The sequence below is a fragment of the Aminobacter niigataensis genome (assembly GCF_014200015.1).
In the GTDB taxonomy this organism is placed as follows: Bacteria; Pseudomonadota; Alphaproteobacteria; order Rhizobiales; family Rhizobiaceae; genus Aminobacter; species Aminobacter niigataensis.
On record NZ_JACHOT010000001.1, the window covers coordinates 832,317 to 944,512 of the forward strand.

Below are 112,196 nucleotides of genomic sequence, written 5' to 3' on the forward strand. Positions count from 1 at the left end.
TCGTGACAGGACGATAGCCGCGTGCCAGCTTGTGCTCGCCCTGGGCGCCAGCCTCGACGACCGTCAGCTTGCGTTCGATGGCGAAGTCGATGGCCTGGTGGTAGCAAACCTCGAAATGCAGGAAGGGGTGGTCCTCGATGCAGCCCCAGTTGCGCCCATAAAGCGTATCCGAGCCGATGAAATTGATGGCGCCGGCGATGTAGCGGCCGCCGCGCCTGGCCATGACCAGCAGCACGTCGTCGGCCATGCGCTCTCCGACCAGCGAGAAGAACTTGCGGTTAAGATAGGGACGACCCCACTTGCGGCCGCCCGTGTCCATGTAGAAGGCGAAGAAATCGTCCCAATGCGCCTCGGTGATGTCCCTGCCGGTCAGGCGCTCGATGGTAATGTCCTCAGCCAGCGCCTCGCGCCGCTCCTTCTTCAGCGCCTTGCGCTTGCGCGAGGCCAGGGTGGCCAGGAAATCGTCGTAACCCGCGAAGCCTTCATTGATGAAGTGGAACTGTTGGTCGGTGCGACGGAGAAAGCCGGTGGCTTCGAGGATGTCGACCTCGTCCGCCTCGGCGAAGGTGACATGCGCCGATGACACGCCCACACCTTCGGCAACGCTTCTCAGCGCCGTGGCCAAGGCCGATTTGGCCTGGGTCGCATCGGCGCCGCCGACGGTCAGCAGGCGAGGGCCCGTCGCGGGGGTAAAAGGCACCGAGGCCTGGAGCTTGGGATAGTAGCGGCCGCCGGCGCGTTCGAAGGCATCGGCCCAGCCGTGGTCGAAGACGTATTCGCCCTGGCTGTGCGACTTGGCGTAGCAGGGCAGTGCGCCAAGGAACTTGCCGTCTGCGGACTCCAGACGGAGGTGATGGCCCTGCCAGCCGGTTCTCGTGACGGCGCAGCCGGACTCTTCGACTATCGTCAGAAAATCGTATGAAACGAACGGATTGTAGCCGAGACCTGTGACCCTGGAAGCGCCGGCAAGGCTGTTCCACTCGTCGCGGCTGAACTCGCCGATGCTGGAAACGACGCGGACGGCGTAGCCGCCATCCGCTATCTTCGCCCCGGCATCGTTCGCAGTGCTCATGCGCTTTTACTTACGTTCGAAAGCCGCCGATGCAAGGGCGTTCACGCAACCGAAGCTGCATCCGGCTCGAATCCCTCGAATGTCATCTGGTCGGCCCGCGAGAAGGTTGTCCTCACAGCTTCTTCGTCGCGCACCGTCCAGGTGATGACCGGCATTGCGAGCTTTTCGCGGACGAAGCTGACAAAGCGGTTGGGCAGGTGCGTCACGCTGTAGGAGACAAACGAGATGCCATGCGCCAGCATCGAGAAATGCGCCTCCAGTTCATGATCCACGTCGCCCCAGGCGGTCAGGCCGCCGGGGATGCCGGGCGCATGCCTTGTGAAGTCACGGATCAGCCAGTGGTCGAAGGACATGATCGCCACCTTGCCGTTGTAGTGGCGCAGGGCTTCGCCGACCTTGGCGACAAGGCCGTCGTCGTGGCCGGGAATGCCCTTGAGCTCGATGACCAGCGGCACGCGGCCGTCGACGAGGCGGAGCAATTCGCCAAGCGTCGGCACGTGATCGGCAGTGCCGCCGATACGCAGTGCGGCCAGTTCGCCCGCGGTTCGCTGCCAGATGTAGCCGTTGGTGCCGGTCAGGCGGTCCAGAGAGTTGTCGTGGAACACGACGACATCGCCGTCGGCGCTCAGATGCACGTCGCATTCGATGGCGTAGCCGCGGGCGGCTGCGCGTTCGAACGCCGAAAGCGTGTTCTCCCAGCAGGTCTTGTTGAGGTCGTGCAGGCCGCGATGGGCAATCGGGCGGGCGGTCAGCCAGGAAAGTTCGCTCATGGATCTGTTCACTCGGTCTCGATGATGGCTTCGATCTCGACTGCGGCATTGAGCGGCAGGGAGGCGACGCCGACCGCCGAACGCGCATGCTTGCCGCGCTCGCCAAGTGCCGCGACCAGGAAATCCGAGGCGCCGTTGGCGACGAGATGCTGGTCCGTGAAATCGGACGACGAGGCGACGAAGACGGTGATCTTGACCAGCCGGCGGATCTTTTCGAGGTCGCCGAGTGCCGCCTTGGCCTGGGCCAGGATGTTGACGGCGCATTGCTTGGCCGCTTGCTTGGCCGCCTCGGTGTCGACGTCGCGGCCGACGAGGCCGGAGGCCAGCAGCTTGCCATCCTTGAGCGGCAACTGGCCGGCGGTGAAGACGAAATTGCCTGATGTCATGAACGGTACGTAGTTGGCGGCTGGCGCGGCTGCCGCGGGCAAGGTGACCCCGAGATCGCCCAGCCGCTTTTCGATTGTTTCGCCCATCGTCTTTCCTTATCTCTGTGTCTCTGGTGGCAGGTGAGGCCGCGCTGAAAGTGCTATGTTTGCCTCGCTTCCGCCACGACTTTTTTTAAGGTGGACCATCATTCAAGGCGGCCTGACATGGCCGCGCCGATCGGAGCCAGTGTATGCGCGCAACGCGCCTTGTTTTTCTCGCCAGCCTGTCCACCTCTGCGCTTTCGTTGGCGCCGGCCTTTGCCGCGCCGGTGCTCGCACCCCATCGCGCGGTCTATGATCTGGTGCTCGACCAGGCCTCGGACCGGTCGGGAATCACCGGCCTTTCCGGCCGCATGGTCTACGAGTTCAACGGCTCCGCTTGCGAGGGCTATACGGTCAAGTTCCGTTTCGTCACCCAGATCGCGACCAACGACAACACGCGGCTGACAGACCAGCAGACGACCACCTTCGAGGATGGCGAGGGCAAGAATTTCTCCTTCGTGACCAAATCCTTCGTCGACCAGAACCTCGACAAGGAGGTCAAGGGTACGGCGACGCTCGACGCGACCGGCCTCAAGGTCGCGCTGGAAAAGCCGGAGGCCGGTTCCGTCGATCTTGCCAAGACCCAGTTCCCGACCCAGCATCTGGTCGAACTGATCGAAAAGGCCGAGAAGGGCGAGACCTTCTACGAGACCAGCCTGTTCGACGGCTCCGAGGATGCCGACAAGGTCATGACGACAACCGTGATCGTCGGCAAGAAGAGCGCGGCGCCGGAAGCCGATCCGGAGCGTCCCGCGCTCGCCAGCCTCGCCAAGGACAAATATTGGCCCGTCGACATTGCCTATTTCGATGAAAGCAAGGGCGGCGGTGAGGAGGTGCCCGAGTACCGCATCAGCTTCAAGCTGCATGAGAACGGCCTGACGCGCGATCTGGTGATGGATTACGGCGACTTCTCGATGACCGGCAAGCTGGTCAATCTCTCGCTGTTTCCTGTGCCGCAAGCCGAATGCAAGCCGTAAGCGGGTATTCGTGGCGGTCTATGTCGATGCAGCAATCTGGAAGTGGGTGGGCCATCGCTGGTGCCACCTGCTTGCCGACGACACCGACGAACTGCATCGCTTTGCCGCCCAGCTTGCGCTGAAACGCTCCTCCTATCAGGGGCCGCCCAAGACGTCGGCCCCGCACTACGACATCACCGGCTTTGAGCGTGATCGCGCCGTGCGCCTGGGGGCTGTCGAATGCAGCCGCGAGGAGATCGTGGCCGTGTTCCGCCGTGTTCGGGTGCGCAACTTCAAGCGGCGGCAACCGCAGCCGGTGAAACAAGAGGCGAGGCAGGACGAGCCGGGCGTCTCCCGCTGGGCAGCCGGCAGCTGAATGGGTTGACCAAGACGCCGCGAGAATCGGCCTCACTTTTCAAGCGTGATGCTTGGCGTGCAGTTCCCAGGGGGCTGATGCAGGCTCCAGCAGCACGCCAAGCCTCGATTTGCGCAGCTTTCGAGCAGCTCTCGGGGTTGCGCTCGCCAGCCAATACGTCTATATGCCGCCGCATTCCACACACGGACTCTGGTTTCTGCCCGGGAGAAATCCGGCTGAGACCCCCCGGTGGCGTTTCGAGCAATCAAGCGAAAAGCGTCATGGTCCGTGGAGGCTAACCGGAAAAGGAAATGACGAATGGCACTGCCTGATTTCAGCATGCGCCAGCTTCTTGAAGCTGGTTCTCACTTCGGCCACCAGACCCACCGCTGGAACCCGAAGATGGCGCCCTACATCTATGGCGCCCGCAACAACATCCACATCATCGACCTCAGCCAGACCGTGCCGCTGCTGCACCAGGCGCTGAAGCAGATCTCGGACACCGTTTCGCGCGGCGGTCGCGTGCTGTTCGTCGGCACCAAGCGTCAGGCTTCGGACATCGTCGCTGACGCCGCACAGCGTTCTGCCCAGTACTACGTCAACTCGCGCTGGCTCGGCGGCATGCTGACCAACTGGAAGACGATCTCGAATTCGATCCAGCGCCTGCGCAAGCTCGACGAACTCCTGGCCGGCGAAGCCCAGGGCTTCACCAAGAAGGAGCGCCTGAACCTCGAGCGCGAGCGCGAGAAGCTGGACAAGGCCCTCGGCGGCATCAAGGACATGGGCTCGACGCCGGACCTGATGTTCGTCATCGACACCAACAAGGAAGCCATCGCCATCCAGGAAGCCAAGCGTCTTGGCATTCCGGTCGTCGCGATCATCGATTCCAACTGCGATCCGGACAAGATCGACTTCCCGATCCCGGGCAATGACGACGCTGCCCGCGCGATCCAGCTCTACTGCGACCTGGTCGCCAAGGCTGCGATCGACGGCATCGCCCGCCAGCAGGGCTCGCTCGGCGTCGACATCGGCGCATCGGCTGAAGTTCCGGTTGAGCCTGCGCTCGATGCGGCTCCGACGACCGAAACGCCCCAGGCGTAATCGCGAAGGCCGGGAAACCGGCCTTCCTTTTCAGGATTGGGCGCAGCTCGCGCCGGCGTTCGGCGCATCATCGAACCCTCGGTGGTGCGCTCGCGCATTTTGAAGCAAAGAGGCCACCACAATGAGCATTTCGGCAGCACAGGTTAAAGAACTCCGCGAACTGACGGGCGCGGGCATGATGGATTGCAAGGCGGCTCTCAACGAGACCGGCGGCGACATGGAAGCTGCGGTCGACTGGCTGCGCAAGAAGGGTATCTCGAAGGCTGACAAGAAGGCCGGCCGCACGGCCGCCGAAGGCCTGATCGGCGTCGACGCCGGCGTCCGCGAAGCCGTCGTCGTCGAAGTCAACTCCGAGACCGACTTCGTTGCACGCAACGCAGCCTTCCAGGAAATCGTCGCCGACGTCGCCAAGGTTGCTCTTGCCTATGGCGCCACCGAGGCGGTTGCTGCTGCGAAGTATCCGGGTTCCGACAAGTCGGTTGCCGACACCATCAAGGATGCGGTCGGCACCATCGGCGAGAACATGAGCTTCCGCCGCTCGGCCAAGCTTTCGGTTGCAGAAGGCGTCGTCGCGACCTACGTGCACAATGCTGTCGCCGACAACCTCGGCAAGCTCGGTGTTCTGGTTGCCATCGAGACGACCGGCAACCACGATGCGGCCCGTGCGTTCGCACGCCAGGTCGCCATGCACGTCGCGGCGACCAACCCGCTCGCCCTGACCCCCGACGAAGTCGACGCGACGCATGTCGAGCGCGAAAAGGCGATCTTCGCCGACCAAGCCCGCCAGTCGGGCAAGCCCGAGAACATCATCGAGAAGATGGTCGAAGGCCGCATGCGCAAGTTCTACGAGGAAGTCGTGCTGCTCAAGCAGGCCTTCGTGCTCAACCCTGACCTGACGGTCGAGGCAGCGCTCAAGGACGCCGAGAAGCAGATCGGCGCGCCGGCCAAGATCACGGGCTATGTCCGCTTCGCACTCGGTGAAGGCATCGAGAAGGAAGAGAGCGACTTCGCAGCCGAAGTTGCCGCGGCCGTTAAGGGCTAAAAAGTAGCGCTGCATCAAGCGCTTCCTGAGGATAGCCGAAGGGCGCCGCGTGACATCGCGGCGCCCTTCGTGTATCGGAACTCCCGATCTTTCAATCGCCGCGAGGAACTCATGACCGACAAGCCGCTCTACCGGCGCGTACTGCTTAAGGCGTCGGGCGAGGCCCTGATGGGCGAGCAGCATTTCGGCATCGACGTGTCGGTGGTCGACCGCATCGCTTCCGACATCGCCGAGGCGAGGGCGCTCGGCGTCGAGGTTGGCGTGGTCATCGGCGGCGGCAACATCTTCCGCGGCGTGGCCGTGGCCTCCAAGGGCGGCGACCGGGTCACCGGCGACCACATGGGCATGCTCGCCACCGTCATCAATTCGCTGGCGCTGCGTACATCACTCCACAAGCTCGGGGTCGATGCCGTCGTGCTGTCGGCGATCGCCATGCCCGAGCTCTGCGAAAGCTTTTCTCAGCGTCAGGCAACCGCCTACATGGATGCCGGCAAGGTCGTCATCTTCGCCGGCGGCACGGGCAATCCGTTCTTCACCACCGATTCGGCGGCAGCGTTGCGCGCGGCCGAGATCGGCGCCGATGCGCTGTTCAAGGGCACCCAGGTCGACGGCGTCTACTCGGCCGATCCCAAGAAGGACCCGGCCGCGACGCGTTTCGAGCGCATCACGCATAAGGAAGTCATTGCCCAGGGGCTGTCGATCATGGATACGGCGGCAATTGCCCTTGCGCGTGAAAACAACATCCCGATAATCGTCTATTCGATCCATGAAAAAGGCGGTTTCGGCGAAATATTGAAGGGTGGCGGTCGCTGCACGGTTGTAGCGGACGCCTGACGATTGAACGATGGCCCCGGAACCGGGACCAAGGAGACTGCGATGAGCACCGACTACAACGATCTTCAGCGCCGCATGGAAGGCGCCATTAACGCGTTCAAGCATGATCTTGCTTCTCTGCGCACTGGCCGCGCCTCGAGCAACCTGCTCGATCCGATCCAGGTCCAGGCCTATGGATCGGCCATGCCGCTCAACCAGGTGGCGACGGTGTCGGTGCCCGAGCCGCGCATGATCTCGGTCTCGGTGTGGGACAAGTCCATGGTCGGTGCGGTCGATCGCGCCATCCGCGAATCGAACCTTGGCTTCAATCCGATCGTCGACGGCACCAATCTGCGCATTCCACTGCCGGAGCTCAACGAGCAGCGCCGCAAGGAACTGGTCAAGATCGCCCACACCTATGCCGAAAACGCCAAGGTTGCGACGCGCCATGTGCGCCGTGACGGCATGGAAGCGTTGAAAAAGGCCGAGAAGGACGGCGACATCAGCCAGGACGACCAGCGCGTCCAGTCCGAGAAGGTGCAGAAGCTGACCGACGACACGATCAACCAGGTCGATAGCCTGCTTGCGGGCAAAGAAGCCGAGATCATGCAAGTCTAAGCCAACCAGAGGCTGGCCGAAAGCGAACGGATGACTACGCCCGCGCATGTCGCGATCATCATGGATGGCAATGGCCGTTGGGCGAAGGCCCGGGGCCTGCCGCGCGTTGCCGGGCACAGGGCTGGCGTCGAGGCGCTGCGCCGTACCGTTCGTGCCGCCGCCGACCTTGGCATCTCCTGGCTGACGGTCTACGCGTTTTCTTCGGAGAACTGGTCGCGGCCCAAGTCCGAGGTCACCGATCTCATGGGCTTGCTCAAGATCTTCATTCGCCGCGACCTGGCCGAACTGCACAACAGCGGCGTGCGGGTGCGCATCATCGGCGACCGGGCGACGCTGCAGCCGGACATTCGCTGCCTTCTGGAGGAAGCCGAAACGCTGACCGCCGGAAACGATTCGCTGACGCTGGTGATTGCCTTCAATTATGGCGGGCGCGACGAGATCGCGCGCGCCGCGAGCCGGCTGGCGGAAGCGGTCAAGCGTGGCGAGATCTCGAGCGAAGAAATCACGCCGGAGCTGTTTGCCGAAAACCTCGATACCGCGGGGATACCCGATCCCGACCTGGTGATCCGCACCAGCGGCGAGATCAGGCTTTCCAATTTCCTGCCCTGGCAGTCGGCCTATAGCGAACTGGTGTTCCAGCCCTGCTACTGGCCGGATTTCAATCGCGAGCATCTGGCCGACGCCTTGCGCGAATATACCGGCCGCGAGCGCCGCTTCGGCGGGCTTGCCACTCGCGACGTCGCTTTGTGACGGCGGAACGCATGAGCAACCTCCAGCTTCGGACAATCTCGGCGATCGTGCTGGCGACGGCGGTGCTCGCCCTGACCTGGGGCGGCGGCCTGCCGTTTCGCTTGCTGTCGGCGGCGATCGTCCTGGCCATTTTCTACGAATGGTCGACCATGTCGCGCGCCAAGACCGGTGCTGTCTGGGCCGCTGGCGATCTTGGCATCCTGCCTGAAGTGGCGATCCTGCTGTTTGCCGGGGCGCTGGTCGCCGGCGTGCCCGCGCTTGCCCTGATCGGCTTGGTCGCCGCATTCACGTTGATTCTCTGGATCGTGGGGCGGTTGCGCGGGGTGGCGGCATGGGAAGCCGCCGGATTCGGCTACGCAGCGCTCTCCGGCCTGTCTTTGGCCCTCCTGCGCGGCAATGACGCATCCGGGCTGGTCGCCATCCTGTTTCTGTTCGCGGTCGTCTGGGCGACCGACATCTTCGCCTATTTCGTCGGCCGAAAGGTCGGTGGGCCAAAGCTTGCGCCTGCAATCTCACCCGGCAAGACCCGCAGCGGCGCACTTGGTGGAGCCGTTGGCGGCGTCGTGGCCGGGCTATTGCTCGCAAGTACCGCTGGTAGCGGCAATCTTGCGCTGCTGGCTGTTGTCGCGCTGCTGCTGTCGGTGATTTCCCAGGCCGGCGACCTGTTCGAATCCTGGGTCAAGCGCCGGCATGGCTACAAGGACTCGGGCTCGCTGATTCCCGGTCATGGCGGCGTGATGGACCGGGTGGACGGGCTTGTCGCGGCGGCATTTGCCCTATACGTCATCGGCTGGATGTCCGGTTCGGCCGATCATCCGGCGCAGGGGCTGTTTCCAGCCTGAGCCACTGCAGCGCGGCGCAAGCGTCGGGCAAGGCAAGTTGGCCCAGATGGGGCTCGATGGTACTGGTTGAGGACTTGATTTGAACGAGTATCTTCCCGCCTTCCTGAGCACGGACGGCCTTTTGATCGGCACCATCGTGCCGTTCCTGTTCGTTCTGACCATCGTCGTTTTCGTACACGAGATGGGCCACTACCTCGTCGGCCGCTGGTGCGGCATCGGCGTGAAGGCCTTCTCGATCGGTTTTGGGCCGGAGCTGCTCGGCTTCAACGACCGTCGCGGCACGCGCTGGAAGCTCTGTGCGATACCGCTGGGTGGCTATGTCAAGTTTGTCGGCGACATGAGCGTCACCAGCAAGCCGGCAGGCGCCGAGGACGACAATCTCAGCCCGGCGGAGCATAAGATAGCCTTCCACACCCAGCCGGTCTGGAAGCGCGCTGCGACTGTCGTTGCAGGTCCTCTGTTCAATTTCCTTCTCACGATCGCGGTCTTTACCGTGCTGTTTTCGGCCTATGGCCGCTACGTCATGGAGCCGACCGTGGCGGAGGTGAGGGCGGCAAGCCCGGCCGCCAACGCCGGCATCCTGCCGGGCGACCGATTCGTCAGCGTCGATGGCAAGCCGGTGGAAACCTTCTCCGACGTCCAGCGGCTGGTCTCAGGCCGGGGCGGCGATGCGATTGCCTTCGTCATGATGCGCGACGGCAAGGAGATCGCGCTTACGGCCACGCCGGAGATGATGGAGCAGAAGGATGCGCTCGGCAATTCGGTCAAGGTGGCCGTCATCGGGGTGGTCAACAACGAGGAACTGGGCCAGCCGCGGCTGATCAGCTACAGCCCGGGCGGGGCCTTCGTTCAGGCGGTGTCCGAGACGGGCCACATCATCCAGCGAACCGGCCAGTTCCTGAAGCGATTCGTGGTCGGGCGCGAAGACAAGTGCCAGCTTGGCGGACCGGTCAAGATTGCGGACATGGCAGGAAAGGCAGCCCAGTTGGGCTTCATGTGGCTGGTTCAACTGGTGGCGTTGTTGTCGGTCGGCATCGGCTTTCTTAACTTATTGCCGATTCCTCCGCTGGACGGCGGCCATCTCGCGTTCTATGCCGTCGAGGCAGTGATCCGCCGTCCCGTTTCGGAACGGGCAATGGAGGCGGTCTATCGTGTGGGGATGATTCTGGTTCTTGCCTTCATGGGTTTCGTTTTCTGGAACGACCTGTTTGGCTGCTGAAATCATTAAGAAATTCGGAACGGGCAGGGGGCCCGTTGAGGGAGCGTTTACCATCCGGGGCGATATGAGTGACGCGAAAGTCACGCTCGCAGGGTAAGTAAATACAAATTAACTAGAAGCCTTGCGTGTAGGGAAAATCCGGTTATTACGGTATGGGAAATTTACCGCGACGTCCGGTTTTCTCGCCGTGGGGACTTCGAGAAAAAGGTTATATAGCCCGATGAAGGCAGCATTGAAGTTTGCGAGCGCCGCGTCCGCGGTGGCTCTGTCCGCCGCACTGGCCATTCCTGGCGCAGTGGCGGTCCAGTTTGTTGCCGTGTCCGCCGCAGAGGCGGCGGTGGTCAACCGGGTCGAGGTGCGCGGCAACCAGCGCGTCGATGCGGACACCGTTCGCAACTACATTTCCATCAAGCCGGGCAAGTCGTTCTCGAATGCCGATATCGACGAGGCCGTGAAGGCGCTGTTCGGCAGCGGCCTGTTCTCCGATGTCCGTATCAACCAGGTCGGTTCGACCCTGGTGATTCAGGTTTCCGAATACCAGGTCGTCAACAACGTGCTGTTCCAGGGCAACAAGAAGCTCAAGGACGCGGCACTCGGCGGGGCCGTTCAGCTCAAGCCGCGTGGCGCGTTCTCGCAGGCAGCGCTCGAAGCTGACGCCCAGGCGATCAAGGAAGCCTACAAGCGCGTCGGCCGCGACGATGTCACCGTTGGCACCAATGTCATGGACCTTGGCGAAAACCGCGTGAACGTGGTGTTCGAGATCAACGAAGGCGGCCGCACCAAGATCGCCGCGGTCAATTTCGTCGGCAACGACGCCTATGGCGACCGCCGCCTTGCGGATGTGATTTCGACCAAGCGTTCGTCGTTCCTGTCGTTCATGCTGCGTGACGATATCTATGACGAGGATCGTCTGCGCGCCGACGAAGAGGCGCTGCGCCGCTTCTACTTCAATCACGGCTACGCCGACTTCCAGGTCGTTTCCGCCTTTGGCGAGCTCGACGAAGCGACCAACCAGTACACCATCACGATCACCGTCGACGAAGGCCAGCGCTATACGTTCGGCGACGTCACGGTCGAAAGCACGATCCCCGAGATCGACGGCGCGACGCTGCAGTCGCTGGTCGAGACGCGCAAGGGCGACACCTACAACGCCAAGGACGTCGAGGATTCGATCATCGGAATCACCGAAAACGTTGCCGGCAAGGGCTATGCCTTCGCCAAGGTGACGCCGCGCGGTGACCGCAACTTCGAAAACCGCACGATCTCGGTCGTCTACACGGTCGATCAGGGCGCCAAGGCTTATGTCGAGCGCATCGAAATCCGCGGCAACGAGCGCACCCGCGACTTCGTGATCCGTCGCGAATTCGACGTCAGCGAGGGCGATGCCTTCAATCAGGTGCTCATCCAGCGCGCGAAGAAGCGCCTCGAGGCACTGAACTTCTTCGAACGTGTCGAAGTCTCCACCGCTCCCGGTTCGCAGCCCGACCAGGTCGTGCTGGTTGTCGACCTGGTTGAGAAGTCGACCGGCGAGTTCTCGATCGGCGCCGGCTATTCGACCGGTGGCGACAATGCCGGCCCGTCGGTGGAAGGCTCGATCACCGAGCGCAACTTCCTCGGCCGCGGCCAGTTCATCAAGTTCTCCGCCGGTGGCGGCAAGAATTCGCGTGACTACAGCTTCTCGTTCACCGAGCCGTACTTCCTCGGCCGCCGTATCGCTGCCGGATTCGACGTGTTCCGCCAGACGCGCAAGTACGACGAATATGAAAGTGACATCACGGGGGGCACCATCCGCTTCGGCCTGCCGATCACCGACAATATCTCGACGCAGCTCGCCTACAATATTTCGCAGGAAAAGTATGCTCTCGACGAGGATTGCTTGGACGCTGGTGGCGCCTACGACCCTGCCAAATGCGATATTTCGAAGGCAATCCTGGACGGTGTTGAAGATAGCCCTTGGATCAAGTCGTCGGTCAGCGGCACGCTGGTGTACAACACCATCGACGACATGAAGAACCCGCATGGCGGCATCTATGCCAACTTCACGACCGAAGTGGCAGGCCTCGGTGGTGACGCCAAGTTCGTCAAGGTCACCGGTCGTGCCAGCTACTACCAGACGCTGTCGGAAGAGCTTGATATCGTTGGCCTCGTCTCGGCGGGCGGCGGTCACATTCAGGGCTTCGGCGACGATGGCCTGCGTGTGTTCGATCACTTCAAGAACAACGACCGCATGATCCGTGGTTTCAAATACAACGGCATTGGTCCAATCGACACGGATGGCGACGACCACTTGGGTGGTACGACCTACTTCAATGCTTCGGCCGAGGCCCAGTTCCCGATCCCGGTGGTGCCGGAGAGCTTCGGCCTGCGCGGTGCGGTCTTTGCCGACGCGGCGACGCTCTACGGCAGCAAGGTTGAGGGCGTTCCGACGATCGTTGGCACCGACATGCAGTGGCGCGCTTCGGTGGGTATCGGCCTGCTCTGGGCGTCGCCCTTCGGTCCGCTTCGCATCGACTACGCGGTGCCGGTCCAGAAGGAAGACACGGACGACACGCAGGAATTCAACTTCGGCATCTCGACCCGCTTCTAATTTGGCGGAACGACGCTTCCGGGCCATCATGGCCCGGAAGGCCCCGGCCTAGCTGGAACAGCATTTCATGACGGATCCGGTGTTTTTTGTGCCGTCGCGCCGCTATTCGGTTGGCGAGGTGGCCGGGCTTACCGGGGCCGTGCTCGCCGATCCCGGCCATTCCCACATTGAGATTTCAACCATCGCGTCTGCTTCTGCTGGCGGCGAAGGTGCCTTGGTGTTCGTCGATGGCAAGCGCAACGGCGCGTCGTTGCCGACGCTTCATGCGGCAGCCGTGCTTTGCACGCCTGATGTTGTCGGCCTTGTGCCCGATGGTATTGCCGTCCTGGTGACGCCACGTCCGCAGCAGGCTTTCGCACGCATCGGCCGACTGCTTTATCCCGACGCCGAGCGCCCGGTCGGTGCGACCGGTGAAGCAGGCATTTCGCCCTTTGCGCATATCGATCCCACCGCCCATGTCGAGACGGGCGCGATCATCGAGGCCGGTGCGGTCATCGGACCCAAGGCAGGTGTCGGCGCCGGCACGGTCGTCGCAGCCAACGCCGTGATCGGCCGTTCCTCGCAGGTGGGGCGCGATTGCTACATCGGCCCGCATAGTTCAATCCAGTATGCGCTGATCGGCAACGGGGTCATCATCCATGCCGGCGCCCGTATCGGCCAGGACGGTTTTGGTTTCGCCGGCGGCGCGCGCGGACCGGAACGCATTCCGCAGATCGGCCGGGTCATCATCCAGGACAATGTCGAGATCGGCGCCAATTCGACGGTCGACCGCGGCGCCATGGCAGATACGATCATCGGCGAAAACACCAAGATCGACAATCTCGTCCAGATCGCCCACAACGTGCGCATTGGCCGCAATTGCGTCATCGCCGGTCTAACGGGTATTTCGGGCTCGGTCACCGTTGGCGACAATGTCATGATGGGCGGCGGCGTCGGGCTTGCAGACCATCTGACGGTCGGCGCAGGGGCCAGGCTGGCGGCGCGCAGCGGCTTCATGCATGACGTGCCTGCAGGCGAGATCTGGGCCGGTTTTCCGGCCAAGCCGATGAAGGATGCGATGCGCGAGTTCGCATGGCTCAAGAAGATGGCCAAGACAAAGAAGGACGGTGGGGGCAATGACTGACCAGACGACCAAGACGCTCGAATCCGTCGACATTCTCGGCCTGTTCAAGCTTTTGCCACATCGCTATCCGTTCCTGCTGATCGACCGTATCGTCGACATCGACGGCGACGATTCAGCTGTCGGCATCAAGAACGTCACTTTCAACGAGCCGCATTTCCAGGGCCATTTCCCCGGCCAGCCGGTGATGCCGGGCGTGCTGATCATCGAAGCGATGGCGCAGACCGCCGGCGCGATCTGCCTGCGCCTGGTGGTCGACGAAAGCCCGTCGCTGGTCTACCTGATGACTGTCGATGCGGCCAAGTTCCGTAAGCCGGTCGTGCCTGGCGACCAGCTCAGAATTCACGTCAAGAAGATCAAGAAACGCGGCAATATCCTCAAATTCGCCTGCGATGCGCAGGTCGATGGCGTCACCGTGGCCGAGGCCGAGGTGGCGGCGATGATGGTGCCGAAGGAATAGCAAGACCTTTCATGCACACCGAAACTTTCATCCATCCCGCCGCCGTCGTCGAAACTGGCGCAAAGCTGGGCGCGGGCGTCCGCATCGGGCCGTTCTGCCATGTCAGCGCCGATGCCGTCATCGGCGATCGCGTCGAACTGATGAGCCACGTCGCCATCATGGGCGCAACCACCCTTGGTGAAGGCTGCAAGGTCTTCCCGCAGGCGACGCTCGGCGCAGCACCGCAGAACAACAAGCATAAGGGCGGCCGCACGACGCTTGTCGTCGGCAAGAACTGCACGATCCGCGAAGGCGTGACCATGCATCTTGGCACCGACACCAGCCGTGGCGCCACCACTGTCGGCGACAACGGGCTGTTTCTCGCCTATGCGCACATCGCTCATGACTGCATCGTCGGCGACAATGTCACCATGGCCAATGTCGCGACGCTTGGCGGCCATGTCGAGGTCGGCAACAACGTGACGCTTGGCGGGTTGTGTGCGGTCCACCAGATGACGCGTATCGGCCATCATGCCTTCGCTGGCGGCGCTGCCATCATCGACGGCGACATCATTCCCTATGGCATGGTAATGGGCAACCGCGCCCGGCTGCGCGGGCTCAATGTCATCGGCATGAAGCGCTCAGGCCTGCCGCGCGCCGAAATCTTTGCGCTGCGCAAGGCCTACAAGATGATCTTCGACCCCGCACGCGCAGTGGCCGAGAACATTCCGGCTGTCGAACGCGAGTTCCAGGGGTCGGCCATCGTGCGCGACATGCTCGATTTCATCCAGGCACGGGGCAAGCGCCATTTCACGGTGCCGCCGCTCCGAACCGCCGTCTCCGACGACGCCGCCGATGACGAAAGCTGAGGGCGGAAAGAAGATAGTCCTTTCCGCGGCCGACCGGGTCGCTGTCGTTGCCGGCAGCGGCCGCCTTCCCGTCAATGTGGCCGAGAGCCTGGCCGAGACGGGACACGCGCCATTCATCGTACTGATCGAAGGCGAGACCGATCCCGGCACCAGCCTGTGGAGCTATGACGGCAAGGTGCTGGCGATCGAGCAGTTCGCAGCGCTTGTTCCGCTGCTCAAGCGCGAGCGCATCACCCATCTCGTGCTCGCCGGTGGCATCAGCCGCCGTCCGGCTTGGCGCGCCATCCGTCCAAGCGTTTCGCTTCTTCGCATCCTGCCGCGGGCGCTGGCCGGTTTTGCGCGCGGCGACGACGGTCTGCTCCGCATATTGGTCGACCTGATCGAGAACAACGGCATCAAGGTCGTGGGTGCGCATCAGGTCGTGCCGGACTTGCTTGCCATAGAAGGCAGGATCGGCGGGCTTGCGCCCAAGGACGGTGACTGGGCCGACCTCCGGGCCGGGCTGGAGGCCGCAAGCGCCATCGGGGCGCTCGACATCGGCCAGGCCGCCGTCGCCATAGGCGGACGGGCCATCGCCCTTGAAGGCATCGAGGGAACCGATCTTCTGCTCGAACGTGTCCGTGACCTGCGCAACAACGGTCGTATCTCCGGCCGCAAGCGCGGCGTCCTGGTCAAATGTGCCAAGCCCGGCCAGGAAATGCGCGCCGACCTGCCGACCATCGGTCCCGCAACGGTGGATGCGGCACACGCTGCGGGCCTGGCCGGAATTGGTGTCGAAGCTGGACGCTCCTTCGTGCTCGATGTTGGCGAGGTCGTGGAACGTGCCGATCGGCTCGGCCTCTTCGTTGTTGGTCTGACGAGTGAGAGGGGCAAATGACTCAGCCGCCGCTCAAGATCGCCATCGTCGCCGGCGAAGAGTCGGGCGACCTCCTGGGCGCCGACCTGGTGCGGGCGCTGCAGCGACTGACCGGCCGCGAGGTCAGGCTGGTCGGCACCGGCGGCCGGCATTTGCAGCAACTGGGGCTTTCGCCGCTGTTCGATGCCAGCGAGATCGCGCTGATGGGACTGACGGCGATCGTCCGCGACCTGCCGCGCCTGATGCGGCGGATCGGCCAGACGGCGCGCCTCGTAGCTGCCGAAAAGCCGGATTGCCTCATCACTATCGACAGCCCGGATTTTTCGCTGCGCGTGGCCAGGAATGTTCGCGCGCTCGCGCCTGGGATTCCGATCGTCCACTACATCTGCCCGAGCGTGTGGGCGTGGCGGCCGAGCCGGGCCAAGGCGATGGAGCCGCATGTCGATGAAGTGCTTTGCATCCTGCCCTTCGAACCCGCCGAGCTTGCCCGGCTGGGCGGCCCGCACGGCACTTTCGTCGGCCACCGGCTGGTCAGCGATCCCGGTATCGCCGTCGCAGCCGCCATGCAGGAAGGCAAGGGCACTCTTTCGCCCGACCGCGAAAAGACACTTCTGCTGCTTCCGGGCTCGCGCCGCAGCGAAGTGCGCGGCCTGATCGGCCCGTTTGGCGAGACCGTTTCGATCCTGCGCGCACGCGGTCACCGCTTGCGCCTGCTACTGCCGACGGTGCCGCATGTGGCCAGCCTGGTCGAAGATGCTGTCTCTAGCTGGCCGGAAAAACCCGAGATCATCCTCGACCCGCAGCGCAAATGGCAGGCCTTCGGCGAGGCCGATGCGGCGCTGATAGCGTCGGGAACGGTGTCGCTGGAGCTTGCGCTCGCCGGCGTACCGATGATGTCGAACTACAAGCTCGACACCTTCATGCGCGTGGTGCAGGGGCTGATCACCGTCTGGAGCGCGTCGCTGCCCAACCTGATCGCCGACAGGCCGGTGGTGTTCGAAGCCTACAACCAGTATGTGCGCCCGCAGTGGATGGCGCGTCACATCGAGGGCCTGTTCGCCGACAGCGGCATCAGGCGCTGGCAGAAGGACGGCTTTGCCGAGATCCTCCGGCGCATGACGACCGATCGCCCCTCCGGCGAACTTGCCGCCGAAGCTGTGCTCAAACACATCGCAAAATGAAAAAACGCCCGCCAGGCAAGAGCTTGGCGGGCGTTGTTCAATTCGTTTCGCTTGGCGCTTAGCGCTTGGCGATCGGCAGATAGTCGCGCTCGGCAGCACCGGTGTAGAGCTGGCGCGGACGGCCGATCTTCTGGCGTGGATCCTCGATCATTTCCTTCCACTGCGCGATCCAGCCGACGGTGCGGGCGAGCGCGAACAGCACGGTGAACATGGTGGTGGGGAATCCCAGCGCCTTCAGCGTGATGCCCGAGTAGAAGTCGATGTTCGGGTAGAGCTTCTTTTCGATGAAGTATTCGTCGGTCAGCGCGATGCGCTCGAGCTCCATCGCGACGTCGAGCATCGGATCGTCCTTGATGCCAAGTTCGCCGAGCACTTCATGCGTGGTCTTCTGCATGATCTTGGCGCGGGGATCGTAGTTCTTGTAGACGCGGTGGCCGAAGCCCATCAGGCGGAACGGATCGTTCTTGTCCTTGGCGCGGGCGACGAATTCCGGAATGCGGTCGACATGGCCGATTTCGCTCAGCATGTTGAGCGCCGCTTCATTGGCGCCGCCATGGGCCGGACCCCAAAGGCAGGCAATGCCGGCGGCGATGCAGGCGAACGGGTTGGCGCCCGAGGAACCGGCGAGGCGCACGGTCGAGGTCGAGGCGTTCTGCTCGTGGTCGGCATGGAGGATGAAGATGCGCTCCATGGCGCGGGCGAGCACCGGATTGACCTTGTACTCCTCGCACGGCACGGCAAAGCACATGTGCAGGAAGTTGGCGGCAAAGTTCAGCTCGTTCTTGGGGTAAACGAAGGGCTGGCCGATATGGTACTTGTAGGCCATCGCCGCGATCGTCGGCATCTTGGCGATCAGGCGGATCGAAGCGACCATGCGCTGGTGCGGATCCGAGATATCGGTCGAGTCGTGATAGAAGGCCGACAGGGCGCCGACCACGCCGCACATGACAGCCATCGGGTGCGCGTCGCGGCGGAAACCGGTGAAGAAGCGCGACATCTGCTCATGCACCATGGTGTGGCGCGTGACGCGATGGTCGAAGTCGTCCTTCTGGGACTTGGTCGGCAGTTCGCCATAGAGCAGGAGGTAGCAGACCTCGAGGAAGTCGCCGTGCTCGGCCAACTGGTCGATCGGATAGCCGCGGTGCAGCAGGATGCCGGCATCGCCATCGATGAAGGTGATCTCCGACTCGCAGCTCGCCGTCGAGGTGAAGCCGGGGTCGTAGGTGAAAGCGCCGGTGGTGGCGTAGAGCGATGCGATGTCGATCACATCTGGTCCGACCGTTCCGGCGCGCACCTTGAACTCGTGGGTCTGGCCGCGGAACTCCAGTTTGGCGGTCGAATCAGTCATCGCATACTCCTTAGTGCTGAGTTGCCGCCCTGGGCGGCGCAATCTTCATAACAAGGCAACCCGTTAGGCCCGGAATGCCCGAGCCCCCAGCTTCCCCGCTGCTTTCAAATTGACCTGTTGCCGCAATGTTGCACCGCAATAGCCTCATTTCAATGCAAAACTAGGAAAGCACTGCTGACCTAATCGATTTGATCGGAAATGCGGGCTAGACTTTCGTCGCGCCCCAGGACGGCCAACACATCGAACACGCCGGGAGACGTGCTTTTACCCGTCAGGGCTGCACGCAAGGGCTGTGCGACGGCTCCCAACTTGACGTTCTCGCGCCCGGCAAATTCGCGGATCGCTGCCTCCGCCGAAGCGGCGTTCCAGTCTTCGTTGACGCCGGCCAGCGCCGCGTGCGCGCCCTTGAGCACATCCTTGGCCGGACCGGCCAGAAGCGCTGCCGCCTTTTCGTCGAGAGGCAAGGGACGCTCGGCAAACAGGAAGCCCGCGCCATCCGCAAGCTCGATCAGCGTCTTGGCGCGCTCCTTGAGACCGGGCATGGCGGCCAGCAGCTGCGCCTTGCGCTTGTCGTCGAGCCTGGCGAGGATCGCATCGCCGCCGGGCAGGTAGGGCAAGGTTGCCAAAAAGATGTCGAACAGCTTCCTGTCGTCCATCTGGCGCATGTGGACGCCGTTCAGCGCCTCGAGCTTGGCGAAGTCGAAGCGCGCCGCACCCTTGTTGACGTCCTCGATCTCGAACCAGGCGATCATGTCCTCGATGCTCATCACCTCGTCGTCGCCATGGCTCCAGCCGAGGCGGGCGAGATAGTTGAGCAATGCCTCGGGCAGGTAGCCCATGGCGCGATAGGCATCGACGCCAAGCGCGCCATGGCGCTTGGACAGCTTTGCGCCGTCGGCACCATGGATCAGCGGGATGTGGGCCATGACAGGCACATCCCAGCCCATGGCGACATAGATGATCGTCTGGCGCGCGGCGTTGGTCAGGTGGTCGTCGCCGCGGATGATGTGGGTGACGCCCATGTCATGGTCGTCGACGACGACGGCATGCATGTAGGTCGGCACGCCATCCGAGCGCAGGATGATGAAATCGTCGAGATCCTTGTTGGGAAAGCGCACGTCGCCCTGCACGCGGTCACGCACCAGCGTCTCGCCCTCTGTCGGCGCCTTGATGCGGATCACCGGCTTCACGCCTGCCGGGGCTTCCGCCGGATCGCGGTCGCGCCAGCGCCCATCGTAGCGCGGCGGACGGCCTTCGGCGCGGGCCTTCTCGCGCATTTCGGTCAGCTCGTCCTGCGAAGCGTAGCAGTAATAAGCCTTGCCCATGCGGACGAGCTCCTCGGCGACCTCGCGGTGGCGCGGCGCGCGCTCGAATTGCGAGGTCGGCTCGCCCTCCCAGGTCAGGCCGAGCCAGGTGAGGCCCTCGAGAATTGCCGCGGTGGCAGCATCGGTCGAGCGCTCGCGGTCGGTGTCCTCGATGCGCAGCAGCATGGTGCCGCCGGTGTGGCGGGCATAGAGCCAGTTGAAGAGAGCCGTGCGCGCACCACCGATGTGCAGGTAGCCGGTGGGCGAGGGGGCGAAGCGGGTGACGACGGACATGGCGATTTCCAAGGGAGGCATAGCGCGCTTGGCCGAAGACCGGCGGCGCATGGCGTTTCGGTGGCGTTGATGTAGCATAGAAGGTCTGGGGCGCAAGAGGCAGGCCCGATGGGCGACCGCGTGCGGGAGGGGGAATCCGGTAACATTCCGGTGGTCGAGACCAGCGAGCGCGCGTTGCTGGGCGGCCCCGTTGCGCCCGCCGTGGCATGGGCACGGCCGAGCGCGCTTGAGGTTGATGCCCCGGGCGACGCCTCGCCGCGGGCGCCACGGCACTATTTTCCCCGGTCGTCGCCATGGTCGGACCAAGGTGCCGCTCTCCGCTCGTCCATGCGAGCCACTCGCGTGGCTATCGAAACCGAACTCGATCGTGGCGCCGCATTCCTGCTCGTGCCGGTCTTTCTGGCGATCGGGGCGCTTGCCTATTTCAGCTTTCGTGCCGAACCGCCCCTTGTACCGCTGGCCGCAGCCTTCGCGCTATTGGCTGTGCTCGCATTTCTGACGCGTACGAACAGGCTGGCTTATTACGCGCTTGCTGCTGCGGCCATCTGCCTGCTCGGCATGGCCATTGCCACGATTGAAACGGAACGGATGGCAACCAAGATGCTCGGCGCGGCGATATCGGCCGGCATCACAGGGCGGGTAGTCGAGATAGATACCCTCGACAACGGCCGTCTGCGCCTGACCCTCGATATCCTGGCGACCGAACGGCCGGTGTTGCGCTATGCGCCGGATCGCGTGCGGCTCATCGCCCGCAAGGTCCCCGAAGGCGTGAGGGCCGGTTCGCAAGTGACAGGCTACGCCAGGCTGATGCCGCCGTCAGGCCCGGTGCGCCCGGGAAGCTACGACTTCTCCTTCGAAAGCTATTTCGATGGCATCGGCGCCAGCGGCTTTTTCATGAAGGGTCCGGAGCTTGCCGCTGCTGCTAAGCCGCCATCGGCCGTGGGCCAGGCATCAGCCTGGGTGGAAAACGCGCGCGACCGCATCGCCCAGCGCATTCGCGATCGCATCGGTGGTGCTGAAGGGGAAATTGCTGCGGCGCTGGTCGTCGGCGTGCGTGGCGGCATCCCGGAAGACGTCAACGAGGCGCTGCGGCGCACCGGCCTCTACCACATCATTTCGATCTCGGGCCTGCACATGGCGATGGTCGCCGGCACGGTGATGTTGCTGATGCGGCTGGGCTTCGCCGCCTTTCCAGCCTTCTCCTCGCATCGTCCGGTGAAGAAATACGCGGCAAGCGCCGCCTTGGCCGCGACAGCGGGCTATCTGTTCGTTTCCGGGGCGGAGGTCGCAGCGCAACGCAGCTTCATCATGCTGGCTGTGATGCTGACGGCGGTGCTGTTCGACAGGGCCTCCTTGACCATGCGCAATCTGGCGATCTCGGCCATCGTGGTCATCGTCATCTCGCCGCACGAGGTGGTCGGCCCGAGCTTCCAGATGTCGTTTGCCGCGACTGCAGCACTTGTCGGCGCCTATGCTTGGTGGTCCGATCGGCGTGAGCAGCAAGCTCAACCGGCCATCCAGCGGTCGATGCCCTCAAAGCTGTGGCGCTGGTTGGCTACGATGGCGGTCGGGCTTGCCGCGACCTCGGTGATCGCAGGTCTTGCCACTGCTGTCTTCGGCGCCTGGCATTTCCAGCGCGTCTCGCCGCTCAGTCTTGTCGCCAATCTGGCAGTGATGCCGATCGTCTCGGTACTGGTCATGCCGTTTGCCGTGCTTGCCGGCCTCTTCATGCCGTTCCGCCTCGATGGCATCTTCCTCGATACGATGGGTGCCGGCCTGACGGCCATGATCGCGCTGGCCAAATGGTTTTCCGAGCACTCGCCCGTCGACGCGGTCGGGTTGGTTTCGACGCATTCGGTCGTCCTTGTCACGGTGGCGCTGATCATCGCATCGATGGCCACGACCTGGTTGCGCGTTGCCGCTCTGCCGCTTGCGGCCTTCGCGCTGCTGGCATTGATGAAAGCGGAAGCGCCTGACGTGCTGGTCTCGGAGGACGCGCGCCTGATGGGCGTACCGGTTGGTGCAGGCAGGCTTGCAGTCAATCGTGCTCGGCCAAACCAGTTCACAATCGACAATTGGAAACGTGCCGTGGTGACCGAGGACGTGGTCGGCCCCACGCGCCTGGGGCCGGCGAACCAGAGCAAGCGGAACAATGCGACCAGCCCAGGCGTCGCAAGCCCTTCCGGCAGTGGCACTGCCTTTTCCTGCGCCGACGGCTTGTGTCTCGTCGAGCACCCCTCGGGCGTGCAGGTGGCTCATGCAGAAAACGCGGAAGCCGCCAGGCGCGCCTGTGCCTCCGCTGACCTTGTTGTCGTCAACGACGCCACCGCAGGCAACGTTTGCGGAAACTCAGCCGTGGTCGTGCTCACCAGCCGTGAATTGGCACGCCTGGGAAGTGCGGCGATATTCCTGACGCCTGGCGGGGGAGGCGTTCCTCAACAGGTCGACATCCGCCACGCTGTGGCCACGCCATACCGCCCTTGGCATGCGCAACGAGAATTCTCCCGCGAGGCGAGGGGACTGCCGCCCTATCGGCGGGAAAGTAAACGTCAGGGCGCACCGGAGCCGGCAACGCCAGCTCAGTAGGTCGCGCGCAGTGCGCTCCCGACATGCATGCAAGGATCAGTAGCGGCGGATCAGCCCGACGAGCTTGCCCTGCACCTTGACCCGGTCAGGCCCGAAGATACGGGTTTCGTAGGCCGGATTGGCGGCTTCCAAGGCGATCGAGGCGCCCTTGCGGCGGAAGCGCTTGAGGGTTGCTTCCTCGTCATCGACCAATGCGACGATGATCTCGCCGGGATTGGCGGTGTTGGAACTGCGGATGACGACCGTGTCGCCGTCGAAGATGCCGGCCTCGATCATCGAGTCGCCCTTGACCTCGAGCGCATAATGCTCGCCGCCCATGATCATGTCCGGCGGCACCGATATCGAATGGGTCTTGTGCTGGATCGCGTCGATCGGCACACCGGCGGCGATGCGCCCCATGACCGGTATGGTGACCGCCGCGCCGATGTCGTCGTCATTGCCGTGCGAGAACGATCGCGATGGCTCCGGTTTACGGCCAAGGCTGCCCTCGATGACGCTCGGCGAGAACTTTCGTGCCGCATTGAGGCCGGGCGCGATCGAATCGGGCAGGCGCAGCACTTCAAGCGCACGTGCCCGGTTGGGCAGGCGGCGGATGAAACCACGCTCCTCGAGCGCCGTGATCAGCCGATGGATGCCGGATTTGGAGGCGAGGTCCAACGCCTCCTTCATTTCGTCGAAGGATGGCGGGATGCCTGCCTCCTTCAGCCGCTCGTGAATGAACAGCAGAAGCTCGTGTTGTTTGCGCGTCAGCATGGCCACCCCTGAGGAATCAAAAGAAAAACAAACCCGGAACAAACGCTATCTGTTCCAGTTGTGTTCTGCAACTGTTTATATTTCCTGAAGGGGCCGACGCCGGCGGCGAAGCCCTGCGTCGCGTGCAGGCTGAATTTTCCGTATTGGTGGAACGGCCTTTGGGCTCGGAGGCGGTCGGGGCGCCGCGACGACGCCCGCCAGAATTGCTTGTCGAAGACGGGGAGCAGTTGCTCCCCGTCCTCTGTTTAGAATGAGGCCTGGAGGCGCAGGAACCCGCTCACAGAGCCGTCGCCGGCATCGTCCAGATCGTCCGCATAGACGAGTTCGGGAGTGACGACGAAGTTCTCGACCAGGGTGTAGGCCACATTGGCGACCGCCACGAGATTGCTGTCGTCGTCGTAGGCGAGTTGTGCGTTGAAGCGTGTCTTTTCGCCAAACTTGGCCGAACCGCCGCCCCAGACGGCCCAGGAACCGCCCCAGTTGCCGTAGTAGTTGCGGGTGTCTGCCTCCGACTTGTAGCCGACCATGCCAAACAGCGAAATGGTGTCCGTCACATCGACGTCGACCCGCGCCTTGCCTGCCCACACATCGTTGCGGCTGTCATAGGCGGCAACCGTGGCGACCTTGCCCCAGCCCTGGGTGAGCGAGCCGCCGGCGACGACGTTCGGGACGTAATCTTCGACAGCATTCGTTCCGGACCCCGTTTCGAGTGCGATCGTGGCGGCGAACCCGAGTGGGCCGGTATAGGTGTAGGAAATCTGCTGGGTGCGGAATGGACCGAAGCCCAGCAGCCAATCGTTGATGACGTCTCCAGCGTAGTCGGTGAACGTCGAGAAAACCGAATCCGTCATGCCTGCCCGGAAGCCGCCAAGCTCGAGATAGGCATGGTTGATGTACATGGCACTGCCAGTTCCGGAAATATCTTCGTAATTCCAGATTGCGCCGCCCCTGTCGTAGTCGAAGTTGACCTGCATATAGGCCCGCAGAGTGCCGAACTCGGTCTGCGAACGGGCGTCGGTCTGCAGAGCAGCACGCGCGCGCTTGTAGTAGGTGTCGCCGTTTCCATCGCCATCGACATCGGAACCGAGAAGCTCGCCGACACCGATGTCATAACGGACATAGCCCGAGACACGCAGGCAGGTCTCGGTGCCGGGCAAGTAGAAGAAGCCCGGACCATAGACATCGCAAACGCGCACATATTCGGCCTGTTCCGGGTCTGCCACAGCGACAGCGTCGGCAGCATATGCCTGGCCTTGCAATAGAGTCGGGACCGCGACGGTGGCAAGCAGCAAAGATCTAATCATTTCGTCCTCTCAATTCTGTTGGCAAGTCGCATGCAAGCGACCGAAATGATCAGGAAGGCACCTGCTTTACGTCGAGCCGATGCCAACCTTAAATTTCTGTAAGAAATACATCCCGTTGTTTTGACGTCATTCATGTGTTGCAGTTTTGTCGCAATTCTCCGGTGGGAAAGCCCAAGGAACGTGGTTCTTGTTTCGATGCGACTGTCAAAAGAGCAGACTGAAACCGGTGTCGGACCGTCAAGGCCCGTGGCGAATCTGAAAGGATCGATTCGAATGCAATTCCGTTGCGATGCCAAGATCAGTTGTTTGGACGGTCATCCTGCGACAATACAATTTTGTAAAGTTAGGAACAGGTCTGCTCAAGATTAGTATTGCAATATCTCTTTGTTCAGGCAGATACCTGCTGCTCGTTCAAACAGCGTGAATAATTATCCGCCCGTGTGACTGACCTCCACGGGCGGAGATTTTTTTCTGTATTATGCTTGCGAGAATTTTATCTCGACCACGAGGCCAGGCGCGTTGTCGGCCAGCGAAATCGAGGCGTCGTGGAAATCGGATATCGCCTTCACGAGGCTGAGACCCAAGCCGGTTCCCTCGGTCGTTCTGCTTTTCTCGAGCCGATAGAAGCGCTTGAACACCTTGTGTCGCTCTTCCGCTGGAATTCCCGGACCGGTGTCCGCAATCAGGATGGAGCAGGAGCGGTGGCCATAGCTGACGCCGAGCCGTATCGAGGCTCCTTCATGGGTGTGCCTAATGGCATTTACCACCAGGTTGACGCACATCTGCCTCAGTAGATCGCGATCGGCGCTGATTGCAAACCTGCTGGCTCGATCTTCAGGCTCCAGATTCATGGAGCGCCCGGCATCCTCGGCTATTGGCTGATAGATTTCGTATATGTCCTTTATGATCTCGTATGGATCCAGGCTGACAAACCTCGATGTCCGCGCACCGGATGAAATATGCGAAATTCGAAGGAGAGCCTCGAAGGTATTGGCAATCTGCGTGACTTCGTCCATTGCCGTTGCAATATGCGTCTCGGCCGACGCCTGATCGGGGCTATCCAAAGCGGCTTCAAGCAAAAGCAGCAGCCGACCAATCGGGGTCTTTAGATCGTGCGCGATGTCGGTCGTAACCTGCTTCATCGCAGCAATGCTCGACTCCAATTGCACCAGCGTGGAGTTGATCTCGCGTGCCAGTGTGTCGATGTCGTCATTTTGCGGGGAGACCGGCAGACGCGTTGTGAGTTCTCCCGCTCCGAAGGCCTTCATCGTGTCTGACAAAGCAGCAATGCGACGACGCGTTCGAAATGCAAGCACTGCGCCGCTTCCCAGGCCCAGGGCAAGGACTATCGCTGTTGCGCAGCCAAAGCTGAAGAGAGCGATCTTTCTCAGCCGGTAGGTGTCGTCGTAGCTCAAGCCGGCGACAAGATTGTAGCCGTCGCCCAGTTCTTCGCGAAACAGCCGGTAGTTTGCGAGCGACTCGTTGTGATAGGTTGGCGTCCGCGTAGACAAGCCCAACGGGACGTCGGCAAAGCCCGCGTTTCCAGCGAGCACATCGCCGTCTTTCGACAGGAGCGTGTAGACACTGTGTTCTGCAGTAAGCGTCAAGCCATGGCTGGCGATCATCGCCGTCGCGCCGGAAAGGCCTCTGGCTTCATAGGCCATCGATATTTCTTGGAAACGCTCCCGGACGCTCGAGTCGAGCCGTTCGTAGAGATAGGCCGAGATCATATTGTATGAAGTAATGTTTGCTCCGATCAGTGAGAGCAAAAATATTGTTATGTACAGTGCTGCTATGCGGATTGAAGTGCTCCGCGTTATACTAGCGCGGGCCATGCATGCTGTATCCGGTGTTTCGGATCGTGTGCAGGAGCTGTACTTCGAATGGTTTGTCGATTTTCGCCCGCAGGCGGCTGATGTGAGTTTCCACGACCGTGCTCAGCGGATCGAAATTGAAGTTCCATATGCGCTCGAGCAACATTGTCTTGGTGAGCACACGTCCCTCATTGCGCATCAGCAGTTCAAGCAGCGCGAACTCCCTCGGCAGGAGTTCGATCGTCGTCTCGCCTCGCTTTGCCAGCCTGCGAAAGAGATCGAGATCGAGATCGGCTACCTTGAGTTTGGATTTCTCCTGGGTGATCGGCGGCCGTCGTCCCAGTGCATTGACCCGGGCGAGGAGTTCCGAAAAGGCAAAAGGCTTCGCCAGATAGTCGTCTGCCCCCGCGTCCAGACCTTCAACCCGGTCGTCGACACCGCTCATGGACGTCAGAAAGATGATCGGCGTCTTTGTGCCGGCTGCGCGCAGTCCACGGACGAGGGACAGGCCGTCTAGGCCAGGTAGCATACGATCGACGATCGCCACGTCATAAACTTCGCGTACACCGAGTGACAACGCATCGCGCCCATCATTGAGAACATCTGCGGTATGTCCAGATGATATCAGTCCATTTGATATATATTTGCTTGTACGGTCATCATCTTCAACAAGAAGTATCCTCATTTTTCTTCTTCCATGTAGCCATTGTGGTTTCCTCACTAACGGCTCATTCCAATCGACAGAAAGTGGAAAATTGTTTTCTAACTGTGTTGAAACAATAATGACAATCCATTGTCTTTGATGAAATATACTTCTATAATTATTTTTGTTTTTATAGTGATTGTGGTGCAAATCGGATGTCGTAGCGACGTCGTGCTTCACGCCCTACTGTGTTGGTTTCGTGACTTTCATTTGTCGATTCGGAGCTTGGCCATAACGACTTGGTGATGGCTTCGTGAGGGTGAGGGGAATCGTGTGCTCCCTCACCGCAGGGCGGTGAGGGAGCATCAGATGCAATTCTGGCAGCAGGGCCCGCTTAGTATAGACCGCGGCTCTCGCGCTCGCGGGTCGTCATCCCGAACCACCAGTTCGGCCGGACAACTTCGGCGGTTCCGTAGCGGCTGTTGGTCTTTACCAGCTTGCCGTCCTCACGAACCCGATAGGAAATATCCGGGTTCGACACAGACGTTGCAGCTTCTCCCGGCGTCCCGTGACCCTGGAGAAGCCGGTCCAACGTGGACCTTTCCTGCGTAAATCCACTGTTGGCAAAGCTGGAGGAGGACATTGCCGCAAGGATAACCAGGGCGTAGCCAAGTGTTGTTTTCATTTGTTTTCCTTTCTATTCCAACGAATGGAGCCAGACTCAGTGGAACCACTCGATGGAACAGGGATATCTGCCCATCTTGGCAGCCTGTTTTCTGAGGACTTACATTTTTGTGATTCTTCCGACGCCACAGGCATTCGGCCTGCGTCGCAGCTTTGGGTGCGCCTGATCTGGCGTTCGCCATAGCCCAGGCAGGCCTGCTGCCTGCAAGCATGGCTACAAGCGTTGCCCTTTTGGTGTGGTGGCCGGATGCGCCGCCGCCCGTCATGCGCGATCCTCATTCGGCGACGCATTACGCTGGCGAAAGTCAAATGGACATTAGAATTCATGTCCGTGTGCAAAGCGCGTCTTTGTAAATGAACATTACAAAAATGTATAAATTTAATTGTTGAGGCCTTTTGCGAATACGCTTAGCTATGTCAATAGAGTTTTGGACAAAGAGTATAGATTATCAATGCTTCTGTAAGTAAGTATTGTTGGTAGTTTCAAAATACACTTTAAAGCTCAAAACAATATCTGGCTAAATTGAACCTCCTGTCGCGGTCGACGGTGAATCGCCTTCCGCTTGCTGCCCCTGGACCTAGTCTCGAGGAACCTGATGAAATTCTTGGCCTTAGCGGCTGCGGCCGCCTTCCTTTCCGCCTGTTATGCGTATCCCGACATCGAGCCGGGATACGCGCCAGCAGATGCCGATGCACCGCTGGGGTCGGCGCGTTACATGTCGGTTTTTGCCGGTTCGGCGAATTATGTTCCGGTAAAACCTAGGCCGTGGGCCGAGATCAACGAGCGTGTCGCGCCAAAGCCTGAGGTGCAGTGATGCCGTTCATGTCATTGCCCGGCAGCGCCCGCGGTTGCGCTTCTTCCTTCCGACGCCTGGCTTCGGTCAGCGTCATCGCGCTTTCGCTTGCCGGTTGCGCCACGTTCACTCCAGACGCAGGCATGGCGCCGGTGTCGACAGAGGTCTCTTCGGCGCTTGGTGCGAAGACGGTCAAGATCGCTTCGAAGGCTGATGCTGCCAAGGCCGCCAAGGATGTGAAGGCCATATTGTCCAAGCCTCTTACGGCCGACAGCGCCGTCCAACTGGCGCTCTACAACAATCGGGGCTTGCAGGCCGAATACAACGCGCTGGGCATTTCCGAAGCGTCGTTCGTAGAGGCAAGCCTGCTGCCTAACCCGGTGGTGTCGGTTGGTCAGACACTTGCCGAAGGCGATCTGCAGATCGAGCGGCGTGTTGCGGCAAGCATTCTTTCGCTGCTGACCCTGCCCGCGCGGCGCGATGCGGCCGAGCGCGAGTTCCAGGCCGCCCGATACCGCGCCATGGCGGCGACGTTCAAGCTCGCAGCCGACACGCGCAAAGCCTATTACGAGGCTGTGGCGGCAAGGCAGCACGTCGGCTTCCTCGAGCAAGCTCGCGGCTCTGCAGACGCTGCCGCAGACCTTACACGCAGTCTTGGGGAAACGGGCGCCGCCACCAAGCTCGACCAGGCGAGGGCCAGCGCTTTTTATGCCGAGGTTTCCAATCGGCTGGCCGCCGCCAGACTGCAAGCGGCGACCGCGCGCGAGGAACTGACCCGTGAGATGGGCGTATGGGGACCTGATCTAAGCTACAAGATCCCGGCTCAATTGCCGAAAGCCCTGCCTCGCATCGAGGCCACCGAAAAAGTCGAAGCTGAAGCGATCCGCAAGCGGGTCGATCTGATCGCGGCCCGGCTGGAGCTCGACGCACTCGCCCGCTCGCTCAAACTCGACGGGGCTACCCGCTATGTCTCTGCCTTCGAATTGGCAGGCTTTTCGGACTTTGCCCGCACCAAAGACAGCGGGATCGTGACCAAGGAAACCGTCAGCGGCCAGGCCCTGGAGCTTGCGCTCGAGATACCGATCTTCGATCTCGGCGAGACAACCCGCCGCCGCTCGACAGAGACATACATGCAGGCGGTCAATCGCTTCGCCCAGCAGGCGGTGAACATCCGTTCCGAGGCGCGAACGGCGCAGCTGGCCTACCGCGCATCCTATGACATTTCCAATCAGTACAGGACCCAGATCCTGCCGCTCCGCAAGACGGTGAACGAGGAGTCGCTGCTCCAGTACAACGGCATGCTGATCGATGTCTTCGAACTGCTGACGACATTCCAGGAAAGCATCGAAAGCAACATCAACGCGATCTCGGCCAAGCGCGATGTCTTCATTGCGAGCGTCGACTTCAAAAGCGCCATCATAGGCGGAGGCTCCGGCGGCGGCACAACTGTGGCTGCGGCGGGCGCTGGTGCCGGTGATTGATCGAGGAGCCAAGAGCATGACCTTTTCACGTCGCAATTTCCTCGGAGCGTCCGGCACAATGGCCCTGATCGGCGCAAGTGTCGTATCGGGGCGTACCCAGGCAGCTTCGATCCCAGAGGCGGCAACCATGAAAGAGGCGGTGATGCAACCGCCGCTGGTCCCGGCCACTGGACCTGACTACAATCCTGTCGTTACCCTCAACGGTTGGACGCTACCTTGGCGCATGAACGGCGATTGGAAGGAGTTCCATCTCGTCGCTGAACCGGTCGTGCGTGAGCTTGCCCCAGGCATGGTGAGCCATTTGTGGGGCTACAACGGCCAGTCGCCTGGTCCGACGATTGAAGCGGTCGAAGGCGACAAAGTCCGCATCTTCGTCACCAACAAGCTACCTGAGCACACCACCATCCACTGGCACGGACAGCTGCTGCCATCGGGCATGGATGGCGTGGGCGGGCTAACGCAGCCACACATCCCGGTCGGCAAGACCTTCGTCTACGAGTTCCTGCTCCAGAAGAGCGGGACCTTCATGTACCACCCGCATTCGGACGAAATGCTGCAAATGGCGATGGGCATGATGGGCTTCTTTGTGGTGCATCCAAAGGATCCTGCCTTCCGCCGCGTCGATCGCGACTTCGTTTTCCTGATGGCGGCCTACGATATCGAGCCGGGCGCTTATGTGCCGCGTGTCGCGGAAATGACCAACTTCAACATGTGGACCTGGAACAGCCGCGTCTTTCCCGGCATCGACCCCCTGGTGGTCGCAAAAGGGGACAAGGTCCGCATCCGCTTCGGCAACCTGACCATGACCAACCATCCGATCCATATGCATGGCTACGACTTCAAGGTTTCGTGCACGGATGGCGGATGGGTACCGGAGAACGCAGCCTGGCCTGAGGTAACGATCGACTGCGCGGTCGGGCAGATGCGGGCCTTTGACTTCGTCGCTGACAATCCCGGCGACTGGGCATTCCATTGCCACAAGTCGCACCACACGATGAATGCCATGGGCCATGACATCAAGACGTTCATCGGCGTGGACAAGAAAGAGGCGGCCAAAAAAATCAGGCAGTTGGTCCCCGACTACATGCCGATGGGTACGGCTGGGATGGCCGACATGGGGGCGATGGAGATGCCGCTCCCCGAAAACACGCTGCCGATGATGACGGGCTGGGGACAATTCGGCTCCATCGAGATGGGCGGAATGTTCTCGGTGGTGAAGGTTCGCGAGGGCCTCGCCGCCGGAGACTACAAGGATCCGGGCTGGTTCCAGCATCCCGAAGGAACCGTATCGTTCGAGTGGACCGGCGAAGTCCAGAAGGCCGAGCGCGCTCCGGCCGATCTGCTCGAAACATCGCAGAACGCAAACCTCGTCGTCGTCAAGCCCGGCTCGAAGCCGCGCAACGTCAATCACCAATGGAGAAACAAATGAGTCTTCGAATATGCATCGCTGCGCTCGGAGTGCTGATGCTGTCGGCACCGTCCTTTGCCGATCCCGGTCACTCCAGCGAGAAACGCGCCTATGGCGAGCCTGGCGATCCCAGAAAGCCGGCTCGAGTCGTTCAGGTGACCATGCGCGAGACGGATGGCAAGATGCTGTTCCTCCCAGACCTGGTGCAAGTCCGCAAGGGCGAACAGATCAAGTTCGTTCTCCGCAACAACGGGGAAATCGACCACGAGCTCGTCATCGGCACGCTTGAGGAAAACCTCAAGCACGGCGAGCAGATGCGCAGGAATCCGGACATGGAACATGAGGATCCTAACGCAAAGCGCTTGGCGCCCAAGAAGACCGGCGAAGTCCTCTGGAGCTTCTCGGAAGCCGGAGAGTTCGATTTCTCGTGCCTGATCCCAGGTCATCGGGAAGCCGGGATGACCGGCAAGATCATCGTCAAGTAACAGCTTTGGAAAGGGATTATGTCGTGAAGAAACTGCTTGCCGTGGCCCTGGTTGCATTCGCAACCAATGGAGCGTTCGCACAAACCGTGCCGGTCAACGGGACGATCACCAAGATCGACGGGACCCAGAACAAGATCACCCTCAAGCACGGCCCGATCACAAACCTCGACATGGACGCGATGACCATGGTGTTTGCACTGGCCGATCCCGCTGTCATCAAGGAAATCAAGGTGGGGGACAGCGTGAAGTTCGAGGCTGATCGGGTCAACGGCCGTCTGACCGTCACCAAGATCGAGAAGGCCAAATAGAGTGTTTTCTATCCCGGCGCGTTCAGGACGCGCCGGGATAGACTCAGCCAGTCGCGCACGTCAGCAAGCCTTGCAAGCGGTGCTGCGGCACGCCGCAAGCCCGGCGATTTTCTCCGCGCGTCGGCACGCTTGAGCAGCCTTCGCGGTCGCGTCCAAAATCGCTGGAAATTGTTCAGCGCAGCATCAGCACGCGGCAGGGACTGCCAATTTCGGCGGCCGGTGCGAAGGGGTCGCGCATGACCGCGCAGTTGGCATCGGCCAGCGTGCGAAGCATCGACGAATCCTGGACGGTGTATGGCGTCACTACAAGGCCGTCGGCCGTTTCGCGCGCGACGGCGCGGACGTAATCCTGGCGCAGCTCGTTGGCGGCCATCGCCGTGTCGAGAATGCCGTTTCTAATGTCGGCTGAATAAGGCCGGCCTCCTAGCTTCGCCAGCAGGGGTTTCAGGAAGATGTGCGCGCAGATCAGGCTGGCGACAGGATTTCCGGGCAGGCCGATGCAGCGCGTCTTGCCGAGCCGACCGAACATCAGCGGCTTGCCCGGGCGCATGGCGATCTTCCAGAAATCGAGGTCCATGCCGAGCCCGGTCAGCACGCCATGGACCAGGTCGTGGTCGCCGACGGACGCGCCGCCAAGCGTGACGATGACGTCCGCCTTGGCGTCCAGCGCCTTTTGGACACGTGCCGAGATCGCTTCCGTTCGGTCAGGCGCGATGCCCAGGTCGAGCACGCGCGCGCCGACGGACTCGGCGATAGCAGCGACGCCATAGGCGTTGGAGGCGATGATCTGGCCGGGACCGGGGTTGCTGCCGGGCGGCAAAAGTTCGTCGCCGGTGGCGATGATGGCAACCAGCGGCGCCTTGGCCACCTCCACCTCGGGATGATTGGCGGCAGCAACGAGCGACAGAGCAGCGGGATCAAGCACCCGGCCGGTGTCGAGGATCAGGTCACCCTGCCGGAAGTCCAGGCCCTTGGCGCGGATGTTGCGGCCGGGCGTGGTCGGCTCCACCACCTCGATTTCGCCATTGCCGAGGTCGCGCACATTTTCCTGGATGACGACCGTGTCGGCGCCTTCGGGCACGGGAGCGCCGGTGAAGATGCGCACAGCATGGCCATGCGACAGCGTTCCGGTGAATTGTTTGCCTGCCGGAGCTTCGCCGATGACAGACAATAGTGCCGGCAGCGATGCGATGTCATCGGCGCGAACGGCATAGCCGTCCATCGCCGAGGCAGCGAAGGGCGGCTGCGTGCGCAGTGCGTGCAAGGGTGCGGCAAGGACACGTCCTGATGCCTGTCGGAGGCTTACCGTTTCTGAATCGCTCGGTTCAGCTCCGTCGAGAAGACGCGCCAGCGCTTCGGAGACCGGCAGCAGCGCCATATCTATTCGCCCGCCTTGTAGTCGCCCGACTTGCCGCCGGTCTTCTCGACCAGACGTATGCCGGAAATCACCATGCCGCGGTCGGCGGCCTTGGCCATGTCGTAGATGGTCAGGCAAGCCACGGAAGCGGCCGTCAGCGCCTCCATCTCGACGCCGGTCTTGCCAGTGACGCGGGCAAGTGCCGTGATGCGAAGGCCGGGCAGGGCTTCGTCCGGCTCGATCTCGACCGAAACCTTGGTCAGGAGGAGCGGGTGGCAGAGCGGAATGAGCTCATGCGTGCGCTTGGCCGCCATGATGCCGGCGATGCGCGCAGTGCCCAGCACATCGCCTTTCTTGGCATTGCCGGAGAGGATCAGCGCGAGCGTTTCGGGACGCATCGCCACCGTACCTTCGGCGATCGCGGTCCGTGTCGTCTCGGCCTTGTCGCCGACGTCGACCATATTGGCTTCGCCGGAAGCGCCGATATGGGTGAGGGTAGCCGCCATGTCAGGCGCTCGCGGCCTGAGGCGCGCCTTCGAGCAGTGCGCGCGTGGCGGCCGCCACGTCGGCCTGCCGCATCAGGCTCTCGCCAACAAGGAAGCTGCCAATGCCCGATCTCTCCAGGCGCAGGCAGTCTTCATGCGTGAAGATGCCGCTTTCGCCGACAAGCAGCCGATCCGCCGGCACCATCGGAGCCAGCCGTTCGGATGTTTCGAGGTTGAGCTCGAAGGTGCGCAAATTGCGATTGTTGATGCCGAGCAGGCGCGACTGAAGCTTCAGGGCTCGCTCCGTCTCTGGTTCGTCGTGAACCTCGATCAGCGCGTCCATGCCGAGTTCGAAGGCCGTATCTTCGAGCCGGCGGGCGTCGTCGTCGGACAGGCTTGCCATGATGATGAGGATGGCGTCGGCGCCCCAGGCGCGGGCTTCATAGACCTGATAGGGCTCGAACATGAAGTCCTTGCGCAGGGCAGGCAGGGCACAGGCCTCGCGTGCAGCCATCAGGAATTCGGGCGCGCCCTGGAAGGAAGGCGTGTCGGTCAGCACAGACAGGCAGGCGGCGCCGCCTTCGGCATAGGCCTGGGCCAATGATGGCGGGTCGAAATCGGCGCGGATCAGCCCCTTGGACGGGCTGGCCTTCTTGATCTCGGCGATGAGAGCGAAGCGGTTGTCGCGGCGTTTTGCTTCGAGTGCCGCCATAAAGCCACGCGGCTTGGCAACGTCGCGCGCCCTGGCCTTGACCTCGGCGAGCGGCAGCAATGCCTTGGCGGCGGCGATCTCGTCGCGCTTGTAGGCTTCGATGCGGCGCAGGATGTCGGCCATGACTTTATCCGTTCGAGACGCCGACGAGGCGCTGCAGCACGGCCAGGGCGCGACCGCTGTCGATCGCATCCGCCGCGAGCTTCACGCCTTCGCCGATGGTCGCCACCTTGTCGGCGACAACCAGTCCGGCACCGGCATTCATCAGCACCGTGTCGCGATACGCGCCGGCAGTGCCTTCGAGCACGCCGCGCAAAGCCGCTGCATTGTAGGCGGAATCGCCGCCGCGCAGCTCTTCGCGCGTATGGCGCGCCAGGCCGACCTGTTCGGGGGTCAGTGTGAAAGTGCTGATGGCGCCATTGGCGAGTGCTGCGACACGGGTTTCGCCTGTCGTGGTGATCTCGTCATAGCCGTCGCCATGGACGACCCAGACGTGCTGGGCGCCGAGTTCCTTTAGCGTTTCGGCGACCGGCTCGACCCATTCGGGCGAGAACACGCCGACCAGCTGGCGGTTGACGCCGGCCGGATTGGAGAGGGGCCCGAGAAGATTGAAGATGGTGCGGGTGCCGAGTTCGACGCGTGTCGCGCCGACATGCTTCATCGCCGGATGGTGCGCCGGCGCGAACATGAAGCCGACGCCGGCCTCATGGATGCAGCGGCCGATCGCTTCGGGCGCCAGGTCGATGTTGACGCCGAGTGCGGTCAGAACGTCAGCGGCACCTGTCAGCGAAGACAGGCCGCGGTTGCCGTGCTTGGCAACGGGAACGCCGGCGCCGGCGATGACGAAGGCCGAGGCGGTCGAGATGTTGACGCTGTGCGAGCCATCGCCGCCAGTGCCGACGATGTCGATGGCGTCAGCCGGCGCTTCGACGCGAAGCATCTTGTCGCGCATGGTGGCGACGGCGCCGGAGATTTCGCTGACCGTTTCGCCGCGCACGCGCAGCGCCATCAGGAAGCCGCCGATCTGCCCCGGCGTCGCTTCGCCCGACATGATGATGTCGAAGGCCTCGCGCGCTTCCTCGAAGGTGAGAGGGGTGCCAGCGGCGACCTTGGCGATGTGAGGCTTGAGTGCGCTCATTGTGGCGTCACAGCGATCGCGCGGGCGATCGCAGCCTGGTCGATGGTGGCCTTGTACTCGCCCTGGAGCTGCGCCACCAACTGGTCGAGCAGATCGTCGGACATGCCCGACGCGAAGGTTTTCTGGGCGTCTTCAGGCACGGCGCTTGCGTCGGCACCGGCGGGCTCGAACACCTCGACAACCTTGAACAGGATCTGCGCATCGCCGGCAGGCGCGGGGATGATGCCAGTGCCACCTTCGCCCATGGCAAACATGGAAGCAGCCCCCTCGCGGCCGAAATCGGCGTCGTCGGCTTCGCGCTTGAGACCACGCTTGGTCTGCTTCTCGAGTTTGAGTTCGCCCGCGATCACGTCCATTGCCGCGCCATCCTTGAGGCGCTTTTCAAGTTCCGTCGCCTTGTCCCTGAGGCGCTTGGTCGCTTCGGCGGCGGTCCAGTCCGCGACGACCTTTTCCCGGACTTCGTCGAGGGTGCGGTCGCGAGCCGGCGTGATGCCGTCCACTTCGTAGAAAATGAAACCATTGGTGCCGATGTTGAGCGGCGGGTTCTCGATGCCGGCCTCTGCCTCGAAGGTCGCCTGGATCAGGTTGCGCGAGTCCGGAAGCGTGTTGACGACTGTGCCGTCGGGCAACTGGCCTGCGCGGTCGATGGCATCGATCGTCACCACCTTCAGCTTCAGCTTGTCGGCAGTGGCGCGCATCGATTCGCCGCCGGCGCGGGCGTCCTCATAGGAATCGTGCACGTCGAGCAGGATGCGGTTGGCTTCGGCAAGGGCGAGATCCTTGCGAATCTGATCCTTGACCTCGTCGAACGTCTTCACCGCCTCAGGCGAGATCTCGCTGACGCGGACCAGCACCGGTCCGAACGAGCCCTGGACCACGTCGCTGACCTGGTTTGCCTGCAGCGCGAAGGCGGCCTCGGCAACGGACTTGTCGGCAACTGTGTCCTTGGTCAGCGTGCCGAGAGCGACGTCGGCAGCCGTCTTGCCCTGGTCGGCGACGATCTTGTCGAATGCGGTGCCGGCCTTGATCGCGTCGGACGCAGCCTTGGCGGCGTCGGCGCTGGGGAACACCAGCTGGTCGATCTTGCGCGTTTCGGCGGTGGTGAAATGAGACTTGTTCTTGTCGTAGTCCTGGCGCACCTGCTCGTCAGTGATCGAGCCGAGATCCATGATATCCTCTGGCTCGAGCTTGACGTAGCTCAGCTTGCGGAATTCGGGTGCTGCGTAGTTCTTCTTGTTTTCCTCGAACCATGCCTTGAGGACGTCGTCGGCAGGTGCTGCGATCGGCTCGACGAGCGATTTCGGCAGCGGCAGGTAGTCGACCGTGCGATCTTCGCCGCGGTAGAGCGCGACGGCACGCAGGAAGGTGTCGGGCGCCTTCATGCCGTCGGAAATTGCCTCGACGATCTGCTGGCGGACAGCCACCTGGGCACGGTTCTTCAGATAGTCTTCGGGACGCATGCCGATCTGGCGCAGGATGTATTCGAAAGACTGGCGGTCGAACTGCCCGCTGGCATTCTGGAAGGCAGGATCCTCCCAGGTCAGCTGGGCAAGGCTATCCTTGGACAGGCCGAGGCCGAGCTTGCGCGCCTGTTCGTCGAGCACTGCGCCGGCCACGAGTTGAGACGCGACCTGGTTGTCGATACCGAGGGCAGTGGCCTGCTCGCGGGTCAGACGCTGACCGAACTGCTGCGACATGACGTTGACCTGGCGGTCATAGGCGAGGCGGTACTCGACCCCGGAGACGGAGGTTCCTCCAGCGGTGACGACCTTGTCGCCGCCGACGCCACCGAGCATCGAGCCGGAAATGCCCCACGCGGCGAAGCTCACGACGAGCAGCAGAAGCAGAAGCTTAGCTACCCAGGTTCCCGCAGCACTTCGCATCGTGTCGAGCATGTATCAGATCCTGTATACGCGCATTTTCACATGCGCCTGCATGAACGAAGCGCAATAGCGCCCTTCGCCGCCAGTGTCGATTGCTTTGTGGCTTGTTTTTGGTAGTGAGGTTGCCCGAGCGAACATCGATTTCGAGGAAAAGCACATGACGCCAGGAATTCGCCCACTCGTTGCAGGCAACTGGAAAATGAATGGCACCAGCGCCTCGCTCAACGAATTGCGCAGCATCGCCGGCGGCTTCATGAGTGGCCTCGATGCCGAGACCGAAGCACTTCTGTGCGTGCCGGCCACGCTTTTGTCGCGGGCTGCTGAAATCCTTCACCGCACGCCGGTCAAAGCCGGCGGGCAGGATTGCCACGCCAAGGAAAGCGGCGCTCACACCGGCGACGTCTCGGCCGAGATGTTGAAGGACGCCGGCGCCAGTCACGTTATCGTCGGCCATTCGGAACGGCGCACCGACCACGGCGAAACCGATGCAGTTGTCCACGCCAAGGCGGATGCGGCATGGCGGGCGGGGCTCGTGGCCGTCATCTGCATCGGCGAGACACATGCCGAACGTGAAGCAGGCGCCACGCTTTCAGTATTGTCGCGCCAAATCGAGGGTTCGGTGCCGGGGACGGCCACGCCGGCCAATACCGTCATTGCCTATGAACCCGTCTGGGCTATCGGTACCGGCCTGACGCCGACCGTTGCCGATGTCGCCGAAGCCCATGCGCATATCCGCGCTCGGCTCGCCGACAAGCTCGGTGAATCGGCCGGCAAGATGCGCATTCTTTATGGCGGCTCGGTCAAGCCGTCCAATGCCGGCGAACTCCTCGCAGTCGCCAATGTCGACGGCGCGCTGGTGGGCGGCGCCAGCCTCAAGGCGGCAGACTTCCTCGGCATCGCCGAGGCGTACCGCAAGCTCTGATTAGCCTCGGGTGGCCGTTGCAAAGGCAACGTGTCACCCCATATTCGGCCGGCGGGCTTGGAAATGCCTAGAAAGCATTGTATTGAGCCGCCTCCGGAATGTCGGGCGCTTCGGCGCGCGGCCAATCCCCGTCAGAAGAATCCCAGGAAGCGCAATGGAAACCGTCGTTATCGTCATTCACCTGATGGTCGTGCTCGCCCTTGTCGGCGTTGTGCTCCTGCAGCGCTCGGAAGGTGGCGGCCTCGGCATCGGCGGCGGTTCGGGCTTCATGACGGCGCGTGGTGCTGCCAATGCCCTGACCCGGGCCACGGCCATTCTGGCGACGGTGTTTTTCGTCACGTCGCTGACGCTGTCGATCATCGCACGCTACGGCGAGAAGCCGATCGATATTCTCGACCGCGCTCCGGCCACCCAGAATGGCGCTCCGAGCGGCAGCGGCCAGGGCATTCTCGACCAGCTCGGCGGCTCCTCCGCCCCGGCACCGGCTGCACCGGCGTCGGGCACGACCGCTCCTGCGGCACCGGCCACCGAGCAACCGGCAGCGCCGGCTGCACCGGCAGCTTCGGGCACCATCGAGCAGCCCGCTGCGGGCGGTGCCGCGGCGCCGGCTACACCCCAGGTTCCGAACTAAATCTGGCCTGCTTGCCGCAACCTGTTGTTGTTTGAACACAGTTGCGGCAAATGCAGCAATGATCACCTGAATTCGTACATCTAGCCGGGGGCGCCTCACTTGAGGCGTCTCCGGCTAATCGATTATAGCTTGGGCTGCGGCATATCGGCGGGGGCGCCTTGGGGCACTGCGCGTTGCCGCGCGAAAATTTGCTGTGAACGTTCGGGATCCTTCGCCATGCAGCTCCGCCGCATCCTACTTGCTGGAATTTGCGCCTCTCTCATGAGCTCGACCGCCTTTGCCGCCACTTCGGTCGGCACGGCTGCGCCGCCGCAGCCCGGGGCAACGAGCGGCGTGATCGCGGTTGCCGCCAAGAGCGATGCCGCCGAGCTTAAGCTGTTGAAGAAAAAGAAGAAGCCGACCGACGAGGACCTGGTCCGGATCAAGGACCTCGAAGCCAAGATCAAGGCCGACCGGGAAGTCGCGCGCCTGAAGATGCTCGAAGCCAAGAAAATGGCGATGCGGGCGGCGGCCAAGGAAAAGGCCGAGAACGCACGTGAAGTCGCTCGCCTCAAGAAGGCCGAGAAGGCGACGACCCAGGTTGCCGCAGCAGCACCGGCGCCGAAGCGCAATCTTCAGCCGCTCGAGGTCACCAAGCCGATCGAGCCGTTGGCGCCTGACGTCATGGAAATCGCCGCCACCGGCAACAACGGTGAGTTGCGCAGCGAAAGCAAGGATCGTCCGCGCCAGACCGGTCTTCTCGCCGGCATCTTCGGCGGCAGCGCCCCGCAGCAGTCGATGCTGCCGCAGACGCGTGCGCTCGACGCCGTACTGCAATCCAAGCAGGCCAAGAAGCAGTTCAAGGTCAAGTCCGATTTCGAGCCGCAGGAGGTGTCGTTCACGGGCTATGAGCGTGGCCAGATCGTGGTCGATACCGGCGCTCGCTATCTCTACCTGATCGAATCATCCTCGACCGCGCGCCGCTACGCCATTGCGGTCGGCCGCGAGGGCCTGGAATTCAAGGGCAAGGCCACCATCGGCGACAAGCAGGAATGGCCGCGCTGGATTCCGACCAAGGATATGCAGGAGCGCGAGCCCAAGAAGTACGGCCAGTATAAGGACGGCATGAACGGCGGGCCGGAGAATCCGCTCGGCGCGCGCGCCATCTACCTTTACCAGGGCAAGAAGGATACCCATATCCGTATCCATGGTACCAACCAGCCGCAGACGATCGGCACGAATTCTTCGAACGGTTGCTTCCGCATGGTCAACGACCATGTCATGGACCTCTACAATCGCGTGAAGATGGGCTCTGAAGTCATCGTCATGTAAGGCGTCTTCAGACGCTGATACCCGGGCCGGCCTGACCGCCGGCCTTTTTGTTTGCGTGGCCTACCCGGCAGCAAGACTGAACAGCCAGATAGGGAAAAGTCCGACGCGGCGGATTTTTCTCTGGCGGAATCGATTTGGCCGCGTTAAGCGATGAATCCCATGGCGCGATATGTTTTTATTACCGGCGGCGTGGTCTCTTCCCTTGGAAAAGGCATAGCCGCAGCGGCCCTCGGGGCTCTTCTGCAGGCACGCGGATATCGCGTGCGCATCCGTAAACTCGATCCGTACCTCAACGTCGACCCGGGAACGATGTCGCCTTACCAGCATGGTGAGGTGTTCGTGACCGACGACGGTGCGGAAACCGACCTCGATCTTGGTCACTACGAACGGTTCACCGGACGCTCGGCGAACCAGAGCGACAACATCACCACCGGCCGCATCTACAAGAACATCATCGAACGCGAGCGGCGCGGCGACTATCTTGGCGCAACCGTGCAGGTCATTCCGCACGTCACCGACGAGATCAAGAACTTCATCCTCGACGGCAATGACGAGTACGATTTCGTGCTCTGCGAGATCGGCGGCACAGTCGGCGACATCGAAGCCATGCCGTTCCTCGAGGCGATCCGCCAGCTCGGCAACGACCTGCCGCGCAACAACGCGGTCTACGTTCACCTGACGCTGATGCCCTACATTCCGACGGCGGGCGAGCTCAAGACCAAGCCGACCCAGCATTCGGTCAAGGAATTGCGTTCGATCGGCATTGCGCCGGATATCCTGCTGGTCCGCGCGGACCGTGACATCCCCAAGGAAGAGCGCCGCAAGCTGTCGCTGTTCTGCAACGTGCGCGAATCGGCGGTCATCCAGGCGCTCGACGTCGGCCACATCTACGACGTGCCGCTGGCCTACCATAAGGAAGGCCTGGATTCGGAAGTTCTGGCCGCCTTCGGCATCGATCCGGCGCCCAAGCCGCGCCTCGACGCCTGGCAGAACGTCTCGCAGCTGATCCACAATCCGGAAGGCGAGGTCACCATCGCCGTGGTCGGCAAGTATACCGGCCTCAAGGATGCCTATAAGTCGCTGATCGAGGCGCTGTCGCATGGCGGCCTTGCCAACAACGTCAAGGTCAAGCTTGACTGGATCGAGAGCGAGGTCTTCGAGAAGGAAGACCCGGTACCGTTCCTGGAGAAGGTCCACGGCATCCTGGTGCCCGGCGGCTTCGGCGAACGCGGCTCGGAAGGCAAGATCCTCGCTGCCAAGTTCGCCCGCGAGCGCAAGGTGCCGTATTTCGGCATCTGCTTCGGCATGCAGATGGCTTGCATCGAGGCGGCCCGTTCGCTGGCTGGCATCGAAAATGCCTCGTCGACCGAGTTCGGCGCGACCAAGGAGCCGGTCGTCGGCCTGATGACCGAGTGGCTCAAGGGTAACATGCTTGAGAAGCGCAAGGCCGCAGGCGACCTTGGCGGCACGATGCGCCTCGGCGCGTTCGAGGCGCGACTGTCCGAGGGATCGAAAATCGCCGAGATCTACGGCGATACCGACATCTCCGAACGCCATCGCCACCGCTACGAGGTCAACATCGACTACAAGGACCGCCTCGAAGAGTGTGGCCTGGTCTTCGCCGGCATGTCACCGGACGGCGTGCTGCCCGAGACGGTCGAATACCCCGACCATCCCTGGTTCATCGGCGTCCAGTACCATCCGGAGCTGAAGAGCCGTCCGCTGGAGCCGCATCCGCTATTTGCAAGCTTCATCGAAGCTGCGGTCGAACAGAGCCGGCTCGTCTGATAGCCATGCGCGCCGCCGTGAACGCGCCGGCGCGCATTTTTTTCCCCAGGTGGCATCCCGCATGACCACCTACGTCGCGCTCCTCTACAGCATCGTCCTGGGCCCTGGCCGTCGCGTCATCATGTCCGACCTGCGCGACATGGCAGTCGATCTCGGCCTTGCCAATCCACGCACGCTGGTCGCGACCGGAAATCTTGTCTTCGAAGCCGAAGGCAAGTCGGTTGCCACGCTGGAGCGTGAACTCGAAGCAGCCTTCGCCCAAAAGTTCGGCAAGCATGTCGACATCATCGTCCGCGATGCTGCTGCCTGGCTTAAGCTTGTCGCCGCCAATCCGTTTCCCGAGGAGTCCGAACGCGAACCCGATCAGGTCGGCGTGCGCGTGATGCGTGAGCCGGTGACACCTGACGTCATCGAAAGGCTCCTCCCTTATGTCGCTGCCGATGAAAGGCTCACGTCGGTCGACGGCGATATCTGGATCTATTTTTCCCGCAGCGCCGGTTCGTCGCGGCTGCTCGGCGCGCTGACGCCCAAGCGGGCCGGCGGCATAGGGACCTCGCGCAACTGGAACACCGTGCGGCGCCTCGGCGACATGGTGGCATCGTAGGTGGCCTAGGCGCAGTCTTGCGCCTTTGGCGGAATTCAGGCACAGCGCAGCGATGACCAAAAGCCCTTCCGACAGCCCGCGTCCGCTCGACCATGTCGTGCTGCCGACCGCCGATCTCGCCATCGCGCGGCAGAGGCTGACGGCCCTCGGTTTCACCGTTTCGCCCGTCGGCATCCATCCCTTCGGCACGGTCAATTGTTGCGTCTATCTCGGTGACGGTACGTTCCTGGAGCCGCTGGCGATCGGCGATAGCGCCGCCGCCGGCGAGGCGGTCGCCGCAGGCAACGTCTTTGTCGGTCGCGACAGCGCGTTCCGCAACGCACATGGCGACGAAGGCTTTTCGGCAGTCGTATTCGGCACAAACGATGCCGATGCCGACCATTCCGAGTTCGTTGCCGCTGGCGTGTCGGCCGGCCCCAGGCTCGATTTTTCACGTCCCTTCGTCGATGCGTCAGGCAAGTCCGACGTGGCGTCGTTCCGGCTTGCCTTTGCCGCCGAACCAGGCTCGCAAGGGGATGCATTCTTGTTCACCTGCGAGCGCGTGAATGCGCCCGATGTCGACCGCTCGGCGCTGCAGGCGCATGCAAATGGGGCACGCCGGGTGCTTGCCGTTGAGGCAAGCGTCGCGGAGCCGGCTGCGGCGGCTGACTTGTTGGCGACAGTGGCGCGCAGCAGCGTCGACGCCGTGTCCGAAATCCCACTCTCTAATGCGCGACTTGCCGTCCGCGCGATGGCCGGTTCCAGTGGGCTTCGCCTCGACGCGATGGTGTTTGCCGTCGACGATCTCGCTGTGGCAAGAGAGCTTCTTGCACGAAACGGCATCGCGCACGATCTAAGCGGGCAACGGCTGGTGATTCCGCCAGCGCCGGGGCAGGGTGCCGCCTTCATTTTCGAGGAAAAGTCATGACCAAGCCGAATGCAAATGTGACGGTCGGCAAGACCCTTTTCGCCAACAACGCGCCGCTGTCGCTGATCGCCGGCCCGTGCCAGTTCGAATCGCGCCAGCACGCCTTCGACATGGCCGGCAAGCTCAAGGAACTGACGCAGAAGCTCGGCATTGGCTTCGTCTACAAGTCGAGCTTCGACAAGGCCAACCGTAGCTCGCTGTCGAGTACCCGCGGTGCCGGGCTCGATGCGGCACTGCCGGTCTTCGCCGACCTGCGCAAGGAGCTCGGCGTTTCCGTCCTCACGGACGTGCACACCGAAGAGCAGTGCGCCATCGTCGGCGAGGTGGTCGATGTGCTGCAGATCCCGGCCTTCCTCAGCCGCCAGACCGATCTTCTGATCGCTGCCGCCAAGACCGGCAAGGTGGTCAACGTCAAGAAGGGCCAGTTCCTGGCGCCCTGGGACATGAAGAACGTCGTCGCCAAGGTGACCGGTTCGGGCAACGCCAACGTGCTCGTCACCGAGCGCGGTGCTTCCTTCGGCTACAACACGCTCGTCTCCGACATGCGTGCGTTGCCGATCATGGCCGACATCGGCGCCCCCGTGATCTTCGATGCCACCCATTCGGTGCAGCAGCCGGGCGGGCAGGGCGCAACCTCCGGCGGCGAGCGCCGTTTCGTCGAGACCCTGGCGCGTGCGGCCGTCGCCGTCGGTGTTGCCGGCGTGTTCATCGAAACGCATGAAGACCCCGACAACTCGACCTCGTCGGACGGCCCCAACATGGTACCGTTCAAGGACATGCCGGCTCTGCTCGAAAGGCTGATGGCTTTCGACCGGGTCGCCAAGGGCTGACACAACTCCTGCTTGAGCCGGGCTTCCGCCCGGCGTAGGCTTTCCTCCGTGACTGAGCGTATCGGCCGGAGGAATCCCATGTCTGTTGCCCGCGTTACGGAAATCACTTCATCGTCGACCAAGAGCTTTCAGGATGCGATCGAACAGGGCATCGCCCGTGCGTCGATGACGCTGAAGAACGTCGAAGGCGCCTGGATCCAGGACCAGAAGATCGTCGTCGAGAACGGCAAGATTACCGCCTACCGGGTCAACATGAAGGTGACTTTCATTCTCACCGACTGAATGGGATCAGCAGCAGCCGCGGAAAGTTTGGAACCTCCGCACCGGGGGACCGTTAGTCCTGCATCCACCAACCAACGAGGAGCAGGATCATGACGACTGTCACTGGTCACACCGAAGCCATTCCCGCATCGCGGGTCATCGGCACCAATGTCTACAACACTGCCGGCGAGAGCATCGGCTCGATCGAGGATGTCATGCTCGACAAGACATCCAACGGCATCATGTTCGCCGTCATCGGCTTCGGAGGCTTTCTCGGCATCGGCGAGCGCTATCACGCCATCCCATGGTCCACGCTGGACTACGACAAGAGCCGTGGCGGCTACGTCGTTCCGTTCTCCAAGGAGCAATTGAAGGGCGCTCCGTCCTACTCGGTCAACGAGCTGACCGAGGACGATGGCCGTGCCGTGCGGGATGCCTCGTTCGAGCACTATCGCGTCGAGCCGTATTGGCACTGATCCGCAGCACAAAAACAGCCCCGCATGAGCGGGGCTTTTTCGTTGTGCCGTAATCTACCTTGCCGTCGGAATGATCCGCACCTGCGACGTGCCCTGAGGGGGCGGTTGACTGTCGCATGAGGTCAGGAATGCTGCGGCGATGAAGAACAAACTCAGGATACCACTTAACTCGGACATGGCGAAACTCCCTCTGTTTCGCCCCGCGCGGGGATAGTTTACCCGAAAGTTTGGACGATGCCTGCCCGATGGGATGAATTATCATGACAGCGCTTTGCCGAAAGTGAATCAGGGGCCTGACGCAGCGTGATATTTGGCCGAGCGCGATTGCGTTTTCCGGAGCTTTGGCTAAGACGGGCCCGGAAATCCAACCGATCCTTCTTTGCGATCAGCTCCCGGGGATGCCTCACATGACAGCAATCATCGATATCGTCGGCCGCGAGATTCTCGACAGCCGCGGCAATCCCACCGTCGAGGTGGATGTGGTTCTCGAAGACGGCTCGATGGGCCGTGCGGCCGTTCCGTCCGGTGCGTCGACCGGCGCCCACGAGGCGATGGAACTGCGCGACGGCGGCCCGCGCTATCTCGGCAAGGGCGTCGAGCGCGCCGTCGAAGCCATCAATGGCGAGCTGTTCGAGGCGATCGGCGGCATGGAAGCCGAGAACCAGATCCATATCGACCAGACGATGATCGAGCTGGACGGTACCCCGAACAAGAGCCGCCTCGGCGCCAACGCCATCCTCGGCGTGTCGCTCGCCGTCGCCAAGGCCGCGGCCGAGGCGTCCGGCCTGCCGCTCTACCGCTACGTCGGCGGCCCGAACGCCCGCGTCCTGCCGGTGCCGATGATGAACATCATCAATGGCGGCGCGCATGCCGACAATCCGATCGACTTCCAGGAATTCATGATCATGCCGATCGGCGCGCCTTCGCTGCGCGACGCCGTGCGCTGGGGTTCGGAAATCTTCCACACCCTGAAGAAGGGCCTGAAGGACGCCGGCCACAACACCAATGTCGGCGACGAGGGCGGTTTCGCACCGAACCTCAAGAGCGCCCAGGCGGCCCTCGACTTCGTCATGGCCTCGATCGAAAAGGCCGGCTTCAAGCCGGGCGAAGACGTGGCGCTGGCGCTCGACTGCGCTGCAACCGAGTTCTTCAAGGGCGGCAACTACGTCTATGAAGGCGAGAAGAAGACCCGCGATCCCAAGGCCCAGGCCAAGTACCTCGCTAAGCTCGCCGCCGACTACCCGATCATCTCGATCGAGGACGGCATGTCGGAAGACGACTGGGAAGGCTGGAAGTACCTGACCGAACTGTGCGGCGACAAGGTGCAGTTGGTCGGCGACGATCTGTTCGTCACCAACTCGGCGCGCCTGCGCGACGGCATCAAGATGGGCGTCGCCAACTCGATCCTGGTCAAGGTCAACCAGATCGGCTCGCTCACCGAGACGCTCGACGCCGTCGAGACCGCGCACAAGGCAGCCTACACCGCCGTCATGTCGCACCGTTCGGGCGAGACCGAGGATTCAACCATTGCCGATCTCGCGGTCGCCACCAACTGCGGCCAGATCAAGACCGGCTCGCTGGCCCGTTCGGACCGTACCGCCAAGTACAACCAGCTGATCCGCATCGAGGAAGAACTCGGCACGCAGGCGCGTTTTGCCGGCAGGTCCATCCTGCGCGGCTGAGCGCTTCACCATTGACGAACTGGAAAAGGCGGGATGTTTCCCGCCTTTTTTGCTTTGACGAAGCTCCGACCGCCGACTGTAACCGTCCATTAAGCACAATCGAGCGACAAGAACCTGAGAGAGGTTCGGACCATGTGGACACGCCAGCACAAGCAGACAAAATCCGGGCGCCTGATCGTTCCGGCGCTGGCGGTGATGTTCCTGTCCTATTTCGGCTTTCACGCCTATCACGGCGAGTTCGGCATCTATTCCAAGTACCGGCTCGAGGCCCAGGCCGTCGAGCTCCAGGCTCGGCTCGACACGGTCCGGGCGCAGCGGATGGATGTCGAGCGCCGCGTGCAGATGCTGCATGACGGCTCGCTGGAGAAGGACATGCTTGACGAGCAGGCGCGCAACGCGCTCAATATGTCCCATGCAGACGAGCTGACCATCATGCGCCCATCCGCGCAGACGATTAACTGAGTCTCGGTTAATCAAGAAGAAATTCAACGTTTTTCGACGCTTAACCGCATGCCTGCTATGCATTTTTCCGCATGGCGCAGCGTCACTCCCCATGCTAGCGTTTTAGTCATGGAGAGGAGAGACAATGCATGATCTCCTCAATGTCCGCAAAGAGACGCCACTAGGGAGTGATGCATGGCCACCGCCGCCAAAAAAGCGCCTGCCAAAGCCAAATCCGATTCAAAATCCCCATCAGCGCCGGTAACGCCCAAACCGGTTGAGTTTACCAAGGACCAGGATCTCAACGCCTATCGCGAGATGCTGCTCATCCGCCGTTTCGAGGAAAAGGCCGGCCAGCTCTACGGCATGGGCTTCATCGGCGGCTTCTGCCACCTCTATATCGGCCAGGAAGCCGTCGTCACCGGCCTGCAGATGTCGCTAATCGAAGGCGACCAGATGATCACCGCCTACCGCGATCACGGCCACATGCTGGCCATGGGCCTTTCGGCGCGCGGCGTGATGGCCGAATTGACCGGGCGCCGGGGCGGCTTGTCGAAAGGCAAGGGCGGCTCGATGCACATGTTCTCCAAGGAAAAGCATTTCTACGGCGGCCACGGCATCGTCGGCGCCCAGGTGTCGCTTGGCACCGGGTTGGCCTTCGCCAATCGCTACCGCGAGAACCCGAATGTCTCGGTGACCTATTTCGGCGACGGCGCTGCCAACCAGGGCCAGGTCTACGAGAGCTTCAACATGGCCTCGCTGTGGAAGCTGCCGGTGATCTACGTCATCGAAAACAACCGCTACGCCATGGGCACCGCGGTGTCGCGCGCTTCGGCCGAAACCGATTTTTCGCAGCGCGGCCTGTCGTTCAAGATCCCCGGTATCCAGGTCGACGGCATGGACGTGCGCGCCGTCAAGGCAGCCGGCGACCTGGCCACCGAATGGTGCCGCTCGGGCAACGGCCCGATCATCCTCGAGATGCAGACCTACCGCTATCGCGGTCACTCGATGTCCGATCCGGCGAAGTACCGCTCCAAGGACGAAGTGCAGAAGATGCGCTCCGAGCATGACCCGATCGAACAGGTCAAGGCGCGTCTGATCGCCAAGAAGTGGGCGAGCGAGGACGACCTCAAGGCGGTCGACAAGGATGTTCGCGACATTGTGGCTGACGCCGCAGACTTTGCTCAGACCGATCCCGAGCCGGATGTTGCCGAGCTCTGGACCGACATCTTGATCTAAGGGAGGGCGCGAACATGCCGATCGAAATTCTCATGCCTGCGCTCTCGCCGACGATGGAAGAGGGTAATCTGTCCAAGTGGTTGAAGAATGAAGGCGACAAGGTTGTCGCCGGCGACGTCATCGCCGAAATCGAAACCGACAAGGCGACGATGGAAGTCGAAGCCGTTGACGAAGGCGTTCTGGGCAAGCAGCTGATCGCTGCCGGCACCGAAGGCGTCAAGGTCAACACGCCGATCGCCGTGCTGCTGCAGGACGGCGAAAGCGCTGCCGACATCGGCAAGGGCGCAGCTCCTGCCAAGGTTGAGGCACCTGCTGCCGCCGCAGCACCCGCCGCTGCTCCGGCTGCCGCCGCACCCGTCGCCGCCGCCCCGAAGACGGAAGTTGCTGCCGATCCGGACATTCCGGCTGGCACCGAGATGGTGTCAATGACGGTCCGCGAGGCGCTGCGCGATGCCATGGCCGAAGAGATGCGCCGCGACGGCGACGTCTTCGTCATGGGCGAGGAAGTTGCCGAGTACCAGGGCGCCTACAAGATCACGCAAGGCCTTCTGCAGGAATTCGGCCCGCGCCGCGTCGTCGACACGCCGATCACCGAGCATGGTTTTGCTGGCGTTGGCGTCGGTGCGGCGATGGCCGGCCTCAAGCCGATCGTCGAATTCATGACCTTCAACTTCGCCATGCAGGCGATCGACCAGATCGTCAACTCGGCCGCCAAGACGCTCTACATGTCCGGTGGCCAGATGGGCGCGCCGATCGTCTTCCGCGGACCCAGCGGTGCGGCCGCCCGCGTCGCTGCCCAGCACTCGCAGTGCTATGCGGCGTGGTACAGCCACATTCCGGGCCTCAAGGTGGTGATGCCGTACTCGGCAGCCGACGCCAAGGGCCTGCTCAAGGCTGCGATCCGCGACCCCAATCCGGTCATCTTCCTCGAGAACGAAATCCTCTACGGCCACCATTTCGACGTGCCGAAGCTCGACGATTTCGTCCTGCCGATCGGCAAGGCGCGCATCCACAAGCCGGGCAAGGACGTCACCATCGTCTCCTTCGGCATCGGCATGACCTATGCGATCAAGGCCGAGGCGGAACTCGCCGCCATGGGCATCGACGTCGAGATCATCGATCTCCGGACCATCCGTCCGCTCGACTTCGACACCATCATCGCGTCGGTCAAGAAGACCAATCGCCTGGTGGTTGTGGAAGAAGGCTTCCCGCAGTCCTCGGTCGGCGATCATATTGCCAACCAGGTGTCGCAGCGCGCCTTCGACCATCTCGATGCGCCCGTCATCACCATCGCCGGCAAGGATGTGCCGATGCCCTACGCCGCCAATCTCGAAAAGCTCGCTCTGCCGAATGTCGGCGAAGTGATCGAGGCGGTCAAAGCAGTCACGTATCGCTGACACGGGCGGGAGGTCATCATGCCGATCAATATCACCATGCCTGCCCTTTCGCCGACGATGGAAGAGGGCAATCTGGCCAAGTGGCTGGTCAAGGAAGGCGACAAGGTTGCCCCGGGCGACGTGATCGCCGAGATCGAAACCGACAAGGCGACGATGGAAGTCGAAGCCGTCGATGAAGGCACCGTTGCCAAGCTCGTCGTCCCTGCCGGCACCGAAGGCGTCAAGGTCAATTCGCTGATCGCCATTCTCGCTGCTGAAGGCGAGGATGTCGGTGCTGCGGCCAAGGGCGGCAATGGCGCGCCTGCCGCGGCCCCCAAGGCCGAGGCACCGAAAGCCGAGGCTGCTCCAGCCGCGGCGCCGGCTCCGGCCGCTCGCGCAGCGACCCCAGTCGCCGCTGCACCGGCTGCAACCAACGGCGCCGCTGTCTCCAGCGACGGCCGCACCATCGCATCGCCGCTCGCCCGCCGCATTGCCAAGGATTCCGGCATCGACCTTTCGGCCGTTACCGGCACCGGCCCGCATGGCCGTGTCGTCAAGGCCGACGTCGAGGCGGCGATCGCCGGCGGCGGTGCCAAAGCTGCACCTGCAGCGAAGGCTCCTGCCGGCGCTCCGGCTGCGGCCCCCGCTGCCAAGGGCATGTCGGACGACCAGGTGCTCAAGCTGTTCGAAGAAGGCAGCTACGAGCTCATCCCGCACGACAACATGCGCAAGACCATCGCGCGCCGCCTTGTCGAGGCCAAGAGCACGATCCCGCATTTCTACCTGACGCTCGACTGCGAGATCGATGCGCTGCTGGCCCTGCGGGCCCAGCTCAACGCGGCGGCGCCGGTGCGCAAGACCGACAAAGGCGACGTGCCGGCCTACAAGCTGTCGGTCAACGACATGATCATCAAGGCGATGGCCTTGGCGCTGACGGCCGTGCCCGATGCCAACGTGTCGTGGACGGACCAGGCCATGGTCAAGCACAAGCACGCCGATGTCGGCGTCGCCGTATCGATCCCGGGCGGTCTGATCACCCCGATCATCCGGAAGGCCGATATCAAGACGCTGTCGGTCATCTCCAACGAGATGAAGGACATGGCTGGCCGGGCGCGCAACCGCAAGCTCAAGCCCGAGGAATATCAGGGCGGCTCCAGTGCCGTGTCCAATCTCGGCATGTTCGGCATCAAGGACTTTGCCGCCGTCATCAACCCGCCGCACGCCACCATCCTGGCTGTCGGCGCGGGCGAGGAGCGGGCCGTGGTCAAGAACGGCGAGATCAAGATCGCTAACGTGATGTCGGTGACGCTGTCGACCGATCATCGTGCCGTCGATGGTGCGCTCGGTGCCGAGCTGCTCTCGGCCTTCAAGCGCTTCATCGAAAACCCGATGGGCATGCTGGTGTAGTTCCCCAAGTTCCCCTCCCCAAAAGGGAGGGGATTCGAGGACTCCGATCATGAAGACTGTGCTTTGCTACGGCGACTCGCTGACCTGGGGCTACGACGCGGCCGGTCCCGGCCGCCATGTGTTCGAAGACCGCTGGCCGAGCGTGCTGCAGGCTGAACTGGGCGAAGGCGTGTACGTCATCGCCGAAGGGCTGAACGGCCGCACCACCGCATTCGACGATCATCTCGCCGGCACCGACCGTAACGGCGCGCGCACCTTGCCGACCATCCTCGGCACGCATGCGCCGCTCGATCTCGTCGTCATCATGCTCGGCGCCAATGACATGAAGCCGTGGATCCACGGCAATCCACTGGCTGCCAAGCAGGGCATGGCGCGGCTGGTGTCGATCGTCAGGGGCTACGACCACGGCATGGACTATCCTGTACCAAACATCCTGCTGGTTTCGCCGCCGGCCGTCAGCCGCACCGACAATGCCGAGTTCAAGGACATGTTCGCCGGTGGCGACAAGGCGTCCCAACAGCTTGCGCCCCTTTACGCGGCACTGGCCGACGAGGCTGGCTGCGGCTTCTTCGACGCCGGATCGGTGGCGCTGACCACGCCGCTCGACGGCGTCCATCTCGATGCCGAGAACACGCGGAAGATCGGCCTTGCACTCGCGCCTGTCGTGCGCGTGATGCTGGAGCTCTGATTTGGCCGGCGCTGTCACCATCCGCAGGGCCGAACGGCGCGATGCCGCCGAGATGGCGATCCTTGTCGATTTGTCGTCGCATGGCTTGGCCTCGTGGCTCTGGTACGGCGCGGTGCTCGAGGGCGCAACGCAGACGGCGCTCGAACACGGGCGCAACCAGATGCGCCGCGATAACGAGCGCGCCGGCTGGAAAGATGCGAGCCTGGCCGAAGTGGAAGGCGAGATTGCAGGCTTGGTGATCGGCCACTTGGTTGACCCGTCATTCGCCGACGAAGTGGCGCCGCATCCGGTTTTTGAGCCGATCCTCGGCCTCCAGAAGCAGGCCATCGGCAACTGGTTCATCGACAGCGTCGGTGTGTACCGGCACCATCGAGGGCGCGGCATCGGCCGCAGACTGGTCGACCACGAGCTCGCACGTGCTGCGGGGCATGCGGTCAGCCTGATCACCGAAGGCGACAACGACGTGGCGCTCGGCCTCTACAAATCCAGCGGATTTGAGGAAGTGACGCGGCTTCCGTCCATACCGCTCGACGACAACGGCAAGAAACACGACTGGGTGCTGCTCACGCGCAGCGCGACCTGAACAAGAGGCACACTCATGGCTGAGAATTACGACGTCATCATCATCGGCTCCGGTCCCGGCGGCTACATCGCGGCGATCCGTGCTGCGCAGCTCGGTCTCAAGACGGCCGTCGTCGAGCGCGAGCACCTGGCCGGCATCTGCTCCAACTGGGGCTGTATCCCGACCAAGGCGCTGCTGCGCTCGGCCGAGGTGCTGCACCTCGCCGAACATGCCAAGAACTACGGGCTCAAGCTCGAAGGCTCGATCTCGCCGGACCTGAAGGCCATTGTCGATCGTTCGCGCGGCATTGCCCAGCGCATGAATGGCGGCGTCGGCTTCCTGATGAAGAAGAACAAGGTCGACGTCATCTGGGGCGAGGCAAAGCTCACCAAGCCCGGCCAGATCGTCGTTTCCAAGTCGTCGAAGAAGCCGATGGAGCCGCAGGCACCGCTGCCCAAGAACACGCTTGGCGAGGGCACCTACAACGCCAAGCACATCATCGTCGCCACCGGTGCCAGGCCGCGCGCGCTGCCCGGCATCGAGCCGGACGGCAAGCTGATCTGGACTTATTTCGAGGCGATGGTGCCGCCGGAAATGCCGAAGTCGCTGCTGGTCATGGGCTCGGGCGCGATCGGCATCGAGTTCGCCTCGTTCTACCGCACGATGGGCGTCGAGGTGACCGTCGTCGAGGTGATGCCGGCCGTCATGCCGGTCGAGGATGCCGAAATCTCGGCCTTCGCCAAGAAGCAGTTCGACAAGCAGGGCATGAAGATCCATCTCGAGGCCAAGGTGACCAAGGTCGAGAAGAGCGCCAACTCGATCACCGCCCATGTCGAGATGAAGGACGGCAAGGTCGAAAAGATCACCGCAGATCGCATGATCTCGGCCGTCGGCGTCCAGGGCAACATCGAAAACATCGGCCTGGAAGCGCTTGGCGTGAAGACCGATCGTGGCTGCATCGTCATCGACGGCTACGGCAAGACCAACGTGCCGGGCATCTACGCCATCGGCGATGTCGCCGGTCCGCCTATGCTGGCGCACAAGGCCGAGCACGAGGCGGTCATCTGCGTCGAAAAGATCGCCGGCCTGCCCAACGTCCACCCGATGGACAAGCTGAAGATCCCAGGCTGCACCTACTGCAACCCGCAGGTCGCATCCGTCGGCCTGACCGAAGCCAAGGCCAAGGCCGAAGGCAAGGACATCCGCGTCGGCCGCTTCCCCTTCGTCGCCAACGGCAAGGCCATTGCGCTGGGCGAAGACCAGGGCATGGTCAAGACCATCTTCGACAAGAAGACCGGCCAGTTGCTTGGCGCGCATCTTGTCGGCGCCGAGGTCACCGAGCTGATCCAGGGTTTTGTCGTCGCCATGAACCTCGAAACCACCGAGGAAGAACTGATGCACACCATCTTCCCGCATCCGACGATCTCGGAGACCATGAAGGAAAGTGTGCTTGATGCCTATGGGCGTGCGCTCAACGCATGACGTGTGTGCGTCGGCGCGCCTGTTGCGGCGCGCCAGATGCCACTATATCAGCTGAAGCCAAGGACTGGCCGGAGAGGAGCGATGGAGCAGAGTTACGGAATTCTCGGCATGCCCGGTGTCGGCTTCTTCGGCATGTTGCTCATCGGTTTCCTTGCCGGCTACGTTGCCGAGCGGACGATGAACCGCGATCACGGCTTCCTGACGAATATCCTCGTCGGCATCGCCGGTTCCTTTGTCGGCGGCACTCTGGCGGGGTTGCTCGGCATCAATTATTACGGGTTCCTGGGCAACCTCATCGTCGCCATCGCAGGCGCCCTGATCTTGCTCTGGATTTTCGGCCGCTCGCAGGCGCGGCAGCCTTGATAGGATGAACTGATGGTCACTGTTCTCGATCTCAACGACCGTCCGCGCGCACGGCACCCCGAAAAGGCCCATCGGCCCGACCAGGAGGTTCTGCGCAAGCCGGACTGGATCCGCGTCAAGGCGCCGGTTTCGCGTGGCTACCAGGAAACGCGCGACATCGTGAAGTCGCACAAGCTGGTCACCGTCTGCGAAGAGGCCGGCTGCCCCAATATTGGCGAGTGCTGGGAAAAGAAGCACGCCACCTTCATGATCCTGGGCGAGATCTGCACGCGCGCCTGCGCCTTCTGCAATGTCGCGACGGGCATCCCGACCGCCGTCGATCCGAACGAGCCGGAAAGCGTTGCCAAGGCTGTCGCCCAGATGGGCCTGACCCACGTCGTCATCACCTCGGTCGACCGTGACGATCTTGCCGACGGCGGCGCCCAGCATTTTGCCGACGTCATCCATGCCATCCGCCGGCTGACGCCGTTGACGACCATCGAAATCCTGACGCCCGACTTCCTGCGCAAGGAAGGCGCGCTCGAGATCGTCGTCGCTGCCCGTCCCGACGTCTTCAACCACAATCTCGAAACTGTGCCGTCGAATTACCTGACCGTGCGCCCCGGCGCGCGTTACTTCCACTCGATCCGGTTGTTGCAGCGGGTCAAGGAACTCGACCCGTCGATCTTCACCAAGTCGGGCATCATGGTCGGCCTCGGCGAGGAGCGCCACGAGGTGCTTCAGTTGATGGATGACCTGCGCACGGCCAATGTCGACTTCATGACCATCGGCCAGTACCTCCAGCCGACGAAGAAGCATCACCCGGTCAAGAAGTTCGTGACGCCGGACGAGTTCGAGTCCTACGCCACAGTCGGCAAGTCGAAGGGCTTCCTGCTCGTGGCGTCGAGCCCGCTGACGCGTTCGTCGCACCATGCCGGCGACGATTTCGCCAAGCTGCGCGCGGCCCGCGAAGCGCGTCTCGCCAAGTCGGCCTGACGCGCGCCCCAGGCCAACATGCCGAAGTTCGAAACCACGCGCCGGGTCAGCCACTCGCCGGAAGAGATGTACGCGCTTGTGGCCGACGTGGAAAAATATCCGGAATTCCTGCCGCTGTGCGAAGCGCTGAACGTGCGCTCGCGGCGCGAGCGCGACGGTCGCGAAATCCTCGTGGCCGACATGACTGTGGGCTACAAGGCGATCCGCGAGACATTCACCACCCAGGTCCTGCTCACGCCCGCGGAGAACACCATCGACGTCAAATACCTCGACGGGCCGTTCCGCTACCTGACCAACGAGTGGAAATTCGTGGCAGCAGTTGGCGGCGGTTCGGATGTCGAGTTCTTCATCGACTATGAGTTTAAGAGCCGCATCCTGGGTGCGCTGATGGGCACGATGTTCGACCGCGCCTTCCGCATGTTCGCCGAAGCGTTCGAAAAGCGGGCGGACGCGATCTATGGGCCGGCAAAAGCGGTCTGATCGACGGCCCGCAGTCCAAGGCCAAGCGCTGTCCGAACCGTCTCACGGCGGATGAAGTCGCGGCCCTTGTCCTCGAACAGGCGGAACTCCGCCTCTACTGGCATGCCTTTCCTGGCGACGCCGAACCAGACCAGCCCGACGGGTTTTTCAGCCGAGCCGCCGCCGGGGCCGGCAACACCGGTCACCGCTAGTGCAAGGCCGGCACGCGAATGGGCAAGGGCGCCAGCGGCCATTTCAAGCGCCGTTTCGCGGGAGACTGCGCCATGCGCCTTGAGTGTCGCTTCGGAGACGCCGAGCATCTCCATCTTGGCTTCGTTGGAATAGGTGATGAAGCCGCGGTCGACGACCGCCGACGAGCCGGCGATGTCGGTGAGAGCCGCGATGATCATGCCGCCGGTGCAGCTTTCGGCGGTGGCTATCATCGTGCCATGTGCCTCGCAGGCTTCGAGCAAGGCCGAGGCGAGGGCGCCGATGTCGCTCATTCCGGCAGTTCCCCGGGATAGACCACGCTTGCGGTTGCGATCGCGGCGATGCCTTCCTCGCGGCCGACGAAACCCAGCTTCTCATTGGTGGTGGCCTTGATCGAGACACGCTCCGGCGAGATGCGTAGCATGTCGGCCAGTTCCGCCGTCATCGCCTCGCGATGCGGGCCGACGCGCGGGGCCTCGCAGATCAGGGTGATATCGGCGTTGGCGATCCGCCCGCCGCGCGCGCGCACGATTTTTGCGGCATGCTCGACAAACTGGCGCGATGCGGCGCCCTTCCATTGCGGGTCCGATGGTGGGAAATGGGTGCCGATGTCACCGGCGCCGCAGGTGGCCAACAGCGCGTCGGTCAGCGCGTGCAGGCCGACATCGGCGTCGGAATGGCCGTTCAGCTTCTTCGAATGCGGGATTTTCACACCGCACAGCCAGACATGGTCGCCGGTTTCGAAGGAATGCACGTCGTAGCCGTTGCCGGTGCGCACGTCGGGAAAGCTTGGTGAGTGGCCGGAAAGGCGCTGGTCGGCCATGGCGATATCCTTTGCCCAGGTCAGTTTGATGTTGTCGGGCGAGCCGAGCACCAGCCGGACCGGGATGCCGGCCCATTCGGCGATCGCTGAATCGTCGGTGAAGTCGCTACGCCCGGCCTCGAAGGCGCGCTGGTGTGCGGCGAAGATCGGCCCGAACGGGAAACCCTGCGGCGTCTGCGCCGCATGCAGGCCCGCGCGCGGCACGGTCTCAGCCACCGTGCTGTCGGATGCTTCCCGCTTCAGCGTATCGGAGACCGGCAGCGACGGCAGCGACCCATGCTCGTCGTCGATGCCTCCAATCGTGCGATCGATGACATCGGCGCCGATGAAGGGTCGAACGCCGTCATGGATGAGCACCGCGGCCGGCTTCGTATCCTGCAAGGCGAGCAGGGCAAGCCGCGTCGAATCCTGCCGCGTGGCGCCGCCAATGACTGCCGTGACACGGTCGGCGAACTCGTCCGCTGCGGCTGCGAAAAGCTCGGCGTCGTCGGCATGGATCGCTACCGCCACCGGGCCGATGCTTGGGTGGTCGAGGAACGCCTTCAGCGTGTGCCAGATGACGGCCTTGCCGCCGATCCTGCGATACTGCTTGGGGCCTTCGGCCTGGCCGGCGCGTTCGCCGCGCCCGGCCGCCACGATGACGACCGCGACCTTCGAATTGGGATGGTTGGAGGGGGCTTCTGAACTCATGCGCAGAGGCTTAGCCGCGAGGTCTGCCGAAGGCCAGAAGAATCCAGAAAGCGCCGCATTCCCCTGTCATTTCGCAGTTGCACAATGAACGGATCATGGCTACTCATTGTGCAGAGGCGAATGGTGCTTTGTTTTTGTGCATGAATAAGCTTTCAAAACTCGGCGAGCCGCTTTCGGTCGGCGGCGTCACGATCCGCAACCGGGTGTTTCTCGCCCCGATGTCTGGCGTCACCGACGAGGCATTCCGCACGCGCGCCTATGCCCATGGCGCTGGCCTGGTGGTTTCCGAGATGGTCGCCAGCGGCGAACTCGCCAAGGGGCGCGGCTCCAGCGGCTTTCGGATCCGCCATTCGGGCCTGCCGGTGCACATGGTGCAACTGGCCGGCCGCGAAGCTGCTCACATGGCCGAAGCCGCCCGCATCGCCGTCGGCGAGGGCGCCGATGTAATCGATATCAATATGGGTTGCCCGGCCAAGAAGGTGACCGGCGGCTACGCCGGTTCGGCGCTGATGCGCGACCTCGACTTCGCGCTGACCCTGATCGACGCGGTCGTCGAGGCGGTTGATGTGCCGGTGACGCTGAAGATGCGGCTGGGTTGGGACGACGATGTGCTCAACGCGCCGGAACTGGCGCGCCGCGCCGAGCAGGCCGGCGTCAGCATGGTCACCGTTCACGGCCGCACGCGCTGCCAGTTCTACAAGGGCAAGGCCGACTGGCAGGCGATTGCCCGCGTCAAGCAGGCGGTGAGCATTCCCGTGGTCGCCAATGGCGATGTGGCTACGCCAGAGGACGCAGCCGAGATTCTGGAGCAATCCGGTGCCGATGCCGTCATGGCCGGGCGCTCGCACTACGGCGCTCCCTGGACGGCAGGCATGATCGCAGCGGCGGCGAGCGGCGCAAGTGCTGCCGGCGTGCCGAGTTCGGCGTCGGCGTTGGCCGACTATGCGATTGCCCATTACGAGGACATGCTGGCGCTTTACGGCACCGAGAGCGGCCTGCGCCAGGCGCGCAAGCATCTCGGCTGGTATCTCGACCGTCACGCCGCTGAGATGCCTGACGAATTGCGCCGTGGCGTGCTCACCTCATTCGATCCTGCCCAGGTGATTTCGTCGCTGCGCGAAGCGCTCACGTCGTTTGGCGAACCCGAAAGGAATGCGGCATGAAGTTCAACCCGGCACCGGCAGCAGATCCGGCGGATGCCGCGCAGATCGTCCTCAATACGATCCGGCGTCCGGTCATCATGATCGGGCCCGACAACTTCATCACCTTCGCGAATGCCGACGCCGAGGATTTTTTCCGCTCCAGCGCCACCGTGCTGGCGCGCAGCGATCTTTCGCGCTTCGTTCCTTTCGGCAGCCCGATCCTGACCCTGGTCGAGCAGGTGCGCGAGCGTCTCACGCCGGTCAACGAATACCGCGTCGATGTGTCCTCGCCGCGTCTTGGCGTCGAGAAGATGGTCGACCTCTACGTCGCCCCGGTGTCGGAGCTGCCGGGATCGGTGGTGGTGATGTTCCAGGAACGCTCTATGGCCGATAAGATCGACCGCCAGATGACGCATCGTGGCGCGGCGCGCTCGGTCACCGGGCTTGCCGCCATGCTCGCCCACGAGATCAAGAACCCGCTCTCCGGCATCAGGGGCGCAGCCCAGCTTCTGGAACTGTCTGCCTCCGACGAGGACCGCTCGCTGACGCGGCTGATCACCGACGAAACCGACCGGATCGTCAAGCTTGTCGACCGCATGGAGGTGTTCTCAGACGAGCGACCCATCGACCGCTATCCGGTCAATATCCATGTCGTGCTCGATCATGTGAAGGCGATCGCCAAGAACGGTTTTGCCAATGGTATCAAGATCCTGGAGGATTATGATCCATCGTTGCCTCCGGTCTATGCCAACCGCGATCAACTGGTCCAGATCTTCCTCAACCTGGTCAAGAACGCCGCCGAGGCGATCGGCCATCACCCGCGCGGCGAAATCACCCTGTCGACCGCCTTCCGGCCCGGTATCCGCATGTCGATCCCCGGCACCCAGGACCGGGTCTCGCTGCCACTGGAATTCTGCGTCCACGACAACGGAGCGGGCGTGTCCGAAGACATCCTGCCGATCCTGTTCGACCCGTTCATCACCACCAAGCCGAACGGTTCGGGGCTCGGCTTGGCTTTGGTCGCCAAGATCGTCGGCGACCATGGCGGGGTGATCGAATGCGATTCGACGCCGCGTGGCACCACCTTCCGCATCCTGATGCCTGCCTGGAAGGAACTGCCGGGGCATTCGACCGACGTCAGTGAAGGAGACCATCGATGAGCGTGCGCGGAAACATTCTCGTCGCCGACGACGATGCGGCCATCCGCACCGTGCTCAACCAGGCGCTGTCGCGCATGGGGCATGAGGTGCGCGTCACCTCCAATGCCGCGACGCTGTGGCGCTGGGTGGCGGCCGGCGAGGGCGACCTGGTCATCACCGACGTCGTCATGCCCGACGAGAACGCCTTCGACATGCTGCCGCGCATCAAGAAGGCGCGACCGGAGCTGCCGGTCATCGTCATGAGCGCCCAGAACACCTTCATGACGGCGATCCGCGCCTCCGAGACCGGCGCCTACGAATACCTGCCCAAGCCCTTCGACCTCACCGAACTGCTCAGCATCGTCAACCGGGCGCTGGCCGAGCCTCGGCGACCAAAGATCGAGCAGCGCCATGACGACCAGCCCGATTCGATGCCGCTGGTCGGCCGCTCGGCGGCGATGCAGGACATCTACCGCATGCTGGCGCGCATGATGCAGACGGACCTTACCGTCATGATCTCGGGCGAATCGGGTACCGGCAAGGAGCTGGTGGCGCGTGCGCTCCATGAATATGGCCGCCGCCGCAACGGACCGTTCGTCGCCATCAATATGGCCGCGATTCCCCGCGACCTGATCGAGTCCGAACTATTCGGGCACGAAAAGGGTGCCTTCACCGGCGCGCAGAACCGCTCGACCGGCCGCTTCGAGCAGGCCGAGGGCGGCACGCTGTTCCTCGATGAGATCGGCGACATGCCGATGGAGGCGCAGACAAGGCTGCTGCGCGTGCTCCAGCAGGGCGAATACACCACTGTCGGCGGGCGCACGCCGATCAAGACCGACGTGCGCATCGTCGCCGCCACCAACAAGGATCTCAGGTCACTGATCAACCAGGGCCTGTTCCGCGAAGACCTGTTCTACCGCCTCAACGTCGTGCCGCTTCGACTGCCGGCGCTACGCGAAAGATCCGAGGATATTCCCGATCTTGTCCGGCATTTCTTCAAGCAGGGCGTGAGCGAGGGGCTGCAGGCCAAGCGCATCTCCGCCGGCGGCGTCGAGTTGATGAAGCGCTACCCCTGGCCGGGCAATGTGCGCGAACTCGAAAACCTGGTGCGCCGGCTGGCCGCGCTCTATCCACAAGACGAGATTTCGGCCGAGATCATCGAATCGGAACTGAAGACCGGCGAGCAGCCGGTGGTTCCCGGCGGCAATCTCATCCCCGACGACCTGTCGGTCGGGCAGGCGGTCGAGCATTTCCTGCAGCGCTATTTTGCCATGTTCGCCGACGACCTGCCGCCGCCCGGTCTCTACCAGCGCATTTTGGCGGAGGTCGAATATCCGCTGGTCCTGGCGTCGATGACGGCAACGCGCGGAAACCAGATCAAGGCCGCTGAATTGCTGGGCCTGAACCGCAATACATTGCGCAAGAAGATCCGCGAGCTCGGCGTCAACGTCTACAAGTCGGCGCGTCCAGGCTGACCAGGCGAAGGCAAAACGCTTAGCTGTCGAAAGCCTGCCGAAACATTTTCGCTTGCGGACAAAATGTTGCATAATCGCCACAATGCGTTGCATAGATGCGACGCATTCAATGGCTCTACACGGCAGCATGGCGAACCGGGCAACACCAGCAACAGAAGCAAGCCGACCCGTAAAGGGAACGCAGGACGGCAGACGCCTTCTTGCGCTCCCGGGCGTGGTGGCGATCGCTGCGGCGCTGGTCACGGCCGCGGTCTCCTTCGCCATTCTGGTCGGCGTCACGCCGATCACGCCGGATTCGACGACGACGCTGACCCTTATCGGCATCAACGCCGTTTTCATCCTGATCCTCGTCGGCCTGATCTTGATCGAGGTGCAGCGCATCATCATGGCGCGCCGACGCGGCAAGGCTGCGTCCCGCCTGCATGTGCGCATCGTCACCATGTTCGCACTGGTGGCGGCATTGCCGGCATTGCTGGTTGCGATCGTCGCGTCGATCACGCTGGATATCGGGCTCGACCGCTGGTTCGAGATCAGGACGAAGACCATCGTCAATTCGTCGCTGTCGATCGCCGAAGCCTATGTCCAGGAGAATGCGCGCAACCTGCAGGGCACCACCCTGTCGATGGCCAACGACCTCGACAATGCGCGCTCGCTCTATGGCCTCGACCGGAGCGGCTTCCTCGACTTCATGGGCCGGCAGGCGCAATTGCGTGCGCTCGCACATGCCGCGCTGATCAGACCCGACGGTTCTTTCGTCATGAGCGCAAAGACCGGCGCCGACTTTGCCATGCCCGAACCTCCTGCCACGGCAGTGCAGGCTGCGGCCGACGGCAAGCCGGTGCTGATCGAGCCGAAGACGCGCAACATCGTCGGCGCCATCATCAAGTTGCGCGAGATCGAAGGGCTCTATCTCTATACCATCCGCCTGGTCGATCCCGAGGTGATCAAGGCACGCCAGATCGTCACCGCAAACACCGAAGAGTACCGCGACCTTGGCGCGAGTCGGCGCACGACGCAGATTGCCTTCGCTCTGCTCTATCTCGGCTTGACGCTCATTGTCGTGCTGTCGGCGATCTGGACCGGCATTGCCGTCGCCGACCGGCTGGTGCGGCCGATCCGGCAGCTCATCGGCGCTGCCGACGAGGTTGCCACCGGCAATCTCGATGTGTCGGTGCCGGTGCGGCTGTCCGACGGCGATGTCGGCGCATTGAGCGGCACGTTCAACAACATGCTGCTCGAACTCAAGTCGCAGCGCAACGAGATCCTGACCGCCAAGGACGTCATCGACGAACGCCGCCGCTTTTCGGAGGCGGTGCTTGCCGGCGTCACTGCCGGCGTCATCGGCGTCGATCCCTATGGCAGCATCACCATCGTCAATCCGTCGGCGGAGTCGATGCTGGCGATCTCCGCTGCGGATTCGCTCGGCCAGAACCTGTCGATCCTGTTGCCGCATGTCGGCCGCGTTTTCGAGATCGGGCGCAAGTCGGGACGGGCGGTCTATCGCGAGCAGGTGACGTTCTACCGTGCCGGCGCCGAGCGCACCTTCAACGTTCAGGTGACGGTGGAGGAGGGCGACAAGGAAGCGATGGACGCCGATGACACGTCGTATGTGGTGACCATCGACGACATCACCGACCTCGTTACCGCCCAGCGCACGTCGGCCTGGGCCGATGTGGCTCGGCGCATCGCCCACGAGATCAAGAATCCGCTGACACCGATCCAGCTTTCGGCCGAACGCATCCGCCGCCGCTACGGCAAGGTCATCACCGAGGACCGCGAGGTCTTCGACCAGTGCACCGAAACGATCATCCGCCAGGTTGGCGATATCGGCCGCATGGTCGACGAGTTCTCGGCATTCGCACGCATGCCCAAGCCGGAAATGAAGGTGATCGACATTCGCGAACCGCTGCGCGAGGCGTCGTTCCTGGTCGAGGTCAGCCGTGCCGACATCGCCTTCGAGCGTGAAATCACCCCGGGCCCCCTCAAGGGCACCTTTGACAGCCGCCTGATGGCCCAGGCGTTTGGCAATGTTATCAAGAACGCCGCGGAGGCCATCGAGGCGGCGGAACGCCAGACCGGCGAGCCCGGTGTCATCAAGATCCGGGCACGGCGTGACGGCAATTCGATCCGGATCGACGTCATCGACAATGGCAAGGGCCTGCCGCGCGAGCATCGCCAGCGGCTGCTCGAGCCCTATATGACGACGCGCGAGAAGGGCACGGGCCTTGGCCTCGCTATCGTCAAGAAGATTGTCGAGGACCACGGCGGAAGATTGGAACTCCACGACGCTCCAGCCGATTTCCATGGCGGGCGCGGCGCGATGATCAGCATGGTCCTGCCTGCGGCGGCCGAAGAGGCCGCGGCACCCAAGAGTGCCGACGAGGCAGCGCAGGCCCAAGAAATCGAGAAGGTCGGAAATGGCGTCTGATATTCTTATCGTTGACGATGAGGAAGACATCCGTGAACTGGTCGCGGGCATCCTGAGCGACGAAGGTCACGAAACCCGCACGGCGTTCGACGCCGACAGCGCGCTTGCCGCCATAGCGGATCGTGCGCCGCGCCTGGTTTTCCTCGACATCTGGCTCCAGGGTTCGCGGCTCGACGGGCTGGCCCTGCTCGACGCGATCAAGACCCTGCATCCCAACCTGCCCGTGGTGATGATCTCGGGCCACGGCAACATCGAAACTGCTGTCTCGGCGATCCGTCGTGGCGCCTATGATTTCATCGAAAAGCCGTTCAAGGCCGACCGGCTGATCCTGATCGCCGAGCGCGCGCTCGAAACCTCGAAGCTCAAGCGCGAGGTCTCTGACCTCAAGATGCGCAGCGGCGAGACCCACGACCTGATCGGCATGTCGTCGGCGATGAGCCAGTTGCGCCAGACCATCGACCGGGTTGCGCCGACCAATAGTCGCGTCATGATCATCGGTCCGTCCGGCTCGGGCAAGGAGATGGCCGCGCGGGCCATCCACGCGCTCTCCGCTCGCAAGACCGGCCCGTTCGTCACGCTGAATGCCGCCACGATCACGCCCGAACGCATGGAGATCGAGCTGTTCGGCACCGAATCGAACGGCGGCGAACGCAAGGTCGGCGCCCTCGAGGAGGCCCATCAGGGTATCCTCTATCTCGACGAAATCGCCGACATGCCACGCGAGACCCAGAACAAGATCCTGCGCGTGCTGGTCGACCAGCAGTTCGAGCGCGTCGGCGGCACCAAGCGCGTCAAGGTCGACGTGCGCATCATTTCGTCGACCGCCCAGAACCTGGAGGCGATGATCGCCGAAGGCCGGTTCCGCGAAGACCTTTACCACCGCCTGGCGGTCGTGCCGGTCATGGTGCCGGGGCTTGCCGAGCGTAGGGAGGACATTCCCTATCTCGTCGACAATTTCATGAAGCAGATGGCCAAGCAGGCCGGCATCAAGCCGCGACGCATCGGTGACGACGCGCTTGCCGTGCTCCAGGCCCACAACTGGCCCGGCAACGTGCGCCAGTTGCGCAACAACGTCGAACGCCTGCTGATCCTTGCCCGCAGCGACAATCCCGAAGCGCCGATTACTGCCGACCTTCTGCCATCGGAGATCGGCGACGTCATGCCGCGCGCGCCGAACCAGTCCGATCAGCACATCATGGCGCTGCCGCTGCGCGAAGCGCGCGAGATGTTCGAGAAGGAATATCTCATTGCACAGATCAATCGCTTCGGCGGCAACATCTCCAAGACGGCCGAGTTCATAGGCATGGAGCGCTCGGCGCTGCACCGCAAACTCAAGTCGCTGGGCGTGTAAGCTGTGGCTGGCAGTCAGGATAGAGATCCAGCATGCGCGTAATCATCTGCGGGGCCGGGCAGGTCGGTTACGGCATCGCCGAACGGTTGGCGGCGGAAAAGAACGACGTCTCGATCATCGATACGGCGCCTGAGCTGATCCATTCGGTCCGCGACCAGCTCGACGTGCGTGGCTTCGTCGGCCACGGATCGCATCCGGAAGTGCTGGAGGCCGCCGGCGCGCAGAACGCCGACATGATCATCGCCGTGACCCTCTTCGACGAGGTCAACATCGTTGCCTGCGAGGTGGCGCACGCGCTGTTCAACGTGCCCATGAAGGTCGCGCGCATTCGGTCGCAAGCCTATCTCCAGCCGCACTATCAGGACCTGTTTTCGCGCGAGCATCTACCGATCGACGTGATCATCTCGCCCGAGCTCGAAGTCGGCGAGATGGTGCTGCGGCGCATTACGCTGCCGGGCGCGACCGACGTCGTCCGCTTTGCCGACAACCACATCATCATGGTGGCGATCGAGTGCCTGGAGGACTGCCCGGTCATCAACACGCCGCTGGCCCAGCTCAGCGAACTGTTCCCCGATCTGCCCTCGACGGTGGTTGGCGTCAGCCGCAACGACCGCCTGTTCATCCCGCATTCGGCCGATCAGCTGGTGGCCGGCGATCTCGCCTATGTCGTGACGACCAAGGAACAGGTGCGCCGGACGCTCGGCCTGTTCGGGCATGACGAGCAGGAGGCAACGCGCATCGTCATCGCCGGCGGCGGCAATATCGGCCTTTATGTCGCCCGCACCATCGAGAAGCGCCAGAGCCGCACCAAGATCAAGATCATCGAGGCGAACCGGGACAGGGCCGTCAAGGTCGCGGACGAATTGCGCCGGACCGTGGTGCTCAACGGCAGCGCTCTCGACCAGAAGCTGCTGATGGAAGCCGACATCCAGGATGCCGACCTGATGGTGGCGCTGACCAACAACGACCAGGTCAACATCCTGTCCTCCGTCATGGCCAAGCGGCTGGGCTGCAAGGGCAATCTCGCCCTCATCAACAACCCGGCCTATCACGATCTCACCAAGCCGCTCGGCATCGACGCGCATGTCAATCCGAGTGCGGTGACCATCTCGCGCGTGCTCCAGCACGTCCGGCGCGGGCGCATCCGCCAGGTCCACTCGATCCAGCGGGGAGCCGCCGAAATCATCGAAGCCGAGGCGCTGGAAACGTCGCCGCTGGTCGGCACGTTGCTGCGCGACCTCGAATTGCCCGATGGCATGCGCATCGGCGCGATCTATCGCGACGGCAAGATCGTCAAGCCGAGCGGTTCGGTGCAGATAAAGCCCAAGGACCGCGTCGTCATTTTCGCGCTCGACAAGGCGGTCAAGCAGGTCGAGCAGATGTTCCGGGTCAGTCTCGAATTCTTCTGACCTAGTCCAGCCAATTGACCGTTGCCGCCCGTCGCAGATCGACTAGAACTCCGTAAAATTCCGAGGGTCACGAAAACCATGCCGCGCATCGCTTACGTCAACGGCCGCTACGTCGCCCATTCAGATGCCTCCGTGCATATCGAGGACCGCGGCTACCAGTTCGCCGACGGCGTCTACGAGGTTTGCGAGGTGGCGCGCGGCTTCATCGTCGACAGCGTAGGCCACCTCGACCGGCTCGGCCGCTCGCTGTCGGAACTCAGGATCGACTGGCCGCTCAACCGCGCCGTGCTCGTGCATGTCATGCGTGAGGTCATCCGCCGCAACCGCGTCCACAATGGCATGGTCTACCTCCAGGTGACGCGCGGCGTGGCGCCGCGCGATCACGTCTTTCCGGCAAACGGCACGCGTCCCGCACTGGTGGTAACCGCCAAGCGCACCGACCCCGTGGCCGCGGCCAAGAAGGCCGGGGCAGGGCTCAAGGTCATCACCGTGCCGGAAAACCGCTGGGAGCGCGTCGACATCAAGACTGTCGGTCTCCTGCCCAACGTCCTGGCGCGCCAGCAGGCCAAGGAGGCCGGCGCCCAGGAGGCGTGGTTCGTCGATCCGGACGGCACGGTCAAGGAAGGGGCAGCCACCAACGCCTGGATCGTCACCAGGGACGGTGTGCTCGTTACGCGCCCGGCCGACCACGGCATCCTGCGCGGCATCACCCGGACCACGCTGTTCAAGGTCGCCGAGAAGCTCGGGCTGACGGTCGAGGAACGCGGTTTTACCGTCGAGGAAGCCAAGGCAGCGCGCGAAGCGTTCATCACGGCCGCGACCACACTCGTCATGCCGATTGTTGCCATCGACGGCCAGCCCGTCGCCAATGGACACCCCGGATCGGTGGCGCTTTCCCTGCGCGAAGCCTTTTTTGACGTTGCGGAAAAAATCCAAGCCTGATAACCGCTTGGGCGTAAATGGTTAAATTCATCTCGTTCAGCTTGCCGCGCGATGTGGCAAGGGGTGTTTGCTCGCTTGACATGAGCCCGGTAATTTGGCGCATTGGCAGCAGACAGGGATCGGCGAAAGAAAAAAACAATGGCGGAACGATCGCAGAATCTTCAGGACCTTTTCCTGAATTCAGTTCGCAAGAGCAAAAACCCACTCACCATTTTCCTCATTAACGGCGTGAAATTGACCGGAGTCGTTACTTCCTTCGACAATTTCTGTGTTTTGTTGCGCCGTGACGGGCATTCCCAGCTCGTCTACAAGCATGCCATCTCCACGATCATGCCGAGCCAGCCGGTTCAGATGTTCGATGGCGAGGAAAGCCAGGGCGGCTGATTGGCACGCGACAGGAACGCCGGCGCCAAGGCCGGTGCCAGCAATGGACCCGAATCGATAGGGGGCGACAAAGCCCCCACGCGCGCGGTCGTCATCGTGCCGGTGCTGACGCGCCAGCCCAAGAGTGACGACGACAGCGCACGTCCGCGCCTGCAGCGTTCGGCCGACGCCCGCCACGACGAAGCCGTGGGGCTCGCCCGCGCCATCGATCTCGAACCCGTTCATACCGCGATCGTCACGCTCAACGACCCGCGCCCGGCGACATTGCTGGGCACCGGCAAGGTCGAGGAGTTCGCTGAGATCGTGAAGGAGCGCGGCGCGGAACTGGTCATCGTCGACCATCCGCTGACGCCGGTGCAGCAGCGCAACCTCGAAAAAGAGATGAACGCCAAGGTGCTAGACCGCACCGGGCTGATCCTCGAAATCTTCGGGCGCCGGGCGCGCACCAAGGAAGGCACGCTGCAGGTCGAGCTTGCCCATCTCAACTACCAGAAGGGCAGGCTGGTTCGCAGCTGGACCCACCTCGAGCGCCAGCGCGGCGGTGCGGGCTTCCTCGGCGGTCCGGGTGAAACGCAGATCGAATCCGACAGGCGCGCGCTCCAGGAAAAGATCATCAAGCTCAAGCGCGAGCTGGAGACGGTGGTCCGCACGCGTGACCTGCACCGCGCCAAGCGCCGCAAGGTGCCGTTCCCGGTCGTCGCCATCGTCGGCTACACCAACGCCGGTAAGTCAACGCTGTTCAACCGGCTGACCGGCGCCAGCGTGCTGGCCGAGGACATGCTGTTTGCCACGCTTGATCCGACGTTGCGCCGGGTGCGGCTGCCGCACGGCACGCCGATCATCCTGTCCGACACCGTCGGTTTCATCTCCGACCTGCCGACGCACCTGATCGCCGCCTTCCGGGCGACGCTGGAAGAAGTGGTCGAAGCCGACCTCGTCATTCATCTCAGGGATATTTCCGATCCGGATACCGCGGCCCAGGCCGAGGATGTCGAACGCATCCTTGCCGATCTTGGCGTCGATGCGGCGGATACCGACCGGGTGGTCGAAGTCTGGAACAAGATCGACCAGCTCGACGAGGGCAATCGCGAGCGCCTGCTTTCCGACGGCTCCGATGGCCGCAAGCTGCCGCCGATCGCGATCTCGGCAATCACCGGCGAGGGCATCCCTGCACTTGCCGGCTTGATCGAGCAGCGCGTCTCGGGCGAGCTCGAATCGATCGACGTCACGCTGGAACCCAGCCAGCTTGGCCAGATCGATTGGCTCTATCGCAATGGCGACGTGGTTTCGCGCACCGACAATGACGATGGCAGCGTGTCGATGACGCTCAAGGCAACCGCTTCGGCGCGCGACGAGATCGCGGCGAGAATACTACGCAAAAACAAAGGCTAGGGCGCGTTATTTCGCGCTCTTTGCCTGTTGCCACAAGGCTTCCATCTCGTCGAGCGTTGCCGCCTCCAGGCTGTGGCCAGCATCGTTGAGCGACTTTTCGACGTAGTGGAACCGCTTGCGGAACTTGTCGTTGGTTCCTGACAGCGCAGCCTCGGAATCGAGCTGCAGGTGGCGGCCGAGATTGACCAGCGCAAACAGCATGTCGCCGAACTCGTCCTTGACCGCGGCCTGATCGCCGTTGGCCATGGCCTCGCGCAACTCGCCGATCTCTTCTTCGATCTTGTTGAGGATGGGTGCTGCCTCGCCCCAGTCGAAGCCGACGCGCGCCGCCTTCTCCTGCAGTTTGAGTGCACGGGTAAGTGCTGGCAGCGCCACCGGCACCCCGTCCAGAAAACCCTTGCCGTGATCTTCAGGGTCAAGCCCGCGGGCGATGCGCGCCGCGCGCCGCTCGGCCTTCTCTTCGGCCTTGATCTTCTCCCACATGCCCTTCGCCGAACGCGCCTCGCGCGCCTTGGCGTCGCCAAAGACATGCGGATGCCTGCGGATCATCTTGGTGGTAATGGCTTCGACCACGTCGCCGAAGGCAAACTCGCCCGCTTCCTCGGCCATCTGGGCGTGATAGACGACCTGCAGGAGCAGATCGCCGAGTTCCTCGCGCAGATGGTCGATGTCATTGCGCGAGATCGCGTCGGCGACCTCATAGGCTTCCTCGATCGTGTAGGGCGCAATCGTCGCGAAATTCTGCTCGATGTCCCAGGGACAGCCGGTTTCCGGCTCGCGCAGGGCGGCCATGATCTCGATCAGGCGGGAGATGTCTTTGGAAGGTTGCATGGCGCGATGCTATAGCCCGCCTTACCTTATCCCAACAATGGCGTGCCGCACGCCGGCCTTGTCCACAGCCTAATCCCTTGCCCCGGCGGCCATCGTGCCTGTGGCGCTCGGGAGCTGTGCTAATGACCAGAAATCCGGACGCAGGCAGGACATGCCCATGCTTCATCTATCGCTCGTTGCAGTCGGCGGCGCCATCGGCGCATCGCTGCGCCATCTGGCCAATCTCGTAGCACTCAGGCTGGCGGGGCCGAACTTTCCCTGGGGCACGTTGGCGATCAACATTGTGGGTTCGTTTGCCATGGGCCTGTTCATCGGCTGGCTCGCCCGCCGCACCGGGACATCGAACGAACTGCGCTTGTTCGTTGCCACGGGTATTTTGGGCGGCTTCACCACCTTTTCGGCGTTCTCGCTGGATTTTGCCACCTTGTGGGAGCGCGGATCGACTTTGCCGGCCTTCGGCTATGCCTTTGCCAGCGTCATATGCGCCATCCTGGCCCTGTTCCTGGGAATGTGGCTCGCAAGAAGCATCGGCTGATGCTATTGGGCCGCTTCGAAAAGGACAATTGAACAATGGCAGGCGTTGAACAGATCACGGTGGAAGCCGGCGAAACGGGCATGAGGCTCGACCGCTGGTTCAAGTCCCACTATCCGGGGCTCGGCTTCGGCCACCTGCAGAAACTGCTGCGCTCGGGCCAGATCCGGGTCGACGGCGGCCGCGTCAAGGCCGACACGCGCGTCGAGCCAGGCCAGGTGATCCGCATCCCGCCGCTCGAGGTCGACAAGAAGAACGACGGCCCGCTGACCGCCCGGACCATGCGCGATCAGGACGATGGCGACGTGCTGGCCAAGATGCTGATCTACGAAGACTCCAAGGTCTTCGTCTTCAACAAGCCGGCCGGCCTCGCCGTTCAGGGCGGTTCGGGCATCGTGCGCCATCTCGACGACATGCTCGAGGCCTGGCGCAACAAGAAGGGCGAAAAGCCGCGCCTGGTGCACCGGCTCGACCGCGACACCTCGGGCGTGCTGGTCGTGGCGCGCACGCGCCTGGCGGCAATGAAGCTCGCCGAGGCCTTCCGTGCCCGCGAAACCAAGAAGACTTACTGGGCCCTGGTCAAGGGCGCGCCGCCCAAGCGCGAAGACAAGATCTCGACCTGGCTGATCAAGGAACAAACGCCAGACGGCGACCGCATGCGCGTCGCCAAGCATGGCGAAAAGGGCGCCGATCATGCGGTTTCCTACTACCGCGTGCTGGAGCAGGCCGCCCAGACCATGACCTGGCTGGAGATGGAGCCCTATACCGGCCGCACGCACCAGCTGCGCGTGCACGCTGCCTTTATCGGCTGCCCGATCATCGGCGATCCGAAATATTTCGAACACGACACCAACTGGGAATTTCCCGGCGGCCTGCAGAACAAGCTGCATCTGCATGCGCGCCGCATCGTCATTCCGCACCCAGACCATGGCGTGATCGACGTCACCGCGCCGATGCCGCCGCATATGCGCCAGAGCTGGAACCTCATCGGCTTCGATGATGAAAGCGGGGAGCCGGCGTGACGGCAGCCTCGTCGCGCGACAGCACCGCGGGCGCGTTGAAGCTGGTGCTGTTCGATTGCGACGGCACGCTGGTCGACAGCGCCGACCTCATCCATGCCACGATGGTCGCGACGTTTCGCGAGGCCGGCCTTGCGGCGCCGCCGCTGGAAGCTACCAAGGGCATCATCGGCCTGACGCTCGATCTTGCCATCGCGAGGTTGCTAGACCGTCCGCTCGATGCCGAGTGCGGCCGTCTGGCCGAGCGCTACAAGGCGCATTTCACCGCCTCGCGCGCGCCGGCGAATTTCCATGAGCCGCTCTATGACGGCATCGCCGAACTGATCGACGTGCTCGCCAGGCGCGACGACGTGCTGATCGGCATGGTCACCGGCAAGTCGCGCCGCGGCGTGCAGCGTGTGCTGGAAACCTATGGTTTAGGGCGCCATTTCGTGACCATCCGCACCGCCGACGACTGCCCCTCCAAGCCGCATCCCGCCATGGTGCTGGAATGTTGCGCCGAAACCGGCATCGAACCGGCCTCGACTTTCGTGGTCGGCGACGCCATTTATGACATGCAGATGGCCAGAAGTGCCGGTGCACGCGCGATAGGTGTGTCCTGGGGCTACCATGACCGCGAAGGCTTGCTGGCTACCGGTGCCGAGACTGTGCTGGCCAAGCCCGGCGATTTGCTCGCCCTCATCGACTGATTGCCCTTTGCGACTGATAGGAAGAACTCATGCGTGACATCCTGAGCGACCTTGAAACCGGCGACTTGCTGTCCGATCCCGATCCGATCCGCCGCGCGCAAAGCACGATGCGCCGGCAACTGCCCAAGCGGTTCTACGAAACGGCATCGGTTGCCGCCGTCGAGGGTGGTTATGCGGTCCAGCTCGACGGCAAGCCGGTGCGCACGCCGGGCAGGGCGCTGCTTGCACTGCCGACGGAGGCAGCCGCGCAACTGGTCGCCGACGAATTTGCTGCCCAGGTCGAGAGCATAAACCCATTCACCATGCCGGTGCTGCGCCTGGTCAACACGGCGATCGACGGTGTTGCTACCGACCCGCAGGCCGTGCTCGAGGACATCCTGCGCTTTTCGTCGTCGGATCTGCTTTGCTACCGCGCCGACAGCCCGGAAAAACTCGTCGAGCGCCAGTCCGAGGCGTGGGATCCGGTGCTGGACTGGGCGCGTGCGTCGCTGAGCGCGCATTTCGTTCTGGCCGAGGGCGTCATGCATGTCGAGCAGCCGCGCGCGGCCATTGCCGCCCTTGGCGTCCACCTGTCGCAGCGCGCCGAGCCGATGCGGCTGGCCGCACTCCATCTGATGACCACGTTGACCGGCTCGGCGCTTCTTGCGCTGGCCGTCGAAACCGGCGAACTGGATGTCGAGGCGGCCTGGGCCGCCGCCCATGTCGACGAAGACTGGCAGGTCGAGCATTGGGGCCAGGATTCCGAGGCCATTGCCCGCCGCGCCAATCGCAAGCGCGACATGGTTTCGGCGGTGGCGCTGCTTGAGGCGCTGAAGGCCGGCTGACCCCGTCTTGGCCAGCTGGGCGGGCTGCGCCCGAGTCTTGGGCAGAATGTCAGTGTGGCTGCCCTGGTTTGCCTGTTTTTTGAGCATCGGCTTTTTCCTCGACCTCCGGGACCAGCGCGGATCCTGCTTTTTTCGAGTTGGCACGAGGCTTGCTTCTTCTCTTGCGACACGCTGGCCGCCAATGGCTGGCAGGCACGACACCGAGAGGATAGCATGACGAAGTACAAGCTCGAGTACATCTGGCTGGATGGTTACACGCCGGCGGCCAATCTCCGCGGCAAGACCCAGGTCAAGGAATTCGCGGAGTTCCCCAAGCTCGAGCAGCTTCCGCTCTGGGGTTTCGACGGCAGCTCGACCAAGCAGGCCGAAGGCAAGAGCTCCGACTGCGTGCTCAAGCCGGTCGCCGTTTATCCCGATCCGGCCCGCAAGAACGGCGCGCTCGTCATGTGCGAGGTCATGATGCCGGATGGCGTCACGCCGCATCCGTCGAACACCCGTGCGACCGTCCTCGACGACGATGGTGCCTGGTTCGGCTTCGAGCAGGAATATTTCTTCTATAAGAACGGCCGTCCGCTCGGTTTCCCCGAAACCGGCTTCCCGGCACCGCAGGGCCCGTACTACACCGGCGTCGGCTACCAGGCCGTCGGCGATATCGCCCGCCAGATCGTCGAAGAGCATCTCGACCTTTGCCTCGACGCCGGCATCAACCACGAGGGCATCAACGCCGAAGTGGCCAAGGGCCAGTGGGAATTCCAGATCTTCGGCAAGGGCTCGAAGAAGGCGGCCGACGAGATGTGGCTCGCTCGCTACCTGCTGCAGCGCCTGACCGAAAAATACGGCATCGACATCGAGTATCACTGCAAGCCGTTGGGCGATACCGACTGGAACGGCTCGGGCATGCACGCAAACTTCTCGACCGCCCACCTGCGCGAAGTCGGCGGCAAGGCCTATTTCGAGGCGCTGATGGATGCGTTCGGCGAAGCCCGCGAAGATCACATCGCTGTCTATGGCCCGGACAACCACCTGCGCCTGACCGGCAAGCACGAGACGGCGTCGATCGACGTGTTCACCTGGGGTGTTGCCGACCGCGGCGCTTCGGTGCGCGTGCCGCACAGCTTTGTCCGTGACGGCTATCGCGGCTATCTCGAAGACCGCCGTCCGAACTCGCAGGGCGACCCCTACCAGATCGCCTCGCAGATCCTGAAGACCATTAGCTCGGTGCCGACCAGTGTCGAGACCAAGGCTGCTGCTTAAACATTAGGCAGCGTCGAAAAGAAAAACCCCGGGTTTCAGCCCGGGGTTTTTCTTTTCGTGATCAGGTCAGCCAAGCGGCTGGGTGTCGGTCTATGCAGCGTAGCGCTTCAGGGCCTCGATCTCGTCGGCGCCGGGCTTGTGGCCGCGCAGATAGAGCGCGCATGTGGTGCGCAGCATGGATGCGAAGTTCGGGATCGCTCCGTTGATCTCGATCGCCTCGTCATAGAGCTTCGAGATGAATTTCGGCGTCGTCAGCCCCTGAGAGGACGCGATTTCGTCGAGAAGGTCCCAGAAGGTGGCCTCAAGCTGGATGCTGGTCGAATGGCCGGCGATCCGGATCGACCGGTTGATCTGGTGATAGCCCTTCGGATCCTGTCCGGCAAATACCCTGCACATATCAATCCTCCCGATGGCTTGCCCCGGCGTGCGGCACCGGCGCTGGCTGTCGGACGCCATCATCGGCCCAACAGCACGTCATCGCAACCATGCTTTCGTCCCTGCGTAGCAAACTATGCTCCAGCACGCGTGGTAACGGGCTGCCACCACTTGGGGCTGCGCGGATTTCATAATCCTCCTGCTTCTAACTGCCAGGAGGACGAATGGCGAAGGCAATACATTCCATGGTGCGCGTGCTCGATGAGACGCGTTCCGTATCGTTCTATCGCACGGCCTTCGGCCTCGAAATTGCCGACCGGCTCGATTTCGAGACGTTCACCCTGATCTATCTCAGCAACCCTGAAACCGAATTCGAGGTCGAGCTGACCGTCAACAAGGGCCGGACCGAGCCCTACGTCTTGGGTGACGGTTACGGCCATTTGGCCGTGTCGGTGGACGACCTGGAAGCCACGCACCGGCGGTTTGTTGCGGCCGGCCTGGCCCCCAAGGACATCGTCGACTTCGCGCCGGGCGGCAAGCCGCTCGCCCGCTTCTTCTTCATCGAAGACCCCGACGGCTACAAGATCGAGGTTTTGCAGCGGGGAGGCCGGTTCAAGTGAAGCATACGCGGCGAGGGAGAGCGCCGCGCCAGCCAAGCGCCGACGGCGCATAGCAAGCAAGGGAGGAAAATCATGGTGACGATCTATCAAGGCAAGTCCGGCCTGTCGCGGCGCGAACTGCTCAAGCGCGGTAGTGCTGCTGGCGCGCTGCTTATCATCAGCGGCTCAGCCGTCCTCAGCGCGGGCGAAGCATGGGGGCTCGAGAGCACGGCATTGAAGCCGGAAACGCTGGCCACGCTGATCCAGATGGCGCGCGACGTCTATCCCCACGATCAGGTGCCGGACAAGTTCTACGCCATCGCCATCAAGAGCCACGACGAGCAGGCGGGCAAGGATGCGGCGCACAAGGACCTCATCGAGAAGGGCATTGCCGACCTCGACCAGAAATCGGGCGCGGGCGGATATACCGGCCTTGGCTGGGAGGACGAGCGAGTGGCCATCCTCCGGCAGATCGAGGACACGCCATTTTTCCAGGCGATCCGCGGCGGACTTGTCGTCGGCCTCTACAACCAGAAGGAGGTGTGGCCGATCTTCGGTTACGAGGGCGAGTCCTACTCCAAGGGCGGATACATCGCGCGCGGCTTCGACGACATCGAGTGGCTCTGATCGGGCCCCTGTCGCGAATCCAGCCTTTTCAGCATTCCCCGGGAGGAAAACATGCCTGCACCTTACGGTCTCAACGACGATAGCGTCGTCGTCATCATCGGCTCCGGAGCCGGTGGCGGCACGCTCGGCAACGAACTCGCCCAGAAGGGCATCGACGTCGTCATTCTCGAAGCCGGCCCGCGCATCGAATATGAGGACTTCATCAACGACGAGTGGGACTCCTTCGGCCAGCTTGCCTGGCTGGACAACCGCACGACCGGCGGCGGCTGGCGGGTCCACAAGGACTTTCCCAATCTGCCTGCCTGGATCGTCAAGGCGGTCGGCGGAACGACCACGCACTGGGCCGGCGCATCTCTGCGCATCCAGGAGCATGAGTTCAAGACGTTGACCAACTACGGCAAGGTCGAAGGGGCGAACCTGCTCGACTGGCCGATCACGCTCGCAGACCTCGAGCCGTATTACGCCAAGGCCGAGGACAAGATGGGTGTGACCCGCACCAACGACATTGAGGGCCTGCCCGGCAACAACAATTTCAAGGTGTTCAAGGCCGGTGCCGACAAGCTCGGCTACAAGGAATGCCACACCGGCAACATGGCGATCAACTCGGCGGATCGCGACGGCCGCATGGGCTGCCAGCAGACCGGGTTCTGCTTCCAGGGCTGCAAATGGGGCGCAAAATGGTCGACCCTCTACACTGAAATCCCCAAGGGCGAGGCGACCGGCAAGCTGGAGGTCCGGCCCAGCAGCCATGTGCTGAAGATCGAGCACGACGACAGCGGCAAGGTGACAAGCGTCGTCTACGCTGACAAGGACGGCAAGATGCAGAGCCAGAAGGCGCGCATCGTCTGCGTCGCCGGCAACTCCATCGAAAGCCCGCGGCTGCTACTCAACTCCGCCTCGTCGAAGTTCCCGGATGGGCTGGCCAATTCGTCGGGGCAGGTGGGCAAGAACTACATGCGCCATACCACCGGGTCGGTCTACGCGATCTTCGACAAGCCGGTGCACTTCTGGCGCGGCACCACCATGGCCGGCATCGTCCGGGACGAAGCCAAGCACGATCCGTCACGCGGTTTCGTCGGCGGCTACGAGCTGGAGACGCTGGCGCTCGGGCTGCCGTTCATGGCTGCATTCCTCGATCCTGGCGGCTGGGGCCGTTCGTTCACCACCGCGCTGGACCACTACGACAAGATGGCAGGCATGTGGATCGTCGGCGAGGACATGCCTCAGGAGCAGAACGCGGTGAAGCTGCACGGCGAGCTGAAGGACAAGTACGGCATGCCGATACCTGATGTCTGGTTCACCGACCATCCCAACGACGTCGCCATGCGCAACCACGCCTACAAGCAGGGCATGGCGATGTACGATGCCGTCGGTGCCACCCGCTCGTTCCCGACGCCGCCATATCCGTCGACGCACAATCTCGGCACCAACCGCATGAGCGAAAAGGCATCCGACGGCGTGGTCAACAAATGGGGCCAGACGCACGACATCAAGAACCTGTTCGTGTCCGACGGCAGCCAGTTTACCACCGGTGCGGCGGAGAACCCGACGCTCACCATCGTGTCGCTCGCCATCCGCCAGGCCGACTACATCGCCGAACAGATGGGCGCCAAGAGCATCTGACGCATCGTTTGGCCGAGCATCCTCCACAGTGGTCGGGCATTTGCCAGATTGCTGCACCGCCAAACAAAAAGCCCCGGATCGCTCCGGGGCTTTTTTCTTTGTTTTTCGGGTCTTAGACCGAGTAGTACATGTCGTACTCGACCGGGTGCGGGGTCATTTCGAAGCGCATGACCTCGGCCATCTTCAGCTCGATGAAGCTGTCGATCTGGTCGTCGTCGAAGACGCCGCCGGCCTTGAGGAAGCCGCGGTCCTTGTCGAGGCTCTGGAGCGCTTCGCGCAGGCTGCCGCAGACGGTCGGGATCTTCTTGAGTTCCTTCGCCGGCAGGTCATAGAGATCCTTGTCCATCGGCTGGCCGGGGTGGATCTTGTTCTTGATGCCGTCGAGGCCGGCCATCAGCAGCGCCGCGAAGCAGAGGTAGGGGTTCGCGCCCGGATCGGGGAAGCGGACCTCGACGCGCTTGGACTTCGGCGAGTTGCCGAACGGGATGCGGCAGGAAGCCGAGCGGTTGCGCGCGGAGTAGGCGAGCAGGACCGGGGCCTCATAGCCCGGGACCAGGCGCTTGTAGGAGTTGGTCAGCGGATTGGTGAAGGCATTGATCGCCTTGGCGTGCTTGATGACGCCGCCGATGAAATAGAGGCAGTTTTCCGACAGGCCTGCATATTCGTTGCCCGCGAAGGTCGGCTTGCCACCCTTCCAGATCGACAGGTGGACGTGCATGCCCGAGCCGTTGTCGCCGAAGATCGGCTTCGGCATGAAGGTGGCCGTCTTGCCGTAGGCGTTGGCGACCTGGTGCACGACATACTTGTAGATCAGCATCTTGTCGGCGTTGCGGACCAGCGTGTCGAACTTGATGCCGAGCTCGTGCTGGGCGGCAGCCACCTCGTGGTGGTGCTTTTCAACTCGCACGCCCATCTCGGACAGCACGGTCAGCATCTCGGAGCGCATGTCCTGGCAGCTGTCGATCGGCGGGACCGGGAAATAGCCGCCCTTGACGCGCGGACGGTGGCCGAGGTTGCCGGTCTCATAGTCGGTGTCATCGTTGGACGGCAGTTCGGTCGAATCGAGCTTGAATCCGGTGTTGTAGGGATCGGCCTTGTACTTGACGTCGTCGAAGACGAAGAATTCGGCTTCCGGGCCGACATAGACGGTGTCGCCGATGCCTTCGGCCTTGAGGTAAGCCTCGGCCTTCTTGGCAATGCCGCGCGGGTCGCGGTTGTAGGCCTCGCCCGAAACCGGGTCGAGAATGTCGCAGAGGATGACCATGGTCGACTGGGCGAAGAACGGGTCCATGTGGACCGTGTCCATGTCGGGCATCAGCACCATGTCGGATTCGTTGATGGCCTTCCAGCCGGCGATGGAGGAGCCGTCGAACATGACGCCGTCGGCGAACATGTCTTCCTCGACCTCGGCGATGTCCATGGTGACGTGGTGGAGCTTGCCCTTGGGGTCGGTGAAGCGCAGGTCAACGAACTTAACGTCGTTGTCCTTGATCTGCTTCATGATGTCTTTGGCTGTCGTCATGTGATGGTTCCCTGTCTGATGACGTTAGGACGAGAAGAAATTTCGAAGGGTCAGATGGCGTCGACGCCGGTCTCGCCGGTGCGGATGCGGACGACTTCCTCGATATTGGAGACAAAGATCTTGCCGTCGCCGATGCGTCCGGTCTGGGCCGCCTTGCGGATCGCCTCGATGGCGGCCTCGACGGATTCGTCGCCGAGCACGACCTCGATCTTCACCTTGGGCAGGAAGTCGACGACATATTCGGCGCCGCGGTAGAGCTCGGTGTGGCCCTTCTGGCGGCCGAAACCCTTGGCCTCGGTGACCGTGATGCCTTGCAGGCCGGCCTCCTGGAGCGCCTCCTTCACTTCGTCGAGCTTGAACGGCTTGATGATCGCTTCGATCTTTTTCATGCGAATACTGGCCTCCACTGCCGTAAGTCAGGGTGATGCACCCACTCGCGCCTATCTCAAGCACGAAGCGTGCCAAGTCTAGTGGCTGCGACAAGTTTGACCACTTTGCCTTGATGGCAACCGCAGAACGCTGGTTCCGGTACCGGTTTGGACCTGCCGCACGAAGATCGCCCAAAATTTCAGCGTCCTCCACCGCAAATCTATGCACAAAAAATCGGCATGGTGCTCATAATTTGCACCTGATGTGGCCAGGTGCATCTTTGTTTCGGTCAAGGGTGGCGGCGTGCTAACTCTCAAGGACGGTGCTGGAATTTTGCGGATACCGCCATGGCGTTTGAACTGCTGACACCCGACGAAATGACCGAGGCCGACAGGCTGACAATCGGCGCGGGGCCGGTCGACGGCATCGGGCTGATGCGGCGGGCAGGCGGTGCTGTCGCCGATCTGGTCCTGTCGCGGTTTGCGTCGGCACATCCCGTCCATGTGCTGTGCGGACCGGGCAACAATGGCGGCGACGGTTATGTCGTGGCGCGCCTGCTGGTGGAAAGCGGCGTCGCTGTCAGGCTTTTTGCAACAGGCGTCCCGCGTGCCGGCAGCGATGCCGCGCTCGCGGCGGCGGAGTGCCCGGTCGCGGTGGAGCCGTTGTCGGCATTCGCGCCCGAACCGGGCTCCCTGGTGGTCGACGCGCTTTATGGCGCCGGGCTTTCCAAGCCTCTTGCCGGCGAAGTCCTGGCAGCGGTCGCGCGGACTGTCGAGGCCGGTGTGCCAGTCGTCGCAGTCGACCTGCCGTCGGGTGTGTCCGGCGCAACGGGCGAGGTGTTGGGCGGCGCCTTCAAGGCGGCGGTGACAGTGACTTTCGCCCGCAAGAAGCCAGGGCACCTGCTGTTTCCCGGCCGGGCGCATTGCGGCGAAGTCATCGTCGCCGATATCGGCATTTCCGATGCGACTGTCGTTGCCACAGGGACGCGATGCCTCGAAAACGATCCGGCATGGTGGCGCCCGCTCTTCCCCTCGCCAGCCAACGACGCCCACAAATACAGCCGCGGCCATGTCGGCGTCTTTTCGGGCGGTGTGGCGGCCACCGGGGCGGCACGCCTGTCGGCGATGGCGGCGGCACGGGCAGGGGCGGGCGCGGTGACGGTCCTGTCGCCGGGGGCTGCGCTGGCGGCCAATGCGGCGCATCTCACCTCGATCATCCTCAGGCGTTCGGATAGCCTCGAAGACGCGATCGCCTTCCTCGACGCCCGCAAGCCGGCTGTCCTGGTCTACGGTCCGGGCCTGAGCCCGGAGCCCGAGGTGGGGCGCTTCGCGCTGGGGCTGATGTCGCACGCTTCCGGGCGCTTTGGTGCGCTGGTGCTTGATGCCGATGGCATCACATCGCTTTCGCACCAGAGGGCCGCCTTCTTCGAGGCCGCCAAGCGACCGATGGCGCCGGCTCTGGTGCTGACGCCGCATCATGGCGAGTTCGGCCGGCTGTTTCCCGACATCGCCGGCGACCCGTCATTGTCCAAGCTCGAGCGCGCGCGGGCTGCTGCCGCCAAGGCAAATGCCGTCATCGTCTACAAGGGTCCCGACACGGTGATCGCCGCGCCCGACGGACGGGCGGCGATCAACAGCAACGGCACGCCGCTTCTGGCGACGGCCGGTTCGGGTGACGTGCTGTCCGGCATCGTCGCAGCACTGGTGGCGCAAGCCATGCCGGCGTTCGAGGCGGCCTGCGCTGCCGTCTGGATGCATGCCGAGGCGGCGCGGCGGTTCGGGCCGGGGCTGATTGCCGAGGACCTGCCGCTGGCGCTGCGCGAGGTGGTGGCTAGGTTGAGTGTGTGAGCGGCGCCTTGCCTTCTCCCTTGCGGGAAAAGTGCCCCGCCCCTCGATAGGCTCGGGAGGGCGGATGAGGGGTGCAGGACGGATCGGGACGTTTCAGATTGCTTAGCAACCAGAGCCTTCTTCTGTAACCTCTCGTTTCTTCCAACACCACTCATCCGTCGCCTTCGGCGACACCTTCTCCCGCAAGGGGAGAAGGCAGGTCGCGCGCGTCGTCCCGGCTCTCGCTGCGCTCGGCCGGTATGACGACGTCGGCGCACGGGTGCCAAGCTTGTTCACCGCCACGCTCGCTTTCGCGCCTGGCCATTGTCAAAGAGCGGGAAGCGGGGCGCGAGGCCGTGCCTTCCGATAGTAATTATGTGGCGCGACGTTCGCGCCCCGCCCGGTTGCTTGCCCCGCTCAGTCGCCTCGGCTTTCACCGCCAGCCGCCGCAAGGCCCGGACTTGGGGGCTCATCACCCAGCAGGAGATCCGACCTCCTGCCAGCCCGGCACCGGCGCTTCCCCCCGCTGCCCGGTGCGCACCGGGGTCCCGTGGAAGATCGCAAGGATGAGGATACGGGAGGTGGAGATAGGGTGGATAAACGTGGCCGGCTATCCACGCGGGATGCTGACAGATGGTGACAGCCGCTCTTGCCTTACGAAGCAAATCTTCCGCGTCGCGATCCTTCGCCCCCCACAAGGAGGGAGATCACGCCTTCATCGGCGCCGCAGTTAATCGCCAATATCGCAAGGCTTATCCTTTACGACGTTGCAGAATGGGCGCCGCCGGCGACGAGACTAATCTCCCTCTTTGTGGGGGAGATGGCCGGCAGGCTAGAGGGGGGTGCGAAGGATCGCGACTGAGGAGACCTTTGCGTGGCGATTGCCGTTCAGAAGAACGCGAAGCGTGCAAAACCTTTTCACGCCCTGAGGGCGCAAGGGATCCGTTCGCCCGCCATCAGCCGCCACCCAGCCGCTTCATCAGCGCCATGGCGCCGAAGGGGGCGCGGACCTTGCCTTCGGTGATGAAGTAGACGAACACGTCGCGTGTCTTGGCTGGTGCGTCGGTGGAGGGGTCGGCGCGCGGCAGATCGGCCGGCATGCCACCATCGGCCCAGACCTTGGCACGCGCGGCCCATTTATCCAGGGCCTTGGGCGTGTAGCAGTCGTGGTTGTCGTCACTGCCGGTCTGCAGCCTCGCATAGACGAAATCGCCAGTGACGTCGGCAATCGCCGGATATTTGGCATGGTCGGCATAGACGATGGCGACATCATGCTTCCTGGCCAGGGCGGCGAACTCGGGGACGACGAAGGAATCGTGCCGCACCTCGACCGCGTGGCGCAGTTTCACGCCATCCTGCTTTTCCGGCAAAAGCTTGAGGAAGGCCTCGAAGTCGTCGGCATCGAACTTCTTGGTCGGCGCGAACTGCCACAGGATCGGCCCGAGCTTGTCGCCAAGCGCCGCCACACCCGAGCCGAGGAAGCGCATCATCGACTCGCCGGCCTCGCCAAGCACGCGGCGGTTGGTGACAAAACGGTTGCCCTTGAGCGCATAGACGAAACCGTCGGGGGCCTCGCTCGCCCATTTGAGGAATGTCGGTTCTTTGAAGCTGGAATAATAGGTGCCGTTGACCTCGATGGTCGGCACCTGGGCGGTGGCGAACTGAAGCTGTTTGGCCTTGGACAGCTTGTCAGGGTAGAAGGTGCCTTCCCAGGGCTCGAACGTCCAGCCGCCCATGCCGGCACGGATTTTTCCTGACTTGGTCATTCGTTCCTCCCTCGTAGTCAAGCACTTCGCAGTAGCGAGCCGCGCTTTGTGCGTGGGTCAGCCAAAATCTCGCGATTATGTCTATATTTTTCGACAGTTCTCCGAAGCCTGCGCTTTTGCTCTTGGCGGCCCACATCCCCTATTCGAGGAAACATTGTTCGATACGGAGTTGGGTCAGCTTCTGGACTCATTTTGTCTTCGTTGGTCGCGTACCACCACACTTGGAAAACTTGCACCTCTACAGGTAGGCATTTGGTCAGCAACATATAATCCAGCCACCCCATAAACAGAGGTGCATCGTTTGCGGCGTCGGAAAATTCTGCCATCAGCGCATCGTCGTCGCGAGCGCCTGCACCATCAAGCCGGTAGTAATGCTTTATTGCGTTCCAATACTGATTTCGTAGTGCCTTTATCTTGCGCATGTCGACATTTGGAAATGTCGCAAGGATATGCGTTGAAAGTGTAGGTATCTGCGCTTCTGAGGCCAATCCCTCGATGATTTCGCTGCCTCCGCACGCCAATGCCTGTACGGAAAATGGATCCTTATTTCGAATGAACAAATCCAGCGCCGCTCCGAGTGATTGCGCGCAATTTGCAGCTTGATCGACAAGTTACCTCCAGCGCCTCTCACTTCCGAGCTATTCAGCTGCCTCTCGCTTGCCGCCCGGCCGGCGCTCCAGCAGTTCCTTGAGGAACTGGCCGGTGTAGCTGCGCGGCACCGCGACGATGTCCTCGGGGCGGCCGGAAGCGACCAGTTCGCCGCCGCCGTCGCCGCCTTCGGGGCCGAGGTCGAGCACCCAGTCGGCGGTCTTGATGACCTCGAGATTGTGCTCGATGACGACGACGGTGTTGCCCTGGTCGACCAGTTCGTGCAGCACCTCGAGCAGCTTGGCGACGTCGTGGAAATGCAGGCCGGTGGTCGGCTCGTCGAGGATGTAGAGCGTCTTGCCGGTGGCCTTGCGCGACAGTTCCTTGGCGAGCTTGATGCGCTGGGCCTCGCCGCCGGACAACGTGTTGGCCTGCTGGCCGATATGGATGTAGCCGAGGCCGACCTGGTTGAGCGTCATCAGCTTGTCGCGCACCACGGGCACGGCGGCGAAGAACTCGACGCCTTCCTCGACCGTCATGTCGAGCACGTCGGCGATAGACTTGCCCTTGAACAGCACGTCGAGTGTTTCGCGGTTGTAGCGCTTGCCGTGGCAGACGTCGCAGGTGACGTAGACGTCGGGCAGGAAGTGCATCTCGATCTTGATGACGCCGTCGCCCTGGCAGGCCTCGCAGCGGCCGCCCTTGACGTTGAAGGAGAAGCGCCCGGGCTGGTAGCCGCGGGCCTTTGCTTCTGGCAGGCCCGCGAACCAGTCGCGGATCGGGGTGAACGCACCGGTGTAGGTGGCCGGGTTGGACCTCGGCGTGCGGCCGATGGGCGACTGGTCGATGTCGATGACCTTGTCAAGGAATTCGAGGCCCTCGATGCGGTCGTGCTCGGCCGGGTGCTCGCGCGAGCCCATGATGCGGCGCGAGGCCGCCTTGAACAAAGTCTCGATCAGGAAGGTCGACTTGCCGCCGCCCGACACGCCGGTGACGGCGGTGAAGGTGCCCAATGGGATTTCGGCGGTGACGTCCTTCAGATTGTTGCCGCGCGCGCCCACGACCTTGATGCGGCGGTTCTTCTTCAGCTCGCGACGCTGGGCCGGCGTGGCGATCTCGAGCTCGCCCGACAGGTATTTGCCGGTGATCGAGTTGGGGTTGGCCATGACCTGCTGCGGCGTGCCCTCGGCGATGATGTTGCCGCCATGGATGCCGGCGGCCGGGCCGATGTCGACGACATAGTCGGCGGTCAGGATGGCGTCCTCGTCATGCTCGACGACGATGACGGTGTTGCCGATGTCCCTGAGGTGGCGCAGCGTGTCGAGCAGGCGGGCATTGTCGCGCTGGTGCAGACCGATCGACGGCTCGTCGAGCACGTAGAGCACGCCGGTCAGGCCCGAGCCGATCTGGGACGCCAGCCGGATACGCTGGCTTTCGCCGCCCGACAGCGTGCCGGAATTGCGCGACAGGGTCAGATATTCGAGGCCAACGTCGTTGAGGAAGCGCAGGCGCTCGCGGATTTCCTTGAGGATGCGGACGGCGATCTCGTTCTGCTTGTCATTGAGCGCGCCGGGCAGGGCCTCGAACCAGGCATTGGCCTTGCGGATCGACTGCTCGGTGACCTCGCCGATGTGCTTGCCGGCGATCTTGACGGCGAGCGATTCCGGCTTGAGGCGATAGCCGGCGCAGGTCGGGCAGGGCGTCGCCGACATGAAGCGCTCGATCTCTTCGCGCATCCAGGCGGATTCCGTCTCTTTCCAGCGGCGCTGGAGATTGGGGATGACGCCTTCGAAGGTCTTGGTCGTCTTGTAGGAGCGCAGGCCGTCGTCATAGTTGAAGGTGATTTCCTTCGTGCCGGTACCGTGCAGGATGGCTTCCTGCGCCTCGGGCGAAAGGTCGCGCCAGCGGTCGCCGATCTTGAAGCCGTAGACCTTGCCGAGCGCTTCCAGCGTCTGGGTGTAATAGGGCGAGGTCGACTTGGCCCAGGGCGCAACCGCACCCTCGCGCAGCGAGACATGGTCTTCCGGTACGATCAGCAGGGGATCGATGGCGCGCTGGTTGCCGAGGCCGTCGCAGGCCGGGCAGGCACCGAACGGGTTGTTGAAGGAGAACAGCCGGGGCTCGATCTCGGGAATGGTGAAACCCGACACCGGACAGGCGAATTTCTCGGAGAAAAGAATGCGCTCGTGGGTTTCGTTCGCGGACTTGTTGACGGAGTCCGCGCCGGTCTGGCTGGCGTCGAGCGGCTTGTCGGCGAATTCGGCGACGGCCAGGCCTTCGGCCAGCTTGAGCGCGGTTTCCATCGAATCCGCAAGACGCGTGGCAAGGTCCGGGCGAACGACGATGCGGTCGACGACGACGTCGATGTCGTGCTTGTACTTCTTGTCGAGCACCGGTGCTTCGCCGATCTCGTAGAAGGCGCCATCGATCTTGACGCGCTGGAAGCCCTTCTTCTGGAGCTCGGCGAGTTCCTTCTTGTACTCGCCCTTGCGGCCCCGGACGATGGGCGCAAGGATGAACAGGCGCGTGCCTTCGTCGACCGCAAGCACGCGGTCGACCATCTGCGAAACCGTCTGGCTCTCGATCGGCAGGCCGGTCGCCGGCGAATAGGGCACGCCGACACGCGCGAATAGCAGGCGCATGTAGTCGTAGATTTCGGTGACGGTGCCGACCGTCGAGCGCGGATTGCGCGAGGTCGTCTTCTGCTCGATCGAGATCGCCGGCGACAGGCCGTCGATCTGGTCGACGTCGGGCTTCTGCATCATCTCGAGGAACTGGCGGGCATAGGCCGACAGGCTCTCGACATAACGGCGCTGGCCTTCGGCATAGATGGTGTCGAAGGCGAGCGACGACTTGCCCGAGCCGGACAGGCCGGTCATCACGATCAGCCGGTCGCGCGGCAGGTCGAGATCGACGTTCTTGAGATTGTGCTCGCGCGCACCGCGAATGGAAATGTACTTGTGATCGGCCATTGCCGCGCCGCCGCCTCAAATCTGGAATTGCTCGGAGTGGCGGGTTTGCCCGACCATTCCCTCATGTAGGTATTTTCGCCGCCCGGTCGAGAGGCAGCGCAATACACCCCGCACTGCGTTTAAGCGCCTTTGGCGGGCAGGGGCAAGGGAAAAGAACAAAGGCCGAACGGGCTCCTGACAACGTTATGGCAGGAGCCCGGCAGGGCGAGAGCCAGGCTTCGATCACATTTTTCGCCTCTAACAACGTTGTGGTTGACGTAGCGGAATCAGGGATGCAAACTCCTGACGTCGCCTGAAGCCGAGCCTCTCTTGAGGGCTCCTCACCATGCTACGGTCGGTCTGCGAGACGCCGCAGACACGCGAGTTGAGCAGCAGGCGTACAATTGGCGCAACTGACGTAGGAGCTAGGCATGACTCCACCGGACAGTCCCTTAAGGTTCCGCTAGCGAGACGGAACCGCAGCAGGCAGAGGTGCCGGCATTTCTGTTAGGAAAAGCCCTGCAAACCGTGACCTACTGATCCCCTACAATTTGAGACCATGGTCGGATCTGTGGCCGAGAGCCACTATGAATCCGAGAGAGCAAAGCCGGTAAACCACTCCCGGCAGTCAAGGGTATAACCCGACAAAAGGCCCCGTGCGCTCCTGGGAGCGGCGGGGCCATATTTTTTGGGCTGTTTCTTGGGTCGGGAGACTTGCCCGTCGACGGCAAGGGCTGCCTGCAGCATCCCATGGGCGATGATCTTTCTAGCGACGTGGCGAATGCGTCTCGGCGGCCATTTGGCATACTCCTAGCTTTGATCCGTCAGGGGGGACGCGACGAAACTGGTGCCGGGCCATTAAGATCGGCTGTCGGCCGGTGAGGCTTGCCAGCGGTTCAGGATGCCAAGGGCAGAGGTGGCCGCGTGATGAATGCCTCCCCCTATTCTATACTGCACTATTGCCGCGATCCGACATCAGCCCTGCACTATTGCCGCGGTCCGACATCAGCAGGACGCAAGGCCCGTTATTCCAGCCGGTTGGAGGCTGAAGGCAGAATTCAGTGAAGTGACGTTTTCCGAATACATCAAGATAATCGGCATAGCCAAAGAAGAACAGCTTGCCTTTGGACATACCCTTCAACTCGTCCTGCAATCTCGCCCAAGTACGCGCTGTTATTTCGGTTTCGAGTTCGCGCAGATGTGTCGGACCGAGCGACTCTTCAGCGGAGTCGCGGGTCATATTTCGCCAATTTTCCACGTCAGGCTCTTCGGCGGCGAAAATGTTGGTTGCAGCCGTCAAGCGCTGAGCCGGCGTCTGTCCAACGTTTTCAAGCCTAATCAGGTAAACGAGGACTGGCGTACTAGACTTTGGTTTTGGTGGAGAGAACCTGGTTATCCTTCCGTCCTTAATGGCAACGTAGGCCCGACTTTGTGTCTCGGAAGAGACACGCAGCTGTTTCAGCGTTTGCCACAAGACAAGCAAGGACAAGGCGGCGAGCCCGAACGCTGCAAATTCGACCACGTCACAATTGTTGTCACACCAATTCACTTGGCGCGCCTCTCCTGTTGACCAAGAATAACATGTTTACGATGGGAGAGCAGCATGAACGCACCGGGGCTCCTTTCGCCAAGCAGTTCCTGAAGCAGTCGAAGCAGAACAGGCGCGATCTGCGCCATGCTCACATCGATTGACGTCTACCGGCGCGTTGCCAGTTTCCTCAGTACTGAAATAGAGTACGTCGTTCGAACCATCGGGGAGGACAATGACTGTTCGTCAGACGCAGCTTATCGGCCTGCTCGGGGGCATGAGCTGGGAATCCAGCGCGCTCTATTATCGCCTAATCAACGAGGCGACGCATCGCCGGCTGGGCGGACACCACAATGCGCGCTCGCTGATGTTCACGCTCGATTTCGACGAGCTGAACGATCTAGCCGCCAGGGGCGAGTGGGAGCGTGTCGCCGAAGTGATCACCAAGGCTGCGCGGCATCTCGAGGCCGGCGGCGCGGCTTTCGCCATGATGACCGCGGTGACGGCGCACTACGTCGCCGACAAGGTTGCCGAGGCGATCAAGATCCCACTGCTGCACATCGCCGATCCGACCGGCAAGTCGCTGCAGGCTGCCGGACACCAGCGGGTCGGGCTGCTGGGCACGCGCTACACGATGGAGCTGGGCTTCCTGGCCGAGCGGCTGCAACGGCAATTCGGCATCGAAGTGCTGGTTCCGCCGGAAGAGGAGCGAACAGCCTTGCATCGCATCATCATCGATGAGCTGACGCTCGGCATCGTGAAGCCGGAGTCCAGGGCGGAGCTGTTGCAACTGGCCAATGGGCTGGAGGCGCGCGGAGCCGACGCAATCGTGGTCGCCTGCACGGAGCTGCCGTTGCTGGTGGCCATGGAGGACTATCCGATGCCCGGTTATGACGTGGTCAGGCTCCACGCCGAGGCGGCAGTGGAGCTGGCGCTTGCCGGCGCGCCATCGCAAGACGAACGGGGCTGAAGCAGCAACATGGCGCCACCACCCGTGCCGAGGACGATCATGGAGGCGCTGTCGCGCCATCCGGAGGCGGTGCGGGCGCGGCTGCTCGATATCCGCAGCCTGATCTTCGAGGTCGCGGCGGAAAGCGAAGGCGTCGGGCCGCTGACCGAAACGCTCAAATGGGGCGAGCCTGCCTATCTGACCGAGGCCAGCGGCAGCGGCTCGACCGTGAGGCTGGGCGCGCCAAGGTCTTTTCCCGACAAATGCGCGGTGTTCTTCAACTGCAATACGACGCTTCTGGAGACCTTCCGTTCGCATCTCGGCGGCGAGCTGGAATTCGAAGGCAACAGGGCCGTCATCGTGCCGGCCGAGGCGGCCGTTCCGGAAGCGGCTCTGGCATTCTGCCTGCACGCGGCGCTGACATATCACCAGCGGAAAGCCGGCCAGCGACCATGACGTGGGCAGGCGGTTGAGCGAGGCGGCGCTGCCGTGGGAAGTACCCGTCCGTACCGAAGCCGCTCGCAATCGTCAGATGCCGAGCCTTTGGCGCAATTCCTGCTGATAGGCGCGGGAAACCGACCATGGCTTGGACAGTGTCCGCAATCGAACATCCCATCTGACGCCGCTGGGTGGCCGGTCGAGTTCGACGACGTGTTGCAGATTGACGATGGCGGTGCGGTGGATGCGCATGAATCCTGCCTTCGGCACCAGGCCAGCCCAGATCTTGAGCGGACGCTGGTCGAGCACCACCGATCCATCGCCAAGCCAGACCTCGGTGTAGTTCTGGGCGGAGCGCAGCCCCAGAATTTCGTCCAGGCCAACGCCGCGCGCACCGCTTTGGCGCAACAGAAAGATCAGAGGCGCGGGCGTGGCGGCAGCGTCGGCGAGGGGCTGTCCGACGGGAGCGGGGCAGCCATAACGGGCCGTAGCGATGAGCGCGGCACACCTGGAGAGTTCGTTGGCCTCCTCGAGGCGCCAGCGGCGCTTATGCCTGGTCATGTCGAAGCCGAGGCAGGCGCGCAGGCTGCCGTCATGCATGACCGGAACGCATAAGACGCTCTTGTCGTTTTGCCGGAGCATTTCGATCTGAAGCGAACGGGCGACGCGCGGCAGGTTGTCCACATCATGGATCATCAGAGCCTCACCCTTGACCAGAGATTGATGCAACCAGGCGATCAGGGTGACCGGCGTATCCTGCAATTCCTTGAGGAAGGATCGGACGCCGCAGCGGCACCATTCATACGCATTGCGAAAACGCAGGTGGTGCAGGTCGTATTCCAGCATGAACACGCGGTCGACATCGGCTGCCTTGCCGATGTCCGCAAACAGCATCGAAATGGCCTCGTCGACCGGGTTGGACAGAAGCCGCTTCGACGCCTGATAGGCCCAATCCAATTCAGGTTCCGATGAGCAGCAATCGATTGCTTCGAACGGTCTCCGTCCCGGCATGTCCAACCGCGTCCTAGGGCAAGACGCGCAGCAGGAGCCTCGGTCGGTCTAGCGTTGCTTTGGGCAACAGGGCGCAACGTCCGCATTCAAGCATCGGTAATGTGTCCATGGAAAATTCAAATATATAAAATAGCTTTCAATAGCACTTCACCAAAGTTGTTGAAACATAAAACTCGACCGTTCATCCGACCGGCGTGGTGATTGGTCATCTCGTTGTTGTCGCCCTCCCAATTCGCTGTCACCGACGATTTTGTCGGGGTCGATTCCGACTTGGGGGGAGTTTCGATGAATAGAATTCGCTTTTCGCCAGCTGCGAAATGACTGCTTTTCAGTCAACACCTGCATTTGGCAGTCGGAGGCTGGGTCGTTTTGGAGTCTGGAGCGACCCGGCATTCGCCGTCGGCCTGGTGGTCCTGTGGGTCGCCCTGGCATTTTTCTTCAACCGTTTGCCACAAATCGACAAGGCCGTGTCGTCGCTGTTCTTTGCCGCGACCAATTGCGCGACGGGGGATGCCACCCGTATCTGCGGAGAATTTCCCGCGGCGGACATGAATGGCTACAAGTTGCTGCGGAGCGCTTTCATGGCTTTGCCAATCGTCGCTGCCCTGGTGGTTGCGGCCATTCTCTCGCGTGATCTTGTTGCCGGCCGCAGATGGCATCACGAGCGGGTTCGCGCATCCGCGGTGGCGCTTGCTGCGCTCGCGGTGGGGCCGGGCCTGCTGGTGAACGCCTTCCTGAAGGAATACATCGGGCGGGCGCGGCCGCAGAGCACATCGTTGTTTGGCGGCGAGCAACCTTTTGTGGCGGCAGCGGAATGGTCGGATGCCTGCCAGCACAACTGTTCTTTCGTTTCGGGGGAGGCGGCGGCCATTGCCTGGCTCGCCTGTCTCTTGCCCCTGTGCTCAAGGCAGGTGAGGCGCATGCTGATCCTGCCAATGGGGCTCATCATCGTCACGGCCGGTATGCTGCGCGTCGCATTTGGACGCCATTTCCTTTCCGACGTTGTTCTTGGCTCCCTTTCCACACTGGTTGTCTTCTGCCTTCTGGCCTGGGCCTGCGAATATCTGGCACGCGGCAGCCGGGTGTTGGCTCCGAGATAGCTCTAGCAACTCGCAAGCTTGCCGGCTGGCCAGGCGTGTGCGTCGGGCCGGCGATCGCGACATCGAAGGCGGCGAGTCCGCTTTCCCAAAGGCCTTGCCAACACCCGCCAAAAGCCTTAGAACAAAATAAGAACAAAAATGACTTGTGGACTGCACAAGGATTTCAGCCTGCAGGGGGCGCGGGCGGACGGTGCAATGGGCTAGGGTGCGCCTTCATATTTTCTTGGAATTCGGTTTCGGACGAGCGCGGAGCGGTGTCATGGCAGGTAGCGTCAACAAGGTCATTCTGGTCGGCAATCTGGGGGCGGACCCTGAAATCCGCCGGCTCAATTCGGGCGAGCCGGTCGTCAACCTGCGCATCGCGACCTCGGAAAGCTGGCGCGACAAGAACTCGGGCGAGCGCAAGGAAAAGACCGAGTGGCACCAGGTCGTCATCTTCAACGACAACCTCGCCAAGGTCGCCGAGCAGTACCTGAAGAAGGGCATGAAGGTTTACATCGAAGGCCAGCTCCAGACCCGCAAGTGGGAGAAGGACGGCATCGAGCGCTACACCACCGAAATCGTGCTGCAGAAATTCCGCGGCGAGCTGCAGATGCTCGACGCGCGCGGCCAGGGCGGTGACGCAGGTTATGGCGGCGGCCAGGTCGGCTATGGCGGCGGGCAGGGTGGCGGCTATGGCGGCGGCGGTGGTGGACGCGGATCCGATTTCGGCCAGTCGAGCCCGACCGACAGCTATGGCGGCGGACGTGGCGGTTCAGGCGGCGGCGGTGGTGGCCGTAGCGGCGGCCAGGGTGGCGGCGGAATGGGCGGTGGCGGCTCGCGCGACCTCGACGACGAAATCCCGTTCTGATCCAGCTAGGCGCGGGTGGGTGATGGATTTCAAAGTCCTAAGCCCGCACGCTGCCTCGGACCATGGCAATCCCGCAGAACAAAGCTGAACTGCTCGAGGCCATCAATGCCAGCTATGACAGGCTGGCGCGTGATTTGGCGACCATACCGGAACATCTGGCCGATGAAGCCAGCCTCGATGGGCATGCCAAGGGAACTCTGATGAGTGTCCGCGACCTGGTCTCCTACCTCGTAGGCTGGAACGAACTGGTGCTTAAATGGCATGCGGGCCGTACTGCCGGGGCGGCTGTCGACTTTCCGGAAACCGGCTTCAAGTGGAGCGAACTCGGCCGCCTGGCGCAGAAGTTCTATGGCGACTATCGATCGCTTGCCTTTCCCGAACTGTTGCAGCGTCTTGGCGAAGCCAAGGCACGGATTGTCGCGCTGGTGGAAAGCCTGGGCGATGGCGAGCTCTACGGTGCGCCATGGTACGAGAAATACACGCTGGGCCGGATGACCCAGTTCAACACGTCTTCGCCCTACGCCAATGCGCGAGGCCGCCTGCACAGGTGGAAGAAGGCGAAGGGGCTGGATTGATTTGCCCCTAACTCCGGGGTGTTGAACGGACGACTCTGCGGCAATCCGACTTTCGTTACCAGAAGTTGTAGCATCAATCGCGCGCGCAAAGAACTTTCGCGACGGGGCGCGATCTCGCAGCCTCGCGAATCTTTCAGGTTCGCGTTAGTAAACGCAAATGGGATTCGGGGTCTTTATTCACAGGTCGGATTCGATCTACGACGACAATCCAGCTGAGCGGTATCAGTTTCCGCCGCAATACCTGCGCAGGGTCCAAGCGTGCATCGGCGATTGGATCATCTACTATGAACCTCGCAAGGTTCCGGGCACGCGAGGATACTTCGCTGTCGCCAAGGTGCAGCAGGTTATTCCAGACCCCGGTGCGCAGGGCATGTTTCTCGCTCTGATCGAGTCGGGCACTTACCTCGATTTCGCGATGCCCGTTCCGTTCAGCGGCACCGCGGGATTGGTCGAAAGGGGTGTTCTCAACAATGACGGGCGCATCTCCGGCCGCGCCCAGGCGGCAGTGCGACCGCTTTCGCCCAGCGATTTCAGCCGGATCGTCGCGCTCGGGTTGGATCAAGCGGAGCCTCTACTTCCGAGGGTCGATCCGGCATTTCCTGGTACAGGCTTGTCCGAAGAGCAGACGCCGTTCGTTTTCGAGGAGAGCCGAGAGCGGGTCCAGCACCTGACGTCAAGGATCGTGCGCGACCGCGTCTTCCGAAAGATCGTCCTGCGCGCCTATGACGAGCGCTGCGCGGTGACTGGACTGAAGCTCATCAACGGCGGCGGACGTGCGGAGGTGGAAGCCGCTCACATCCGGCCTGTGGAGGCAAGCGGACCTGACGTTGTGAGCAATGGCATCGCCCTTTCAGGTACGGCTCACTGGATGTTCGACAGGGGCCTAATCGGCTTGTCGGATGATCTCGATATCCTGATTTCTCGGCATGCAAATGATCCCGATGGCATAAGGGAATTGTCAATCGCACCGGGCGTGCGATCGTTCCACTGCGCTGCTCCGAGCAGCCGCACCGACATTTCCTGCATTGGCATCGCAATCACTGCTTCAAGCAGTAGGCTGGTCTCGTCACCGCGCGCTGTAGCGCAATTCACATCGCGATCAATGCCTTGATGCCGTCGGCGACGAACTGGACGGCGAGTGCGGCGAGGATTACGCCGAGCAGGCGGGTGAGGATCGAGCGGCCGGTCTGGCCGAGAAACTGGTCAATGCGTTCGGCGAGAATGAACACCAGATAGGTCAGCGCCAAGCAGGCCAGGATGATCAGCACCAGCGCGAGCTGGCCGGCCCAACCCTGGAACGAACCCGACAACAGAACCGTGGCCGAGATGGCGCCGGGGCCGGCGATCAGTGGGATGGCGAGCGGGAAGGCGGCGATGTTGTGGATGTGGTCGCGGGTGATGGCGACATCCGAGATCTTCTCCTTGCGGTCCTGCCGCTTCTCGAAAACCATCTCGAAGGCGATGAAGAACAGCAGGAAGCCGCCGGCGACGCGGAAGGCCGGCAGCGTGATGCCGAAGACCGTCAGGATGGCAGCGCCCGCAATGGCAAAGACGGCCAGCACGATGAAGGCGATGATGCTGGCACGCATCGAAACCTGGAGGCGCTGCTCGCGGTTCATGCCGCGGGTGACTGCCAGGAACAGGGGTGCCAGGCCGGGCGGGTCGATGGTCACGAGAATGGTGACGAAGGCATTGAAAACACTGTCGAAAAACGGCATCCGATGTCTCCCCCGGCGGACTCAGGCTAACCCGGGGCGGCCGGCAATGCCAGAGCCCTTGCGCATGATTGCAGCGCTGTGCGCGGGCAAAGCCCAACAGAGCTGCCGGACAGACTGTCGCGGATCAGGTCGCAGTGCCTATCCTTTTGATTTCTAGTGTAAAATCAGCGTTGGAAAAGCGCGGCCAAAATTGGTCAATTGCAGGCCGTTCCTATATAAGGAGCAAATGATTCCCAACATGCGTGATCAGAGTTGACCGACCAGAAATCACCGCGCGGACCTGACGGTCCCTCCGGCATCGAGCCGATTTCCATCATCGAGGAGATGCAGCGCTCCTATCTCGACTACGCGATGAGCGTGATCGTGAGCCGCGCGCTGCCCGACGTGCGCGACGGCATGAAGCCGGTGCATCGCCGCATTCTCTACGCCTCGCATGAGAGCGGCTATCACTGGAACCGCAAATATGTGAAGTCGGCGCGCCCCGTCGCCGACGTGATGGGTAAATATCACCCGCACGGCGACGCCTCGATCTATGACGCCCTGGTGCGCATGGCGCAGGACTGGTCGATGAGCGTTCCGCTTATCGACGGTCAGGGCAATTTCGGCTCGATCGACGGCGATCCGCCTGCGGCGATGCGCTACACCGAAGCGCGCCTGACCAAGGTCGCACACGAACTGCTCGAGGACATCGACAAGGATACCGTCGATTTCCAGGACACCTACGACGCGTCGGGCCGCGAGCCGCGCGTGCTGCCGGCGCGCTTTCCGGCACTTCTGGTCAATGGCGCCGGCGGCATCGCCGTCGGCATGGCGACGAACATTCCGCCGCACAACCTGGTCGAAATCTGCAACGGCACCATCGCCGTCATGGAAAACCCTGGCATCGACCTGCCTGACCTGATGGAGATCATCCCAGGCCCCGATTTCCCGACCGGCGGCCTGATCCTCGGCCGCTCGGGCATCTACAATGCCTATTCGACCGGGCGCGGCTCGGTCATCATGCGCGGCAAGGTCAACATCGAGCAGCGGGCGGGCGATCGCGAGTCGATCATCATCACCGAAGTTCCCTTCCAGGTGAACAAGGCGACGATGATCGAGAAGATGGCCGAGCTGGTGCGCGACAAGCGCATCGAGGGCATCTCCGATATCCGCGACGAGTCCGACCGCCAGGGCTACCGCGTCGTCATCGAGCTCAAGCGCGACGCCAATGCCGAGGTGATCCTCAACCAGCTCTATCGCTTCACCCCGCTGCAGACGTCGTTCGGCGCCAACATGGTGGCGCTCAACGGCGGCAAGCCGGAAGTGCTGACGCTGCTCGACATGCTGAAGGCGTTCGTCGCCTTCCGCGAAGATGTGATCAGCCGGCGCACCAAATTCCTGCTCAGGAAGGTGCGCGACCGCGCGCACGTCTTGGTCGGCCTGGCGATCGCCGTTGCCAATATCGACGAAGTCATCAAGCTCATCCGTACCGCGCCCGATCCGCAGACCGCGCGCGAGCAGTTGATGACGCGCCGCTGGCCGGCAGCCGACGTCGAGTCGCTGATCCAACTGATCGACGATCCGCGCCACCGCATCAACGACGACGGCACCTACAACCTGTCGGAAGAACAGGCGCGCGCCATCCTCGAACTGCGCCTGCAGCGCCTGACGGCACTTGGCCGCGACGAAATCGCCGACGAACTCAACAAGATCGGCGCCGAGATCACCGATTACCTCGACATCCTGTCGTCGCGGGCGCGTATCCAGCAGATCGTCAAGGACGAGCTGCTGGCGGTGCGCGACGAATTCGGGGTGCCGCGCCGGACCGAGATCACCGACGCCGGCGCCGACATGGAAGACGAGGACCTGATCCCGCGCGAGGACATGGTCGTTACCGTCAGCCATTCCGGCTACATCAAGCGCGTGCCGCTTTCGCTCTACCGGGCGCAGCGCCGTGGCGGCAAGGGCCGCTCGGGTATGTCGACCAAGAACGAGGATTTCGTCACCCGCCTGTTCGTGGCCAACACGCACACGCCGGTGCTGTTCTTCTCGTCGCGTGGCATCGTCTACAAGGAAAAGGTCTGGCGCCTGCCTATCGGCAATCCGCAGTCGCGCGGCAAGGCACTGATCAACATGCTGCCGCTCGAACAGGGCGAACGCATCACCACCATCATGCCGCTGCCCGAGGACGAGACGAGCTGGGGCGAGCTCGACGTGATGTTCGCGACGACACGCGGCACCGTGCGCCGCAACAAGCTCAGCGATTTCGTCCAGGTCAACCGCAACGGCAAGATCGCCATGAAGCTGGAGGAAGAAGGCGACGAGATCCTCGGCGTCGAGACCTGCACCGACAATGACGACGTGCTTCTGACCGCCGATTCCGGCCAGTGCATCCGCTTCCGCGTCGACGACGTGCGCGTGTTCCAGAGCCGCAATTCGGTCGGCGTGCGCGGCATCAGCATGGCCGATGGCGACCGCGTCATCTCGATGGCGATCATCGAGCATGTCGAGGCGAGCCCGGCCGAGCGTGCCGCGTATCTCAAGCGTTCTGTCGCCGAGCGGAGGCTGGCAGCTGGTATTGCAGCGGGCGAAGACGAGGACATCGCGCTGACCAACGAGGAGATCGGTGAGGAAGCCGACATCTCCGAAGACCGCTACCAGTTCCTGGGCCAGCACGAGCAGTTCGTGCTGACAGTGACCGACTACGGCTACGGCAAGCGCTCGTCGTCCTACGACTTCCGCCTGACCAATCGCGGCGGCAAGGGCATCCGCGCCACCGACGTGTCGAAGACGGCCGAGATCGGCAAGCTGGTGGCGACGTTCCCGGTCGGCAACGACGACCAGATCATGCTGGTCTCCGATGGCGGGCAGGTGATCCGCGTGCCGGTTGACGGCATCCGCTTCGCCAGCCGCGCCACCAAGGGCGTGACCATCTTCAATACAGCCGAAGGCGAGAAGGTGGTTTCGGTGGAGCGCATTTCCGAGCCGTCGGGCGACGAAGATGGCGACGAGGCGCCAAACGGCGATGCCGTTGTGAGCGAGGAAGGCTGACCTACCCTCAGATGCGCTGAAGGGCGTGTCAAATCAAAGGGGTAGAGGGAAAAATTAAAGAGAAGAAAGCGGCGCCGAAGCGCCGCTTTTGCCTGGAGGGGCAGAAACTGTTCAGCGCGGGACGCGCGGATTACGCCAGCCGGGAAGCTGGACGCGGGCCGTCTGCACCTTGGTGCGGACGCGATGCGCCTCGTGATGGAGGCTGAAGGCAGTGGCAACAAGCATGGCCAGAGTCATGGCCGCGGCGAGCATGTAGATCATCATGGCGCTGTTCTCCTGCTTGAAACAACGGACGAACCGGCATTTGGTTTCATCTGATATACACAGGGTTTATTCACATCCGCTTGAACCGATCCTGAGATTGCCGTTCATCGTGCATTCATCTCGTAAACCATTGGCCGAAGGTACCGGGTGCCGCCAAAGTGCGCTTCCACCTTTGGCGCCGATGTTCTAGAAGCAGCGCATGACTGATCGCATCGCCATCTATGCCGGGTCGTTCGACCCGCTCACCAACGGCCACCTCGACGTGCTCAAGGCGTCGCTGGCCGTCGCCGACGTCGTCTACGCCGCCATCGGCATCCATCCCGGCAAGAAGCCGCTGTTCGCGTTCGAGGAGCGGGTGGCGCTGATCGAGGAAGCGACGAAGGTCGAGTTCGGCAAGGACGGCGCCCGCATCAAGGTGGTGGCCTTCGACGGGCTGGTGATCGACGCGGCGCGCAAGCAAGGCGCCTCGATCATGATCCGTGGCCTGCGCGACGGCACCGATCTCGACTACGAGATGCAGATGGCGGGCATGAACGAGACCATGGCGCCGGAACTGCAGACGGTTTTCCTGCCGGCAAGCCCTTCGGTCCGCACGATTACCGCCACACTTGTCCGCCAGATAGCCTCGATGGGCGGCGACATCCGCCCGTTCGTACCGGCGGCGGTCGCCGGCGCGCTCACGGCAAAATTCGCGAAATAATTTCGGAGTATCGAACCATGCAGCTCAGAAAGCTTGCCTCGTCCTTCGTCGTCCTCACCGGCCTGCTCGCAGGATCGGCTGCTGCACTGGCCGCCGAGCCGGAGAACACGATGATCATCACGCTGAAGGGCGGCGACGTGACGGTGGCGCTGCGTCCCGACCTCGCACCCAAGCATGTCGAGCAGATCAAGGCGCTGGTGCGCGAAGGTGCTTACGACAATGTCGCGTTCCACCGCGTCATCGAGGGCTTCATGGCGCAGACCGGCGACGTCGAGTTCGGCGACACGAAGGATGGCTACAGCGGCGACCGCGCCGGCACCGGCGGCTCGAAGCTGCCCGACCTGCCGGCCGAATTCTCCAAGGAGACCTTCAAGCGCGGCGTCGTCGGCATGGCACGTGCCCAGGATCCGAATTCGGCGAATTCGCAGTTTTTCATCATGTTCGATACCGCATCCTCGCTTGACGGCCAGTACACCATCGTCGGCGATGTCGAGAGCGGCATGGAACTGGTCGACGGCATCAAGAAGGGCGATGCGGCCGCAAATGGCGTCGTCAGCGACCCCGACAGCATGATCAAGGTCCGCATCGCCGCGGACGCCAAGTAATCCAAAACGCAAAGAAGGAATTTCACCATGGCCGAGATCAAGGATCGCGAAAACGCGCTGATCATGGAAACCACCAAGGGCAACGTGATCATTGAACTGCTCCCTGACCTGGCCCCCGGCCATGTCGGGCGGATCAAGGAGCTGGCACGCGAAGGCGCCTATGACGGCGTCGTGTTCCACCGCGTCATCGACGGCTTCATGGCCCAGACCGGCGACGTCAAGTTCGGCAAGTCGGGCGGCAAGGACTTCAATCCCGGCCGCGCCGGCATGGGCGGTTCGGACAAGCCGGACCTGAAGGCCGAATTCTCCAACATGAACCACGGCCGTGGCACCTGCTCGATGGCGCGTTCGCAGAACCCGAATTCGGCCAATTCGCAGTTCTTCATCTGCTTCGACGACGCCGGCTTCCTCAACCGCCAGTACACGGTGTGGGGCCAGGTCATCGAAGGCATGGAAAATGTCGACAAGATCAAGCGCGGCGAGCCGGTGCAGGATCCCGACAAGATCGTGTCGCTGAAGGTCGCCGCCGATATCGCGGAATAACAGGCAATGGCTGGCGTTCTCTGGTCGCTTCTCGGCGTTCTGGCGGGCGCCTTCGTTGCCATTCAGGCACCAGTGAATGCGCAGCTGGCGCGCGGGCTGGGAATGCCCGTCGCGGCGGCTGCGGTCTCATTCCTGGCTGGTGCCATCGTGCTCGGCATCATCGCCTACTTCACCGCACGCGCCCAGGGCGTCAGCGTCGACTGGCGCGCCCCGGCGCCGTGGTTGTTCGTGGCCGGCGGTTGCCTTGGCGCTGTCTATGTAACGAGTTCAGTGCTGCTCACGCCGCGCATTGGCGCGGCTGCCCTGGTCGCGTTCCTGGTCACCGGCCAATTGCTGGCCAGCGTGATTGTCGACCGTGCCGGCTATTTTGGCGTTGCCGTGCGCGAACTCTCGATGGGCCGCATCGTCGGTGCCATGCTGTTGCTCGCCGGGGCAATGATGATCCGTATCTACTGATGCGCGTCGATCTTTTCGATTTCGAGCTGCCCGAAGAGCGGATTGCGCTTCGCCCCGCTGAACCGCGCGATTCTGCTCGCATGCTTCTCGTCAGGCCAGGCGAGGAATTCGCCGACCTCAAGGTGGGCGACCTGCCGTCGTTGCTCGAACCCGGCGATGTGCTGGTGCTCAACGACACGCGCGTCATCCCGGCGCAACTCAAGGGCCGCCGCGTGCGCGGCGAGGCTGTCGCGCATGTCGATGCGACGCTCCACATGCGTGTCGGCCCCGACCGCTGGCTCGCCTTCATGCGGCCGGGCAAGCGCGTTGCCGTCGGCGACCGCATCCAGTTTGGCCACAGCGCCGAGGCCTGCATGCTGGGCCAACTCGACGCGACTGTGATCGAAAAGGGCGAGGCGGGCGAAGCGTTGCTGGCGTTCGACGTATCTGGCCCGGTGCTGGACGAGGCGCTGCATGCCGTCGGCCATATTCCGCTGCCGCCCTATATTGCCTCCAAGCGTGCCGACGACGAACGCGACCGGCGCGACTACCAGACCGTCTATGCCAAGGAGGAGGGCGCGGTTGCGGCCCCTACCGCCGGACTGCATTTCACGCCGGAGCTGTTTGCCGCACTCGAGGCCAAGGGCATCGAACAGCATTTCGTGACACTGCATGTCGGCGCTGGCACCTTTTTGCCGGTGAAGGCAGACGACACCGCCGAGCACAAGATGCATTCGGAGATCGGACATGTGTCGGCCGAGACCGCGGCGGCGCTGAATGCCGCCAAGGCGCGCGGCAGCCGCATCGTTGCCGTCGGCACCACCTCGCTTCGCCTGATGGAAAGTGCGGCGCGCGCGGACGGTACCATCGCCGCCTGGTCCGGGCCGACCGACATCTTCATCACGCCCGGCTACCGCTTCAAGTTCGTCGACGCGCTGATGACCAATTTCCATCTGCCGCGCTCGACCTTGTTCATGCTGGTTTCGGCCTTTTGCGGACTTGAAAGGATGCAGGGCGTCTACGCCCATGCGATCGCGGACGGCTACCGCTTCTATTCCTATGGCGATGCCAGCCTGCTGTTCAGGAACGACCGATGAGTGAAGAATTCAAGTTCAACGTGCTTGCCACCGACGGCAAGGCGCGCCGCGGCGAGATCACCATGCCGCGCGGCACGATCCGCACGCCGGCCTTCATGCCGGTGGGCACCGGCGGCACGGTCAAGGCGATGTACATGGACCAGGTGCGCGGCGTCGGCGCCGACATCATCCTGGGCAACACCTATCATCTGATGCTGAGGCCCGGTGCCGAGCGCGTGGCGCGGCTCGGCGGCCTGCACGAATTCGCCCGCTGGCCACATCCGATCCTGACCGATTCTGGTGGTTTCCAGGTGATGTCGCTGTCCAAGCTGCGCAAGCTTAGCGAAAAGGGTGTGACCTTCCGCTCGCATATCGACGGTGCTGCCTACGAAATGTCGCCGGAACGCTCGATCGAGATCCAAGGCCTGCTCGATTCCGACATCCAGATGCAACTCGACGAATGCACCGCACTTCCGGCGACGCCGAAGGAAATCCAGCGCGCCATGGAGCTGTCGCTGCGCTGGGCCGAACGCTGCAAGGCGGCTTTTGGCGACCAGCCGGGCAAGGCGATGTTCGGCATCGTGCAGGGCGGCGACATTCCCGATATGCGCGTGCGCTCGGCGCAGGCGCTGAAGGGGCTCGATCTCAAGGGTTACGCAGTGGGCGGACTGGCCGTCGGCGAGCCGCAGGAGGTGATGCTCGACATGCTCGACATCACCTGTCCCGAGCTGCCGGAGGAGAAGCCGCGCTACCTGATGGGCGTCGGCACGCCCGACGACATCATCAAGTCGGTGGCGCGCGGCATCGACATGTTCGACTGCGTGATGCCGACCCGCGCCGGCCGCCACGGCCTTGCTTACACCCGCCGCGGCAAGGTCAACCTGCGCAATGCCCGCCACGCCGACGACCCGCGGCCGCTGGACGAGGAAAGCGATTGCCCGGCCGCACGTGACTACAGCCGCGCCTATCTGCACCACCTGATCAAGTCGGGGGAGTCGCTGGGCGCGATGCTTTTGACCTGGAACAACCTGTCCTACTACCAGCACCTGATGAGCGATATCCGCGCCTCGATCGAGGCCGGCCGCTTTGCCGACCGCACCGCCGAGATCGGCGAAGGCTGGGCGCGGGGCGATCTGCCGGTACACCCGGGGCAGTGACGCCGGCCGTCTGGCTGATTCAGGCGGCGAACGGATCCATCAGGATGAAGGTCGGATCCTGCCGCTGATGCTGGTTGATCAAGGGCACCAGCCGGACAAAGTGCTCCGACCGGCAATGTGCGTCGAGGGCGGCACGATCGGGCCATTCCTCGACGAAGATGAAATGCCCGGGGTCCTTCTGGTCGATGAAAAGATCGTAGGCGATGCACAGCTCCTCCTGCCGAGTTTTCTCCACCAGCTCGGCATAGAGCGGCATGACGGTGTCGATGAATTCCGCCTTGATGAAATCCTGGGCGATGACCTTGAGCATGGATGAAGCCTGATCCGATTCTGTTGGTGCCGAGGCCCGGTTTCCATACTTCGGTCGCTGGCGGCAAGACACGTCTGGTCGCGAACTGACAATCACTCCGCCTTTGACGCGCCGGACTTATGCGCGCGCCCGTGACAAGCTATGTTTTGAATGCCTGCCACGGAGATGCATATGGCCAGTCCTTCGCTGCGAATCCCCACATTCGACGATGTCAAACTAGCCCAAGCGCGCCTTGCGGGGGCTGCGCACAAGACGCCAATCCTGACGTCGCGGACGGCAGATGCGCAAACTGGCGCAACGCTCTATTTCAAGGCGGAAAACCTGCAGAGGGCTGGCGCGTTCAAGTTTCGCGGGGCCTACAACGCGATCGCCGTGCTGGACCAAGCAATGCGGGCCGACGGCGTTGTCGCCTATTCCTCGGGCAACCACGCCCAGGCCCTCGCTTATGCCGCCAGCCTCCTGGGTGTTTCGGCAACGATCATCATGCCCAAGGATGCGCCTGCCATAAAAGTGGCCGCGACCAGGGGGTATGGCGCCGAGATCGTCCTTTATGACCGCTACACCGAAGACCGCGAGAAGATCGCCCAGGGCATCGCGGCCGAGCGCGGCGCGGCGCTCATCCCGCCCTATGACCATGCTGACGTCATCGCCGGGCAGGGCACTGCGGCGCTGGAACTTATCGAGGACACTGGAGACCTCGATCTGCTTGTGGTGCCGCTGGGCGGCGGGGGTCTGCTTGCCGGTTGTGCGTTGAGCGCGCGAGCGCTGTCGCCCGCATGCAGGATTGTCGGTGTCGAGCCTAAGGCCGGCAATGACGGCCAGCAGTCGCTGCGCAAGGGGGAGGTGGTTCACATCGCACCGCCGAAATCCATCGCCGACGGGGCGATCGTCACCCATGTCGGTTACCACAACTTTCCGATCCTGAAAGACAAGGTCGATGACATCGTGACCGTCACGGACGCGCAACTGGTCGATACTGTCAGGTTCTTTGCCGAACGCATGAAGATCATCGTCGAACCGACCGGCTGCCTGGCTGCGGCTGCCGTCCTGCATGGCGCACTTGGTTGTGCGGGCAAGCGGGTCGGCATCGTTCTGAGTGGCGGCAATGTGGATCTGAAGGTGCTGAGCACGCTGCTGGCCTAAGGTGTTCTGGGGTTCAGGCGATGCGGCCTGACCGCAGGCCTGGAGTATCGGGTATTGGCGCACAAGCTGACTTGTCTTATTGCGAAGGCATGGAAGTAAGCGCATCGGGAATTGCATGAACAATCGCTACGGAACCCTGGCGTCTTGGGTCTACAACTTGGACAAGCCTGTCGGCAGGTCATTTGGGGACATCGAGTATTATCGCCAGCGCCTGGAAACCTGCACCGGCCCGGTGCTCGAACCGGCTGTCGGCAACGGCCGATTCTACGTGCCGCTGTTGCAATCAGGCATTTCGGTGGAAGGTTTCGACCCATCCGAGGAGATGTTGGGGTACTGCCTGAGCGCATGCCGGGAGCGGTCGCTTGATCCGAAGCTGACGCAGCAGAGCTTTGAAACCTTTGCCTACGATCGGCAATTTGAGGCGATCGTCGTGCCGCTCGGCTCGTTCCAGCTGATCACCGAATTGGCGTCGGCCAAGGCTCTGCTGAGCCGGTTTTTCGACCATCTGGCGCCGAATGGCAGGCTTATGGTCGACCTGGATCCGATCGGCAGCTTCCTGGGGACGAGCGGTTCCGTTCGCAGCTGGAACACCGAAGACGGCGACCTGCTGACGTTGACCGACACCAGGGTCGAGACCGACTTTGTTGCGCAGAAAACGGTCTCGCAGCTTCGCTACGAGCATTGGCGCCATACAAAGCTGGTCGATACCGAACTCGAACTGTTCAGCCTGCGCTGGTGGGGCGTCAACGAGTTTGCCCTTTCACTGGCAGAAGCCGGCTTTGTCGACGTCGTCGCGTCCGGGAACTACCAACATGGCCGTGCACCGCAAAAGGACGACGAGTCGATCAGCTTCGAGGCACGCCGGCCGGCGTGACGAGCCTGAGCACATGGCGTGACGGCAAACGCCTTGTCGGCGCGCCATCACGTGCTCAGCGAGTTCGAGGCCCGGAGGCTGACGCCGGTGATGCGCCAGATGCCGTCGGGCTGCAGTTCGAGCGTGTAGACGGCCTCGTAGTCCTTGCCGTCGGGCCCGACGATGAGCACTTGCTGGGCGATTGCGGTCGGGCCCATCTCCCGGGATTTGCCGAAATCGAAGCTCTGCGGGTGATGCACCGGCTTGTAGCCACCCGACACCATGCCCATGAAGGTCTCGAGCGTCGGGAAGATGCGCTTCACATTCGGCGCGGCATAACCGTAGGCAGTGGCGTTGTCGCCGGCGCGGAAGGCCTGGAGCTGGCCCGATATGCTGCCCTGCGCCGCCTTGATCTCCGCATCGCCGGCAAGGGCCGGAAAGGCGCAAAGCAAGGTGGCGAAGACGATGGCGGCACGGCGCATGTTGGCGTCTCCCGTTCCATGGCGGGCATTGGCCGGCGCCACGATGACATTGTAACATACGCAGGCGAGCCGTTTGCGGTTTCATGCTACCGGCTCATTGGCCAGCGGCAGTGCGCCCAAGCATTGGCTTGAAAGCGCAGGCTGGTTCTGCGACAAGACCGGCAGCGATGGCAGGGCCGGAACGGACGGTGCGATGAAGACCTTTTTCGTGCAGATCAAATGCGAACTCGGCAAGGCCTATGAGGTGGCGAGCGCACTGGCCGATGCGGAGATCGCCTCGGAGATCTATTCGACCGCCGGCAACTACGACCTGCTCGCCAAGTTTTATGTCGATGACGAGGAAGACATCGGGCACTTCGTCAACGAGCGAGTCCACTCGATCGGCAACATCAAGGACACCTTCACGACGGTGACCTTCCGCGCCTTCTGAGCGCGGCGAGGGCAGGGATAGGCCCAAATCCCCGGCTTTCTGCCAAAATGATGGGCAAATTCCCTGTAATGAAGCCGGCTACGCCTGAAACAGGCGATTGCGCTTGATTTTCTCCCCCGAGGTCATTTCACTGATCTCAGAGGGGAGTTTGCCATTGGTCGCCTTCGACGAAATGCTCCCGGCAGAAGCCGGATTGAGACGGCCCTACGAAGCCTATGACGGCTGGCTCAAGAACCAGGATGCTGCCCGCCTTACCGAAAAGATGCGCGATGCCGAGCGGGTTTTCCGCAAGACCGGCATCACCTTCGCCGTCTATGGCGAGCAGGAGGCCTCCGAACGGCTGATCCCGTTCGACATCGTGCCGCGGATCATCTCCGGCAACGAATGGCGCAGGCTGACGCAAGGCATCGAGCAGCGCGTCCAGGCGCTGAACGCCTTTCTCGACGACATCTACCATCGCCAGGAGATCCTGCGCGCAGGCCGCGTGCCACGCGATCTGATCGCCACCAACGAGGCGTTCCTGCCGGAGATGATAGGGGTCAGACCGCCGGCGGGGGTCTACACCCACATCATCGGCGTCGACGTCGTGCGCATCTCCGAGAACGAGTTCTACGTGCTCGAGGACAATGCGCGCACGCCGTCCGGAGTCTCCTACATGCTGGAGAACCGCGAGACGATGCTGCAGCTCTTTCCCGAGCTGTTCCAGCGCATCAAGGTGCATCCGGTCGAGAACTATCCCCAGTTGCTCAGGCAGTCGCTGGCGGCGGTGCGGCCGAACGGGGTCAGCGGCGCGCCGACGATTGCGGTGCTGACGCCGGGCAGCTTCAACTCGGCCTATTTCGAACATGCGTTTCTGGCCGACCAGATGGGCGTGCAGCTTGTCGAGGGACAGGATCTTCGCGTCGTCGACGGGCGCGTGGCGATGCGCACCACCGAGGGCTACAAGCAGATCGACGTGCTTTATCGCCGCGTCGACGACGCCTATCTCGATCCGCTGACCTTCAAGCCGGACTCGGCGCTCGGCGTGCCCGGCATCATGGACGTCTACCGCGCCGGCAACATCACCATCGCCAACGCGCCAGGCACCGGCATCGCCGACGACAAGGCGATCTATTCCTACATGCCCGAGATCATCGAGTTCTATACCGGCCGCAAGCCGATCCTCGGCAATATCCCGACATGGCGCTGCTCGGAGCCTGACAGCCTGAAATACGTCCAGGAGCATCTCGCCGAGCTGGTGGTCAAGGAAGTGCACGGTTCTGGCGGCTACGGCATGCTGGTCGGGCCGGCGGCGAGCAAGAAGGAGCGCGAGGAGTTTTCCAAGAAGCTCGCAGCCAGGCCGTCGAACTACATCGCCCAGCCGACACTGTCGCTGTCGACCTGCCCGATCCTGACCGAGAAGGGCCTGGCGCCACGCCATGTCGACCTCAGGCCGTTCGTGCTGGTTTCGGACCGTATACGCATCGTGCCGGGTGGCTTGACGCGCGTCGCCCTGAAGGAGGGCTCGCTTGTCGTCAACTCATCGCAGGGCGGGGGAACGAAGGATACGTGGGTGCTGGATGACTAAGAGGGCGAATAGCGAATAGTGAGTAGCGAATAGGGAGGAAATACTGCCGTCGACGATCAACTCATACAGGGATCTGGTGGTTTGGAGAGCCTCGGTCGAGCTGGCAGTGGACTGCTATTCTGCCACCAAGGTGTTTCCGACAAGCGAAGCTTACGGAATGACGTCGCAGATCAGACGATCAGCCACGTCCATCGCAGCGAACATCGCGGAGGGACATGGTCGAGAGAGCACAGGTTCGTTCGTCCTGTTCCTAAGAGTAGCCCAAGGCTCACTTAAAGAGCTGGAAACACATCTGATCTTGAGCAGCCGAGTTGGACTGATGCGGGATTCTGAGACCAGGAAGTTACTCGAACAAGCTGACGAGATTGGCAGGATGGTTCGTTCCATGATCAGGAGCCTGCAGCAAAAATCATGACGAATATTTCCTATTCGCTATTCGCTATTCGCTATTCGCTCACCTGCAGGGCCCTCTGACATGCTCCTCGGTCGCACCGCCAACGGCCTCTACTGGATGAACCGCTACATCGAGCGGACCGAAAACATGGCGAGGCTGATCGATGCCGGTCTGCGCATCGCGCTGACCCGCAGCCAGGACGCCTCGGAGGAATGGAAATCGGTGCTGCTTTCGGCGGGAGCCGCAACCTCCTTTGCCGACAAGCACAGCGACTATACATCCGAAAACGTTGCCGACTTCCTGTTGCGCGACATGTCGAACCCGTCGAGCGCGGTGGCGGCGATCGAGACCGCGCGCAACAATGCCCGCATGGTGCGCACCGCGCTGACCCGGGAAACCTGGGAGAGCATCAACGAAGCCTGGATGTCGCTGAAGCGCGTGCTGGCCAGCCCGATCGACCAGCGCGAATTGCCCGGCGTGCTCGACGCCATCAAGCGCGAAACAGCGCTGATCCGCGGCTCGTTCTACGGGACCATGCTGCGTAACGAGATTTTCGATTTTGCCCAGCTCGGCACCTATGTTGAACGCGCCGACAACACGGCGCGCATCCTCGACGTCAAATATTACGTGCTTCTGCCGTCGGTCTCCTGGGTGGGGTCGTCGCTCGACAACTACCAGTGGGAGTCGATCCTGCGGTCGGTGGCGGCACACCGGTCCTACCGCTGGGTCTACGAGGCCGAATACAAGCCGACCAATATCGCCGAGTACCTGATCCTCAACGTGCGCATGCCGCGTTCGCTGACCTTCAGCTATCGCTTCCTGGCCGAACATCTCAAATTTCTCGGCGAGGATTATGGCGCTCGGCACCCGGCGCAGGAGATCGCAGAGCGGACCTATGCCAAGCTGCGCGGCACCGAGATCAAGGACATCTTCGAAGCCGGCCTGCACGAATTCCTGGCTGATTTCATCACCGACAATAACCGGTTGGGCGACCAGGTCGCCCAGGATTTCGGCTTCTACTGAGGCGACAATCATATGCGGCTCAAGGTTACACACCGCACGGAATACAACTATGACGAGCCGATCCGCTATGGCTTGCAGCGGTTGCGGCTGTGGCCGGTCAGCGGGCCGGCGCAGACCGTGCTGACCTGGTCGCTGCGCGTCGAGGGTGCGCGCGAGGAGGTGCGCTTCCTCGACCAGTTCGGCAACGACACGCGGCTTCTCAGCATTGACAGCGACCCACATACGATCAGCGTGGTGGCCGAAGGCGAGGTCGAGACCAACGATGTGGCGGGCGTGTCCGGGCCGCACCGCGGTTTCGCGCCGCTGTGGCTTTTCCAGCATGAGACGCCGCTGACGGCGCCGGGCGCGTCTATCCGCCAACTCGTCGCCGGCATGGGCGAGGGCGGCGGACTGGAGCGGCTGCACGCGCTGATGGCGACGATCCGGGACCGCATCGCCTACGTGACCGGTACCACCGATACCCGAACGACCGCCGAACAGGCGCTGGAAAAAGGCACCGGCGTCTGCCAGGACCATGCCCATGTGTTTGCCGCCTGCGCCCGGCTGACGGGTTTCCCGGCACGCTATGTCAGCGGCTACCTGATGATGGACGACACGGTGGAGCAGGTGGCGAGCCACGCCTGGGCGGAAGCCTTTGTCGAGGGGCTCGGCTGGGTCGGCTTCGACGCCGCCAACGGCATTTCGCCCGACGAGCGCTATGTGCGCGTCGCGGTGGGCCGGGATTATCGCGAGGCGATGCCGATTTCGGGCATCCTGATCGGTCGGGCGCAGGAACGGCTTGCAGTCCACATCACTGTAGAGCAGTAATCCGGCGAGCAAGCGGACCGGAATCGATGACTTACTGCGTTGGCCTGAAGATTGATCGCGGACTGGTGTTCATGTCGGACACGCGCACCAATGCCGGGGTCGACAGTATTTCGACCTTTCGCAAGATGCGTATCTGGGAGCAGCCGGGCGAGCGCGTGGTCGTGCTGATGTCGGCCGGCAACCTCGCCACGACGCAAGCCGTGGTCAGCCTCCTCGACGAGCGGACCAAGGCTGTGGCCGATCGGGCGCCTACGCTGCTCGAAGCACCTTCGATGTTCCAGATCGCGCGGCTGGTCGGCGACACGGTCAAGGAAGTGATCTCGCAGTCGGCTCCCGCCGGACAGACGGCGGATTCGGCGTTCAACGCCTCGTTCATCCTCGGTGGCCAGATCAAGGGCAGCGAACCCAGGCTGTTCATGATCTATCCGGAAGGCAATTTCATCGAATGCAGCGACGACACGCCGTTCTTCCAGATCGGCGAGACCAAATATGGCAAGCCGATCATCGTGCGCGCCTATGACCGCAAGATGAGCTTTGCCGAAACGGTGAAGCTTTTGATGGTGTCGTTCGATTCGACGCTGAAATCGAACCTTTCGGTCGGCCTGCCGCTTGATCTCGCCTTTTATGAAAAGGACAGCCTGAAGATCGGCCTGAAAAGGCGGATCGGCGCTGACGATCCCTATTACAGGAGTGTTTCCGAAGGCTGGTCGGATGCGCTGAAAACAGCGTTCCAGAGCCTGCCTGATTTCATCGAGTAGTCGGCCAGGGCCCTAATTCACGTCGGAGGACGACCATGGACAACAACGCGTTTCGCCATTGGTCGGTGAAGGCGGCCGAATGGGGCGTTGACTACCGCACCGGGCTACGTGACCGACCGGTGCGGCCGGATATCAAACCGGGCAGCATTTTCGGCGCGGTCGCGGCCAGTGCGCCCGAACAAGCCGAGCCGATGGAGGATATCTTCGCCGATTTCGAGGCGACCATCGTGCCCGGCATGACGCACTGGCAGCATCCGCGCTTCTTCGCCTATTTCCCGGCCAACGCTGCGCCCGTGTCGGTGGTGGCGGAATATCTGGTCAGCGCCATGGCAGCCCAGTGCATGCTCTGGCAAACCTCGCCGGCAGCGACCGAGCTCGAGACCCGCGTGGTGGACTGGATGCGCCAGGCGCTTGGCCTGCCTGACGGTTTCACCGGCGTGATCCAGGATTCCGCGTCGCAGGCCACGCTCGCCGCCGTGCTGACGATGCGCGAACGCGCGCTGGCCTGGCAGGGCAACAAGGCAGGGCTTTCCGGCCAGCCCAGGCTGCGTATCTACAGTTCCGATCAGGTGCACACGTCGATCGATCGCGCCATTTGGGTCTCGGGCGTCGGCGAGGACAATCTCGTGCGCATTCCGACGGCAGGGCCCAACCGCGCCATGGCGACGGAGGCACTCGAACGGGCGATTGTCGAAGACCGCGCCGCTGGCTTTCTGCCGGCTGGCATCATTGCCTGCGTTGGTGGCACCAGTGTCGGCGGCACCGACGACATTGCCGCCGTCGCCAGGATTGCCGAGCGTGAAGGCCTCTACCTGCATGTCGACGCCGCCTGGGCCGGCTCGGCAATGATCTGCCCCGAGTTCCGCCACTATTGGACCGGGGTGGAGGGCGCCGATTCGATCGTCTTCAATCCGCATAAATGGCTGGGGGCACAGTTCGACTGCTCGATCCAGTTCATCCGCGACCCTGAAAGCCTGGTCAGGACGCTCGCCATTCGCCCCGATTATCTCAAGACGCACGGCCACGACGGCATCATCAACTATTCCGAATGGTCGGTGCCGCTCGGCCGGCGGTTCCGGGCGCTGAAGCTGTGGTTCCTGCTGCGTGCGCATGGGCTTGAAGGCCTGCGGACGATGATCCGCAACCATGTCGCGTGGAGCGAGAAGCTGGCCGAACGGCTGCGGCGCGAGCCCGGTTTCGAGATCAGCAGCGAGCCGATGCTGTCGCTGTTTTCGTTCCGCCACGTTGCAGCCGGTGTAGCCGATCTCGACCGGCACAATCTCGACCTTGTCGAGCGCATCAACCGCGACGGCCGCATCTACCTGACGCAGACACGCCTCGACGGACGCGCGGTGATCCGCTTCCAGGCAGGGCAATTCGAGGCGACGGAGGCCGACGTCGACCACGCATTCGAAGTGATCACCGAGA

The 112,196-nt window shown here is 62.8% G+C and carries 109 protein-coding genes and 2 pseudogenes (2 of these 111 cut by a window edge); 81 read left to right on the top strand and 30 right to left on the bottom strand.

Translation table 11 applies throughout. The features are described from left to right. The 3 genes in view from GGQ99_RS04185 to GGQ99_RS04195 are tightly spaced (at most 41 nt apart) and all read right to left on the bottom strand, a layout consistent with a single transcriptional unit that may run on beyond the window. Positions 1–1,072: the 5' portion of a GNAT family N-acetyltransferase gene (locus tag GGQ99_RS04185; protein ID WP_183260871.1), read on the bottom strand. The gene continues 131 nt to the left of window position 1, outside the view; only the first 1,072 of its 1,203 coding nucleotides appear in the window; its start codon is at positions 1,070–1,072; the stop codon falls past the left edge of the window. A 41-nt stretch (positions 1,073–1,113) separates the two neighbouring features. Further along, positions 1,114–1,842 (bottom strand): glycerophosphodiester phosphodiesterase, encoded by a 729-nt coding sequence (locus GGQ99_RS04190; RefSeq protein ID WP_183260873.1) that lies wholly within the window; start codon positions 1,840–1,842, stop codon positions 1,114–1,116. Positions 1,843–1,850: 8 nt separating this feature from the next. Next, positions 1,851–2,315, bottom strand: coding sequence for a RidA family protein (locus GGQ99_RS04195; protein ID WP_183260876.1), 465 nt, complete (start codon positions 2,313–2,315; stop codon positions 1,851–1,853). Positions 2,316–2,458: 143 nt separating this feature from the next. On the opposite strand from GGQ99_RS04195, the gene GGQ99_RS04200 reads away from it, so the two are divergent. The 15 genes and pseudogenes from GGQ99_RS04200 (at position 2,459) to lpxB (ending at position 17,057) form a co-directional block, all read left to right on the top strand. Then, positions 2,459–3,286 carry a cell envelope integrity EipB family protein gene (locus GGQ99_RS04200; protein ID WP_183260879.1) on the top strand — a complete coding sequence of 276 codons (828 nt, stop codon included), beginning with the start codon at positions 2,459–2,461 and terminating at the stop codon, positions 3,284–3,286. Positions 3,287–3,296: 10 nt separating this feature from the next. Next, positions 3,297–3,569, top strand: a pseudogene (locus GGQ99_RS04205) (DUF4031 domain-containing protein); the annotation flags it as partial. A gap of 369 nt (positions 3,570–3,938) precedes the next feature. After that, complete coding sequence (rpsB, locus tag GGQ99_RS04210; RefSeq protein WP_055977053.1) at positions 3,939–4,721, top strand: 30S ribosomal protein S2; 783 nt, start codon at positions 3,939–3,941, stop codon at positions 4,719–4,721. A 121-nt stretch (positions 4,722–4,842) separates the two neighbouring features. Continuing rightward, positions 4,843–5,763 carry a translation elongation factor Ts gene (gene tsf, locus GGQ99_RS04215; protein WP_183260883.1) on the top strand — a complete coding sequence of 307 codons (921 nt, stop codon included), beginning with the start codon at positions 4,843–4,845 and terminating at the stop codon, positions 5,761–5,763. A 111-nt stretch (positions 5,764–5,874) separates the two neighbouring features. Then, a complete protein-coding gene (gene pyrH, locus GGQ99_RS04220; protein WP_108607997.1) occupies positions 5,875–6,597 on the top strand; it encodes a UMP kinase in 723 nt (240 codons plus the stop codon). A gap of 42 nt (positions 6,598–6,639) precedes the next feature. Continuing rightward, the gene (frr, locus tag GGQ99_RS04225; RefSeq protein ID WP_183260885.1) at positions 6,640–7,194 is read left to right on the top strand and encodes a ribosome recycling factor; all 555 of its coding nucleotides are present in this window, start codon (positions 6,640–6,642) and stop codon (positions 7,192–7,194) included. 12 nt (positions 7,195–7,206) lie between these two features. Then, positions 7,207–7,944, top strand: coding sequence for an isoprenyl transferase (locus tag GGQ99_RS04230; RefSeq protein WP_256371671.1), 738 nt, complete (start codon positions 7,207–7,209; stop codon positions 7,942–7,944). A gap of 11 nt (positions 7,945–7,955) precedes the next feature. After that, the gene (locus GGQ99_RS04235) at positions 7,956–8,786 is read left to right on the top strand and encodes a phosphatidate cytidylyltransferase (protein ID WP_183260887.1); all 831 of its coding nucleotides are present in this window, start codon (positions 7,956–7,958) and stop codon (positions 8,784–8,786) included. A 79-nt stretch (positions 8,787–8,865) separates the two neighbouring features. Further along, a complete protein-coding gene (gene rseP / locus GGQ99_RS04240) occupies positions 8,866–10,005 on the top strand; it encodes an RIP metalloprotease RseP (protein WP_108608001.1) in 1,140 nt (379 codons plus the stop codon). 220 nt (positions 10,006–10,225) lie between these two features. After that, complete coding sequence (gene bamA / locus GGQ99_RS04245) at positions 10,226–12,592, top strand: outer membrane protein assembly factor BamA (protein WP_183260888.1); 2,367 nt, start codon at positions 10,226–10,228, stop codon at positions 12,590–12,592. Between the two features lie 67 nt (positions 12,593–12,659). After that, positions 12,660–13,715, top strand: coding sequence for a UDP-3-O-(3-hydroxymyristoyl)glucosamine N-acyltransferase (gene lpxD / locus GGQ99_RS04250; protein WP_183260890.1), 1,056 nt, complete (start codon positions 12,660–12,662; stop codon positions 13,713–13,715). Then, positions 13,708–14,172 (top strand): 3-hydroxyacyl-ACP dehydratase FabZ, encoded by a 465-nt coding sequence (gene fabZ, locus GGQ99_RS04255; RefSeq protein WP_108608004.1) that lies wholly within the window; start codon positions 13,708–13,710, stop codon positions 14,170–14,172. Before lpxD ends, fabZ begins: the two co-directional genes overlap by 8 nt. Before the next feature lie 11 nt (positions 14,173–14,183). After that, positions 14,184–15,020, top strand: coding sequence for an acyl-ACP--UDP-N-acetylglucosamine O-acyltransferase (gene lpxA, locus GGQ99_RS04260; protein ID WP_183260892.1), 837 nt, complete (start codon positions 14,184–14,186; stop codon positions 15,018–15,020). Then, complete coding sequence (locus tag GGQ99_RS04265; protein ID WP_183260894.1) at positions 15,007–15,897, top strand: LpxI family protein; 891 nt, start codon at positions 15,007–15,009, stop codon at positions 15,895–15,897. Before lpxA ends, GGQ99_RS04265 begins: the two co-directional genes overlap by 14 nt. After that, a complete protein-coding gene (lpxB, locus tag GGQ99_RS04270) occupies positions 15,894–17,057 on the top strand; it encodes a lipid-A-disaccharide synthase (RefSeq protein WP_183260895.1) in 1,164 nt (387 codons plus the stop codon). Before GGQ99_RS04265 ends, lpxB begins: the two co-directional genes overlap by 4 nt. A 58-nt stretch (positions 17,058–17,115) precedes the next feature. Here lpxB and gltA read toward each other — a convergent pair whose 3' ends face one another. Next, positions 17,116–18,405 carry a citrate synthase gene (gene gltA, locus GGQ99_RS04275; protein ID WP_108608008.1) on the bottom strand — a complete coding sequence of 430 codons (1,290 nt, stop codon included), beginning with the start codon at positions 18,403–18,405 and terminating at the stop codon, positions 17,116–17,118. A gap of 179 nt (positions 18,406–18,584) precedes the next feature. Beyond that, positions 18,585–20,009 (bottom strand): glutamate--tRNA ligase, encoded by a 1,425-nt coding sequence (gene gltX / locus GGQ99_RS04280; protein ID WP_183262349.1) that lies wholly within the window; start codon positions 20,007–20,009, stop codon positions 18,585–18,587. 336 nt (positions 20,010–20,345) lie between these two features. Between gltX and GGQ99_RS04285 the strand changes: the two genes are divergently transcribed. After that, complete coding sequence (locus tag GGQ99_RS04285) at positions 20,346–22,589, top strand: ComEC/Rec2 family competence protein (protein WP_343061685.1); 2,244 nt, start codon at positions 20,346–20,348, stop codon at positions 22,587–22,589. A gap of 36 nt (positions 22,590–22,625) precedes the next feature. Here GGQ99_RS04285 and lexA read toward each other — a convergent pair whose 3' ends face one another. From lexA to GGQ99_RS04310, 5 genes are all read right to left on the bottom strand, one after another. Continuing rightward, a complete protein-coding gene (gene lexA, locus GGQ99_RS04290) occupies positions 22,626–23,342 on the bottom strand; it encodes a transcriptional repressor LexA (protein WP_183260899.1) in 717 nt (238 codons plus the stop codon). Positions 23,343–23,587: 245 nt separating this feature from the next. Then, a complete protein-coding gene (locus tag GGQ99_RS04295; RefSeq protein WP_183260901.1) occupies positions 23,588–24,646 on the bottom strand; it encodes a porin in 1,059 nt (352 codons plus the stop codon). Between the two features lie 476 nt (positions 24,647–25,122). After that, on the bottom strand, positions 25,123–26,310 hold the full coding sequence (locus GGQ99_RS04300) for a sensor histidine kinase (protein WP_183260902.1): 1,188 nt from the start codon (positions 26,308–26,310) through the stop codon (positions 25,123–25,125). A 157-nt stretch (positions 26,311–26,467) separates the two neighbouring features. Then, a complete protein-coding gene (locus tag GGQ99_RS04305; RefSeq protein WP_183260903.1) occupies positions 26,468–27,145 on the bottom strand; it encodes a response regulator in 678 nt (225 codons plus the stop codon). A 352-nt stretch (positions 27,146–27,497) separates the two neighbouring features. Then, positions 27,498–27,788 carry a hypothetical protein gene (locus GGQ99_RS04310; protein ID WP_183260905.1) on the bottom strand — a complete coding sequence of 97 codons (291 nt, stop codon included), beginning with the start codon at positions 27,786–27,788 and terminating at the stop codon, positions 27,498–27,500. A gap of 595 nt (positions 27,789–28,383) precedes the next feature. On the opposite strand from GGQ99_RS04310, the gene GGQ99_RS04315 reads away from it, so the two are divergent. Genes GGQ99_RS04315 through GGQ99_RS04335 form a run of 5 tightly spaced genes read left to right on the top strand, consistent with a single transcriptional unit; the run spans position 28,384 to position 32,263 of the window. Further along, positions 28,384–28,602, top strand: coding sequence for a hypothetical protein (locus GGQ99_RS04315; RefSeq protein ID WP_183260907.1), 219 nt, complete (start codon positions 28,384–28,386; stop codon positions 28,600–28,602). Further along, positions 28,602–30,062 (top strand): TolC family protein, encoded by a 1,461-nt coding sequence (locus tag GGQ99_RS04320; RefSeq protein ID WP_246389407.1) that lies wholly within the window; start codon positions 28,602–28,604, stop codon positions 30,060–30,062. Before GGQ99_RS04315 ends, GGQ99_RS04320 begins: the two co-directional genes overlap by 1 nt. A gap of 16 nt (positions 30,063–30,078) precedes the next feature. Further along, a complete protein-coding gene (locus tag GGQ99_RS04325) occupies positions 30,079–31,491 on the top strand; it encodes a multicopper oxidase family protein (protein ID WP_183260909.1) in 1,413 nt (470 codons plus the stop codon). Continuing rightward, positions 31,488–31,955, top strand: coding sequence for a cupredoxin domain-containing protein (locus GGQ99_RS04330; RefSeq protein ID WP_183260911.1), 468 nt, complete (start codon positions 31,488–31,490; stop codon positions 31,953–31,955). Before GGQ99_RS04325 ends, GGQ99_RS04330 begins: the two co-directional genes overlap by 4 nt. Positions 31,956–31,978: 23 nt before the next feature. Further along, positions 31,979–32,263 (top strand): copper-binding protein, encoded by a 285-nt coding sequence (locus tag GGQ99_RS04335; protein WP_343061686.1) that lies wholly within the window; start codon positions 31,979–31,981, stop codon positions 32,261–32,263. Between the two features lie 172 nt (positions 32,264–32,435). Here the strand turns inward: GGQ99_RS04335 and GGQ99_RS04340 are convergent, their stop codons facing one another. From GGQ99_RS04340 to GGQ99_RS04360, 5 genes are read right to left on the bottom strand one after another with little or no spacing between them, the layout of a single operon-like run. Beyond that, positions 32,436–33,641, bottom strand: a complete 1,206-nt coding sequence (locus GGQ99_RS04340; protein ID WP_183260913.1) for a molybdopterin molybdotransferase MoeA — start codon at positions 33,639–33,641, stop codon at positions 32,436–32,438. Between the two features lie 2 nt (positions 33,642–33,643). Then, entirely contained in the window at positions 33,644–34,126 is a 483-nt protein-coding gene (gene moaC, locus GGQ99_RS04345; protein ID WP_183260914.1) for a cyclic pyranopterin monophosphate synthase MoaC, read from the bottom strand. Between the two features lies 1 nt (position 34,127). Continuing rightward, positions 34,128–34,940, bottom strand: a complete 813-nt coding sequence (trpC, locus tag GGQ99_RS04350; RefSeq protein WP_183260916.1) for an indole-3-glycerol phosphate synthase TrpC — start codon at positions 34,938–34,940, stop codon at positions 34,128–34,130. 4 nt (positions 34,941–34,944) lie between these two features. Next, positions 34,945–35,955, bottom strand: coding sequence for an anthranilate phosphoribosyltransferase (gene trpD, locus GGQ99_RS04355; RefSeq protein WP_183260920.1), 1,011 nt, complete (start codon positions 35,953–35,955; stop codon positions 34,945–34,947). Then, positions 35,952–37,850: a SurA N-terminal domain-containing protein gene (locus GGQ99_RS04360; RefSeq protein WP_183260922.1), complete on the bottom strand. Its 1,899-nt coding sequence runs from the start codon at positions 37,848–37,850 to the stop codon at positions 35,952–35,954. The genes trpD and GGQ99_RS04360 overlap by 4 nt, the downstream gene beginning before the upstream one ends. A 145-nt stretch (positions 37,851–37,995) precedes the next feature. On the opposite strand from GGQ99_RS04360, the gene tpiA reads away from it, so the two are divergent. From tpiA to GGQ99_RS04460, 20 genes are all read left to right on the top strand, one after another. Then, positions 37,996–38,760 carry a triose-phosphate isomerase gene (gene tpiA, locus GGQ99_RS04365; protein WP_108608016.1) on the top strand — a complete coding sequence of 255 codons (765 nt, stop codon included), beginning with the start codon at positions 37,996–37,998 and terminating at the stop codon, positions 38,758–38,760. 154 nt (positions 38,761–38,914) lie between these two features. Then, positions 38,915–39,391 (top strand): preprotein translocase subunit SecG, encoded by a 477-nt coding sequence (secG, locus tag GGQ99_RS04370; RefSeq protein WP_183260923.1) that lies wholly within the window; start codon positions 38,915–38,917, stop codon positions 39,389–39,391. Positions 39,392–39,607: 216 nt separating this feature from the next. Further along, positions 39,608–40,702 carry a L,D-transpeptidase gene (locus GGQ99_RS04375; RefSeq protein ID WP_183260925.1) on the top strand — a complete coding sequence of 365 codons (1,095 nt, stop codon included), beginning with the start codon at positions 39,608–39,610 and terminating at the stop codon, positions 40,700–40,702. A gap of 150 nt (positions 40,703–40,852) precedes the next feature. Then, positions 40,853–42,490 carry a CTP synthase gene (gene pyrG / locus GGQ99_RS04380; protein ID WP_108608019.1) on the top strand — a complete coding sequence of 546 codons (1,638 nt, stop codon included), beginning with the start codon at positions 40,853–40,855 and terminating at the stop codon, positions 42,488–42,490. 61 nt (positions 42,491–42,551) lie between these two features. Then, positions 42,552–43,094 carry a DUF1697 domain-containing protein gene (locus GGQ99_RS04385; RefSeq protein ID WP_183260929.1) on the top strand — a complete coding sequence of 181 codons (543 nt, stop codon included), beginning with the start codon at positions 42,552–42,554 and terminating at the stop codon, positions 43,092–43,094. 52 nt (positions 43,095–43,146) lie between these two features. After that, on the top strand, positions 43,147–44,001 hold the full coding sequence (locus GGQ99_RS04390; RefSeq protein ID WP_183260931.1) for a VOC family protein: 855 nt from the start codon (positions 43,147–43,149) through the stop codon (positions 43,999–44,001). Further along, on the top strand, positions 43,998–44,831 hold the full coding sequence (gene kdsA, locus GGQ99_RS04395; protein ID WP_183260933.1) for a 3-deoxy-8-phosphooctulonate synthase: 834 nt from the start codon (positions 43,998–44,000) through the stop codon (positions 44,829–44,831). The genes GGQ99_RS04390 and kdsA overlap by 4 nt, the downstream gene beginning before the upstream one ends. Positions 44,832–44,909: 78 nt before the next feature. Next, on the top strand, positions 44,910–45,113 hold the full coding sequence (locus GGQ99_RS04400; RefSeq protein WP_108608023.1) for a dodecin family protein: 204 nt from the start codon (positions 44,910–44,912) through the stop codon (positions 45,111–45,113). An 89-nt stretch (positions 45,114–45,202) separates the two neighbouring features. Beyond that, on the top strand, positions 45,203–45,568 hold the full coding sequence (locus tag GGQ99_RS04405; protein WP_108608024.1) for a PRC-barrel domain-containing protein: 366 nt from the start codon (positions 45,203–45,205) through the stop codon (positions 45,566–45,568). A 407-nt stretch (positions 45,569–45,975) separates the two neighbouring features. Beyond that, complete coding sequence (gene eno / locus GGQ99_RS04410; RefSeq protein ID WP_183260935.1) at positions 45,976–47,250, top strand: phosphopyruvate hydratase; 1,275 nt, start codon at positions 45,976–45,978, stop codon at positions 47,248–47,250. Between the two features lie 132 nt (positions 47,251–47,382). Further along, entirely contained in the window at positions 47,383–47,712 is a 330-nt protein-coding gene (locus GGQ99_RS04415) for an FtsB family cell division protein (RefSeq protein WP_183260937.1), read from the top strand. Positions 47,713–47,886: 174 nt separating this feature from the next. Continuing rightward, entirely contained in the window at positions 47,887–48,930 is a 1,044-nt protein-coding gene (gene pdhA / locus GGQ99_RS04420) for a pyruvate dehydrogenase (acetyl-transferring) E1 component subunit alpha (RefSeq protein ID WP_108608026.1), read from the top strand. A 14-nt stretch (positions 48,931–48,944) separates the two neighbouring features. After that, positions 48,945–50,327 (top strand): pyruvate dehydrogenase complex E1 component subunit beta, encoded by a 1,383-nt coding sequence (locus GGQ99_RS04425; RefSeq protein WP_108608027.1) that lies wholly within the window; start codon positions 48,945–48,947, stop codon positions 50,325–50,327. 18 nt (positions 50,328–50,345) lie between these two features. Next, a complete protein-coding gene (locus GGQ99_RS04430) occupies positions 50,346–51,713 on the top strand; it encodes a pyruvate dehydrogenase complex dihydrolipoamide acetyltransferase (RefSeq protein WP_183260939.1) in 1,368 nt (455 codons plus the stop codon). Positions 51,714–51,762: 49 nt separating this feature from the next. Continuing rightward, entirely contained in the window at positions 51,763–52,401 is a 639-nt protein-coding gene (locus GGQ99_RS04435; protein ID WP_183260941.1) for an SGNH/GDSL hydrolase family protein, read from the top strand. A gap of 1 nt (position 52,402) precedes the next feature. Beyond that, a complete protein-coding gene (locus tag GGQ99_RS04440; RefSeq protein ID WP_406871824.1) occupies positions 52,403–52,984 on the top strand; it encodes a GNAT family N-acetyltransferase in 582 nt (193 codons plus the stop codon). 15 nt (positions 52,985–52,999) lie between these two features. After that, positions 53,000–54,445: a dihydrolipoyl dehydrogenase gene (gene lpdA / locus GGQ99_RS04445; RefSeq protein ID WP_183260945.1), complete on the top strand. Its 1,446-nt coding sequence runs from the start codon at positions 53,000–53,002 to the stop codon at positions 54,443–54,445. Positions 54,446–54,526: 81 nt separating this feature from the next. After that, positions 54,527–54,808: a GlsB/YeaQ/YmgE family stress response membrane protein gene (locus tag GGQ99_RS04450; RefSeq protein ID WP_183260947.1), complete on the top strand. Its 282-nt coding sequence runs from the start codon at positions 54,527–54,529 to the stop codon at positions 54,806–54,808. A gap of 12 nt (positions 54,809–54,820) precedes the next feature. After that, entirely contained in the window at positions 54,821–55,783 is a 963-nt protein-coding gene (gene lipA / locus GGQ99_RS04455) for a lipoyl synthase (protein ID WP_108608033.1), read from the top strand. A gap of 18 nt (positions 55,784–55,801) precedes the next feature. Beyond that, positions 55,802–56,263, top strand: a complete 462-nt coding sequence (locus tag GGQ99_RS04460) for a type II toxin-antitoxin system RatA family toxin (RefSeq protein WP_183260949.1) — start codon at positions 55,802–55,804, stop codon at positions 56,261–56,263. Here the strand turns inward: GGQ99_RS04460 and GGQ99_RS04465 are convergent. Both GGQ99_RS04465 and GGQ99_RS04470 read right to left on the bottom strand, forming a co-directional pair. Beyond that, positions 56,239–56,745: a CinA family protein gene (locus tag GGQ99_RS04465; protein ID WP_183260951.1), complete on the bottom strand. Its 507-nt coding sequence runs from the start codon at positions 56,743–56,745 to the stop codon at positions 56,239–56,241. The two genes, GGQ99_RS04460 and GGQ99_RS04465, sit on opposite strands and share 25 nt — an antisense overlap. Further along, a complete protein-coding gene (locus tag GGQ99_RS04470) occupies positions 56,742–57,965 on the bottom strand; it encodes a bifunctional 2-C-methyl-D-erythritol 4-phosphate cytidylyltransferase/2-C-methyl-D-erythritol 2,4-cyclodiphosphate synthase (protein ID WP_183260952.1) in 1,224 nt (407 codons plus the stop codon). The genes GGQ99_RS04465 and GGQ99_RS04470 overlap by 4 nt, the downstream gene beginning before the upstream one ends. 140 nt (positions 57,966–58,105) lie before the next feature. Here GGQ99_RS04470 and dusB point away from each other — a divergent pair, with 140 nt between their 5' ends. The 9 genes from dusB to hflX all read left to right on the top strand — a co-directional run bounded on the left by dusB (position 58,106) and on the right by hflX (position 69,627). Further along, positions 58,106–59,128, top strand: coding sequence for a tRNA dihydrouridine synthase DusB (gene dusB / locus GGQ99_RS04475; RefSeq protein ID WP_183260955.1), 1,023 nt, complete (start codon positions 58,106–58,108; stop codon positions 59,126–59,128). Continuing rightward, complete coding sequence (locus GGQ99_RS04480) at positions 59,125–60,267, top strand: two-component system sensor histidine kinase NtrB (RefSeq protein WP_183260957.1); 1,143 nt, start codon at positions 59,125–59,127, stop codon at positions 60,265–60,267. Before dusB ends, GGQ99_RS04480 begins: the two co-directional genes overlap by 4 nt. Beyond that, positions 60,264–61,721 carry a nitrogen regulation protein NR(I) gene (gene ntrC, locus GGQ99_RS04485; RefSeq protein ID WP_108608039.1) on the top strand — a complete coding sequence of 486 codons (1,458 nt, stop codon included), beginning with the start codon at positions 60,264–60,266 and terminating at the stop codon, positions 61,719–61,721. The genes GGQ99_RS04480 and ntrC overlap by 4 nt, the downstream gene beginning before the upstream one ends. 82 nt (positions 61,722–61,803) lie before the next feature. Further along, positions 61,804–64,149: a sensor histidine kinase NtrY-like gene (locus GGQ99_RS04490; RefSeq protein WP_425486776.1), complete on the top strand. Its 2,346-nt coding sequence runs from the start codon at positions 61,804–61,806 to the stop codon at positions 64,147–64,149. Then, the gene (ntrX, locus tag GGQ99_RS04495; RefSeq protein WP_108608041.1) at positions 64,139–65,500 is read left to right on the top strand and encodes a nitrogen assimilation response regulator NtrX; all 1,362 of its coding nucleotides are present in this window, start codon (positions 64,139–64,141) and stop codon (positions 65,498–65,500) included. Before GGQ99_RS04490 ends, ntrX begins: the two co-directional genes overlap by 11 nt. Positions 65,501–65,532: 32 nt before the next feature. Further along, positions 65,533–66,909: a Trk system potassium transporter TrkA gene (trkA, locus tag GGQ99_RS04500; protein ID WP_108608042.1), complete on the top strand. Its 1,377-nt coding sequence runs from the start codon at positions 65,533–65,535 to the stop codon at positions 66,907–66,909. A 78-nt stretch (positions 66,910–66,987) separates the two neighbouring features. Continuing rightward, positions 66,988–67,851, top strand: a complete 864-nt coding sequence (locus GGQ99_RS04505; RefSeq protein WP_183260960.1) for a D-amino-acid transaminase — start codon at positions 66,988–66,990, stop codon at positions 67,849–67,851. Between the two features lie 138 nt (positions 67,852–67,989). After that, positions 67,990–68,235, top strand: a complete 246-nt coding sequence (gene hfq, locus GGQ99_RS04510; protein WP_018428055.1) for an RNA chaperone Hfq — start codon at positions 67,990–67,992, stop codon at positions 68,233–68,235. A gap of 57 nt (positions 68,236–68,292) precedes the next feature. Then, complete coding sequence (gene hflX, locus GGQ99_RS04515; protein ID WP_343061702.1) at positions 68,293–69,627, top strand: GTPase HflX; 1,335 nt, start codon at positions 68,293–68,295, stop codon at positions 69,625–69,627. Positions 69,628–69,633: 6 nt separating this feature from the next. Here the strand turns inward: hflX and mazG are convergent, their stop codons facing one another. Then, positions 69,634–70,458, bottom strand: coding sequence for a nucleoside triphosphate pyrophosphohydrolase (mazG, locus tag GGQ99_RS04520; RefSeq protein WP_183260965.1), 825 nt, complete (start codon positions 70,456–70,458; stop codon positions 69,634–69,636). Between the two features lie 157 nt (positions 70,459–70,615). Here mazG and crcB point away from each other — a divergent pair, with 157 nt between their 5' ends. The 5 genes from crcB to GGQ99_RS04545 all read left to right on the top strand — a co-directional run bounded on the left by crcB (position 70,616) and on the right by GGQ99_RS04545 (position 74,776). Then, complete coding sequence (gene crcB, locus GGQ99_RS04525) at positions 70,616–70,993, top strand: fluoride efflux transporter CrcB (RefSeq protein ID WP_183260967.1); 378 nt, start codon at positions 70,616–70,618, stop codon at positions 70,991–70,993. Between the two features lie 35 nt (positions 70,994–71,028). Further along, positions 71,029–72,012, top strand: coding sequence for an RluA family pseudouridine synthase (locus GGQ99_RS04530; RefSeq protein WP_108608046.1), 984 nt, complete (start codon positions 71,029–71,031; stop codon positions 72,010–72,012). A 35-nt stretch (positions 72,013–72,047) separates the two neighbouring features. Further along, a complete protein-coding gene (locus GGQ99_RS04535; RefSeq protein WP_183262351.1) occupies positions 72,048–72,698 on the top strand; it encodes an HAD-IA family hydrolase in 651 nt (216 codons plus the stop codon). 29 nt (positions 72,699–72,727) lie between these two features. Next, positions 72,728–73,522, top strand: a complete 795-nt coding sequence (locus GGQ99_RS04540; protein WP_183260969.1) for an ATP12 family chaperone protein — start codon at positions 72,728–72,730, stop codon at positions 73,520–73,522. 213 nt (positions 73,523–73,735) lie between these two features. Next, positions 73,736–74,776, top strand: a complete 1,041-nt coding sequence (locus GGQ99_RS04545; RefSeq protein ID WP_183260971.1) for a glutamine synthetase beta-grasp domain-containing protein — start codon at positions 73,736–73,738, stop codon at positions 74,774–74,776. Between the two features lie 90 nt (positions 74,777–74,866). Here GGQ99_RS04545 and GGQ99_RS04550 read toward each other — a convergent pair whose 3' ends face one another. Further along, positions 74,867–75,172: a ribbon-helix-helix domain-containing protein gene (locus GGQ99_RS04550; protein WP_108608048.1), complete on the bottom strand. Its 306-nt coding sequence runs from the start codon at positions 75,170–75,172 to the stop codon at positions 74,867–74,869. 203 nt (positions 75,173–75,375) lie between these two features. On the opposite strand from GGQ99_RS04550, the gene GGQ99_RS04555 reads away from it, so the two are divergent. From GGQ99_RS04555 to GGQ99_RS04565, 3 genes are all read left to right on the top strand, one after another. After that, positions 75,376–75,771 carry a VOC family protein gene (locus tag GGQ99_RS04555; protein ID WP_183260973.1) on the top strand — a complete coding sequence of 132 codons (396 nt, stop codon included), beginning with the start codon at positions 75,376–75,378 and terminating at the stop codon, positions 75,769–75,771. A gap of 72 nt (positions 75,772–75,843) precedes the next feature. Beyond that, on the top strand, positions 75,844–76,377 hold the full coding sequence (locus GGQ99_RS04560) for a Twin-arginine translocation pathway signal (protein WP_108608050.1): 534 nt from the start codon (positions 75,844–75,846) through the stop codon (positions 76,375–76,377). Positions 76,378–76,428: 51 nt separating this feature from the next. Then, entirely contained in the window at positions 76,429–78,000 is a 1,572-nt protein-coding gene (locus GGQ99_RS04565; RefSeq protein ID WP_108608051.1) for a GMC family oxidoreductase, read from the top strand. Between the two features lie 112 nt (positions 78,001–78,112). Here GGQ99_RS04565 and glnA read toward each other — a convergent pair whose 3' ends face one another. Then, positions 78,113–79,522 carry a type I glutamate--ammonia ligase gene (glnA, locus tag GGQ99_RS04570; RefSeq protein WP_108608052.1) on the bottom strand — a complete coding sequence of 470 codons (1,410 nt, stop codon included), beginning with the start codon at positions 79,520–79,522 and terminating at the stop codon, positions 78,113–78,115. A gap of 50 nt (positions 79,523–79,572) precedes the next feature. Beyond that, positions 79,573–79,911: a P-II family nitrogen regulator gene (locus tag GGQ99_RS04575; RefSeq protein WP_055976860.1), complete on the bottom strand. Its 339-nt coding sequence runs from the start codon at positions 79,909–79,911 to the stop codon at positions 79,573–79,575. Between the two features lie 327 nt (positions 79,912–80,238). Here GGQ99_RS04575 and GGQ99_RS04580 point away from each other — a divergent pair, with 327 nt between their 5' ends. After that, the gene (locus GGQ99_RS04580) at positions 80,239–81,738 is read left to right on the top strand and encodes an NAD(P)H-hydrate dehydratase (RefSeq protein WP_183260974.1); all 1,500 of its coding nucleotides are present in this window, start codon (positions 80,239–80,241) and stop codon (positions 81,736–81,738) included. Positions 81,739–82,673: 935 nt separating this feature from the next. Here GGQ99_RS04580 and GGQ99_RS04585 read toward each other — a convergent pair. From GGQ99_RS04585 to GGQ99_RS04600, 4 genes are all read right to left on the bottom strand, one after another. Beyond that, complete coding sequence (locus GGQ99_RS04585; protein ID WP_183260976.1) at positions 82,674–83,483, bottom strand: DUF72 domain-containing protein; 810 nt, start codon at positions 83,481–83,483, stop codon at positions 82,674–82,676. A gap of 17 nt (positions 83,484–83,500) precedes the next feature. Further along, complete coding sequence (locus tag GGQ99_RS04590; protein WP_183260978.1) at positions 83,501–84,043, bottom strand: hypothetical protein; 543 nt, start codon at positions 84,041–84,043, stop codon at positions 83,501–83,503. A 78-nt stretch (positions 84,044–84,121) separates the two neighbouring features. After that, a complete protein-coding gene (uvrA, locus tag GGQ99_RS04595) occupies positions 84,122–87,043 on the bottom strand; it encodes an excinuclease ABC subunit UvrA (protein WP_108608056.1) in 2,922 nt (973 codons plus the stop codon). A 925-nt stretch (positions 87,044–87,968) separates the two neighbouring features. After that, positions 87,969–88,544 carry a hypothetical protein gene (locus tag GGQ99_RS04600; protein WP_183260980.1) on the bottom strand — a complete coding sequence of 192 codons (576 nt, stop codon included), beginning with the start codon at positions 88,542–88,544 and terminating at the stop codon, positions 87,969–87,971. A gap of 241 nt (positions 88,545–88,785) precedes the next feature. Between GGQ99_RS04600 and GGQ99_RS04605 the strand changes: the two genes are divergently transcribed. Together GGQ99_RS04605 and GGQ99_RS04610 are read left to right on the top strand one after the other, a co-directional pair. Continuing rightward, positions 88,786–89,520: an aspartate/glutamate racemase family protein gene (locus tag GGQ99_RS04605; RefSeq protein ID WP_183260982.1), complete on the top strand. Its 735-nt coding sequence runs from the start codon at positions 88,786–88,788 to the stop codon at positions 89,518–89,520. A gap of 9 nt (positions 89,521–89,529) precedes the next feature. Continuing rightward, entirely contained in the window at positions 89,530–89,955 is a 426-nt protein-coding gene (locus tag GGQ99_RS04610; RefSeq protein WP_183260984.1) for a DUF1801 domain-containing protein, read from the top strand. A gap of 72 nt (positions 89,956–90,027) precedes the next feature. Here the strand turns inward: GGQ99_RS04610 and GGQ99_RS04615 are convergent, their stop codons facing one another. Further along, positions 90,028–90,894 carry a LytTR family transcriptional regulator DNA-binding domain-containing protein gene (locus GGQ99_RS04615; protein ID WP_210307734.1) on the bottom strand — a complete coding sequence of 289 codons (867 nt, stop codon included), beginning with the start codon at positions 90,892–90,894 and terminating at the stop codon, positions 90,028–90,030. Between the two features lie 371 nt (positions 90,895–91,265). Here GGQ99_RS04615 and GGQ99_RS04620 point away from each other — a divergent pair, with 371 nt between their 5' ends. The 4 genes and pseudogenes from GGQ99_RS04620 (at position 91,266) to GGQ99_RS04635 (ending at position 94,529) form a co-directional block, all read left to right on the top strand. Next, entirely contained in the window at positions 91,266–92,048 is a 783-nt protein-coding gene (locus tag GGQ99_RS04620) for a phosphatase PAP2 family protein (RefSeq protein WP_183260986.1), read from the top strand. A gap of 259 nt (positions 92,049–92,307) precedes the next feature. Further along, on the top strand, positions 92,308–92,898 hold the full coding sequence (gene ssb, locus GGQ99_RS04625) for a single-stranded DNA-binding protein (RefSeq protein ID WP_108608060.1): 591 nt from the start codon (positions 92,308–92,310) through the stop codon (positions 92,896–92,898). A gap of 62 nt (positions 92,899–92,960) precedes the next feature. After that, the gene (locus tag GGQ99_RS04630) at positions 92,961–93,473 is read left to right on the top strand and encodes a ClbS/DfsB family four-helix bundle protein (protein WP_183260988.1); all 513 of its coding nucleotides are present in this window, start codon (positions 92,961–92,963) and stop codon (positions 93,471–93,473) included. A 157-nt stretch (positions 93,474–93,630) separates the two neighbouring features. Beyond that, positions 93,631–94,529, top strand: a pseudogene (locus GGQ99_RS04635) (HNH endonuclease). Positions 94,530–94,561: 32 nt separating this feature from the next. Here GGQ99_RS04635 and GGQ99_RS04640 read toward each other — a convergent pair. Further along, complete coding sequence (locus GGQ99_RS04640) at positions 94,562–95,191, bottom strand: MarC family protein (protein WP_055976792.1); 630 nt, start codon at positions 95,189–95,191, stop codon at positions 94,562–94,564. A 252-nt stretch (positions 95,192–95,443) separates the two neighbouring features. On the opposite strand from GGQ99_RS04640, the gene gyrA reads away from it, so the two are divergent. After that, a complete protein-coding gene (gene gyrA, locus GGQ99_RS04645) occupies positions 95,444–98,221 on the top strand; it encodes a DNA gyrase subunit A (RefSeq protein ID WP_183260990.1) in 2,778 nt (925 codons plus the stop codon). Positions 98,222–98,332: 111 nt separating this feature from the next. Here the strand turns inward: gyrA and GGQ99_RS04650 are convergent, their stop codons facing one another. Then, on the bottom strand, positions 98,333–98,485 hold the full coding sequence (locus tag GGQ99_RS04650) for a hypothetical protein (protein ID WP_183260992.1): 153 nt from the start codon (positions 98,483–98,485) through the stop codon (positions 98,333–98,335). A gap of 199 nt (positions 98,486–98,684) precedes the next feature. Between GGQ99_RS04650 and coaD the strand changes: the two genes are divergently transcribed. The 6 genes from coaD to tgt are packed head-to-tail and all read left to right on the top strand — an operon-like array spanning position 98,685 to position 103,001. Then, positions 98,685–99,185, top strand: a complete 501-nt coding sequence (gene coaD, locus GGQ99_RS04655; protein WP_108608063.1) for a pantetheine-phosphate adenylyltransferase — start codon at positions 98,685–98,687, stop codon at positions 99,183–99,185. Positions 99,186–99,202: 17 nt separating this feature from the next. Then, positions 99,203–99,790 carry a peptidylprolyl isomerase gene (locus GGQ99_RS04660; RefSeq protein ID WP_183260994.1) on the top strand — a complete coding sequence of 196 codons (588 nt, stop codon included), beginning with the start codon at positions 99,203–99,205 and terminating at the stop codon, positions 99,788–99,790. 27 nt (positions 99,791–99,817) lie between these two features. Further along, positions 99,818–100,333, top strand: coding sequence for a peptidylprolyl isomerase (locus GGQ99_RS04665; protein WP_108608065.1), 516 nt, complete (start codon positions 99,818–99,820; stop codon positions 100,331–100,333). Between the two features lie 6 nt (positions 100,334–100,339). Further along, on the top strand, positions 100,340–100,789 hold the full coding sequence (locus tag GGQ99_RS04670; RefSeq protein ID WP_108608066.1) for a DMT family transporter: 450 nt from the start codon (positions 100,340–100,342) through the stop codon (positions 100,787–100,789). Then, positions 100,789–101,865 (top strand): tRNA preQ1(34) S-adenosylmethionine ribosyltransferase-isomerase QueA, encoded by a 1,077-nt coding sequence (gene queA, locus GGQ99_RS04675; protein ID WP_183260996.1) that lies wholly within the window; start codon positions 100,789–100,791, stop codon positions 101,863–101,865. The genes GGQ99_RS04670 and queA overlap by 1 nt, the downstream gene beginning before the upstream one ends. After that, the gene (tgt, locus tag GGQ99_RS04680) at positions 101,862–103,001 is read left to right on the top strand and encodes a tRNA guanosine(34) transglycosylase Tgt (protein ID WP_108608068.1); all 1,140 of its coding nucleotides are present in this window, start codon (positions 101,862–101,864) and stop codon (positions 102,999–103,001) included. The genes queA and tgt overlap by 4 nt, the downstream gene beginning before the upstream one ends. Positions 103,002–103,020: 19 nt before the next feature. On the opposite strand, the gene GGQ99_RS04685 is transcribed toward tgt, so the two are convergent. After that, positions 103,021–103,311 (bottom strand): putative quinol monooxygenase, encoded by a 291-nt coding sequence (locus GGQ99_RS04685; RefSeq protein ID WP_183260998.1) that lies wholly within the window; start codon positions 103,309–103,311, stop codon positions 103,021–103,023. Between the two features lie 171 nt (positions 103,312–103,482). Between GGQ99_RS04685 and GGQ99_RS04690 the strand changes: the two genes are divergently transcribed. Both GGQ99_RS04690 and GGQ99_RS04695 read left to right on the top strand, forming a co-directional pair. Then, the gene (locus GGQ99_RS04690; protein WP_246389412.1) at positions 103,483–104,454 is read left to right on the top strand and encodes a threo-3-hydroxy-L-aspartate ammonia-lyase; all 972 of its coding nucleotides are present in this window, start codon (positions 103,483–103,485) and stop codon (positions 104,452–104,454) included. A 115-nt stretch (positions 104,455–104,569) separates the two neighbouring features. Further along, positions 104,570–105,328: a class I SAM-dependent methyltransferase gene (locus GGQ99_RS04695; RefSeq protein ID WP_183261000.1), complete on the top strand. Its 759-nt coding sequence runs from the start codon at positions 104,570–104,572 to the stop codon at positions 105,326–105,328. Positions 105,329–105,375: 47 nt separating this feature from the next. Here the strand turns inward: GGQ99_RS04695 and GGQ99_RS04700 are convergent, their stop codons facing one another. After that, on the bottom strand, positions 105,376–105,789 hold the full coding sequence (locus GGQ99_RS04700; protein ID WP_183261003.1) for a DUF4864 domain-containing protein: 414 nt from the start codon (positions 105,787–105,789) through the stop codon (positions 105,376–105,378). A 193-nt stretch (positions 105,790–105,982) separates the two neighbouring features. On the opposite strand from GGQ99_RS04700, the gene GGQ99_RS04705 reads away from it, so the two are divergent. The 7 genes from GGQ99_RS04705 to GGQ99_RS04735 all read left to right on the top strand — a co-directional run. Continuing rightward, on the top strand, positions 105,983–106,219 hold the full coding sequence (locus tag GGQ99_RS04705) for an Lrp/AsnC ligand binding domain-containing protein (protein WP_108609892.1): 237 nt from the start codon (positions 105,983–105,985) through the stop codon (positions 106,217–106,219). 154 nt (positions 106,220–106,373) lie between these two features. Further along, positions 106,374–107,786 (top strand): circularly permuted type 2 ATP-grasp protein, encoded by a 1,413-nt coding sequence (locus tag GGQ99_RS04710; RefSeq protein ID WP_183261005.1) that lies wholly within the window; start codon positions 106,374–106,376, stop codon positions 107,784–107,786. A 43-nt stretch (positions 107,787–107,829) separates the two neighbouring features. Further along, positions 107,830–108,201, top strand: coding sequence for a four helix bundle protein (locus GGQ99_RS04715; RefSeq protein ID WP_183262354.1), 372 nt, complete (start codon positions 107,830–107,832; stop codon positions 108,199–108,201). A 60-nt stretch (positions 108,202–108,261) separates the two neighbouring features. Next, entirely contained in the window at positions 108,262–109,203 is a 942-nt protein-coding gene (locus tag GGQ99_RS04720; RefSeq protein WP_108608073.1) for an alpha-E domain-containing protein, read from the top strand. Between the two features lie 12 nt (positions 109,204–109,215). Further along, a complete protein-coding gene (locus GGQ99_RS04725) occupies positions 109,216–110,010 on the top strand; it encodes a transglutaminase family protein (protein WP_183261007.1) in 795 nt (264 codons plus the stop codon). Between the two features lie 26 nt (positions 110,011–110,036). Beyond that, positions 110,037–110,768, top strand: coding sequence for a proteasome-type protease (locus GGQ99_RS04730; RefSeq protein ID WP_183261009.1), 732 nt, complete (start codon positions 110,037–110,039; stop codon positions 110,766–110,768). Positions 110,769–110,803: 35 nt separating this feature from the next. Next, positions 110,804–112,196: the 5' portion of a pyridoxal phosphate-dependent decarboxylase family protein gene (locus GGQ99_RS04735; RefSeq protein WP_183261011.1), read on the top strand. The gene runs 17 nt beyond the window's last position; the window shows 1,393 of its 1,410 coding nt (coding positions 1–1,393); its start codon is at positions 110,804–110,806; the stop codon falls past the right edge of the window.

What these genes read in the sequence shown, in the direction of transcription:
- GGQ99_RS04490 (WP_425486776.1), top strand. Translation starts at nt 61,804, where the DNA reads ATGCGTTGCATAGATGCGACGCATTCAATGGCTCTACACGGCAGCATG.
- GGQ99_RS04375 (WP_183260925.1), top strand. Translation starts at nt 39,608, where the DNA reads ATGCAGCTCCGCCGCATCCTACTTGCTGGAATTTGCGCCTCTCTCATG.
- gltA (WP_108608008.1), bottom strand. Translation starts at nt 18,405, where the DNA reads ATGACTGATTCGACCGCCAAACTGGAGTTCCGCGGCCAGACCCACGAG.
- GGQ99_RS04430 (WP_183260939.1), top strand. Translation starts at nt 50,346, where the DNA reads ATGCCGATCAATATCACCATGCCTGCCCTTTCGCCGACGATGGAAGAG.
- GGQ99_RS04460 (WP_183260949.1), top strand. Translation starts at nt 55,802, where the DNA reads ATGCCGAAGTTCGAAACCACGCGCCGGGTCAGCCACTCGCCGGAAGAG.
- GGQ99_RS04585 (WP_183260976.1), bottom strand. Translation starts at nt 83,483, where the DNA reads ATGACCAAGTCAGGAAAAATCCGTGCCGGCATGGGCGGCTGGACGTTC.
- GGQ99_RS04720 (WP_108608073.1), top strand. Translation starts at nt 108,262, where the DNA reads ATGCTCCTCGGTCGCACCGCCAACGGCCTCTACTGGATGAACCGCTAC.
- GGQ99_RS04435 (WP_183260941.1), top strand. Translation starts at nt 51,763, where the DNA reads ATGAAGACTGTGCTTTGCTACGGCGACTCGCTGACCTGGGGCTACGAC.
- GGQ99_RS04295 (WP_183260901.1), bottom strand. Translation starts at nt 24,646, where the DNA reads ATGATTAGATCTTTGCTGCTTGCCACCGTCGCGGTCCCGACTCTATTG.
- GGQ99_RS04190 (WP_183260873.1), bottom strand. Translation starts at nt 1,842, where the DNA reads ATGAGCGAACTTTCCTGGCTGACCGCCCGCCCGATTGCCCATCGCGGC.
- lipA (WP_108608033.1), top strand. Translation starts at nt 54,821, where the DNA reads ATGGTCACTGTTCTCGATCTCAACGACCGTCCGCGCGCACGGCACCCC.
- uvrA (WP_108608056.1), bottom strand. Translation starts at nt 87,043, where the DNA reads ATGGCCGATCACAAGTACATTTCCATTCGCGGTGCGCGCGAGCACAAT.
- GGQ99_RS04560 (WP_108608050.1), top strand. Translation starts at nt 75,844, where the DNA reads ATGGTGACGATCTATCAAGGCAAGTCCGGCCTGTCGCGGCGCGAACTG.
- GGQ99_RS04265 (WP_183260894.1), top strand. Translation starts at nt 15,007, where the DNA reads ATGACGAAAGCTGAGGGCGGAAAGAAGATAGTCCTTTCCGCGGCCGAC.
- moaC (WP_183260914.1), bottom strand. Translation starts at nt 34,126, where the DNA reads ATGGCGGCTACCCTCACCCATATCGGCGCTTCCGGCGAAGCCAATATG.
- GGQ99_RS04530 (WP_108608046.1), top strand. Translation starts at nt 71,029, where the DNA reads ATGGCAGGCGTTGAACAGATCACGGTGGAAGCCGGCGAAACGGGCATG.
- GGQ99_RS04465 (WP_183260951.1), bottom strand. Translation starts at nt 56,745, where the DNA reads ATGAGCGACATCGGCGCCCTCGCCTCGGCCTTGCTCGAAGCCTGCGAG.
- GGQ99_RS04540 (WP_183260969.1), top strand. Translation starts at nt 72,728, where the DNA reads ATGCGTGACATCCTGAGCGACCTTGAAACCGGCGACTTGCTGTCCGAT.
- ntrX (WP_108608041.1), top strand. Translation starts at nt 64,139, where the DNA reads ATGGCGTCTGATATTCTTATCGTTGACGATGAGGAAGACATCCGTGAA.
- lexA (WP_183260899.1), bottom strand. Translation starts at nt 23,342, where the DNA reads ATGCTGACGCGCAAACAACACGAGCTTCTGCTGTTCATTCACGAGCGG.
- GGQ99_RS04545 (WP_183260971.1), top strand. Translation starts at nt 73,736, where the DNA reads ATGACGAAGTACAAGCTCGAGTACATCTGGCTGGATGGTTACACGCCG.
- GGQ99_RS04415 (WP_183260937.1), top strand. Translation starts at nt 47,383, where the DNA reads ATGTGGACACGCCAGCACAAGCAGACAAAATCCGGGCGCCTGATCGTT.
- GGQ99_RS04665 (WP_108608065.1), top strand. Translation starts at nt 99,818, where the DNA reads ATGGCCGAGATCAAGGATCGCGAAAACGCGCTGATCATGGAAACCACC.
- bamA (WP_183260888.1), top strand. Translation starts at nt 10,226, where the DNA reads ATGAAGGCAGCATTGAAGTTTGCGAGCGCCGCGTCCGCGGTGGCTCTG.
- pyrG (WP_108608019.1), top strand. Translation starts at nt 40,853, where the DNA reads ATGAATCCCATGGCGCGATATGTTTTTATTACCGGCGGCGTGGTCTCT.
- GGQ99_RS04360 (WP_183260922.1), bottom strand. Translation starts at nt 37,850, where the DNA reads ATGCTCGACACGATGCGAAGTGCTGCGGGAACCTGGGTAGCTAAGCTT.
- GGQ99_RS04315 (WP_183260907.1), top strand. Translation starts at nt 28,384, where the DNA reads ATGAAATTCTTGGCCTTAGCGGCTGCGGCCGCCTTCCTTTCCGCCTGT.
- eno (WP_183260935.1), top strand. Translation starts at nt 45,976, where the DNA reads ATGACAGCAATCATCGATATCGTCGGCCGCGAGATTCTCGACAGCCGC.
- ssb (WP_108608060.1), top strand. Translation starts at nt 92,308, where the DNA reads ATGGCAGGTAGCGTCAACAAGGTCATTCTGGTCGGCAATCTGGGGGCG.
- lpxD (WP_183260890.1), top strand. Translation starts at nt 12,660, where the DNA reads ATGACGGATCCGGTGTTTTTTGTGCCGTCGCGCCGCTATTCGGTTGGC.
- GGQ99_RS04555 (WP_183260973.1), top strand. Translation starts at nt 75,376, where the DNA reads ATGGCGAAGGCAATACATTCCATGGTGCGCGTGCTCGATGAGACGCGT.
- GGQ99_RS04405 (WP_108608024.1), top strand. Translation starts at nt 45,203, where the DNA reads ATGACGACTGTCACTGGTCACACCGAAGCCATTCCCGCATCGCGGGTC.
- GGQ99_RS04630 (WP_183260988.1), top strand. Translation starts at nt 92,961, where the DNA reads ATGGCAATCCCGCAGAACAAAGCTGAACTGCTCGAGGCCATCAATGCC.
- GGQ99_RS04705 (WP_108609892.1), top strand. Translation starts at nt 105,983, where the DNA reads ATGAAGACCTTTTTCGTGCAGATCAAATGCGAACTCGGCAAGGCCTAT.
- dusB (WP_183260955.1), top strand. Translation starts at nt 58,106, where the DNA reads ATGAATAAGCTTTCAAAACTCGGCGAGCCGCTTTCGGTCGGCGGCGTC.
- GGQ99_RS04325 (WP_183260909.1), top strand. Translation starts at nt 30,079, where the DNA reads ATGACCTTTTCACGTCGCAATTTCCTCGGAGCGTCCGGCACAATGGCC.
- GGQ99_RS04605 (WP_183260982.1), top strand. Translation starts at nt 88,786, where the DNA reads ATGACTGTTCGTCAGACGCAGCTTATCGGCCTGCTCGGGGGCATGAGC.
- GGQ99_RS04685 (WP_183260998.1), bottom strand. Translation starts at nt 103,311, where the DNA reads ATGCTCAAGGTCATCGCCCAGGATTTCATCAAGGCGGAATTCATCGAC.
- pyrH (WP_108607997.1), top strand. Translation starts at nt 5,875, where the DNA reads ATGACCGACAAGCCGCTCTACCGGCGCGTACTGCTTAAGGCGTCGGGC.
- GGQ99_RS04580 (WP_183260974.1), top strand. Translation starts at nt 80,239, where the DNA reads ATGGCGTTTGAACTGCTGACACCCGACGAAATGACCGAGGCCGACAGG.
- pdhA (WP_108608026.1), top strand. Translation starts at nt 47,887, where the DNA reads ATGGCCACCGCCGCCAAAAAAGCGCCTGCCAAAGCCAAATCCGATTCA.
- GGQ99_RS04690 (WP_246389412.1), top strand. Translation starts at nt 103,483, where the DNA reads ATGGCCAGTCCTTCGCTGCGAATCCCCACATTCGACGATGTCAAACTA.
- frr (WP_183260885.1), top strand. Translation starts at nt 6,640, where the DNA reads ATGAGCACCGACTACAACGATCTTCAGCGCCGCATGGAAGGCGCCATT.
- ntrC (WP_108608039.1), top strand. Translation starts at nt 60,264, where the DNA reads ATGAGCGTGCGCGGAAACATTCTCGTCGCCGACGACGATGCGGCCATC.
- GGQ99_RS04425 (WP_108608027.1), top strand. Translation starts at nt 48,945, where the DNA reads ATGCCGATCGAAATTCTCATGCCTGCGCTCTCGCCGACGATGGAAGAG.
- trpD (WP_183260920.1), bottom strand. Translation starts at nt 35,955, where the DNA reads ATGAGCGCACTCAAGCCTCACATCGCCAAGGTCGCCGCTGGCACCCCT.
- lpxA (WP_183260892.1), top strand. Translation starts at nt 14,184, where the DNA reads ATGCACACCGAAACTTTCATCCATCCCGCCGCCGTCGTCGAAACTGGC.
- GGQ99_RS04695 (WP_183261000.1), top strand. Translation starts at nt 104,570, where the DNA reads ATGAACAATCGCTACGGAACCCTGGCGTCTTGGGTCTACAACTTGGAC.
- fabZ (WP_108608004.1), top strand. Translation starts at nt 13,708, where the DNA reads ATGACTGACCAGACGACCAAGACGCTCGAATCCGTCGACATTCTCGGC.
- rpsB (WP_055977053.1), top strand. Translation starts at nt 3,939, where the DNA reads ATGGCACTGCCTGATTTCAGCATGCGCCAGCTTCTTGAAGCTGGTTCT.
- GGQ99_RS04725 (WP_183261007.1), top strand. Translation starts at nt 109,216, where the DNA reads ATGCGGCTCAAGGTTACACACCGCACGGAATACAACTATGACGAGCCG.
- GGQ99_RS04320 (WP_246389407.1), top strand. Translation starts at nt 28,602, where the DNA reads ATGCCGTTCATGTCATTGCCCGGCAGCGCCCGCGGTTGCGCTTCTTCC.
- GGQ99_RS04480 (WP_183260957.1), top strand. Translation starts at nt 59,125, where the DNA reads ATGAAGTTCAACCCGGCACCGGCAGCAGATCCGGCGGATGCCGCGCAG.
- GGQ99_RS04305 (WP_183260903.1), bottom strand. Translation starts at nt 27,145, where the DNA reads ATGAGGATACTTCTTGTTGAAGATGATGACCGTACAAGCAAATATATA.
- GGQ99_RS04610 (WP_183260984.1), top strand. Translation starts at nt 89,530, where the DNA reads ATGGCGCCACCACCCGTGCCGAGGACGATCATGGAGGCGCTGTCGCGC.
- GGQ99_RS04620 (WP_183260986.1), top strand. Translation starts at nt 91,266, where the DNA reads ATGACTGCTTTTCAGTCAACACCTGCATTTGGCAGTCGGAGGCTGGGT.
- tsf (WP_183260883.1), top strand. Translation starts at nt 4,843, where the DNA reads ATGAGCATTTCGGCAGCACAGGTTAAAGAACTCCGCGAACTGACGGGC.
- trkA (WP_108608042.1), top strand. Translation starts at nt 65,533, where the DNA reads ATGCGCGTAATCATCTGCGGGGCCGGGCAGGTCGGTTACGGCATCGCC.
- GGQ99_RS04235 (WP_183260887.1), top strand. Translation starts at nt 7,956, where the DNA reads ATGAGCAACCTCCAGCTTCGGACAATCTCGGCGATCGTGCTGGCGACG.
- GGQ99_RS04505 (WP_183260960.1), top strand. Translation starts at nt 66,988, where the DNA reads ATGCCGCGCATCGCTTACGTCAACGGCCGCTACGTCGCCCATTCAGAT.
- GGQ99_RS04575 (WP_055976860.1), bottom strand. Translation starts at nt 79,911, where the DNA reads ATGAAAAAGATCGAAGCGATCATCAAGCCGTTCAAGCTCGACGAAGTG.
- lpxB (WP_183260895.1), top strand. Translation starts at nt 15,894, where the DNA reads ATGACTCAGCCGCCGCTCAAGATCGCCATCGTCGCCGGCGAAGAGTCG.
- lpdA (WP_183260945.1), top strand. Translation starts at nt 53,000, where the DNA reads ATGGCTGAGAATTACGACGTCATCATCATCGGCTCCGGTCCCGGCGGC.
- GGQ99_RS04640 (WP_055976792.1), bottom strand. Translation starts at nt 95,191, where the DNA reads ATGCCGTTTTTCGACAGTGTTTTCAATGCCTTCGTCACCATTCTCGTG.
- GGQ99_RS04550 (WP_108608048.1), bottom strand. Translation starts at nt 75,172, where the DNA reads ATGTGCAGGGTATTTGCCGGACAGGATCCGAAGGGCTATCACCAGATC.
- GGQ99_RS04730 (WP_183261009.1), top strand. Translation starts at nt 110,037, where the DNA reads ATGACTTACTGCGTTGGCCTGAAGATTGATCGCGGACTGGTGTTCATG.
- GGQ99_RS04400 (WP_108608023.1), top strand. Translation starts at nt 44,910, where the DNA reads ATGTCTGTTGCCCGCGTTACGGAAATCACTTCATCGTCGACCAAGAGC.
- GGQ99_RS04650 (WP_183260992.1), bottom strand. Translation starts at nt 98,485, where the DNA reads ATGATGATCTACATGCTCGCCGCGGCCATGACTCTGGCCATGCTTGTT.
- GGQ99_RS04200 (WP_183260879.1), top strand. Translation starts at nt 2,459, where the DNA reads ATGCGCGCAACGCGCCTTGTTTTTCTCGCCAGCCTGTCCACCTCTGCG.
- GGQ99_RS04565 (WP_108608051.1), top strand. Translation starts at nt 76,429, where the DNA reads ATGCCTGCACCTTACGGTCTCAACGACGATAGCGTCGTCGTCATCATC.
- mazG (WP_183260965.1), bottom strand. Translation starts at nt 70,458, where the DNA reads ATGCAACCTTCCAAAGACATCTCCCGCCTGATCGAGATCATGGCCGCC.
- hfq (WP_018428055.1), top strand. Translation starts at nt 67,990, where the DNA reads ATGGCGGAACGATCGCAGAATCTTCAGGACCTTTTCCTGAATTCAGTT.
- GGQ99_RS04195 (WP_183260876.1), bottom strand. Translation starts at nt 2,315, where the DNA reads ATGGGCGAAACAATCGAAAAGCGGCTGGGCGATCTCGGGGTCACCTTG.
- queA (WP_183260996.1), top strand. Translation starts at nt 100,789, where the DNA reads ATGCGCGTCGATCTTTTCGATTTCGAGCTGCCCGAAGAGCGGATTGCG.
- trpC (WP_183260916.1), bottom strand. Translation starts at nt 34,940, where the DNA reads ATGGCCGACATCCTGCGCCGCATCGAAGCCTACAAGCGCGACGAGATC.
- GGQ99_RS04300 (WP_183260902.1), bottom strand. Translation starts at nt 26,310, where the DNA reads ATGGCCTATGAAGCCAGAGGCCTTTCCGGCGCGACGGCGATGATCGCC.
- crcB (WP_183260967.1), top strand. Translation starts at nt 70,616, where the DNA reads ATGCTTCATCTATCGCTCGTTGCAGTCGGCGGCGCCATCGGCGCATCG.
- tpiA (WP_108608016.1), top strand. Translation starts at nt 37,996, where the DNA reads ATGACGCCAGGAATTCGCCCACTCGTTGCAGGCAACTGGAAAATGAAT.
- GGQ99_RS04450 (WP_183260947.1), top strand. Translation starts at nt 54,527, where the DNA reads ATGGAGCAGAGTTACGGAATTCTCGGCATGCCCGGTGTCGGCTTCTTC.
- GGQ99_RS04660 (WP_183260994.1), top strand. Translation starts at nt 99,203, where the DNA reads ATGCAGCTCAGAAAGCTTGCCTCGTCCTTCGTCGTCCTCACCGGCCTG.
- tgt (WP_108608068.1), top strand. Translation starts at nt 101,862, where the DNA reads ATGAGTGAAGAATTCAAGTTCAACGTGCTTGCCACCGACGGCAAGGCG.
- glnA (WP_108608052.1), bottom strand. Translation starts at nt 79,522, where the DNA reads ATGACGACAGCCAAAGACATCATGAAGCAGATCAAGGACAACGACGTT.
- GGQ99_RS04670 (WP_108608066.1), top strand. Translation starts at nt 100,340, where the DNA reads ATGGCTGGCGTTCTCTGGTCGCTTCTCGGCGTTCTGGCGGGCGCCTTC.
- GGQ99_RS04340 (WP_183260913.1), bottom strand. Translation starts at nt 33,641, where the DNA reads ATGGCGCTGCTGCCGGTCTCCGAAGCGCTGGCGCGTCTTCTCGACGGA.
- GGQ99_RS04330 (WP_183260911.1), top strand. Translation starts at nt 31,488, where the DNA reads ATGAGTCTTCGAATATGCATCGCTGCGCTCGGAGTGCTGATGCTGTCG.
- coaD (WP_108608063.1), top strand. Translation starts at nt 98,685, where the DNA reads ATGACTGATCGCATCGCCATCTATGCCGGGTCGTTCGACCCGCTCACC.
- GGQ99_RS04310 (WP_183260905.1), bottom strand. Translation starts at nt 27,788, where the DNA reads ATGAAAACAACACTTGGCTACGCCCTGGTTATCCTTGCGGCAATGTCC.
- secG (WP_183260923.1), top strand. Translation starts at nt 38,915, where the DNA reads ATGGAAACCGTCGTTATCGTCATTCACCTGATGGTCGTGCTCGCCCTT.
- kdsA (WP_183260933.1), top strand. Translation starts at nt 43,998, where the DNA reads ATGACCAAGCCGAATGCAAATGTGACGGTCGGCAAGACCCTTTTCGCC.
- GGQ99_RS04385 (WP_183260929.1), top strand. Translation starts at nt 42,552, where the DNA reads ATGACCACCTACGTCGCGCTCCTCTACAGCATCGTCCTGGGCCCTGGC.
- GGQ99_RS04470 (WP_183260952.1), bottom strand. Translation starts at nt 57,965, where the DNA reads ATGAGTTCAGAAGCCCCCTCCAACCATCCCAATTCGAAGGTCGCGGTC.
- GGQ99_RS04390 (WP_183260931.1), top strand. Translation starts at nt 43,147, where the DNA reads ATGACCAAAAGCCCTTCCGACAGCCCGCGTCCGCTCGACCATGTCGTG.
- GGQ99_RS04700 (WP_183261003.1), bottom strand. Translation starts at nt 105,789, where the DNA reads ATGCGCCGTGCCGCCATCGTCTTCGCCACCTTGCTTTGCGCCTTTCCG.